This is a genomic window from Sphingomonas sp. 320_CC (genome assembly GCF_059691795.1).
This window is the reverse complement of record NZ_JCAWAE010000006.1, coordinates 1-96,235: the sequence shown is the minus strand read 5'-3', so window position 1 is coordinate 96,235 and position 96,235 is coordinate 1. Positions and strand designations below refer to the sequence as shown.

95 protein-coding genes, 2 tRNA genes and 7 pseudogenes are annotated in these 96,235 nt (G+C 59.8%); 42 read left to right on the top strand and 62 right to left on the bottom strand.

What is annotated here, in order from left to right:
• From AC59GX_RS19845 to AC59GX_RS19830, 4 genes are all read left to right on the top strand, one after another.
• The coding region (locus AC59GX_RS19845) for a transposase (RefSeq protein ID WP_497302431.1) at nt 1-969 on the top strand (969 nt) is incomplete at its 5' end.
• A 1,470-nt stretch (nt 970-2,439) separates the two neighbouring features.
• A complete protein-coding gene (parA, locus tag AC59GX_RS19840) occupies nt 2,440-3,126 on the top strand; it encodes a ParA family partition ATPase (RefSeq protein WP_497302430.1) in 687 nt (228 codons plus the stop codon).
• A complete protein-coding gene (locus AC59GX_RS19835) occupies nt 3,123-3,422 on the top strand; it encodes a ribbon-helix-helix domain-containing protein (RefSeq protein WP_497302429.1) in 300 nt (99 codons plus the stop codon). The genes parA and AC59GX_RS19835 overlap by 4 nt, the downstream gene beginning before the upstream one ends.
• A 509-nt stretch (nt 3,423-3,931) precedes the next feature.
• Nucleotides 3,932-4,366 (top strand): DUF3617 domain-containing protein, encoded by a 435-nt coding sequence (locus AC59GX_RS19830; protein WP_497302428.1) that lies wholly within the window; start codon nt 3,932-3,934, stop codon nt 4,364-4,366.
• Between the two features lie 104 nt (nt 4,367-4,470).
• Here AC59GX_RS19830 and AC59GX_RS19825 read toward each other — a convergent pair whose 3' ends face one another.
• The 6 genes and pseudogenes from AC59GX_RS19825 to AC59GX_RS19800 all read right to left on the bottom strand — a co-directional run.
• Nucleotides 4,471-4,692, bottom strand: coding sequence for a hypothetical protein (locus tag AC59GX_RS19825; RefSeq protein WP_497302427.1), 222 nt, complete (start codon nt 4,690-4,692; stop codon nt 4,471-4,473).
• 242 nt (nt 4,693-4,934) lie between these two features.
• Nucleotides 4,935-5,011 (bottom strand) — tRNA-Pro (locus AC59GX_RS19820).
• A gap of 363 nt (nt 5,012-5,374) precedes the next feature.
• On the bottom strand, nt 5,375-6,184 hold the full coding sequence (locus AC59GX_RS19815; protein ID WP_497302426.1) for a helix-turn-helix domain-containing protein: 810 nt from the start codon (nt 6,182-6,184) through the stop codon (nt 5,375-5,377).
• A 594-nt stretch (nt 6,185-6,778) separates the two neighbouring features.
• Nucleotides 6,779-7,708, bottom strand: coding sequence for a replication initiator protein A (locus AC59GX_RS19810; protein WP_497302424.1), 930 nt, complete (start codon nt 7,706-7,708; stop codon nt 6,779-6,781).
• 515 nt (nt 7,709-8,223) lie between these two features.
• Nucleotides 8,224-9,807: an outer membrane protein assembly factor BamB family protein gene (locus AC59GX_RS19805; protein ID WP_497302423.1), complete on the bottom strand. Its 1,584-nt coding sequence runs from the start codon at nt 9,805-9,807 to the stop codon at nt 8,224-8,226.
• Between the two features lie 181 nt (nt 9,808-9,988).
• Nucleotides 9,989-10,270 (bottom strand): annotated as a pseudogene (locus AC59GX_RS19800) (transposase); the annotation flags it as partial.
• A 475-nt stretch (nt 10,271-10,745) separates the two neighbouring features.
• Between AC59GX_RS19800 and AC59GX_RS19795 the strand changes: the two are divergent.
• A complete protein-coding gene (locus AC59GX_RS19795) occupies nt 10,746-11,234 on the top strand; it encodes a hypothetical protein (protein WP_497302422.1) in 489 nt (162 codons plus the stop codon).
• 628 nt (nt 11,235-11,862) lie between these two features.
• Here the strand turns inward: AC59GX_RS19795 and AC59GX_RS19790 are convergent.
• Nucleotides 11,863-12,099, bottom strand: coding sequence for a YozE family protein (locus tag AC59GX_RS19790; RefSeq protein ID WP_497302421.1), 237 nt, complete (start codon nt 12,097-12,099; stop codon nt 11,863-11,865).
• Between the two features lie 135 nt (nt 12,100-12,234).
• Here AC59GX_RS19790 and AC59GX_RS19785 point away from each other — a divergent pair, with 135 nt between their 5' ends.
• The 4 genes from AC59GX_RS19785 (at nt 12,235) to AC59GX_RS19770 (ending at nt 13,792) form a co-directional block, all read left to right on the top strand.
• Complete coding sequence (locus AC59GX_RS19785) at nt 12,235-12,438, top strand: hypothetical protein (protein ID WP_497302420.1); 204 nt, start codon at nt 12,235-12,237, stop codon at nt 12,436-12,438.
• A gap of 2 nt (nt 12,439-12,440) precedes the next feature.
• Nucleotides 12,441-12,923 (top strand): S24 family peptidase, encoded by a 483-nt coding sequence (locus AC59GX_RS19780; protein WP_497302419.1) that lies wholly within the window; start codon nt 12,441-12,443, stop codon nt 12,921-12,923.
• Nucleotides 12,832-13,359: an ion channel gene (locus tag AC59GX_RS19775; RefSeq protein WP_497302418.1), complete on the top strand. Its 528-nt coding sequence runs from the start codon at nt 12,832-12,834 to the stop codon at nt 13,357-13,359. The genes AC59GX_RS19780 and AC59GX_RS19775 overlap by 92 nt, the downstream gene beginning before the upstream one ends.
• 88 nt (nt 13,360-13,447) lie before the next feature.
• Nucleotides 13,448-13,792 carry a hypothetical protein gene (locus tag AC59GX_RS19770; RefSeq protein WP_497302417.1) on the top strand — a complete coding sequence of 115 codons (345 nt, stop codon included), beginning with the start codon at nt 13,448-13,450 and terminating at the stop codon, nt 13,790-13,792.
• A 21-nt stretch (nt 13,793-13,813) separates the two neighbouring features.
• Here AC59GX_RS19770 and AC59GX_RS19765 read toward each other — a convergent pair whose 3' ends face one another.
• The 3 genes from AC59GX_RS19765 to AC59GX_RS19755 form a co-directional block, all read right to left on the bottom strand.
• Nucleotides 13,814-14,473: an SOS response-associated peptidase gene (locus tag AC59GX_RS19765; protein WP_497302416.1), complete on the bottom strand. Its 660-nt coding sequence runs from the start codon at nt 14,471-14,473 to the stop codon at nt 13,814-13,816.
• Between the two features lie 790 nt (nt 14,474-15,263).
• On the bottom strand, nt 15,264-15,719 hold the full coding sequence (locus tag AC59GX_RS19760) for a hypothetical protein (RefSeq protein ID WP_497302415.1): 456 nt from the start codon (nt 15,717-15,719) through the stop codon (nt 15,264-15,266).
• A 391-nt stretch (nt 15,720-16,110) separates the two neighbouring features.
• A complete protein-coding gene (locus AC59GX_RS19755; RefSeq protein WP_497302414.1) occupies nt 16,111-16,368 on the bottom strand; it encodes a hypothetical protein in 258 nt (85 codons plus the stop codon).
• A gap of 65 nt (nt 16,369-16,433) precedes the next feature.
• Between AC59GX_RS19755 and AC59GX_RS19750 the strand changes: the two genes are divergently transcribed.
• Nucleotides 16,434-16,811 carry a hypothetical protein gene (locus tag AC59GX_RS19750; RefSeq protein WP_497302413.1) on the top strand — a complete coding sequence of 126 codons (378 nt, stop codon included), beginning with the start codon at nt 16,434-16,436 and terminating at the stop codon, nt 16,809-16,811.
• A 631-nt stretch (nt 16,812-17,442) separates the two neighbouring features.
• On the top strand, nt 17,443-17,685 hold the full coding sequence (locus AC59GX_RS19745; protein WP_497302412.1) for a hypothetical protein: 243 nt from the start codon (nt 17,443-17,445) through the stop codon (nt 17,683-17,685).
• 263 nt (nt 17,686-17,948) lie between these two features.
• Here the strand turns inward: AC59GX_RS19745 and AC59GX_RS19740 are convergent, their stop codons facing one another.
• The 7 genes and pseudogenes from AC59GX_RS19740 to AC59GX_RS19710 all read right to left on the bottom strand — a co-directional run bounded on the left by AC59GX_RS19740 (nt 17,949) and on the right by AC59GX_RS19710 (nt 26,192).
• Nucleotides 17,949-18,308 carry a hypothetical protein gene (locus AC59GX_RS19740; protein WP_497302410.1) on the bottom strand — a complete coding sequence of 120 codons (360 nt, stop codon included), beginning with the start codon at nt 18,306-18,308 and terminating at the stop codon, nt 17,949-17,951.
• A 1,114-nt stretch (nt 18,309-19,422) separates the two neighbouring features.
• Nucleotides 19,423-19,929 carry a Ros/MucR family transcriptional regulator gene (locus AC59GX_RS19735; protein ID WP_497302409.1) on the bottom strand — a complete coding sequence of 169 codons (507 nt, stop codon included), beginning with the start codon at nt 19,927-19,929 and terminating at the stop codon, nt 19,423-19,425.
• 235 nt (nt 19,930-20,164) lie between these two features.
• A pseudogene (locus AC59GX_RS19730) lies at nt 20,165-21,210 on the bottom strand (NAD(P)H-dependent flavin oxidoreductase).
• Nucleotides 21,211-21,467: 257 nt separating this feature from the next.
• Complete coding sequence (locus AC59GX_RS19725; RefSeq protein ID WP_497302407.1) at nt 21,468-22,703, bottom strand: alpha/beta hydrolase; 1,236 nt, start codon at nt 22,701-22,703, stop codon at nt 21,468-21,470.
• Nucleotides 22,700-23,692, bottom strand: coding sequence for an acyltransferase family protein (locus AC59GX_RS19720; RefSeq protein WP_497302406.1), 993 nt, complete (start codon nt 23,690-23,692; stop codon nt 22,700-22,702). The genes AC59GX_RS19725 and AC59GX_RS19720 overlap by 4 nt, the downstream gene beginning before the upstream one ends.
• Nucleotides 23,693-24,725: 1,033 nt before the next feature.
• Nucleotides 24,726-24,959 (bottom strand): hypothetical protein, encoded by a 234-nt coding sequence (locus tag AC59GX_RS19715; protein WP_497302405.1) that lies wholly within the window; start codon nt 24,957-24,959, stop codon nt 24,726-24,728.
• 153 nt (nt 24,960-25,112) lie between these two features.
• Nucleotides 25,113-26,192, bottom strand: coding sequence for a TonB family protein (locus AC59GX_RS19710; RefSeq protein ID WP_497302403.1), 1,080 nt, complete (start codon nt 26,190-26,192; stop codon nt 25,113-25,115).
• 411 nt (nt 26,193-26,603) lie between these two features.
• On the opposite strand from AC59GX_RS19710, the gene AC59GX_RS19705 reads away from it, so the two are divergent.
• The 4 genes and pseudogenes from AC59GX_RS19705 (at nt 26,604) to AC59GX_RS19690 (ending at nt 28,248) form a co-directional block, all read left to right on the top strand.
• Complete coding sequence (locus AC59GX_RS19705; RefSeq protein WP_497302402.1) at nt 26,604-26,831, top strand: hypothetical protein; 228 nt, start codon at nt 26,604-26,606, stop codon at nt 26,829-26,831.
• A gap of 214 nt (nt 26,832-27,045) precedes the next feature.
• Nucleotides 27,046-27,409, top strand: a pseudogene (locus AC59GX_RS19700) (transposase family protein); the annotation flags it as partial.
• Between the two features lie 290 nt (nt 27,410-27,699).
• Complete coding sequence (locus AC59GX_RS19695; RefSeq protein ID WP_497302401.1) at nt 27,700-27,993, top strand: hypothetical protein; 294 nt, start codon at nt 27,700-27,702, stop codon at nt 27,991-27,993.
• Between the two features lie 93 nt (nt 27,994-28,086).
• Nucleotides 28,087-28,248: a hypothetical protein gene (locus tag AC59GX_RS19690; RefSeq protein ID WP_497302400.1), complete on the top strand. Its 162-nt coding sequence runs from the start codon at nt 28,087-28,089 to the stop codon at nt 28,246-28,248.
• Nucleotides 28,249-28,535: 287 nt separating this feature from the next.
• Here AC59GX_RS19690 and AC59GX_RS19685 read toward each other — a convergent pair whose 3' ends face one another.
• The 3 genes from AC59GX_RS19685 to AC59GX_RS19675 form a co-directional block, all read right to left on the bottom strand.
• Nucleotides 28,536-28,733: a hypothetical protein gene (locus tag AC59GX_RS19685; protein ID WP_497302399.1), complete on the bottom strand. Its 198-nt coding sequence runs from the start codon at nt 28,731-28,733 to the stop codon at nt 28,536-28,538.
• Between the two features lie 2,460 nt (nt 28,734-31,193).
• Nucleotides 31,194-31,436: a hypothetical protein gene (locus tag AC59GX_RS19680; protein ID WP_497302398.1), complete on the bottom strand. Its 243-nt coding sequence runs from the start codon at nt 31,434-31,436 to the stop codon at nt 31,194-31,196.
• Between the two features lie 90 nt (nt 31,437-31,526).
• Nucleotides 31,527-31,724, bottom strand: coding sequence for a hypothetical protein (locus tag AC59GX_RS19675; RefSeq protein ID WP_497302397.1), 198 nt, complete (start codon nt 31,722-31,724; stop codon nt 31,527-31,529).
• Between the two features lie 214 nt (nt 31,725-31,938).
• On the opposite strand from AC59GX_RS19675, the gene AC59GX_RS19670 reads away from it, so the two are divergent.
• The 4 genes from AC59GX_RS19670 (at nt 31,939) to AC59GX_RS19655 (ending at nt 35,706) form a co-directional block, all read left to right on the top strand.
• Entirely contained in the window at nt 31,939-32,130 is a 192-nt protein-coding gene (locus AC59GX_RS19670) for a hypothetical protein (protein WP_497302396.1), read from the top strand.
• Between the two features lie 1,304 nt (nt 32,131-33,434).
• A complete protein-coding gene (locus AC59GX_RS19665) occupies nt 33,435-34,343 on the top strand; it encodes a LysR family transcriptional regulator (protein WP_497302395.1) in 909 nt (302 codons plus the stop codon).
• A 100-nt stretch (nt 34,344-34,443) separates the two neighbouring features.
• Nucleotides 34,444-35,358, top strand: coding sequence for an SDR family NAD(P)-dependent oxidoreductase (locus tag AC59GX_RS19660; RefSeq protein WP_497302394.1), 915 nt, complete (start codon nt 34,444-34,446; stop codon nt 35,356-35,358).
• 27 nt (nt 35,359-35,385) lie between these two features.
• Entirely contained in the window at nt 35,386-35,706 is a 321-nt protein-coding gene (locus AC59GX_RS19655; RefSeq protein ID WP_497302393.1) for a DoxX family protein, read from the top strand.
• Nucleotides 35,707-35,805: 99 nt separating this feature from the next.
• Here the strand turns inward: AC59GX_RS19655 and AC59GX_RS19650 are convergent, their stop codons facing one another.
• The 9 genes and pseudogenes from AC59GX_RS19650 to AC59GX_RS19610 all read right to left on the bottom strand — a co-directional run bounded on the left by AC59GX_RS19650 (nt 35,806) and on the right by AC59GX_RS19610 (nt 41,226).
• Nucleotides 35,806-36,444, bottom strand: a complete 639-nt coding sequence (locus tag AC59GX_RS19650) for a Crp/Fnr family transcriptional regulator (RefSeq protein ID WP_497302392.1) — start codon at nt 36,442-36,444, stop codon at nt 35,806-35,808.
• Between the two features lie 1,466 nt (nt 36,445-37,910).
• Nucleotides 37,911-37,986: transfer RNA gene (locus tag AC59GX_RS19645), tRNA-Val, on the bottom strand.
• 362 nt (nt 37,987-38,348) lie between these two features.
• Nucleotides 38,349-39,106 (bottom strand): IS5 family transposase gene (locus AC59GX_RS19640; protein WP_497302391.1). Its coding sequence is split into 2 segments (ribosomal slippage): nt 38,349-38,782 and nt 38,782-39,106, totalling 759 coding nucleotides; the frame shifts between segments, so codons are not numbered across the junction.
• A gap of 352 nt (nt 39,107-39,458) precedes the next feature.
• Complete coding sequence (locus tag AC59GX_RS19635) at nt 39,459-39,539, bottom strand: AbrB/MazE/SpoVT family DNA-binding domain-containing protein (protein WP_497302434.1); 81 nt, start codon at nt 39,537-39,539, stop codon at nt 39,459-39,461.
• 97 nt (nt 39,540-39,636) lie between these two features.
• Nucleotides 39,637-39,849: pseudogene (locus AC59GX_RS19630) on the bottom strand (transposase); the annotation flags it as partial.
• 27 nt (nt 39,850-39,876) lie between these two features.
• Nucleotides 39,877-40,017 carry a hypothetical protein gene (locus AC59GX_RS19625; protein WP_497302390.1) on the bottom strand — a complete coding sequence of 47 codons (141 nt, stop codon included), beginning with the start codon at nt 40,015-40,017 and terminating at the stop codon, nt 39,877-39,879.
• Complete coding sequence (locus tag AC59GX_RS19620; protein WP_497302388.1) at nt 40,014-40,316, bottom strand: hypothetical protein; 303 nt, start codon at nt 40,314-40,316, stop codon at nt 40,014-40,016. The genes AC59GX_RS19625 and AC59GX_RS19620 overlap by 4 nt, the downstream gene beginning before the upstream one ends.
• Nucleotides 40,289-40,789, bottom strand: coding sequence for a hypothetical protein (locus tag AC59GX_RS19615; protein WP_497302387.1), 501 nt, complete (start codon nt 40,787-40,789; stop codon nt 40,289-40,291). The genes AC59GX_RS19620 and AC59GX_RS19615 overlap by 28 nt, the downstream gene beginning before the upstream one ends.
• Nucleotides 40,783-41,226: a hypothetical protein gene (locus AC59GX_RS19610; RefSeq protein WP_497302386.1), complete on the bottom strand. Its 444-nt coding sequence runs from the start codon at nt 41,224-41,226 to the stop codon at nt 40,783-40,785. The genes AC59GX_RS19615 and AC59GX_RS19610 overlap by 7 nt, the downstream gene beginning before the upstream one ends.
• 294 nt (nt 41,227-41,520) lie before the next feature.
• Here AC59GX_RS19610 and AC59GX_RS19605 point away from each other — a divergent pair, with 294 nt between their 5' ends.
• The 3 genes from AC59GX_RS19605 to AC59GX_RS19595 all read left to right on the top strand — a co-directional run bounded on the left by AC59GX_RS19605 (nt 41,521) and on the right by AC59GX_RS19595 (nt 43,602).
• Nucleotides 41,521-42,570 carry a hypothetical protein gene (locus AC59GX_RS19605; protein WP_497302385.1) on the top strand — a complete coding sequence of 350 codons (1,050 nt, stop codon included), beginning with the start codon at nt 41,521-41,523 and terminating at the stop codon, nt 42,568-42,570.
• 114 nt (nt 42,571-42,684) lie between these two features.
• Complete coding sequence (locus AC59GX_RS19600; protein ID WP_497302384.1) at nt 42,685-43,107, top strand: lysozyme inhibitor LprI family protein; 423 nt, start codon at nt 42,685-42,687, stop codon at nt 43,105-43,107.
• Between the two features lie 9 nt (nt 43,108-43,116).
• On the top strand, nt 43,117-43,602 hold the full coding sequence (locus AC59GX_RS19595) for a hypothetical protein (protein ID WP_497302383.1): 486 nt from the start codon (nt 43,117-43,119) through the stop codon (nt 43,600-43,602).
• Between the two features lie 29 nt (nt 43,603-43,631).
• On the opposite strand, the gene AC59GX_RS19590 is transcribed toward AC59GX_RS19595, so the two are convergent.
• Nucleotides 43,632-44,123, bottom strand: a complete 492-nt coding sequence (locus AC59GX_RS19590) for a hypothetical protein (protein WP_497302382.1) — start codon at nt 44,121-44,123, stop codon at nt 43,632-43,634.
• Nucleotides 44,124-44,359: 236 nt separating this feature from the next.
• Here AC59GX_RS19590 and AC59GX_RS19585 point away from each other — a divergent pair.
• Nucleotides 44,360-44,545 (top strand): annotated as a pseudogene (locus AC59GX_RS19585) (IS110 family transposase); the annotation flags it as partial.
• Between the two features lie 175 nt (nt 44,546-44,720).
• Here AC59GX_RS19585 and AC59GX_RS19580 read toward each other — a convergent pair.
• Complete coding sequence (locus AC59GX_RS19580; protein ID WP_497302381.1) at nt 44,721-45,281, bottom strand: hypothetical protein; 561 nt, start codon at nt 45,279-45,281, stop codon at nt 44,721-44,723.
• Nucleotides 45,282-45,455: 174 nt separating this feature from the next.
• The gene (locus AC59GX_RS19575; protein ID WP_497302380.1) at nt 45,456-45,965 is read right to left on the bottom strand and encodes a hypothetical protein; all 510 of its coding nucleotides are present in this window, start codon (nt 45,963-45,965) and stop codon (nt 45,456-45,458) included.
• Nucleotides 45,966-46,517: 552 nt separating this feature from the next.
• Between AC59GX_RS19575 and AC59GX_RS19570 the strand changes: the two genes are divergently transcribed.
• A complete protein-coding gene (locus AC59GX_RS19570) occupies nt 46,518-46,928 on the top strand; it encodes a hypothetical protein (protein ID WP_497302379.1) in 411 nt (136 codons plus the stop codon).
• Between the two features lie 251 nt (nt 46,929-47,179).
• Here the strand turns inward: AC59GX_RS19570 and AC59GX_RS19565 are convergent, their stop codons facing one another.
• Nucleotides 47,180-47,368 carry a DMT family transporter gene (locus AC59GX_RS19565; protein WP_497302433.1) on the bottom strand — a complete coding sequence of 63 codons (189 nt, stop codon included), beginning with the start codon at nt 47,366-47,368 and terminating at the stop codon, nt 47,180-47,182.
• Nucleotides 47,369-47,687: 319 nt separating this feature from the next.
• Here AC59GX_RS19565 and AC59GX_RS19560 point away from each other — a divergent pair, with 319 nt between their 5' ends.
• The 3 genes from AC59GX_RS19560 (at nt 47,688) to AC59GX_RS19550 (ending at nt 50,799) form a co-directional block, all read left to right on the top strand.
• On the top strand, nt 47,688-48,689 hold the full coding sequence (locus AC59GX_RS19560) for a M48 family metalloprotease (protein WP_497302378.1): 1,002 nt from the start codon (nt 47,688-47,690) through the stop codon (nt 48,687-48,689).
• A 101-nt stretch (nt 48,690-48,790) separates the two neighbouring features.
• The gene (locus tag AC59GX_RS19555) at nt 48,791-49,381 is read left to right on the top strand and encodes a hypothetical protein (RefSeq protein ID WP_497302377.1); all 591 of its coding nucleotides are present in this window, start codon (nt 48,791-48,793) and stop codon (nt 49,379-49,381) included.
• Nucleotides 49,378-50,799 carry a hypothetical protein gene (locus tag AC59GX_RS19550; RefSeq protein WP_497302376.1) on the top strand — a complete coding sequence of 474 codons (1,422 nt, stop codon included), beginning with the start codon at nt 49,378-49,380 and terminating at the stop codon, nt 50,797-50,799. The genes AC59GX_RS19555 and AC59GX_RS19550 overlap by 4 nt, the downstream gene beginning before the upstream one ends.
• A gap of 498 nt (nt 50,800-51,297) precedes the next feature.
• On the opposite strand, the gene AC59GX_RS19545 is transcribed toward AC59GX_RS19550, so the two are convergent.
• Both AC59GX_RS19545 and AC59GX_RS19540 read right to left on the bottom strand, forming a co-directional pair.
• Nucleotides 51,298-51,753, bottom strand: coding sequence for a transposase (locus AC59GX_RS19545; protein ID WP_497302375.1), 456 nt, complete (start codon nt 51,751-51,753; stop codon nt 51,298-51,300).
• Between the two features lie 208 nt (nt 51,754-51,961).
• Nucleotides 51,962-52,759, bottom strand: coding sequence for a transposase (locus tag AC59GX_RS19540; RefSeq protein ID WP_497302432.1), 798 nt, complete (start codon nt 52,757-52,759; stop codon nt 51,962-51,964).
• A 1,104-nt stretch (nt 52,760-53,863) separates the two neighbouring features.
• On the opposite strand from AC59GX_RS19540, the gene AC59GX_RS19535 reads away from it, so the two are divergent.
• Complete coding sequence (locus AC59GX_RS19535; protein WP_497302374.1) at nt 53,864-54,352, top strand: hypothetical protein; 489 nt, start codon at nt 53,864-53,866, stop codon at nt 54,350-54,352.
• A gap of 246 nt (nt 54,353-54,598) precedes the next feature.
• Here AC59GX_RS19535 and AC59GX_RS19530 read toward each other — a convergent pair.
• Nucleotides 54,599-56,036 (bottom strand): annotated as a pseudogene (locus AC59GX_RS19530) (IS1182 family transposase).
• 171 nt (nt 56,037-56,207) lie between these two features.
• On the opposite strand from AC59GX_RS19530, the gene AC59GX_RS19525 reads away from it, so the two are divergent.
• Together AC59GX_RS19525 and AC59GX_RS19520 are read left to right on the top strand one after the other, a co-directional pair.
• The gene (locus AC59GX_RS19525; RefSeq protein WP_497302373.1) at nt 56,208-56,552 is read left to right on the top strand and encodes a hypothetical protein; all 345 of its coding nucleotides are present in this window, start codon (nt 56,208-56,210) and stop codon (nt 56,550-56,552) included.
• A 175-nt stretch (nt 56,553-56,727) separates the two neighbouring features.
• Nucleotides 56,728-56,934 carry a DUF6980 family protein gene (locus AC59GX_RS19520; RefSeq protein ID WP_497302372.1) on the top strand — a complete coding sequence of 69 codons (207 nt, stop codon included), beginning with the start codon at nt 56,728-56,730 and terminating at the stop codon, nt 56,932-56,934.
• A 192-nt stretch (nt 56,935-57,126) separates the two neighbouring features.
• On the opposite strand, the gene AC59GX_RS19515 is transcribed toward AC59GX_RS19520, so the two are convergent.
• The gene (locus AC59GX_RS19515) at nt 57,127-58,017 is read right to left on the bottom strand and encodes a hypothetical protein (protein ID WP_497302371.1); all 891 of its coding nucleotides are present in this window, start codon (nt 58,015-58,017) and stop codon (nt 57,127-57,129) included.
• Between the two features lie 314 nt (nt 58,018-58,331).
• On the opposite strand from AC59GX_RS19515, the gene AC59GX_RS19510 reads away from it, so the two are divergent.
• Entirely contained in the window at nt 58,332-58,754 is a 423-nt protein-coding gene (locus tag AC59GX_RS19510) for a hypothetical protein (protein ID WP_497302370.1), read from the top strand.
• A gap of 197 nt (nt 58,755-58,951) precedes the next feature.
• Here the strand turns inward: AC59GX_RS19510 and AC59GX_RS19505 are convergent, their stop codons facing one another.
• From AC59GX_RS19505 to AC59GX_RS19485, 5 genes are all read right to left on the bottom strand, one after another.
• Nucleotides 58,952-59,689 (bottom strand): hypothetical protein, encoded by a 738-nt coding sequence (locus tag AC59GX_RS19505; protein ID WP_497302369.1) that lies wholly within the window; start codon nt 59,687-59,689, stop codon nt 58,952-58,954.
• A 317-nt stretch (nt 59,690-60,006) separates the two neighbouring features.
• Nucleotides 60,007-60,699 carry a Fic family protein gene (locus tag AC59GX_RS19500; RefSeq protein WP_497302368.1) on the bottom strand — a complete coding sequence of 231 codons (693 nt, stop codon included), beginning with the start codon at nt 60,697-60,699 and terminating at the stop codon, nt 60,007-60,009.
• A 144-nt stretch (nt 60,700-60,843) separates the two neighbouring features.
• Entirely contained in the window at nt 60,844-61,263 is a 420-nt protein-coding gene (locus tag AC59GX_RS19495) for a cysteine peptidase family C39 domain-containing protein (protein WP_497302367.1), read from the bottom strand.
• Nucleotides 61,264-61,484: 221 nt separating this feature from the next.
• Complete coding sequence (locus AC59GX_RS19490) at nt 61,485-62,330, bottom strand: pesticin C-terminus-like muramidase (RefSeq protein WP_497302366.1); 846 nt, start codon at nt 62,328-62,330, stop codon at nt 61,485-61,487.
• A gap of 141 nt (nt 62,331-62,471) precedes the next feature.
• Nucleotides 62,472-63,125, bottom strand: coding sequence for a S24 family peptidase (locus AC59GX_RS19485; RefSeq protein WP_497302365.1), 654 nt, complete (start codon nt 63,123-63,125; stop codon nt 62,472-62,474).
• A 1,225-nt stretch (nt 63,126-64,350) separates the two neighbouring features.
• On the opposite strand from AC59GX_RS19485, the gene AC59GX_RS19480 reads away from it, so the two are divergent.
• Nucleotides 64,351-65,766, top strand: a complete 1,416-nt coding sequence (locus AC59GX_RS19480; RefSeq protein ID WP_497302364.1) for a hypothetical protein — start codon at nt 64,351-64,353, stop codon at nt 65,764-65,766.
• 31 nt (nt 65,767-65,797) lie between these two features.
• Here the strand turns inward: AC59GX_RS19480 and AC59GX_RS19475 are convergent.
• The 4 genes from AC59GX_RS19475 to AC59GX_RS19460 all read right to left on the bottom strand — a co-directional run bounded on the left by AC59GX_RS19475 (nt 65,798) and on the right by AC59GX_RS19460 (nt 68,457).
• Nucleotides 65,798-66,969, bottom strand: a protein-coding gene (locus AC59GX_RS19475) for an IS3 family transposase (RefSeq protein WP_497302363.1) whose coding sequence is annotated in 2 segments (ribosomal slippage) — nt 65,798-66,705 and nt 66,705-66,969 — 1,173 coding nt in all. Because the reading frame shifts where the segments join, the coding sequence is not laid out codon by codon here.
• A gap of 442 nt (nt 66,970-67,411) precedes the next feature.
• Complete coding sequence (locus tag AC59GX_RS19470; protein ID WP_497302362.1) at nt 67,412-67,855, bottom strand: hypothetical protein; 444 nt, start codon at nt 67,853-67,855, stop codon at nt 67,412-67,414.
• A 106-nt stretch (nt 67,856-67,961) separates the two neighbouring features.
• Entirely contained in the window at nt 67,962-68,165 is a 204-nt protein-coding gene (locus AC59GX_RS19465) for a DUF5818 domain-containing protein (RefSeq protein WP_497302361.1), read from the bottom strand.
• A gap of 109 nt (nt 68,166-68,274) precedes the next feature.
• Nucleotides 68,275-68,457: a hypothetical protein gene (locus AC59GX_RS19460; RefSeq protein ID WP_497302360.1), complete on the bottom strand. Its 183-nt coding sequence runs from the start codon at nt 68,455-68,457 to the stop codon at nt 68,275-68,277.
• Between the two features lie 498 nt (nt 68,458-68,955).
• On the opposite strand from AC59GX_RS19460, the gene AC59GX_RS19455 reads away from it, so the two are divergent.
• From AC59GX_RS19455 to AC59GX_RS19440, 4 genes are all read left to right on the top strand, one after another.
• Entirely contained in the window at nt 68,956-69,222 is a 267-nt protein-coding gene (locus tag AC59GX_RS19455) for a type II toxin-antitoxin system RelE/ParE family toxin (protein WP_497302359.1), read from the top strand.
• Nucleotides 69,219-69,503, top strand: coding sequence for a helix-turn-helix domain-containing protein (locus AC59GX_RS19450; protein ID WP_497302358.1), 285 nt, complete (start codon nt 69,219-69,221; stop codon nt 69,501-69,503). Before AC59GX_RS19455 ends, AC59GX_RS19450 begins: the two co-directional genes overlap by 4 nt.
• 99 nt (nt 69,504-69,602) lie before the next feature.
• Complete coding sequence (locus AC59GX_RS19445) at nt 69,603-70,718, top strand: metallophosphoesterase family protein (protein ID WP_497302357.1); 1,116 nt, start codon at nt 69,603-69,605, stop codon at nt 70,716-70,718.
• The gene (locus tag AC59GX_RS19440) at nt 70,715-73,354 is read left to right on the top strand and encodes an AAA family ATPase (protein ID WP_497302356.1); all 2,640 of its coding nucleotides are present in this window, start codon (nt 70,715-70,717) and stop codon (nt 73,352-73,354) included. The genes AC59GX_RS19445 and AC59GX_RS19440 overlap by 4 nt, the downstream gene beginning before the upstream one ends.
• A gap of 197 nt (nt 73,355-73,551) precedes the next feature.
• On the opposite strand, the gene AC59GX_RS19435 is transcribed toward AC59GX_RS19440, so the two are convergent.
• The gene (locus AC59GX_RS19435; protein ID WP_497302355.1) at nt 73,552-74,958 is read right to left on the bottom strand and encodes an amidase; all 1,407 of its coding nucleotides are present in this window, start codon (nt 74,956-74,958) and stop codon (nt 73,552-73,554) included.
• A gap of 105 nt (nt 74,959-75,063) precedes the next feature.
• Between AC59GX_RS19435 and AC59GX_RS19430 the strand changes: the two genes are divergently transcribed.
• A complete protein-coding gene (locus AC59GX_RS19430) occupies nt 75,064-75,633 on the top strand; it encodes a TetR/AcrR family transcriptional regulator (protein ID WP_497302353.1) in 570 nt (189 codons plus the stop codon).
• Nucleotides 75,634-75,738: 105 nt separating this feature from the next.
• Here the strand turns inward: AC59GX_RS19430 and AC59GX_RS19425 are convergent, their stop codons facing one another.
• On the bottom strand, nt 75,739-76,437 hold the full coding sequence (locus AC59GX_RS19425; RefSeq protein WP_497302352.1) for a glutathione S-transferase family protein: 699 nt from the start codon (nt 76,435-76,437) through the stop codon (nt 75,739-75,741).
• A gap of 117 nt (nt 76,438-76,554) precedes the next feature.
• Between AC59GX_RS19425 and AC59GX_RS19420 the strand changes: the two genes are divergently transcribed.
• The 3 genes from AC59GX_RS19420 (at nt 76,555) to AC59GX_RS19410 (ending at nt 77,929) form a co-directional block, all read left to right on the top strand.
• Nucleotides 76,555-77,127, top strand: a complete 573-nt coding sequence (locus tag AC59GX_RS19420) for a TetR/AcrR family transcriptional regulator (protein ID WP_497302351.1) — start codon at nt 76,555-76,557, stop codon at nt 77,125-77,127.
• Nucleotides 77,128-77,312: 185 nt separating this feature from the next.
• Entirely contained in the window at nt 77,313-77,501 is a 189-nt protein-coding gene (locus AC59GX_RS19415; RefSeq protein WP_497302350.1) for a type II toxin-antitoxin system HicA family toxin, read from the top strand.
• Between the two features lie 41 nt (nt 77,502-77,542).
• A complete protein-coding gene (locus AC59GX_RS19410) occupies nt 77,543-77,929 on the top strand; it encodes a type II toxin-antitoxin system HicB family antitoxin (protein WP_497302349.1) in 387 nt (128 codons plus the stop codon).
• Nucleotides 77,930-78,369: 440 nt separating this feature from the next.
• On the opposite strand, the gene cobA is transcribed toward AC59GX_RS19410, so the two are convergent.
• The 10 genes and pseudogenes from cobA to AC59GX_RS19360 form a co-directional block, all read right to left on the bottom strand.
• Entirely contained in the window at nt 78,370-79,188 is an 819-nt protein-coding gene (gene cobA, locus AC59GX_RS19405; protein WP_497302348.1) for a uroporphyrinogen-III C-methyltransferase, read from the bottom strand.
• Nucleotides 79,178-81,772 carry a molybdopterin-dependent oxidoreductase gene (locus tag AC59GX_RS19400; protein ID WP_353464927.1) on the bottom strand — a complete coding sequence of 865 codons (2,595 nt, stop codon included), beginning with the start codon at nt 81,770-81,772 and terminating at the stop codon, nt 79,178-79,180. Before AC59GX_RS19400 ends, cobA begins: the two co-directional genes overlap by 11 nt.
• A 115-nt stretch (nt 81,773-81,887) precedes the next feature.
• Nucleotides 81,888-82,226, bottom strand: coding sequence for a nitrite reductase small subunit NirD (gene nirD / locus AC59GX_RS19395; RefSeq protein ID WP_175518279.1), 339 nt, complete (start codon nt 82,224-82,226; stop codon nt 81,888-81,890).
• The gene (gene nirB, locus AC59GX_RS19390) at nt 82,223-84,724 is read right to left on the bottom strand and encodes a nitrite reductase large subunit NirB (protein WP_497302346.1); all 2,502 of its coding nucleotides are present in this window, start codon (nt 84,722-84,724) and stop codon (nt 82,223-82,225) included. The genes nirD and nirB overlap by 4 nt, the downstream gene beginning before the upstream one ends.
• A 38-nt stretch (nt 84,725-84,762) precedes the next feature.
• On the bottom strand, nt 84,763-86,145 hold the full coding sequence (locus AC59GX_RS19385) for an MFS transporter (protein WP_497302345.1): 1,383 nt from the start codon (nt 86,143-86,145) through the stop codon (nt 84,763-84,765).
• Nucleotides 86,146-86,517: 372 nt separating this feature from the next.
• Complete coding sequence (locus tag AC59GX_RS19380; RefSeq protein WP_353464923.1) at nt 86,518-87,732, bottom strand: CmpA/NrtA family ABC transporter substrate-binding protein; 1,215 nt, start codon at nt 87,730-87,732, stop codon at nt 86,518-86,520.
• Entirely contained in the window at nt 87,732-88,310 is a 579-nt protein-coding gene (locus AC59GX_RS19375; protein WP_497302344.1) for an ANTAR domain-containing response regulator, read from the bottom strand. The genes AC59GX_RS19380 and AC59GX_RS19375 overlap by 1 nt, the downstream gene beginning before the upstream one ends.
• Nucleotides 88,311-88,453: 143 nt before the next feature.
• Nucleotides 88,454-88,990, bottom strand: a complete 537-nt coding sequence (locus tag AC59GX_RS19370) for an MAPEG family protein (RefSeq protein WP_497302342.1) — start codon at nt 88,988-88,990, stop codon at nt 88,454-88,456.
• A 179-nt stretch (nt 88,991-89,169) separates the two neighbouring features.
• Nucleotides 89,170-89,663, bottom strand: a pseudogene (locus AC59GX_RS19365) (nucleoside deaminase).
• 58 nt (nt 89,664-89,721) lie between these two features.
• Nucleotides 89,722-91,353: an aminotransferase class I/II-fold pyridoxal phosphate-dependent enzyme gene (locus tag AC59GX_RS19360; protein WP_497302341.1), complete on the bottom strand. Its 1,632-nt coding sequence runs from the start codon at nt 91,351-91,353 to the stop codon at nt 89,722-89,724.
• 32 nt (nt 91,354-91,385) lie between these two features.
• Between AC59GX_RS19360 and AC59GX_RS19355 the strand changes: the two genes are divergently transcribed.
• On the top strand, nt 91,386-91,592 hold the full coding sequence (locus AC59GX_RS19355) for a ComEA family DNA-binding protein (RefSeq protein WP_497302340.1): 207 nt from the start codon (nt 91,386-91,388) through the stop codon (nt 91,590-91,592).
• A 1-nt stretch (nt 91,593) separates the two neighbouring features.
• Here AC59GX_RS19355 and AC59GX_RS19350 read toward each other — a convergent pair whose 3' ends face one another.
• The 4 genes from AC59GX_RS19350 to AC59GX_RS19335 form a co-directional block, all read right to left on the bottom strand.
• The gene (locus AC59GX_RS19350) at nt 91,594-91,944 is read right to left on the bottom strand and encodes a response regulator (RefSeq protein WP_497302339.1); all 351 of its coding nucleotides are present in this window, start codon (nt 91,942-91,944) and stop codon (nt 91,594-91,596) included.
• A 91-nt stretch (nt 91,945-92,035) separates the two neighbouring features.
• On the bottom strand, nt 92,036-93,385 hold the full coding sequence (locus tag AC59GX_RS19345) for a PAS domain-containing protein (RefSeq protein WP_497302338.1): 1,350 nt from the start codon (nt 93,383-93,385) through the stop codon (nt 92,036-92,038).
• 259 nt (nt 93,386-93,644) lie between these two features.
• Complete coding sequence (locus AC59GX_RS19340; RefSeq protein WP_497302337.1) at nt 93,645-94,109, bottom strand: response regulator; 465 nt, start codon at nt 94,107-94,109, stop codon at nt 93,645-93,647.
• Entirely contained in the window at nt 94,109-95,209 is a 1,101-nt protein-coding gene (locus AC59GX_RS19335; protein ID WP_497302336.1) for a histidine kinase dimerization/phosphoacceptor domain -containing protein, read from the bottom strand. The genes AC59GX_RS19340 and AC59GX_RS19335 overlap by 1 nt, the downstream gene beginning before the upstream one ends.
• Before the next feature lie 571 nt (nt 95,210-95,780).
• On the opposite strand from AC59GX_RS19335, the gene AC59GX_RS19330 reads away from it, so the two are divergent.
• On the top strand, nt 95,781-96,032 hold the full coding sequence (locus tag AC59GX_RS19330) for a hypothetical protein (protein WP_497302334.1): 252 nt from the start codon (nt 95,781-95,783) through the stop codon (nt 96,030-96,032).
• The last annotated feature ends 203 nt before the right edge of the window (nt 96,033-96,235 follow it).

Here is a 96,235-nt window from a genome sequence, read left to right as displayed (position 1 = left end):
CTGGTCGGTGGCGAAGGCTTCGCTGTCGATGCCAGCCTCATCCGGGCCGATGCCAATCGTCAGACTGGCGGCCCGGGTAGCGAGGGCCTGCCGCCCGACGCCGACACGCGTGCCGTTCGCGAGTATCTTGCCGTCCTCGACGATGCCGCATTCGGGGCGGCCACGCCGGTGGTGCCGAAGTACCTGGCGCCGGCGGATCCTGCGTCGCGCTGGACCTGTGCGCACGGGGGGCAGGCCTATTACGCCTACTCGACCAACTACCTCATCGATCTCGATCATGCCGTCATCATGGACGTGGAGGCGAGCACCGCGATCCGGCAGGCCGAGGTGACCGCGTGCAAGCGGATGATCGAGCGCGTGCAGGACCGCTTCGGCGTCTGGCCCGAACGGCTGGCGGCCGACACTGGTTATGGCTCGGCCGAGATGCTGGCGTGGCTCGTCCACGAGCGCGACATCCAGCCTCACATCCCCGTGTTCGATAAGTCGGTCCGCCGTGACGGCACGTTCGAGCGCGCCGACTTCAGCTATGACATCGAGCGCGATCTCTACACCTGCCCGGCGGGAGAAGAGCTGCGACGTTACTGGCATGAGGGCCGCGCCGCAAAGGAGCAGCCGCCAGTCGATGGACTTTACAGATACCGCACTCGCAAGGCCGCATGCGACGCCTGCGACCTGCGGCCGCGGTGTTGCCCGAATGGGCCGCACCGGAAGATCCTGCGTTCCGTCCATGAGGGCGCCCGCGATCTGGCCCGCGATATCGCCACTACGGACGCCTATGTGACGTCTCGTCGACAGCGCAAGAAAGTAGAAATGCTGTTCGCGCACCTCAAACGCATCCTGAAGCTGGACCGCTTGCGCCTGCGGGGTCCAAACGGCGCCAAGGACGAGTTCCTACTCGCCGCCACCGCCCAGAACCTCCGCAAGATGGCCAAGCTCGTTCCGATGCCGGCGCAGATGGCACCCGCCTGAAAAGGCAGGTAGGCTTGCCTTGATTTTAAGCCGGTGCCAGCCGGCGCCGAGGCCGACTTCTTCAACACAATCGCCCAGAAGCGGACTGCCCGCTTTGGAGAGGAATGCAGACTTTCGAGCGGTCGTCCGAGGCTGTTACCAGAGGATACGATCGGTAATCACGCCAAACCTGACGAGAAAGCCTAGCGCCGCTCCAATAAAAAGGAGGGCCACATACACGGTGATTGCTCGCGTCCGGCTTCGACGGTCTGTTTGATAACTCATCTTTGATAACCTCGTGGCGGAGTCTGCTACGAAAGTGACCGATTTAACCAAAGTCCGCTAGTGGGCGTCTCGAGATGGGGTATCGCCGAGGTACATTGCGCTGGCGATGGGCCAACCCCTTAGCGTTGCTGGGAGCCTGCCGAGGCTATGGCGGAGGGGATCTTCGCCGCAGCCGCCTGTCCGATTGGGGGGAAGCTGACGTAGACCGATTAACGGACTCGCGACAAAGCCACTTCTATTTGACGGTAGGCTTCCGGTCGTCGAGCGCGCTCCGCAGCTATGAAGTTCGCGTGCCGCACCGCAAAGGAGGCGACCTCTTGAAGAGTATCAGGATAAGGTTCGCCGACACTACAATACAAAAAGCTGTGTCGCTTTAACGCCTCGACCTTGTTCCACTGTTTCACGTCAGAACGCTTCGGTGGCTTGAACTTACGGGTCAGCCCGACGCTCGGACCGCCGCACTCGGGGCACGGTAAGACAGGCTCTTCACGCATCGACCAAGGTGCATTGCAGCTTATCTTCGCCTAACGCTGCGAGCCCGCCGACGTGATCGCAAAGAGGGTCTTGATGGTGTCAACTTGCGGGAAAATCGCTCGATCATCCTTGCCCGTGCCTTGACTCCATATGTTCCAAAGTGAACGTATTTTGCAAAAGTAGGGGACTGATCAATGGTAAGCGATGACGGGGTTTTCGAAATCGAATTGTCTGAAGGCGGCGTACCCGGCGTGTTTCTACCCACGGTATCGCTCGTTAAGGGGCGCCTCTCGCCTGCCGCTCTATCGTACTTTCAGGCAATGCGGCGAAATACTTCTTCGGAGAGGCTTGAACGCGAGTTTTTAGAAGCTGTGAAGGTACGTTGGGCGAAGGTCGGTCGTCGCGGCGGTGATGTGGTTGTCAAGACAAACGACTTCGCTGGACAGAGGACAAGTTAGGCTGCACGTTTCTGAGCGTTTGCAGACGAGTCCGACCCCCATTCATTTCTGATCCGGACGGATGCCTACCGCCGCCAGGCCGGGGTATCGATGGGGTACAACGTTCTATACGTTGGTGACAAACGGCTGTTTTGTGCGGCGGGCGGACCGCTGCGGCGGATGGGGTATCCGCCGCGATCGAATGGGCGCGCGGGGTGCAGGCATTGCAGCCAAATACACTGATCCCCGTCAGCAGTGTTGCATTGTCGCGATGTAGACATGTAGGGGAGAAGACATGCCTACTATCGCAATAATCAGCCAGAAGGGAGGCGCGGGCAAGACGACGCTAGCGCTTCACCTTGCCGCTGCCGCCCATGACGCGGGGCGCGTTGCGCTCGTCATAGATACAGACCCCCAAGCGACTGCCAGCGAATGGGCAGCCTGGCGCCAAGACGCACCGCCTGAAGTAATCGATAGCCCACCGCCACGACTCTCTGCCAAGATCGCGCAGGCGAGAGGGCAGGGGGCCGATTTTATCGTCATCGATACTCCGCCTCATGCCGACAGCGCCGCGCGTGCCGCAGTCGAGGTTGCCGATCTCGTCCTGATCCCATGCCGTCCCAGCGCCTTCGACCTGGCGGCGATCCAGACGACGGCCAAACTCGTGCAGTTGCTCCGTAAGCCAGCCTTTGTGGTGTTCACCGCAGGTTCCCCTAACGCGCCGCGCATGTATCAGGAGGCCCGCGAACTCGTCGAAGGGTTTGGTACGCCAGCCTGTCCGATCCAAATCGCCGACCGCGCCGCCTTTCGCCATGCAAGCGCGGAAGGCCGCACCGTCATGGAATACGAACCCAGCGGCAAAGCGGCAGAGGATATTCGACACATCTACAAGTGGACATGTCTACAACTCGGTATACCGATCAAGACGCCAAAGAAGCTATCATCCAAACCCCTGAAAGAGAACGGAAAAGTTGTAGCATGAGCCGCAAGCCGTCCTTCGCAAACCTGCGTGATCGCACCTTGCCGGAATCCGTCATCGCAACACCAGCGGCTTCACAGCCTATTGCACAGACGCAAAACCAGGCGGGCGGGCAGGGGGCTACAGCGGGTCCTGCCAGCCGGCAGGGTCGCAAACAGATCGCCGGTTTTTTCACACCCGAGATGTCGTTCGCCATGCACACGTTGGCACGTCGCCAGGGCAGAAGCCTTCAGGCGCTGATGGCCGAGGCATTCAACGACGTGCTGCGCAAGCACGGCGAAAGCCCGATTGGGGACTGATCGCGACATCACGTTCCGATTGGCCCTGCCAGCCTGCGCCCAGGTATAGTGCGGGCGGGTCACAGCCGACCAGCTAGAGTCGATAAGCAACTCAGCTATGACGGCCAACCCTGCCCTTGAATTGCAATGAGATCCCCGGCGCACGCTTTCGGCCTCGCTCGTTTTCCCATCCAGCATGGGCAGATGCATGTGCCGATCTGACGACGCACACTGGTAGCCCATCTTATCTGAGAGGTTGGCAAGACCGGCACGGGCAATAACGTGGCGCACACCAGTGTACTCGAGCGCTTCCAGATCTTTACCGTTCTCATCATGGTGCCGCTGCTCAGGCAATACATACGCGTGGGACGCGCAGCATGGTCGCTCTGGCGGCAGCCATACGGTAATGTAACGGGTCATTGCGCAGGCTGGGGCAAACTGTTCGGTGCCATCGCTCGAGGGAGCAGGACCGTCTGCCACGGGAGGGCAGTCAGTTGTGTACGACGCGCAATCCGGTAAATGATTGAGGTATGACGAAATACTTCATGCTTATGCTAGTTGGCCTTTCGACTACCGCTACCGCGCAGGTGGTGCAGCCAGGAGATTGGGACGTCACGTCAAAGGTCGTAGACCTGACCGTACCGGGTGTTCCCGGATTCCTTTTGCGAATGATGAAAGGCAAATCGAAGGCCGAACGCAAGCGTCTGTCGAGCGGGCAGGGGATCGAGACGCTCCTGATGCCTGACCCGAAAGCACGATGCCGGATCGACAGCCAGCGCGTCGCCGACGGCAGATATGCGCAGAGCCTGAGCTGCCCGCAGAAGAAAGGCGACTGGATACGTATCAGTCGCACGGGGACCTACGATGCGACGGGCTATACTGGTCGGGCAACCGTGGCTGGCCTGACCCCCAAAGGGGCTCTCAACATCGTTCTGGATCAGCGCGCAACGCATATCGCGCGATGACGCTGCATTCTGGTTCAGCCGCTCGTCGCCCGTTGCCATTGTCTGCTTAGCGCAAGGTTATCGTCCGAAGCCAAGAAATTCATCGGCAAGATGAGCTATCATGGTCAGCCGGGAATGACCCAGTTGGCCTCCTCGTTGGCTGCCTTCGCCGTACGGACAAGGTGCTCGACATAGTTCTGGAAGATGGGAACCGTAAATGTGACCAATAGGGGCTCGCCCCCCGGTTCCTTAAACGTCAGCACGACAAAGCGCTGGCGCTCTTCGTCGAGCACAAGGCCTACTTCCATCGCACCTAGGCCGCTTGGAGTGATGACGGTCGGTGTCACGCAATACCCTAAATGATATGGGCGACGCCGTGGTATTGCAGCCGCCCGGTTTCCCCACAGCCGTTGCGGATTCGGCAAGATCTCGCAAATCGTGCGAATCGACCGATAAATCGCAAGACTTCCGCAACTGGTTATCCTGGGGCGAAGTCCGTCGGTTTCACGTTCAATCGCTGCCTTGAGGCGACACAGAATGATGAAGGCCCGCCCGAGCATCGAGGGGCGAGAATAAACCTTACGGTCTATGGTCGGGGAGACAGGATTCGAACCTGCGACCCCCTGGTCCCAAACCAGGTGCGCTACCAGCCTGCGCCACTCCCCGACGGCGCTGCGGTTAGGCATACTAGCGCCAATACGCAAGCGTCATGACGCGGTAGGGACAAAATGCAGGGTTGCCGGTCCTGCATCGCGGGAACCTTGATTTTTGTTAGCTTTCTTGAATGCGGACGCTTTTTAACGCGCGCCCTGACCCAACATCCTGATAAGAAACATGATTTTCATGACGCATGGCACGACGGGTCTCCTTCGAATGCGGTCCGATAATCGAAAGCTTCAGAAACCGCATGATCCCACTAGGGAGCATTCGCGGCGACATCGTCGCTGCGTCCAGGGTTTTCCGCGTGTTATCTCGGTGTTTTGGTTCAGGAGTTTCCGGTTTCCGTCAGTCAGTCATTGCGTTGGCCGTCTAGGCCAACACTGCATCTCTTATATTTATAGAATCAGTTAGCGGTTGTGGATCGATTTGAGCCTCGCGCTCCATGCGATCGATCGTCTCGCCGAGCTTAGCGAGAATCTTACCTAGCGGACCATCGACGGTGATCTGTGCGAGTTCCCGGCAGGACAGCGTCTTCAGCATCGCATTGGTTTCCAGGGCATGGTCGGCGTGATGCTGAGCAACGTCGTCGGGCAACGGAGCAGGACGCATCCAGCGCGGAAGATAGGACCGCACGCTGCCAGGCAGCAAAGGTCGGTAGGCGTTGGATGTCTGTACGTACCGCGGCCCGGGGCCGTCACTCTTCACACGGTTGAAGCGTCGCTGGCGCACGAGAAACCCGATCACCTCGAGAATGCGGAGCGCCCGACCGACGGTTGCACGACCAAGCCCGGTCGTCTCTGCCAAATAGTCGTAGGAGGGGTACACACGGCCACGGTTTAACCGCGCAAGCGTGAGAAGCTCTTCGAAGACCCGCACGGCGCTGCCGGTAAGCTGAGCGATACCTCGCTCGACGACCGTCAGCGTCCGTTCTCCCGAGCGCGCATCGCGCCGCAACCTCCGTGCAGCATCGAGGGTTTTGCGCGCAACATGCAGCAAACGGTCGGTTTCGCCCTTGCCGGGTGCCGTCCAGAAGACTTCTTCGAAGGTACCGGCCTCCAGGCTGTCGCGTAGCACAGGTGCGCCTGTCCGGTGCAGCGCGCCCGATCGCGCGGGCGCACGCTCGCGCGTTAGCAAGCCGAACGCCTTCAGCGCGGCATCGCCAATTGTAATAGTCCCCATCATCCGTTCCCTCTTGAGGGTGGCGGAAACAGGCAAAAGTCAGCCGTGGCGCGAAACGCGCATCCTTGAATTCAATCTGAAAAGCGCATATTTAGGGATCGTTGGTAGACGATCGTTTGTGCTTGCCGGCACGAACCTAGTATGTGCTTTTGGGATGCCCGGCCTTCGTGCCGGGTTTCCTTTTATCCGCTCACAGCCATTCCTTCGTTATCGATGTCATGGGCTTGGTGGGGCAGGTGGCGACCTAAGCAGTGTATACGTCCTGCGCTGGCGTAAACGCTGCGCACGATGCGGCTCAGAAACCCGACACTTGCTCCCCCTTGCCAATGATCGTTACGACCACGCCCTCGTTCGTCGGATTTGGAAAAAACCGAATTCGACGAACGACGACCGCCGTTCCATCATCCTTGCGGTTTATCGGGGCAGGGCAAAGCGCCAAGGTTCGTGCTTTCGCACGGAAAACTCGGGAAATGTTCGTGCTATCACATGGAAAACCCCTGGCCGGGGTTCGATAACTTCCCTGGGTCGGTCGACGATCACCGAACTCGAGTTCGTGCTATTACACGGAAAACCCTATGCGAACCTGCAAACGGATTACGCGTCGGTGCCGTCTTCAAGGATTTCGATATCTCTTTTGGGTCGAAAGCTGATGGTCGTATGCAAACGCGGCCGACCACCGCGTCCCGACGGGATTTTCGTTTCGACCACGTCGAGCGTATATTCGGGCAGACTATCCTGTTCGGATACGTCGCGGAGCTGTTTCTTAAAATATTCGAGGCCACGTCGGTCCGAAGCGCAGCCTACGCGCGCCGCCAGCTCACCAATATCAAGTGTAAAGCCGTCGTCCTTGCAGTTGAATTTGGCAAGTTCGTAGAGACGCCGTTCGATGGGGCCAAGCTTGAAGAAGTCATGATGGTATGCAGCGATCCGCTGATCCGTCAGGATGGCGCGATACAACCAGTCACACACCATGACTTCAACCCATTTTACACGGCGCTCGCCCGTAGATGTCTTGATGTATTTGATATCGGCTTTGAGCAGCCAGGAAAAAGAGCTGTCCGATCCTTCACCACCAGTTTCAATATTCGTAACGATCTGCGTGCCCTGCAGCCTGTTTAACGAGGCCTTCAGCGACGTGTAGGACCGCGCGGACGAGTTCGTACCGGTAACGCGGAAGAGATCATTGGCGGTAAACGTCATGATCCGGTCGGCTTTTTCACCTTTTTCGGCCCGCTCCGCCATCAGACTGGCGATATAGAGCAGGATTTCCTTGTCATAGATCGTCGCGACACCAGTCTTGCTCGGATTGATCTCGATTCGGGCTTCGCCCGATTCAAAGACCATCGGGGTCATATGGGCCTTTTTCGACAGGGCGAAAAACGGAAACTCAGCCACGGTCCGCTCGCCCTGCACATCGCCGTACAGCGGGCTGTGCACCGAAAACAGGTCACCCTGAAAAACCGAAACGTCGCCCATGATCCCAAACTCGCCTTTATCAGCGATCAACCTGTGTCGCTGCCTCATGCTTGTCCAACGGAAAGGGGGTTTTCCGTGTAATAGCACGAACATTAGCGAGGATCGTCCGAGGCTTGCCGGGTTCGGACGGCCGAACCTCAGGGAGCACCGCGATTCTGGTGCAATACCGTGGAGATCTGTACGGCTCAGCGTGCTTTGACGAGGAAAACACCGGGCTGTGGCACGAGCCGGGCGACCACCACAGGAGACTTCGTGCTATTACACGGAAAACCCCGTCAGCCTAAAAAACTGCTAGCCGTTTGGAATTACTCGAGCCGGCGATGTCGACGCTACCTATGTCCGCAGATGAACAATATAGCGGTCCACAGGCCGCGGCTATGGGTGTGGGACAGCACCTAGCAAGTAAATTTGTCGACACGACGACGTGTCGACGTGTCGACACTACCTATCTTTGCGTCATGCCCTTGATTATTCGAACACAGGTTCACGATAGCGACTGACACCCCAACGGCTGATCGCATGGAGGCTACCGGCGAGCTGCCATATTATGGCGATCGAAACCTCTATCGCAGCCGATAAGCAGTGAGCGCGCGAGGATAGCCGTAGTCCGGCACTTTGCCGGTCACGATCAGTGTTCCGTCCGACGTCAGTGCCATGTCGCCGCCTCCGGCTGCACTCCAAACCGGGGTGTGGGTGCTGCCTTGGGTGGGAATCGCATAGATCGCCTTGTTGGTACAAACGAACACCAGCGTATCGGTCAGGATCGTGTTGCCGATCATTTGTTCTCCCAAGGGAGGTGCCCAGCCCCACAAGACGCGGCCTGTGGCTTCATCAAGTGCATTGAGTTCACCGGGATTGGCACGCGATAGGTAGATGCGTCCGCCCCCAACAGCGGGGGCAGTGGAATAGGTGGAAGCACTGCGCCAGACCATGGTCTTGGTTCCCGTCGACCAGTTGACCAGGATCGATGGCGTCGAAGCGCTACGCTGGCTCGAATAGGCCATGACGTTGCCCATCGTGCCGAGGACGGGCGCGCCGTAATAGCTGTAGAAGCTGTTCTGGAAGAAAGGATCGGCAAGGCTTGCTTTCGGCTCGCCGGTACGCCGGTCGATCATCTCGAGTGCGTTGCCCGAATAGTAATAGACCGTGTCGTCATCAACCGCTGGGGTTTCGCCGTCCCAGATGCTGCCCTTGATCTGCGCCTCCCAGCCGGTCCGCGATGTATAGTCGAAGCCGTAGACGACGCTCCCGTAATAGCCTGCCGACATGTACAGACCGTCCTTGTACGGCGTCGGCTGGAGGAAGGATGACCACTGAGACGAGAAGATCGCGCGTGGCGGCGCATAGTCGCCGGTGACGGCATCGACTGAGATCACGGGATTCTCATTGGATGACGTCGTCATGGTAGTGACGAATACCCGGCCGTTGCCGACAGCGGGTGTGCTGAAATAGGTGGTTGCACCGATAGCATAGGACCAGCGCTGGTCCCCGCTGCCTGTCGCCAACGCATGGAGCACCGCGGTGCCATCACGCTCCTGCGTTGTGACATAGGCGAGGCCATTCGCTGCGGCGATCCCGCTCACACGGGTGGCCGTGGCCGGTGCATATTCCCACGCCTTCACGAATGCGGCAGGATCAAACGTTGCATGAACATAGCCGGTGTGTGCGGCATTACGCTGGTAGGTGGTCCATTCGCCGATCTGCAGCGTCAGATTATACCCGAACGTCTGCGTCGATCCCGGATAGACCGTAGCGCAGGCGGTGTCGCGACACAGACGAAAAGTCACTGTACCGTTGTAGTTTCCCAAGGCCAACGTGCTGACCGGCTTGAACTGTACCTTGTAGCTGCCGTCGCCCGCGCGGACGACATCGCCATCGAGCGCCAAGCGTGCGCGATCATATTGCAGGTCGGCAATCACGGTGTCGCCGGTTGTACCCGCAACACTCGCGGTGAAGCCCAAAGGGGTGCCAGCACCGTCGTCACCGATTGCCGTCGTCTGCGTCGTGGCGGAGAGCGTAACACCCAGGGTTGGGGTTGCAGGTGTAGGCGTTGTAGTCGAAGGCGGGGCGGCCGAGCCGCCATCGTCGCCTCCGCAGCCAGCTAGCATTAGCGCCATCAATGCGGACGACGTCTTCATTGCAGTCATTATTTTCCCCCAAAGCCCTTCCCCACAGAGGACCATCTACCCGTTTTGCCCGCAACAGTCGCTGCTGTCACGTAATGTCGAATGACAGGATAGGAATGCTTCGAGCTCTTCGCCTTGAGCGTTAGCGCAATGGCTTCTCGAAGAAGGAACCCGAAACAGGCGGCTAACAATGCAACCCAACTAGGCGCCGAATCTGCGCCTCGAGCGTACGGTAGTCGGACGTCGGCACCACTTCCTCGCCAGCTGGCGCGGCGGTCAGCGCACCTTGCGCCATCAGGCGCCGCCAGATGAAGATCTGATTCCCACCAATGCCGTGCCGGCGGGCGACGAGCGACACGCTCATTCCGGGCAGATACGTCTCTTCAACGATCCGGACCTTTTCCTAAGGTGTCCACCGCCTCCGGCGCTGAACACCGGAGAGGACCTCGCCATCATTGTAACGCCTGGTCGTACCGTCAGTCATATGCCCCACTCTTATCTGAGAGCGGGGCCCTGTCAGGTCATTTAGGGGGCCACCTCACCTGCCGGCTCTTTGCCGTCGACCTTGTCAGTAAATAGGTGAGCTGATCCTCGATATCGCGCGGGACCACCGTAAGGCGCACCGCCTTGTCCGGAGAGACATAAGTCGTCCGCGTGGCCGGTATCCAGCTATCTGCGTACGCTGGCGACGCTGCTACCAATGCCACGGCACAGACAAGTCTGATCAGCCATCTCGTTTAGTTGCCTCCCCCAGTACCCGTCGCAGCCGGGCTCAGCTACCGGGTGCTGTCGAGGTAGAGGATAGGCTGTCGTTTAGTTATGCGAACCTGCAAATAGACTTAGAAGTTTTGTCCGATCTCGAACGGAATTGGTTCATTTTGAACACTCTCAGTACTTCCTAATCCGATGCTTCTCACGTACTTGCGCGACCCGCTCTAAAACGGGCGGCCGGGGGACACATGAAGAAACTGACAATCGCAATCATCGGCGCGCTGACCGCCTGTGCCGTCGCAACGCCAGCTTCGGCTCAAATCGTGCTAGAAGCATTCGGCGCTCGTGCTGATGGCGAATGGGGCGGCGAACTTGGCGCGGGGTACTCGTTCGGCGCCGGGGGGTTCCGCCTAACACCCGCGGCTGGCGTTTTCCTGTATCAAGGCGACAACGATCGCTATTTCGAGGATAGCAATGGGGGCAACCCACGTTGCCGCGACGGCCGAAACGGCCAGTACGCTAAGAGTTCGAACTGCGACAACACGGCTGTGAAGCCATACGGCCGTGTGGAAGCGACCTACTCAATCCCGCTGGCGGCCACTATCGGTGCTGGTGTTCGGATCGGTGATGAGGTTCGCCCGTATGGTACCGTCGCATTACCACTCGCGCCTACGTTGAGCCTGAAGGGTAACGCGGGTCCGCACTACTTCGCTTTGGGCTTACGCGTCGGACTGTGATTCCGCGGCACGGCACTCAGCCGTGCCGCAAGATATCTTAGTTGCACGCACCCATGCGATACTTCCGCCAGTACCGATCCCACCGCACGGCCGCCCCTGAAGCGATAGCGGCGCACGACAGCGATCGACCGTCCGGCAGCGTGCACCGGGCCACAACGCGGCTGTAGCTCATACCGGTCGCCTCACATCGCAACGTCTTTCGCAGCACCAGGTGTTCGACGATCTGCTGGCTGCGTTTGGCAGCCGCGTTGTCACAGCGATAGTTTACCCGCCTCGGGTCTGCCGCGCGACAAGGCGACGCGCTTTCGAAGTCCGGCGCCTGGACGCCGGCAATCCGAACCTTGACCCCGTTCGAGCACCATAGGGGTCCATCGCCGTCGTGAACGCGGGTCACCATGCATGAGAACGTCGTCGTTGGTGCGAGGGCGATCATCGAACGACTCGCATCAGTGCTTCGTCCGGCTGGCGTCTGCTACAGCGTTCAGGCAGTCGGCTAAAACCTCCCACTGTCGGTACTGCTCCGGCCGCCCTGGTGGCGTCTTTTCCATACCCGACGCCACGATCTTGCATGCGCCCATCTGGCCATGATCAGCCATCAGCGCGAAGGCCTGCCGCCACGCGTCCTGCATCAAGCCGACAACCAGTCGGACTCGGCGTCGTCGGCCGCGGCGAACATGTCGCCCTCAGCCTGCATGGCGCTGAGATGTTTGCGCACGGCCTCCGGATCTCCGTTGCGGGGAAAGCGCCGATCCGCGACGGCGCCGGTCGCCAACTGACCAACCAGATCGCTTCTGTCTTTCTGCGCCATAAGCCACTGGCCAAACGCTGGCTTAAGTTGCTGCTGGTCGTCGTCGTGCTCGGTCATTCTCGCGTCCCTTGAATCGTTAAGCCGCCAATTGCATCATATTGATGTTCTTGCAATGTTCTTGAGAATCAGCGGGGATCGCGCCTAGCTAGGGACAGGCCACGACCAGCGACTCGATACTGACGGAGCAACGGAATGCAGTACGATCTGCGGCTGAGAGCGGCTGCCCGCGTGATATACGACAACGTCTACCCACCCGTTGATGCCGTGCAGTTCAGCTTCGACGAGGCCGAACGGTTCGGAACTGTGCAGTACCGGCAGGCCGTCGGCGATGCCCAGGACGCACGGTCGGTTCTGACTGCGCACCACGACCAGCTCCTCTTCGCCGCGATCCTATAGGTATGTCGTCAACGAACCGGAATCGCCCCGCTGTCATCCCGCTGATCCGTCGAGATACCGCGCTGCGGCTCCACGACGTCTCGTTCGAACTCGTGCCGTGCGAGGTGCCCTTCTTCCTCGTCCATACGCATGCCGGGTTCGCTTCGCCCGCGCAGGACGACATGCAGGAACCGATTGATCTGGGCGCGTGGCTCGTCGAGCATCCGGCTGCGAGCTACATCATGCGCGTGGATGGCCGGTCCATGTCCGGTGCCGGGATCAACGACGGTGATCTGATCGTCGTGAACCGAGCCAAGAAGCCCTCAAGCACACGTAACATTGGTGGATCGATGACGCGAACAGCGATACGCTTCATCGCAGCGGTCCGGGGGCGGGCTCCAACGAGGGTGGGCAATGAAGAAACTTACATCGCTAATGGGCCGATCGTTTCTCCTCGTCGCGGTAATTTACTTCGTCACCGTCACTACGTCAGCCATCATATTTGAAATTGCCGAGGGTAAGTATGACGCGGTGGACTCTTTCTGGTGGGCATTTACCACAGCGACCACCACAGGCTATGGGGACATCTACCCCGTCACGAAGACCGGTCGGGCCGTGGCGCTCTTCCTCATGCACTTCGGTCCAGGTTTCGCCTTCCCGATGATGACGGCAATCATGTCGGCCAAGTTGATCGTCGACAGCGATGCATTTACCCACGGTGAGCAGGAGCAGCTGAAGGAAGACATCGCGGCGATCCGGCAAATGATGACGCCGACCAAAGACGGGACCTTTGATGCTGCAGCCCGACTTGAGGCCGGCATGCGGCGCTACCTGCACGATGAGGAGGCAACCCGTCGCGCCCAATGCCTTGATGAGTTCCGGCAGCGGCTAGCCCTGACACCCTGGGCGGAAGCTGAACAACATTCAGACGGCGGTAGATGAGACCGATTTTCTGGCGAGAAATGACAGCGTAACGGGACCGAGACGACGAAACCCGGCGTTGAAGTACGAAACTTGGAATTGAGATCGCATGCCCCACGCCAGCAATATCGTTTACTGCAACGGACCTGACAGCCCGCACGCGTTCGACATCGTCCCTCTCCAGCCCCGCAATGGCAGCCTCGATGCCATGTGTCCAATCTGCAAGGGCCGCGGGCAGTGGAATACCGAGATCGATCTCGTCAGCTTCCGGTGCAAGCGAACGGCATGCGATCGCTGCCACGGTGCTGGCTGGGTCGAAACAGGTACCGATCCGATCGGCCTGCCTGATATTGAAGTTTCGCCGGAAGGGTATCCCCGTTGGACTATCCGCTTCGAACCCAGCGAAACGAAGCTGGAGGTCGATCCGGCCCAACCTGGTCTGACCAAAACCTGAGCGGGACCAAGGGGACCGTGCTTAGATCAGCCGAGGCGTCACCGTGCGCGTCGGGAACACCGGCCCCCGCACCGTCATCTGATCAGCCGGGTAAGGTCGCTGCAACGCTAGCACGTCTTCATAGCTACCGGTCAGCCACCGATCGTGATCGTCCGGCCGCAGAATCGTGATCATCGCCTTGGGATGTATCGGTGCCACCAGTTCGTTGGCGTCACAGGTGACCATCGCAAAGTAGCGTTGGTCGCCGACTTGTCGCCAGAAGCCAGCTATCGCAAACACGGGCTGATCACTCACTCTAAACCACATCTCCCCCTTGATCGGCTTCTTGCCATCGCCGAGGTCGGTGGGCTCGCGTGCCCATTCGCAAAACTCTGTTAGCGGGATCAGGCACCGATTGGCCGGATCGCTGACGAGAGATCGCCATTGGGGTAGGTGCAGGGTGCGCACGTTGGTCTGCGCAACTTTGCGGCCAGCCTGTTTCGCTTGCCCCGCTAGGACATCCCATTCCATCACGTCGAGCCCGCGGCGATCGGCTTCGTTCCGCACGACGTAAGCACGGCCGAAAGGGCGTAGTTCTTTCGGGTCGAACCGATTGTCCATTGGCTTATCGGCAAGCCATTCCGCACCGAAGCGCTCGGTGATGGTTTCAGGTTCGCCGTCGAACCGGGCGCGATTACACATTAGAGGTTTACCCGACCGACAACTGCGCCAATTGCAATCACGGAGACAATGATCGCCCAACCCTCCCAGGTTCGAGGGGACCAGCCGATCCCTACTACCTTGGGCTGAAACCATTCGCGCGGATTGTTCATGATCGTTCCGATACTAGCGTGAATTGTCGAGGTCTATGATCGTGGGGCTGCTCGATCTCAACGAGCGACCGTATTTGGAAAAGAAAAGGGCCCATCCGGAGCTACGACGAACCGGATGGGCTCAGTGCCATCATCCCAACAATGGAGACCAGTCACGCCTTAAGGCTGCGTTGGTTTGGGCAATGGTCGCCGGCAGCGTAAACGGGGGGCCGTCCTGCCGGCGTCTGTCCATATAGCGCCATAACAGCGGCAGCTCTATTGACCCAAGTTTATACCTACTGCCATATTTTGGTGGGCCGCCTGCAAAACCTAACGGCCCGTCCTTCGGTTGGCAAAGGACGGGCCGGCCAGTCACTTTCCGGAGATACCTGGCGTCGCGTCAACGCGGAAACCCCGAGCCGGTTTCGCGGTAACGGCCCTCCTCGATTGCCAAGAGAACACGAGGCGGACCGGCCGAGTCCGGAGGACGACCTTGGCCGAAACAGTATCGGGATGGTTAAGCCGCTTAGTAACCGCGGCAGTAGTTCACTTGGTCATTTCGGAAGTCGGAGCGACGGGAGCAAGGCTGGCAAGATAAGCCTTTCCGTGAAGCCCAAGAAGCGTAACGCGGCCGACATTCCCAGCCTGTACGGCCTTCAGATACGATCTAGGTTTTTTCATCAACTTAGGCTGATCGAGCCCTGTAAGACCGACGATCCGCGCGCTGCTTCCTTCACAAAGGTCACACAGTTGTGGTCTGACAGGCGATACACGCTGTCGGGCTTCCCCTCGCTCCACGCGTCGACCAACCGCAGCACAGCTTCATACTGTGCATCGCTCATAATGAGTGAGAATTGTGCGTCGCTCCCCGCCACATAGCCCGGCTTGGCTATGTCGAGCTTTCCCGCAACGGGCCCCATCAAGAGTGCTGGCGAGACCGATTTAGCCGTGAACCCGACATTCGTATCGACCGGAGCGCCGCCTGCATCGGGTATTCCGCGCAACGTGAAGAACGCATGGGGGAAGCTGTTGCCAAGCTCGTGGCTCCAGAACGTAATTGTCACTGCGGCTTGCGCAGGAACCGCAGCGAAACTCCACGTGAAGAAAGCCGCAGCGAGCGTTAAAAAGGTCCTCATACAGCGAGTTACCGCTATCGAGTGACGCCTAGCAATTAGAATCGCTTCACACGGCGGTCCAGCGCTCTAGAAACTGGGAGCACCGCAGCGGGGAGGCGTCTTGGGAATGCTCAACCCGCTGCGATGTCACAATACTGACACTTACCTATACGGTAGGCAATACCCGGCGAGTCTCAAAACGAAACGATGTCGCGACGAACGCGTGTGACGAGCACGGGGTAAGATGCTCGCCGCGACGGTTTACGGTAGCGGCAGCGCCTGTTGCGCCGCAACAAGCATCTCGCGAGACGCCGTTTTCCATGTCGTACCTGCTGCCGCCCACGGCGTAGAGCCTTGATAGGTCGGTGCGGACATCATCTCACCTGCTCGTCATGCGAGTTGACCTATTTGATCATGCCCACGGTCTTTTCTTGGTGATGGGGACGGATGGCCTGCCGTAACGGTCCTCGTCCTCATCCATGGTAGCGATCTCGCTTAAGGCGTATTTTCGCGTTGCATACAGGCGGCGCAAAATCATCGCGAGGTCGCGCTCTGTCAGGCCAGACGCCTGATCGATCACTTGCCCTTCGGGCAACGGCTCAACCCAAGCAGCAAGACGGTTGCACGCCTCGCCGAGTTCGGGATCCGGGGAATCGTCAAATTCGGCCATCGTGGGAACCTACCCGTTCCGTTTGCGTCCGCAAGTTCATAGGATGGCCGAAGGAAGGAGCGAGAATGGCGACGATCACGGAAGAGGCCCTTCAAGGCGAATGGTTCTACCTCGAGGAAGAGCAGCCACTCGATCTGAGTAGCCCGTCCTTCTATGTCCTGGCCGCCGGCCGCATCACGCCAAACGATCGGCCCGACGATATTGGGTCTTATCTGATCGAGGATGGCAAGGTGGTCATCCAGTTCCCGAGGTATGCTCGGGCTGCACTGACCATCGAACTGACGTGCGATGCGCCGACGTTTGGCGAAGGCACCGATCTGCTGACAGCCAACGCCTCTTACGAAATGGCCGCGGTCGACGAGCCGCTGCACTACTACGGAACCTTCGTTCGTCGCCGCGCCGACTACCGTTCGACGCCTGGCACATGGCGTCGGACCAGCTGAGATTCTCGGCGACTTACCTTGATACGGTCTCAAGGGTTGCGGCGCTAATTAGCCTCACGGTCCCCTCTGACGTCACCAGTTCGTTGGGCGAACCAAACGGACAGACTTCGATCGCCAGTCCTAGAAACGAGTCCAGCTTCCTCGGCCTGTACCCGAGGACCCGCTCCGTATCGTCAGCGAGCTGCTCCAAAGACCCTATGCGAAGTCGCCAGCTGATGACGTACTCGCCGCGTTGCGTCGCATGCACGAATGCCTCGCGCATGGTATCCCGTATCCCCATACGAATTGTAATAATGCGCAGCGATATTCATCGCAATATCCGACGCGTGCTCGGGCCTTACCTTCTATGACAATCGGGCTCTACGGGCTCATCGATCGCAGCATGTTGTTGCAAGCGCGCCAATCCGCATGCAGCGAGCAGCTTATCAGATAGTAGCGAAGCCGCCTCGACGTTGAGCGTCGCGGCGAGACCCGGAGCCTTGACAAGCACCCGCCCCTCGAAGGCCGTGATCTCAAACGCATCAGGTCGCAATCGGCCGGCCATTATGTTTCTCCCGCTGCCGGGCAACGGTCAGCGCGGCAAAACGGCCCTGTACTGAATGTACCCATTTAGGAAACGTCTGATTCCTCCTTGACGCAGGTCAATTTACTGGATCGTCCCCACCGTTTTTTTAGCGAGATGACCAGAACCCCTGTTGAGATCCGCGCGCATGCGGAGGCGTACCGAAAGTTACATACTCACCTGCAAGGGCCGATCCTGACGCAAGCGATCGAGGATGTCGCCATCGCACTAGACCGGCTGGCGGCCGGGATTGAGCAGCAGGACGAGGCAATACGGGACGTATCTAAGCTCGCTCTGAGCTTCGGCCACTGATCGCGTTCTATCAGGTTGGGGAAGAGCCGATGACCCAAAGTGGTAAGACGTAGCAATCGGAGGTCCCGTCACATGTAGATCGTCCGCGTCAAATCAGGTTGTTGACGCAAGGACGCCGCAAAGCAGTTTCATCCAGCCCGGTCCTCCGGCAGGAGAAAACCAGATGCGTAGACTGCTGTTCGTTGCGGCTCGCTGTGGTTGCTTCCGCGCGCCGTCGATAGCCACCCAATGCACGGACGCCAGGGATCATTGACTTATCGTGTCTAAATCCGAGCAAACTCATCTTTGAGTATCCGGGCTTCCAGGAGAATCATTTCAGTCTTCTGCATTCCAATGCCGGACAAAGTCAGTTCGTCGTCGACATCGCCGGCGCCGTCGCCAACGATCAGCCCTTGAGCCGTCATGTGTTTGAGCCACCTTGATATTACCAAGGGCGACACACCGCGGCGTTCCGCTACCATCCGCCCAGTAACTGCCTCGCCGTTTGCGTCAGCAACAAACACTTCAAGTAGCAATTCCCAGGCGGACTCGCCAAAGATGTCTGCCGTGAGCACCCTCGCACGGAACTGCCTAAATCGCAGGATCGAAGCAGCCAGCTGGGCAGCTTGATCGTTCCCCGTCATATCTCGCCTCCCCTGTAGTCAGCGATATCAGACGATATGCAAACTCAAGGCAAGCTTCAAACAGTCGTATGTCGTTGCCGGATGCGATCCTGAGCTTGAAGTAGCCAAGCAGCTAACACAAAATCACTCTTGGCATCAGCACATGCCACCATTTCGTCAAGCTGTTCGATGAGAACGTGCGGACACTCATGGCTCTGATCCCGATCCATCGCGGTCGTTACTCTGGAGGGCCGCGCCCAGTGCGCTGTAGCCCAACAACGGTGGCTTCGATCATACGAAACTGCGTGACGCAAGCGTCAATCAACTAATCCAAGTTATACCTATAGCCATTACGATTTCCCTCAGCATGATCTGGAACGCCCTGCCTTGCGAGCGAGCCAGCGCTCACCCGATCCGTTCGCCAATAGTCTGCGAGAACGCGACCTCGACGGCGCCGGCGACCATCGCAGCTAAAATGTGGTTGAGTTCGTGGCCCGTCATCCACGCAACTTTCACGCTAGTGCAAAGGCGCCATCGTTAGCAACAAATGTTGCTTATGTAAGAAAGAACGGTGGTAAATGCCACTTAGCCGAAAGATACAAAACGAGTGCGGAAAAATACTTGGAGCCCGGTTCAAGATGCTGAATTGGCACGCCGATATATGGCTGGCGAGTCCGTCGACAGCATCGCAGCGTCCTTCAGCCGTTCGGTACCCGGAGTTACTACCCGCGCAAACACGCTGGGGTTACGTCGCCGGAAGCTTAAGGCTGATCCATCCAATGAAGGGAACGCGGTTTGGGTGATCGGCACCGCCGCTACGCTCGGCAATCCCAGAAGTCGACCATCCTTTTGCACAAGATATTCTTGATCAGCTAAAATGATCATCGGACGCATTGTGCTGCCGAGGGGCTCTCGTCAATGACGATGTTCTCCCGATCTTGACGTTGGCTTTACCCCGATTGAAGCTGATCGGCACTTCAGCCGTCTCATCCGGCATGGGACGATCACGTTACTTAACGCCTCACCATTGTGAACGTTCGTACCATCGATGGTGTGACGATGAAGCTATAGTTTTCTCGCGCTAAATGCATGTAACAAGGCTAGCTCTCCCTTTCGGGGAAGCTAGCCCCGTGGATTATTCGGCTGCGGCTTCTTCGGTCTTGCGTTTACGCGAAGCCGGAGCAGGCTTGGCATCCGCCCTAGCTGCATTGGTCTGGCCAGGCTTGCGGCCCAGGCCAATGCTCTTGGCCATCGTGCGACGTGCCTCTGAATAGGCAGGAGCGACCATAGGGTAATCAGCCCTCAGGCCATAACGCTCGCGATACTCCACAGGCGTCATACCATTAGTCGAAAGGTGACGGCGCAGCGTCTTGTACGGCTTGCCATCGATCATGCTGATGATGTGATCGGGGCTAGCAAGCGACTTACGAGCCGTCACCGCCGGGGTATACTCCTGAGCAGGTACTTGGGGCTCAGCAGTTGTTGCGTTTCCGCCGACCAGCGCCGAAACAGTTTCGTACATTTTGTTCAGGAAGGCGGGGACGTCGTCAGCATTGGTGCGCGTGTTGGGATTGGCTAACCAGGCGATTGTCAATTCCGTGGCGAGTTCGACCGGGTTCAGATCGAGGGTAGTGTCAGACATAACAGGGCTCCATTTCTAAACGCGCATTTAGGTATCTGATTGGTCTCTGACAATCCCAGATTTGCAAGAGACCAATCTATTTGTGGTGCATAAGTGGATGCATGAATATGTTTTTTATAAAGGTCATCTGAGACGTTGGACAAATGTCCACCTTCGCTGGTGCCGCCACTGGCGCCCAATTGAACCTTATCGGATATGCCGCGGACTCCTAATCGAAGCTCTCAATCTAAAGCCCCTAGGCTCGACATTCTCTGACAAGAGTAGCGACTAGCGCAGCTGCTGGCATGGTCCTCACAAGTGGCGCACCTTGCCCTGCCCATTGCGCGCCGAACCCGCTTTCTCCGGTCGCCTTTGCAGCCGCGTTGAGCGCCTTGCCGGCGTCATAGGTCATCGGATACCCAGGTGAGCCGAGCCCAGCCTGCTCCCCCCATTCGGTGAAGCGGTTCCGCAGACAGCGGCAGGCCTTCCCGATATGGCGTGTGTCATCACCGTATGTTCCGCACCCGGTCCGGTTAGGGCATCGCGATAGGCTAGATCCGCGCTACTTTCGGGGCAGGCAATGAACGCCGTGCCGAGTTGTGCTGCCACAGCTCCGAGATCGAGTGCGGCCCTGATCCCACTTCCATCCATAATCCCACCCGCCGCAATCACTGGCACGCCGGAACGTGCAACCAGTAAGCGGGTGAGTGCTATCGTGCCCAGACGGTTATCCGGCAAGTCAGGGTCGAACATACCTCGATGGCCACCTGCCTCCCATCCTTGGGCAACTACGGCGTCAATTCCGGCGTCTTTCACCGCCTGGGCCTCACTGAGGTTCGTCGCCGTCGCCAGCAGGATGCATCCGACCGATTTCAGTGCGATAATCGCTTCTTTGCTCGGCACGCCGAAATGGAAACTGACCACCGGAGGCGCGAGATCGATAAGCATGGCGAGCATCTCGTCATCCCCAATCAGGCTTTTGTAAATCGGCCGCAGTGCCGTGGGAGGCTGAGCGCCGAAACTGCAAAATGTCGGGGCAAGCGCCTCTAGCCAGGCGGCTTCCCGCGCAGCATTGTCCTGAGCGGGCGCGTGAACGAATAGATTGACGTTGAAGGGCCGTTGAGAGCGCGCACGCACACCTTCGATCATCGCACGTGCGCCGCACGCGTCTGTTGCTCCCACTCCGATTGATCCCAACGCACCGGCATTGGAGACGGCTGCCGCCAACTCGGGGGTGGACACTCTCGCCATCGGTGCCTGCACAATCGGCTGGGTGATCCCAATTTCTTGTAGCAGCGTCATAGAAAAGCAGTGCGCCTCAGGGCAATGGCGCGCAACGGATAACGGTCGCGAGTGTCGCAACCGAATGAGAATGTTGAAAGAGGCCTGACGCCTTGCCTTGGTCGTCCCATTGGGATCGAATTGCGGGAATGACCGGGTTGGGGAGGAAAGCGGTCAGGCCGCTTTTGGTGCCTCGCTCCGGACTGCGTCCGATATCGTATAAGCGAATACAACGACTTTTGCCGATCTTGAAGTAATGCGGAATCCTCAAATTTCGTTCAGGAACGACTGGCAATTGTTTGCGACGGCAGTGCGACGCGGTAGTCTGGACCTACATTGTTATCGGTAAGGAAACGGGCGACGACTTGAATTACGGTCTGGTTCGTGATGCTGTCGAACGTCGTGTTGAACTCATGACCTGAGTAAGGGAACATCACCAGGCGGGCCTCGCTACCTTTAACGGCTAACCGCCGCGCGAAGTCTTCGATTGCCGTCGCCGGTAACAGCGGATCGTTGGCACCGGCTAGGAGCAAGGTGGGGGGGTTCGTCGATCCAATGTAGCGGCGCACGTCCACCGCAGCATAACGTTTGGGATAGCGCTGTGGCGACCCTCCGAGATAATTCGACATGTACGAGCGCTGCAGATCTCTCAGCTCCCCTGGATGCTGCCAGGATCCTAGCGCATCAATGAGTGGAGCCTTGGCTACAACGGCTGCCACACGAGGCACACGCGGCCCGCAACTCGCATCCTGGACGCCGTTATCGGCTGAATAGGCTGCGGCAATTGCAAGGCTTCCACCTGCGGAAGCGCCACTGAGAGTTAGTCTGGAAATATCTACGTTGAGTTCGGCGGCGTGGGCAGCTGTCCAGGCCAGAGCGCACCGTACATCGTGCGTCGCGAGATCCCAGGTTGGGCGATCAGGACGTGCTAGGCGGTAATCAATACTGATTACCGTCCAGCCAGCGTTGGCGTAACTGCGCCGGTTCGCTGCACCCATCTTGCGCGTGCCCTCAACGAAGCCACCACCATGAACGAACATTATGACGGGGCTTAACCGGTGTGTCAGTGTCTGACGAGGACGATAGATATCGAGCCAGAGTGGTTCGCCGCCCGGTGCAGAATAAACTCGGCTCTCGTCGGGGGCTGCATTCTCGCTGGTCTTACGCGTCGAAAGCGTATCGACCAGGTTGATATGTGCCCCATTGCTGTGAGCTATGTAGAGGAAATGGGCGAGCACCCCACTGGCCAGCAACGCTGTAAGCAACGCAGTTGCGATTAGACCCTGTGCAGCAGGGGTCGCCCGGCGGATATGCGCGATAAAACCGGCGGCAAGCGACGCCAGCGAGAACAAAAGAAACCAGGGTGCTCGGTTGGGAACAACGTCGATCGCGTAGATCCGAACCCAAGGTATGACCGGCACGATCGCGGACATCAGCAAGATAAGACAGGGTAAAATCAGTAACCAGGCACAGGTTAGGGCGCCCGTACGGAGCAATTGCCAGATCGTCGTCATTGAACGGGCTCCTGCAATGGAGTGACAAAGGGTGATGCGGCCGTGATCGGCATCGGCTCTGAACGTGGTGAAAGCCCGAATATCCGTCCGGCGCGTGGCAGGCTGCTTAATAAGGCGCGTGCACCCATGAGTGTCAGCATCGAGAACATCAGCATTGGCAAACCATGAACGCCGCAGGCTGCCCACAGACCAAACGCCATCGGATGCCACAAGTAGAAGAATAGACTGTCACGTCCGACAGCGGCGAGCGGAGGGACCGAAAGCGACCACCTTCGGACGTAGGGCAGCAGACAGATCAGCGGCATGCACGAGGTCAGTTCGGCCGCCACTTCGGCGGTAAGACTCGGCGTCTGATATAATGTGCACCACCACGCAAAGCTGATCAACGCGAGCACCAATGCGGCACGTTCTTTCCAAGGGTCGGGTTTGCGACAAGCAACCCACAAACCGTAAAAGAAGTAGATTGGGTAAATGAAGAAGCGCCTATCTGGCATCCAGGGCGGCATCTGCGCAACCGAGTGCCCTACACCGAACAGATACATGGCCGAGATGCTGATCGGTATGGCGATGCCTAACATAACCAGCGGCGGGCGACGGACAACGGTGGCGGCGACAATGAACGTCATCATGACTGGTACGAACCAGAGATGGAACGGTGGCTGGACGAAGATCGAAAAGGGCGTGAGAATGTCGAGCTGTTCGGTGGCCGTCAGGTACACGATGCACGCTACTAACCAGGGTAGAATGAGGCGGCGCTGATATTTGCGCATCAGATGCAAAAGAGGCATCGCCCGCGCACGTTCTATATTGAATAGATAGCCGGTAAGGCCGATGAAAAGGGGCATGCGAAGCCCTGCACCGACCCAGGTCAGGAAACTGTGACGTTGCGTCAGTTCGGAAAAATGGCCGAGCACGACGGCCAGGACAAGCAATCCTCTGAACAGGTCTATCCCGGAATTGCGTCTCTTTGTCGTAACGTCACCGATCATAGCATGCCGCACCCCGTTGCATCCCGCCCTAGCGGGATGATTGTCAGCGCACGGTTAATGCTCCTGCATTCAGCTCGTTTATTCGACTCTTGGAGCGAGGGCGACGCCTTCGAAGTTAGTCAGTCCTAATGACGTCGCGGATCTTGGGAGTGATTGTGCTCACTTTTGGGGGCCTGCCTGTCCCCACCTGATAACGCTGTTGTCAATCCAGGCGCCGTTGCAGTTTGGGAAGCAATTGGACGGGCCTGCCGCTCGGTTAAGTCCGCTACCAGAACGCCCGTTCACGCCCAATCTGACTTTCTCGCCGGGGATCGAATTTCGGGAATGTCCGAGTCGGGAAGGATAGCGGCCTGACCGCTTTCGAGGAAGTCGATACGATGGCCGACAATCCACTGCTCCTTTCTTTCTCAAACGCTCGAGTTATGAACTATTGAGTAGTTCTACCAGAATTTAAAAACGAGATAACCTCAGCCTTATATTGAGATATCTGGATATCGCTAGTTGGAGGTTTTCTCAATAGTATTAACACATACTTTTTTTCACCATAAACCTGTATCTACAGGCGTAGTAACCCACGTCCGTGCAAAGAACCTTATATTCTCCATACACTCTGGGTTTGCCGTGCCCGTAACCGGTAGGGAGAACTGACATTATAATCCGGCTCTTTGTTTACCTGCAGCCAGGAATCTAATATAAGGTCAAAGCTTTTAAATTGTATTCGAAGGAATCTGTTGCTGCCCGCATAGTGGCTCACGACACGGGATGCGCTCGTTTTTAGCTTAAATCCGTCAACTTCTGTGTTGATGAAATTTGATCGCTCTTTCACTGAGCAAGAAGCGATTACGAAAGCGGTAAGGATACCAGCATCCTGTTGTGGAACATGAGCTTGGCTCCGTCAAAGAGGTCATCGCGTCGGTATGATGCTTCGCTTAACGAGCGTCGACAATTACGAAGCACAAAATCCCGATCGAGCGGCTATCTATGGGCAAAAACGGAATGTCCGGAATGGCAGAGTTAACAGACATGCCGAGGCCTACTGGTCCTCTAACGGGCGACCTTCGGGCGGCAGTCGACCGCCGAAATCGGGAAAGCGCGACCTAAAATCAGAGACCATTTTATTCAGAACGGCATAAAGTTCCCAGTATTGATCGTCCAGAACGCCGGCGAGGTCCATTTCGTCGAGCAGATAATATAGTCCCCATAAAGCTTCTGCCTGCGCCTCTGCGCGGTCTATAAGTCGTTCCATTTCGTCACGTTCGCCCACCATCAGACATCCTCCCCCAGCCAATCGCTCCCTTACGAGCTAATACCTAATGTCAGTTAGTGGGCGCTTTCTGCCGACCTCGCCCTTCTCGAAAAGGAACCGACAGCGAGAAGGCGCGGCATTCTCGGAATCGATAGCAAACTGAAATAGTGCTCGTTACTGGGTCCCTTTCGGTGGAAGCTTGAACTTGACCCGCTGAACACAGCCTCGACGGCCTGAATCGCTTTCTACTACCCGCGCATTGGAAAGCGCATTGCGGGCGGTATCGCCGAACGCCTCGTCCGGTTCAGAACCTAGAACCCTTACGTTGCCTACCGCTCCCCATGGCGCCGTATCATAGCCAATTACGGCCGCCCCTTCGATCCCGCGGCGCCAGAACGCTCTGGGGTAGGCGCTTCCGTCGAGAAGACCCGGGATCGACTTGGGATCCACAATACAACCGGGCTGGTCTCCAGTATCAAGAGGCGTGTCTGGCACCGGTACGGGTGCCGCCAGGTTGGCGCGTCCGTTATAGTAAAAGTGATAGGTGCATCCGTGGAAACCCGCTCCCGGCTCATAGCGGTTGGCGAGCAAAGCTTCTCGGCCGGCGCGCTCGATCCCTGTATCGCCGGACGTACCCAATGTCTGGACGTTGCCAGGCTTACCCGCGGCGTTCACGTCGAATGCCAGAAACACCCAAGACGGTCGGCGCGCCGGTTGCGACAGTTTTTCGAAGGCCGGCAGGTTAAGACGCCGGTACTGGCCTGGCTCGCGGGGGCAATTTGAACCTGCAGGGCGAACTCGTTCAAACAGGGCAGGCGCGAACCCTGTGGAATCCGGACGGCTCGCCAGCTCGTACAAATCCGGCATCGACGCCTTCTCGATCGGCGTGACCGATGCTTTGAAGGACACGCTGCACTTCGCCTGCGGCATTCCGGTTGGAAAGCTCGACGCCGCCAGCGCAGGGGCAAGATCGCTCGTGTCGACATACCAACCCGGCGATTCCGCCATATCACGGCGGATCGTGCGGGCACGCCCCTGCGCATCGATCACGAAGAAGAACCGATATGTGGGTGAGGGGCGTTCGGTAACAGCGGGACCGTAACGCGTCGCAACCGCCGTGAAGGGCCGAACGATACTATCGGCTAATATCGGCTGCCCTGAACAGGTAAGATCGCTTGCGGTGAACGACACGATCTCCGTCCGCTGTGTGGCGAACGGTAACGGGGGGGCAGGGACACTGAGCAGCGCGAGCATCGCAACAGGCATGGCGTGATCTCCAAATTTACGACATCGGTTATCCCGCTGGCGGCAACGTGCCTAGCGATTTCACCAATGAATAATCCTCGGCGAGCACAGATCATAACCGGCCTGAATTTCCACTTTCTCAAAACACGTTCTCATTATATATTCTCATTGAAAGCCAACATTGTTGGGCGTTCCTGTCGAACATCGGGTCTGCGAGCGCTACCGTGAATCTGTATCCGAATAATGCGCAGGGCCTGATGGGCTGGGAGCGAAGACGCGCTAGCTCGACGTGCGATCGTCGGCGTCAGTTGAGGTGGAGGCGATCCGGGAGCGCTGGGCCGAGCAGGTCAACGTTGCGCTCGAACTAGCGCAGGTGCCGAGCGGGTCGATCATCGTAGCTACGCCTGTCAGGGCGTTGAAATGGAGCCTGCGGTCAAGATGGGCCATGCTTCAGCCGCAATCGAGCGGCGCGCGTATACCGAGCAGATCGCGGCGGGCGAGGAACCGCACGCCGTCACCACGCGCGGGCAGATGAACGAGGCGATCGAGGAGAAGCGCGGGCTGGAAGCATATCTCGAGCGCGGTCGGGAGTGGCTGCAGGAGATGGGCCAGCGGCTGCGCGACCAAGGCCGAGCTGGCGGCGCATGACATGGCGAGCCTAACGATGCGGGCGGGGTTGCAGACCAGTGCCGGCGACGGGTTTGATGCCCTGCCGGCACCCGACCAGTCACCCCGGCAGCAGCAGATGCGGCCCTCGATCATGGCCAGGACGAGCGCGATCGGCAGCCGCAACGCCAGCGCCAGCGCGGGCATTACCCGGATGGACCGGATATTGGCTTCGAACGATGACATCGGCTACGGCGGCATCACCGCCGAGGACGTCCAGGACCTGATGGTCGCCACGGTCGAGCATCGCTACGGACAGGTGAACCGCGTACCCGAACCCATCGAGTGGCTTACCGATCAAGGCAGCTGCTACACCGCTCGCAGCACGCGCGCCTTCGCCCCGGGGCATTGGACTGATCCCGCGCACGACCCCAGTCAGCAGTCCTCAATCAAACGGCATGGCGGAGGCGTTCGTTCGCACCCTCAAGCGCGATTATGTTCGCGTGAACCCCAGGCCAGATGCGCAGAATTATAACGAGGTGCATCCACACCGCTCTTTGCGCTATCGATCACCCCGCGAGTTCATCGCGCAAACCTGCGAGGCTCTGTCAGGTCTTTAGGGGGCAACAACAGCGCACTAAATCGTTCGGTGGTTTCTCGGGCTCGCCGTCGAACCTTGCTCGATTACACTTTAAAGGTTCACCCGACCGACAAGCGCGCCGATCGCGATTACGGAGCCAATGATCGCCCAGCCTTCCCAGGCTCGGGGGGACCAGCCAATCCCTACGACTTTTGGCTGAGACCATTCGCGCAGATGATTCATGAGGGCTCCCATACTGCCGAGAATGGTCGGTGCTGCCTTCCGCCTCGTCACCCCAAGCAATACATTTCAGGAACGGAGGGCGCCAGTATGCCCGCGAACATCATGAAGGTAGACGACCAGGCCAAGATCGACCTCTTTCAGGAAATCATGCCGATCGTCATGCAGTACCTAGCGGCGAACTCACCCGACAAGGCACTGATTGCAGATGACATCATCGACTTCTTCGCGCTTTCGATTGCGTCGGTCGTCCAAAATGATACGAACCTGACGACTTCGCAGCTACAGCGCAAAGGCGTCGAGGCGGCAGGCAAACACATCGCGCACTGGGTCCGGCTGCTGCTGCTTGATCACAAGCAATGGGGCGCATCGCTGTGGCGATGACGATGGGTGCAGTCGCGATAGACGAAACGCGGCAGTAGCGCTTCTGTGGAACGTGAAACGGCCTCGCCTGTTAGCCTATCGAGGAGACAGATGGTGAGCGATCCAATCAAGCCGACGACCACGACGAAACAGCCGAACCTATCGACAGAGCACCAGAATGAGGGCGATGCCCGGCGCCCGAGCGATACGCTCAACAAGGGCACCCCCAGCACTGAAGGGCAGAATGCGCCGAAGCGGAAGTCGTCGTTAACGTAGCCAACTCGTACCATCCCGATAGGATGAATTGAGCTGAGCGTAGATGCCAATCATTTGATCGGTGCGCTTGATGTTCGTTGCCTAACAAAGGTGCGGCTTGGCGTTTGGGCGAAGCATCCCTCTTTTAAGACGAGCGCCACTTGCAAGCGTCCGAAGCTCGTATCATCGCGATCTTACATCTCGAGCACTCAGGTCGCCAATCCACGGCGTCGTGCCAGACCATTTCTTTTTCGGCGGATAAGCAAGAAGCCAACATAATATCCTCACCGCCTTGGCCACCCTGATATTCAGTCCTGCCGGTACGTAAGCTTCTTTTGCCGCTTGTCCTTCGACAGCCACATCATTGCCCACCAAATTCCCGCTTCTCGTTTGTGACGCTGACGACGGCGTTCGGACCGTTGTCGGCGTTCGCGAGATTTGAGGATTGACCGTGTGCCGAGCGACATCGCTACCGCTGCCGGAACGATCGTCAGTAACTCAAACATGTAACGCTCCAAGCCGGCAGACGCGTCTTCGCCTATAAGCTCCGCATCGCGTTCGGCGAGGGTTGCTTCCTTACATCTGTCCCAAATAAGGATTGTGCCATTAGCCGCGACAGCCACCGACAATGCATCAGCGAGGCAATGCGGGCACGCGAACGGCCGAACTGAAGCGCTGGCCAAGCTGGCTATCACGCGAGTTCGTCTGGATGGGGTCACATATCGTGCCACGCGGATGATTGAGCACCCGCTGCAGCCCTGGCCTGTTGATATGTGGGGGGAGTGGCCCCGGTTATGTCGATCAACACGCCCTTACCGTGCGCGAACCGAACACGTTGCCCTCATCGAGCGCGAAAAAGAGCCACCCAGCGCTACAAAACACCGGATGGGCTCAGTTCCATCACCCTGACGATGGGTACCGGTGACAGCTCAAAGCTACGTTGGCTTGGGTGATGGTCGCCGGCGGTATTCGATGGCTACGCGTCCGACCGGCGTGCGCATTTGATAGCGTGCGAGCCCAGCAATGACATACATCTACATTTGTTCGCTATCGAACGAACTATCAAATCTTCGGATAGCGGCTCGCCCTGACAGAGAAGAGAGGGCGAGCCGGCCGAGCCACTGCCAAGCAAGCTCGGCGAGCATCACGCAGCGACAGAGCAAAGTTCCCAGCCTGCAATAAGCTGTCCCTGGCGAACTTTCAGAACAAGCCGGCCGCCTGGGTTCGGGTAGCTCGGCTATCTGAAAACATTGGGGACATAGGGAGATGCAAACCTAGAACGAAAGCCTACGACGTTGACGTCGACGTCGGCGACCTTAACCACGCGCTCTGTGAACGAATTAACCAGACTTTACTTGGCTGTACGGTGCGCGGGCTCGAAAGGTTGCCGCAGCCGTCGTCGAAAAAAATCCCATCCGGCGCTACTAGAACCGGATGGGTTCAGTTTCCATCATCCCGACAATGGAGATCAGTAACATCTCAAGGCTGCGTTTGGTTTGGGCGATGGTCGCCGACAGCGAAACGGGGGGCCGTGCTGTCGGCGTGCACTATCTATCGCCCGGATAGCGGCAGCCTTGTTTACCCAGATTTATACCAATTGCCGTTGCGAAACAGGTCGCCTGCGAAACCTAACGGCCCGCCTCAAACGTCCGGGAGGTCGCGAGGCGAGCCGGCCAGTCACTTTCCGGGCACCTGGCTGCACACAAACGCCGAAGCGGCCGTGAGGTTCACTGATAACGACCTGCCTCAAACGCCGTGCGCAACGTGAGCGGGCGGCCAAGGCCGGAGGACGACCCTAGCGAGCCGATTATGGGAGCGCTTGAAGCGCCTCGCAAGTGACGAGCAGTGGCCAGCCTATCCGGAAAACTGCTGAGAAAAACGGATAGGCTGACCACCTAGATAGCTCGTCTTACGAGCCTCGCAGTGGATTCGCTGTTAGCACAACCACACCGCGGACCGTTAGGTACGTAATCCTGTCCAGTTGAGATGCATGCGATGGGAAAAATAGCATTAAAGCCGGCGACCGCCCTGCGCGTCCTGTGTAGCGGCTGGCATCCGAACACACTCTCGCGTCGAACCTTCTGCTGTTCGGGACGAAGACTGAGGTTAATAGCATCGAGGCGACGCTTGCGGCGTTCGCTATGCAGGCCTCGCCAGTGGTGTACGTGGCGTCGGTATCTTAACGTGGGTTCCGTGAAACCGCTAAACGCATCTAGGCGATCCCACAGGTCGAAGGCGGCCAAGGCAAAGCGCATGGCAAATCTTGAGGATGCTGGCAGATGGCTTAACTACCGCGAACGATTGCCACTCGTGACGGTCTGGAAAAGCGAGCTTCGAGATGACGGACCGGACAGCCAGAACGTGATCCACCATTATCGCATCGTGCGCCAACACCGTCTGTTGCACCCCTCGCCCTACTTGTACGCCACCGATTGTAAAAATGACAGCTGCTTTGGTATAAACCTACCGTCGTAGAAATGCGTTTCATTCGCCAGTTAGAACGCTTTTTCCGAGGCTATTTTGTGCATACCCTGATTGTCAGTGTTGTTATTATCTGGGGTGTGTCCCTTGCGATCTTCATTCTCGGGGTTGGCGCCTCCGTGCTAAGCCGAAGGGTCGCTATTTGGTTTATGGGAAACCACTGAAGGGGCTTGAACCCACTTTAGATCGTCCAAACTCTGGCAACCTGGCACCATTCTTTGACGTCGATAGGGTCGCCAAGGAATTTGCGCGTCACATCAATCGTGCAACCTGTTACGGTAGTACACCGATATGCAGCAAGGGGTACGACAACGACCCTTACAGTTGGCGCCATGTCGATTACCATAGACGGCGCGGCTTAATGGCTCCGCGTAGCCCTATTCCCAAGACTATCTACTCGAACTACGCTGGCCATCCGCAGCCAGCGCGTCAACCAGCGTTCAAATCACATGCGCTCTACCAACGAGCAGATACCGCGGCAGCACTTAGCTGCCGGTAGCAGCATTGGGGTTAGCCGGCTTGTCGTCGTCGTCGATCGGTCCGCTGTAATCGATATTCGACTGCCCACCATGGGTCATAAAACCGGTATTGCCGGGGTCACCTCTCACTTGGCCTTTGTCTTTAAAGGCACCACCGCCGCCCGCTCGTCCCGTCTCGCCGTTCCCCGCAAGGCGGGGCTTACCCTCGTCAGGAACCGCTTGCATCGGCTGCTTACCGCTATTGGTCATGGGATAATCTCCTCCCTTAGCGAACGGGCAGGCCCGCATTTTGATCCTCCACACTCTTTCAAGATGGGAGAACAAGCGTTCGACGCTTGATCAAACCCACTCGATGCCAGAATTATCCCCGTTCATCTTCTGCTGCCCGATCGCCATAATCCCGGCTTTGAAAAGCTGTTCGGCAAGCATCAGCGCCTCCGCGCCCGTCATGGACAACGGCACATGCCGCTCGCTGAGAAAGACGGTTCCCGCCAGGGCTTTGACCTTGATTCCAAGTGACCCGTGCTCGCTAGCCATGCGCGTTCTCCGATCAATCGACCAACGTGCGCGGGTCTTGTACGGTTCAAGCTTCGAATTTTATTGGCAAAAATTGACGGTGTGTCCATCTAGGCGTATCACTTAGTGGCATACCCGTTACCCTCTTTTTGCAAACCGCGCGCTCGCGACCGCCGAGAGTGCAACTTGACGCACGTCAATTTACTGGCGCGTCCCAACGTTTATTTTAGCCAAGATGACGAGATCACCCGCTGAAATTCGCGCGCAGGCCGAGACGTACCGAGAGTTGCACGCCTACCTGCGGGGGCCGATCCTGACGCAAGCCATCGAGGACGTGGCCATCGCATTGGACCGGCTGGCGGCCGCGGTTGAGTGGCAGGACGAGGCGGTACGGGACCCATCAAGACTGGCACTGAGCTTCAGGTGATCGCGTTTATCCTGGCGGGGAAGAGCGGACGATCCCAACGGGCAAAATGCGTCGGAGAGGAAGTTTCCCTTTGAAAATGTCCGCGTCGGACAGGCTGTTGACGCAACGACCACCGCGACGCAGTTTTATGCAGGCCGCTCATCGGGCAGCAGAAAGCCAGATGCGTAAACTACTGTTCGCTGCCGCCTCGCTGTCCTTGCTCGTGGGAGCGCCCTCGATCGCGGCGTCATGCAAGGACGCCAAAGGCCGCTTCACCAAGTGCCCCAAGGCGCCAGCCAAGACCGTGCGATGCAAAAGTGCGAATGGCAGGTTCGCGAAGTGTGGGACTGCCGGCGCTAGGCCGGTCTGAGGCAGATGGGCACGGGTACCGTTATGCGCGTTCATAGTCTGCTATGACGCTTGGCATCTGTGAATATATCCGCGATTCATGATAGTCTTGCGGGATTACACAGTCTTTTGACAATTCTGGTTACCAGGACTGCAAATTCTCGCAATAGAGTTTGCTTCGTAGTCAGCTTTTGATTTTGTATCACTGTTTTTTTACGGTGACGTAGTGCTATATAATTACGAATCTTGGCAAATGCGGAAACGATTTCGTCGAATGGCAGCTGGCAAGTAAAGCAGAATAGCCTTTTTCAGGAAGGCGGGCGGCAATAGCCCTCATTGCACAGTGCTGCCGCTTCCCCGAGAGGATAGATCTTCGTAAATGTACGGCCCGGGTGGGCTGCGGACCGCCACTCATCGCGGTTCATCCCAACTGGTACGCCTCTCCGCAAACCGTACACACCGGTATAGTATGAACCGCCGTTTGCATTCTGCGTTCCTGCTGAATGCTTCTAGCTTTATGAGTGCTTGAATACTCGTCGGGAATGACACCTGACGCAGGTTTTGCGCCCCGGGTATCAATTACTTGGCGTGAACACGTGACTGCCACCTAGGACACATCGCAACCATTCCAAAAACCGCATGAGAGAGCTCCATAGGAGGCGAAGCGAAACGCTGCCGAAATGAGGCAGTTATTGTTCAAGATATGCAAGATATTCACGGGCGACCTTGAAGGTCTTGAACTTTTCGGTCTCATCGGGGCCTGAGCTGGCTCGGCGACAAACTGCCTTTGCCGCACGCGCCCATCGCATAGGCGATAGTATTACTGGAGCACCCTTACGTCAGCACGACGAAGCGCCCGGAACCTTCGGAACTTTTCCCGGCAATACTAGGCCGTTAGGACGCCTCGTCGTCCAGTACCGATCCGTCACGGTCGCTGCCCGCTTCCGCCGCGGGTTACCAGCGCCTATGACCGCAGAATGGACCTAGCCGGTTTTGACCTGAACCTATTGAAGGCCTTCGATGCCCTCTACGCAGAGCGTCACGTCACACGCGCCGGTCAACGTATTGGTCTGAGCCAGTCAGCCATGAGTGGCGCGCTTACCCGCCTGCGCGAGGTGTTCGCGGACGAATTGTTTATACGATCGCCAACGGGGATGCAGCCCACGCCCCGGGCCGATGACCTTGCCAGCCCTATCTCTACTGCAATCCGGCTGATGCGCGGCGTCCTCCAGGATGATGGCTTTGATCCTGAGACAGCCGATCACATCGTCACGATCGCGATGACGGACTATGCTGCCTTCGTCCTCTTGCCACAGCTTCTCGCACGCCTTGCGATTGAAGCCCCCCGGCTCGATGTGCGGGTGCGCGGCATCTTCGGGAAGAACGAGGTTATCGATCTCCTCGACAGTGGTGAGGTAAACCTCGCGATCAGCGTACCCATCGATAGCGCCGCCCGGATCCTCATGCAGCCGCTGCTCAGCGAAAGCTTTGCGTGCATCGCGCGGCACGGCCACCCGGCTTTTGCAGAAGACGCCGGTATCGAGGCCTTCGCCGCGGCCTCCCATCTCCTTGTGTCACCCGAAGGCGATCGCGCGGGGCTGGTAGATCGCAAACTGGCTACTATCGGGCTCAAGCGCCGCGTCGTGCTGAGTCTGCCGCAGTTTCTCGTCGCGCCGTTCGTGGTCGCGAATACTGATCTCGTTGCCACGCTTGCCGCACGGGTGGCCAGGCGGTTCGCAGCAGGGAATGTCGGCATTGCCGTACATGAGCCACCTATCGCGCTCTCCGACTGGCCGCTGGCGATGATGTGGCATCGGCGGGTAGACGATCACCCGGCCACCATCTGGTTGCGCGACTGCATTGCCGAGATTGCGCGTTCGGTCTGACACCATCGCCGACGCCGATATCGCCGTATCAAATCTGACGATTTCACTTGCGCCTGCAGGTGGGCTCTACGTCTCGGCATCGAGGCAATGAGGTGCTGACATGCGGGTATTGGTGACGGGCGCGACGGGACTGATCGGTGGCGCGGTCGCACGCCGACTGGCAGCAGCGGGACATAGCGTCGTGGGGTTGGCGCGTTCAGCTGCAAGCGCGGCCAAGCTTACCGCATTGGAATATCAGGCAATCCAGGGCGACCTTACCGATGCGGCCGGCCTTGCCGACGCAGCACGGAGCGTCGATGCTGTCATTCACGCAGCGTCACCGAATGATCAGAATACGGCCGCCTATGACGAAGCCGCAACCCGCGCCATAATCGGCGCACTTCGCGGCACGTCCAAGCGCTTCATCTACACCAGTGGCTGCCTGGTGTATGGCGCGACCGGCGACATGCCTGCGACCGAGGACAGCCCGCTGCATCCGGTCGAGCTGGTACAGTTTCGTCAGGTGCTCGAGGCCGAGATCCTGGATACTGCGGCGGATGGCGTCCACCCGATCGTTATCAGGCCAGCCTGGGTCTATGGTGACCACGGTGGCACTGCGATGATGATGATGTACGCCTCCGCGACGGAATATGGCGCCGCGCGTTACGTCGGCGACGGGCAGAACCGCTGGACGTGCGTCCATGCCGACGATCTGGCTGACCTCTATTTGCTCGCCCTCGACAAGGCACCGGCGGGCTCAATCTTCAACGGCGCTCATGGGCCCGCCATCGCGCTAATCGAGATCGCGCGCGCCGCCAGCTATGGCGCAGGTGCTGAAGGCCGGGTGGCAGAATGGCCGCTCAAGGACGCACGGCAGGCGCTATGGAGCTTTGCAGACGCGATCGCATGCGATCAGCTCGTCTCGGGCGAACGTGCCAAACGTGAACTTGGTTGGCGCCCATCGCGACATTCGATCGTCGATGAACTGCGTTCCTATGCTCCAATGCCGGCCAGCTCTGAACGCCACCCCCTTTGATCCCACAAAACCTTGGGGAATGGTAGGATGCTGCACAATATCACTGTCGGGCTGCTCGTTGCCGCTTTCGTCGGCGCCGGCATGTTTAATGCGATTGGTACGCCGGCCGCGCAGGATGACTTCGCCAGATGGGGCTATCCGCGTTGGTGGTGCCGCATCACTGGGGGTCTTGAGATCGTGGCTGCAGCGCTCATCGCGCTTCCCACTACCCGAAGCGCCGGGATCGCGCTTGGTATCATGATCATCGTCGCTGCCCTCGTTACGGTTTTACGCCAGCGGGAGTTCTCGCATGTAGCGGCGCTCGGAGTTTTCACCGCCTTCCTCGTGATCGCAGCTACACCGTCCTGACCAATTAACCATAGCTAAAAGCAAAAGATGCGCAAGTTACGTATCAGGTCCAGTTACACCAAAGATCTATATCTATTGCGAACGATAGCACGCCAGAATTTAGGCGTTAGATTCCTGCAGATGGAGGTACCGTGGGTTGTACTCCCCAGCATCCATTAGGGCATACATATTGGGCACGCTTATAAACCGACCCAATTGCTTGATCAGTGTTTCGGTCTGCAGGGCTTTGAGCATACGATTGACATGAACGGCGGTCATTCCGGTCGCATCGCCAATTTGCTCTTGGCTTAGTCGTAACTCGTATTTCCCGTCGGCGGGATGCCCCTGCAAACTTATGCGGTCCAAATACTCGCACAAGAAATGTGCTAGTCTCGTTCGAGCGTTTCGACGTCCGAGGTTCAGCATCCATTCGCGCGCTGTCGAAGCTTCGGTAAAAGCGCTAATCAACAGCGAACGAGCCACTGCCGGTCGTTCAGCCGCCAAGGCTCTGATTGCTGACGCATCGACGAAAGACGCTACGCAATCCTCAACCGAGCGAATGTCGTAATCAGGAACACCAAGAAACGCGTTCTGAAAATTGAGCGCGTCACCGGGACCATGGAGCGAGACAATTTGGCGATCACCTGAGCCGGTCAGTTTTTGCCGGACTGCGAACCCGCGAGTGAGTACCGCGCAGGTAGAGGCGGACCGCCCCTCTCTTCCAATAAAGTCGCCCGAGGAGAAAGATCGTAAGGTCATGGGTATCGACGAAATCGCATGCCGATCCTCCAGGGAAAGTTCACCTTGAGCGCTCAGCAGACGGACTAGGGCTTCGTGGCTGTTTATCAAAAGTCAAAGAACCCGGATAGGAGGCTCCGGTCGAGACGCCGGTCGATCCTAATTTACATCAGTATAGGGACGACAAGCGAACTATTTTTGAGATACTCGCTTTGCAGCGGCAACCGGGGGGGGGGCATTGCTACGGAGCACGCTCTCTCGATGGCTGGACGGCTTATTAAAAACTCAAGCGTCGGCTCGAGGCGGGTAGGGGACGCCGTTGTCCGCAACCAATCGACAGCAGATTAAGCCAACGCGTTAGTTGTACGGGCCGTTAGACAGCTCGCGCGTGGCCCAAGTTCCACGACAGGGCTGCCTCCGCACTGACCGCGAGGACGGCCAAAAAGCGTAGCATACATCTTCGACTATCTTCCAAAAGTCTATATAACAGACACCTACGCCACGTTTCGCCGTGTCGACCCGTCTGCGTGTCTACATGCCGATACAAATCGTGCTTGCATGCTTTCCCGTCAAGACACCTTCAACGGTCTAGTTAGAGACACGTCACAACCGGCACTCTGTAGATCGCTACATATGCCGATGGCGGGTCCGGGCGACGTCGCGAGCGTATCGCCCACTGTGTCGGCTCTTTGCCGAGCTAGGCATGGGTCAGGCAACGAGTGATGCGTACGTGCTGCGTGATGCTGAACGCCCGTTCTGCATGCGCCCATCGCAAAAGCGTTGGCGACCACAATGTTCGATACAGTCTTCGCCCACACGGCGTTCGGCATCCTTCCAGCTTCTGCTCAGGCGGGTGTAGCCTCAGCTTTGGCGACAAACCGCTCGCCGACGCCCTTGGTCTGGCACCGCGACACGATACGTAAACTTCACTTTCGTGCAGCGTAGAAGGGTGCACCTGCCGAGGCGCAGAGGGGGCTGGTATGAAAACGCGACCGCTAAAAGAAACGGGAAGCCCAGAGGTCGGTACGCCGCAAGCGTCCGTCGGTCCGGCGTCCAGCCAGGCAACCGCCTCGACGATAGCGCACAAGTATCGGCACGCACTGTAGAACGGCACCGGCGCTACCCTGACGTTCCTCGAACTGCAGTTGCTCGCGCGTCTTGGCGCTCTGGATCTCGTAACCCGTGCAGAAAATGCGGAGCTTATGAACTGGCAAGAGATACTAGCCGGTTCGTCGTCTGGGCCCCCTAGCCCGACCACCGCCATGGTCGGAAGCCCCCCAGCATCTGCCAGCGTACCGCAATCAGGCGACAGACGATCGAGCCTATATAAAAGCGCTCGGCCTTGCGACCTAAAGACCGCGATCCACGCGCTCGTAGGGGCCAAACGTGCCATAAGGCTCCCAAGGCAGAAAGCGCGCCCAGATCCTACCTGAACACTCGAACGCAAGTGCCAAAGTCGCTAGGGTATTAATGAGGAAAGGAATGGGTGGTGGGCGATGACGGGCTCGAACCGCCGACATTCTCGGTGTAAACGAGACGCTCTACCAACTGAGCTAATCGCCCCCTCTCGGGTGAATCTCCGATGCCAAACCCCGGCGGCGCGGGCAAGCTAAAAGGGTTTGGCGGTCACACAATTCGCAATGATGCGCGATCACGTGATTGAACGTGCCGCTCCCTGACATTCGGCACGGCTAAGGTGTTTTCCATAAACCTGCGAGTGCCCGCTAAACCAAGGTGCTCGACGTCGACTTTCTAACATGTCGAATAGTCGACATGTTGGCTATATGCCCCGGACGCCGAACGGCGGCTTTAGGAACAGATAGGCGATAAGCTGCCATTACCGTCCGGTGTTGAAACCGGAGCCATCTGGCGATGCGGATTTATCCGGCTGTCGTGCTGCACTCGCTAGTCTCAGGACTCATTAGTCATAGCCAGAAGATGACGGTGGCGGCGAGGTAGACGGCGGTCAGGAAGACGGTTGGGCATCGGTCGTAGGGGGTGGCGACGCGGCGCCAGTCCTTCAGACGGCCGAACATGATCTCGATCCGGCTGCGGCCCCGGTAGCGGCGCTTATCGTATTTGATGGGTTTGCTGCGGGATCTCCGCCCCGGAATGCACGCTTTGATGCCCTTCTCCTGAAGGGCGTCCCTGAACCAGTCGGCGTCGTAGCCGCGGTCGCCGAGCGGCCACTGCGCCTTTGGCAGCTCATCCAGCAGGGCGGCCGCGCCGGTGTAGTCGCTGACCTGGCCGGCAGTCATGAAGAAGCTCAAGGGGCGACCGTTGGCGTCGCTGACCGCGTGCAGCTTCGTGTTAATGCCGCCTTGGGTGCGACCTATGAGGCGGCCAAGACCCCCTTTTTAACCCGCAGGCTCGATGCCGTGCGGTGCGCCTTCAGGTAAGTCGCGTCGATCATGACCGTCTTCGGCTCGGCGCTCGCGGCGGCCAGCCCCTCCATCATCTGGAGGAAGATGCCCTTCTCACCCCACCGTTTCCAGCGGTTGTAGAGCGTTTTGTGCGGGCCGTAATCCCTTGGCGCATCGCACCACCGCAATCCGTTGCGATTGACGAAGATGATGCCGCTGAGCACCCGCTGGTCATCGACCCGCGGCTTGCCGTGGCTCTTGGGAAAGAATGGTCGCAGGCGCGCCATCTGCTCCTCGGTTAGCCAGTACAGGTTGCTCATTCCCAGTCTCCTCGCGGAGCCTAAATCAGATTGCGACGCTCACATCAATGGGTCCTGAGGCTAATGACCTCCTGAAGATTGACGGCCGAGATCGCGGCACGTCCGACGTGCGGTGTGACCTTGTCAGCGCCAGGCTCATTCCGAACCAACGCCAGCAACGCCGATGCATCCATTACAACAGACGTCACGCCGTATTTTCCAACGGGTTCGAATGGGAAGGCTCGCCTGCCTCCGCGACGGCCTCTGTCTTACGGTCAGACAAAAAGTCATCGACTGTTCGAGGCTGCTTGGCATGCTCTCGATAAAGCGCCTGTGCTCGAGAAACCGCGTGACCAATCGGCGACAAGCGGACCTAATCGTCCTCGACCGTCAAAATGACCCTCGCATCTCCGTGGATACCCATCGCTTTGCGAACCGACGCCGGAAGAACCATCCGACCGTTACTGGCTACTTTAACGTCTATGGAGTGAGTAGCCATTGCGGCGCTCCTTATTCATATTCATAAGAAGCATATGCCACCGCAAGAGCGATGACAGCAACCGTTTGGGCCGGGCGTTCTCGTCGTCAAGCGCCCGTAGACGCTTCGCGTCGGACACCTCCAGACCGCCGAACTTGGCCTTCCAGGCGTAATAGGTGGCGCTAGACATCCCGTGCCGACGACACAGATCGGTCACCACCGCACCTGCCTCGGCTTCCTTCAGGATGCCGATGATCTGCTCTTCAGAAAACTGCTTCCGCTTCATCTGTCCGTCCCTTTCCGGGGTCGGACTCTAGTTCCAACTGGAGGAAAAAACGGGGGTCACGTCAAGCAGACCGCGCGAGGAGAAGAAATACTCGCCTTTCGGATTGGCCTTTAAATATCCGCGCAGGACAGTTTCGGCGTCTTTGAGCAGCGCCGGGGAGATTTTCATCGCCTCCTTGGGCGATCCATATTCCTCATAATAATCGACTTGTGCGCGGTTCGGCTGAGCATGTAGCGCGCTGTTCCGCGCAGCCACGGATCGCGGGCAGTCCCCAGCGCGCTGAACCGAGCGGTCGCGGCGTCAAAATCGCCGCCGTAGAAGGCCGCCGCGCCTTCGAGATAGGCGGCGAAGGCCTTGCCGGCCTCGGATTTGATCCCCGCCATCGCGCCGAGCGTGCCACCCTGCGCGCAGTCGGGCTGAAAGCCACGCCGGGCGGCGATCAGTGCAACGCGTTCCGACTCGGGCACCTTGGCATTGGTACGCAGGGCGGCTTCGAAATCGGCGGTGCCGGCCGCGTTGCTTCGGCAGCGCGACCCTTCGCCATCGAAAAAAGGCTGTCCTGCTGTTCGGAAGGCGGCGCGAGCGACGCGGCGTCCAGGAAGATCGAAGGCTTGGCGGGCCCCCGTGCGCGCGCCGCGCCGGGCAGATCCGCCATCAGCAGGATCAGATTGGTCCGGCTGTCGTTGCGGGGCCCGATCATCGCGGTGTCGACGCACCCGCTGTACACCGCGAAGCGGAGTTTCCGGCTGGCGCTGCAGACGACATCGCTGCTGGCCTTCGCCGGCATTGACCAGAGCACGCTCGCGCAAAGCAACAAGAACAGCGCTATCCTGATCATCGAACCGATCTCGCAATGGTGTGTGCTAAGAACGTATCGATTCCAGCAGGGATTGGCGTCCACGGTGTTCAGGTCGCAGGATCGACCGGTCGCGTTCAGCATGCCACGCCCCAGATACCGCGCATGCTCGTTGCCACGCCGGTCCGATCGATCGTCAGCACGGCGCCTCTGCTGCTACTGTCCGATGCGAGGTTCGAGGTGGCTCTGCCGGACGATCGGATGTGCAGCCGATAGCCTGAACAGGAGACGTTGCCCCGCCCGGTCTCCAGATCCTCGGTGGCGACCGTCGTAAAGCGGCAGGAATGCAGCCCATACCGATCACGGAGGAGAAGTTCGGTGCCGACCAGTTGCAGATAGTCGTGCCTGCCGAGGGTGAACGTCGATGTGCACCCGGTCTCCTGCGTAGACCGTTCGTCCTGATCGCTCAGCGGGAGAAGGGGCGCAAGCGCCTGAGCACGGGGTTCTGCGTGGATGCGCACGGGCGTCCAGGCAGCCGCGGCGACGACGGCGGTGAACATCACCACGCGGAACAACGGCATCGTGTTTCTCCCCTGCTACGCCCAGCGCGTATAACTTGAGCGTTTTCGCGCAACAGGTGCAGTTGGTGAACCCTGTGGTTGCAGTGACGTTGAAAAGCTACTGCATACAATGTCGCCCGCCGCCGAGCAGACCATTAGCCGGCGCGGGCCGGCCCTGATTGCCGCCCATCTGTCATGCGTATTTGCGGTCGCCGGTGGCGTGGAGATGCCTTAATGCGAGGCTTCACGCCCATCCCATGGTTTGGTCTTACCGTGCATCGATTCCATGCTCTAGCCGCTGCGTTCTGCGCTCTGATGCTGCCAGCAAGCGCTTCGGCTGCGCCGGAGACGGTGTTTGAAGGCGTGGCCGGTACCGCTCGCATCGTCGTCGCGATGACGGCGGACAAGGGCGAGGTCGATGGTCACTATTTTTACCAGAGGTCGCGGCTCGACATCGATCTTTCCGGCACGGCTACGGGCACAACGCTGATTCTGGAGTCGCGAACGACCGGCGACCACCTGCTCCTGAAGCGAACTGGACCGAACCTTAACGGCACGCTGACGACTGCGAAGGCCAGACGCCTTGCCGTAAGCCTGCACCCAGCAGCCGTTCCGGCCGCGCTTCCGGCCGACCTGCCGACCGAACTCAGCGTTTATGAACGTTGGCGTCTTGCTGGTCTTCACCTCAGACCGCAGCAGGCCGAGACGATCAACGGCAAGACGATCCGGTGGTATCGAGAACCGCTTTCCGGCATCCGCTTGTTCCGGATCGAAGGCGGCTATTCCACGGCTGCCGTGGTCGCGGTCAACCACGCGCTTGCCCGCAATCAATGGCAGAACGTCTCCGCCTGGTTCGCGTGCACCGAATCGGACGGACAGCCCGGCACCGATGTTGCGGAGGCGGACAAGCCCTGGCTCGGGGTGAACCATATGAGTTATCTCTGGACGAGTACCTGGAGCTGCGCGGGTACCGCACACCCGGACTTCGGCACCGAGGGCCATAGCTATAACATGGCTACCGGCGGGGAATTAATACTGGACGCGGTGCTCTCCTTCGGATCGGAATCGGTTCCGGCCGAAGATAGCGACGCGTGGTACAAATATCGCAGCAACCGCTTCGCGCCGGGCGTTGTCGCGTTGCTGAAGCGCTTTCATCTCGAAGAGATGGAGCCGCCGAGCAAAGGAGACGACGACGCATGCGACTATTCTGATCCCGAAGTCTGGGATTTCCCGGCATGGGCGCTTTCCGAAAAGGGCCTTTGGCTCGGTGCATATTTCCCGAGAGCGCAGCGCCCGTGCGACGCGCCATATTGGGCGGTCATCCCGTGGTCATCGCTGCGTCTCCCACGCGCTACTCTACCATAGGCCTATCCCGCAGTTGAGCGACGCAAAGCTCTGGGACCGGCGCGGGCGCGTTGCAAAGCCCGACCCCTTCGGGCAGCGGATCGGCGCTCAGATATCTGAGACTGGAGGCCTATGATGTTAGCGATCTTTGCTTTGGCGTTAGGCGCTGCAGCAGTGCCGGGTGCCAGCAATTGCTCCGGGTCGTCCACGCAACAAATCGACGCTTGCCTGGCAGGTCGTTTTGACGAGGCCGATGCCGAGCTGAACCGCTATTATCAGGCCGCGATCAAGCGCCTTCGGGAAGAGCGTGAAATCGCATCGGAGCAAATGCTTGTTCGCGCTGAGAGGTCATGGCTGGTCTATCGAACATCCGAATGCGGCGCCGTCTATGAAAACTGGATCGGTGGCAGCATTCGAGGGAGCATGGCACTGAATTGCCAGATACGGCTTACCCGCATGCGGACATACACCATCTGGCTCCACTGGCTGACATACATCGACAGCACGCCGCCGATACTGCCGCGGCCTAACATCGAAAGTGTTCTCTCACCGGCTTAGGAAACTCGAATGCAGAGATTTCGCACCGCGCTCGCCGGGCGTACGACCGCCGCCATTCTCGCCGGCGCGTTGGCGCTTGGCCCTTTGCAGGCGCAGGAGCTGCCGACCGACCAACAACTGCAGACCGCGTTCGGTTCGGTGTACAATCACCTAGGCCTGATGGAATATTGCATGGGCAAGGGGTTCGCCACTGCCGTCGACGTCGCCAATACGCGCAAATCGGTCGTCGCGACGATCGCAGGCATGACCGTAACCCCGAAGGCGTTTGCCCAGCAAGCCGTCGGTCGACGCGGCGACATTGTCGGGCCGCAGGTGATCGGCCTAATGGACTCGAGCAACCCCGCCCGCCCCGAAGAGGTTCGCGAAGGACAGACCATGTCGCTGGCCGACAATGCCCGCGCGCAGAAGTCGTCCGAACGCACGCTCTGCAGGCAGATGGCAGAACAGGCTTCGGCCGTGATGGAGGCGGCATCGAGCGCGGCGTCCGATCAATAACGCGAAGGCTGCGCGCCAATGTCCCGCGATCAGCTGGGGCCGCCGTCCAAATCACCGACGCATTGCACGTCGGGCTCCGCTTTTGCCATGCGTCGCAAGTCCCCGGCCCGCGCGACGATGCCCGGGAAGATCGCGTCGGGGGTGGCCGTGTAGGTCCGAAGAAGTTGCAAGGCCCAGGCATAATGCCGCGCGCCGACTTCGCAGCTGTTGCTACCGCCATCGCCCTCGCCCCATACTTTGCGCCATCCGGCTTGGCCGTCGCGCTTCAGGATGGCCTGGAAGGTGCCAACCGGGCCTTCGGCGCGAACATAGGCAACCGCACCCGGGCCCGCCCAAAGGACCCGAAACGCGCGGAAGGTGAAACGCGATCGCGTGCTATCGTCGCCCGCATGGAGCGTCTTGACGATCGCGGTGCGTTCCGAGCTTCCTGGAGCGGGTGTGTGAACAGCGGGCGACGCGGCCAGCGCCGCTGGCGCCAATGCGAGCAGCGTCGCGGCGCCTGATGAAGAGTAACGGGTCATAGCAACCCAACAATGCGATAGATTAGCTGATCGCGCCAGCAAGCCGCCCGTCGATACGGAAGTCCCTTTCTCGAAAACGATCGGAAAACATGGCGTAATCGCGGGATAGCGATTCGTCCAGAATTTGATCGGCAGTGCAAGAAGCTGCGTATTTCGGATGGTGGCTGTTCCCCAATAAGATGGCGAAACGGGCTCACGACCAGACGCCGGGCCCAAACATCGAACCGAGAACAGCCGTGGCGCAGTATATCGGTCTGGACGTTTCACTGAAAGACACATTCATCTCGGTCCGCGAGGACGGGCGGCGGATCTGGCGCGGCAAATGCCCGTCTGATCCTCGGGCGCTGACAGAAGTGATCCGCAAGCGCGCACCGGACGTGAGCCGGGTCGTGTTCGAGACTGGCCCCTGGTCGACCTGGTACTAGCATCAAGCTTGCCGCCATCGCGGTTGCGCGCAAGCTTTCCGTCACCATGCACGCATGCTGAAATTCGGCGAACGCTTCGAGCGCCCCACGGTCACCGCAGATTAACCGTGCCCGCACAGGAGTTGTCCAACACGCTAACGCTATAGCGTCGCTTCTAGCCGACGCGCCCAAATCAATGCACGGGACGCCACATGGAGAATGCAGTAATATGGCCGGGACGGTCGCGGAAGACGCGGGGCGGGCCGTCGCGGACAAGCGCCTCGGCATTGGGGTCGTTGCTCGGATTGAACGTCCATGATTCCGTGCGCTCGTTGTCGAAGACGAAGCCGGCCCGATCGTCGAGGCGGAAGGTGATGTAGTCGGTCCAGTGCTGACCGCAGGCGACGCCGTTCTGGACGGTAAAGTAGCGCCCTTTGGTTGCGATCGGCGCGTCGCCGTCGAGGAACGGATCGCACTGTCCACCCTCGTCCGCCTTGAGCACGACTTGATCGTTACGGCCGACCGGAAAAAACCGACCGCTCCTGCGCTCGAAGATCATAAGGGGCCGAGCCGAAGCATCACCCGATTTCGCGAGCGCCTCCTCATCTTTGCGACCGATTGCGACGATCTCGAAACTGCGGAGTGGCTCTCCTGCTGAAACACGCGCGCTGGCGAGTACCTCGTAGCCCAACGGGAGCTGGGCTTCCATCCCCGCCGGAAGCCTCGGCGCGGCGATTGCGCCTGCCGCCGACATCACGGCGAGGATTGCTATCGTGTTCCGCATCGGCGTCGAACCTCTTTGGTATATGTTACGGCCATCGCACAAGCGATCGAGTTTTGGGAAAGCTTCTCATGCTCGTTGGCAGCACCCGGCACGTGACCGCTCGCCCCTTATGGTATCACGGATTTTTTTTGTCCGGGTCGCTGATCAGGGTCCGATGATCCGGGATCGGATCAGCGGCAACAAGCGATCGATTGCCTGTCTGGCGGATGCGGGATCCTGTGCAAGCGAGCGAACGGTCAGCAGATCGCCATCGCGGATGATGATCGCCGTGGCCCCCGCACGGTCGCCCAGCGGATACCCGCTTACCCAACCCACAGCCGGCGCCACCTCCAGTGCCGTGACGGTGCATCGAGGGCTGCGTGCGCGACAGATTTGTTGCAGATCGGCGATGCTTGTCGTGCCCGACCGAACCCGTTCCTCCGTTCCATCCGCCTGACGACCAATCAGAACGTCAACGACCGGTGCGCCCGCACAATCCGTGCAGAACAAGGTGGCCCGCTGCGGTTCCTCTTTTGCCTCGAAGCCGGAGCCCAACGCCGTGGCAGCCGCCTGACCGACGCCCGTCAGATCTCTGGTTGCGAGTCCCTGTGCAGCCGCACTGGTCGCTAAGGCGATCATGCCGGCAATGGCAACTGTGCCAAGTCGATGACGCATATTCTTGCTTCCCCGCGCTCGCTCACGCATGCTCGAACGCAATCAGATTAGGTCTGAAGGCCGCGTGGTACCACCCCGGAGTTCCCCTAAAACTGTGGCGAACTACGCGTGGCAGCTTGGCACCGTGCAGGAGAAACGCCATCGACGATAACCTGCCGGTAAGATCCGCTCCGGGTCGGCAACGGTCTCGTTGGCTTCCTGAAAACAAACGATGATTGAGATGGGGAAAGCGTTCTCTGAATCGATCGTTTGCGGAATTATGTCCGGATAATGCATAGGGATCTACACGATCTGTGGTCTAACCCTACAAATACATCGTCGAAATCTGGACGTCAGAGTCAGACGGGTTTGTCGCCAACCCGATGCCCCAGATGCTTGGGCTAGACACCTAGACAGGAACGGGGGAGGGGGGGACTGATGATTGGAAAGTTTTGCATCGCAATGGTTATGCTTGCGGCATCATCCACTGGCAGCGCTCTAGAAGCGGGGGTCATGCCTGTGCCCACTTCGGTCAACGCACTCGGGGGGTGTTGGGGGGGGCAGGGTACGGTGATGGGCAAAGCCGTCGCTATTGCGGTGAACGCCTATCCGATCGTCCAGGATGCGATGCTGGCTGTCGAAGCCGCAAGCAGCGCGCTCGCCGATCCGCAGGACCAGTACGCGGCGCACCTGGTTTTTGGCGGAAGCGGCAAGCCGTCCAAAACCGAAGCTGGCCCTATCGTTGGATATTGGGCGGACAGTTTTGGCGGGGCGTCCGCGGTAGCGGGACGCGGCGAAAGCAAGGCAGACGGGTTCGATATTACTTACCAATATCCGGACAAGGCATACGTGAACCGCTGGCGCATGTTAGGCGACCGCCTCACTTGGCAGATTGTCACGCGGGACCGCAAAGCTGTTGAGAAGCCTTTCGCCAGTTATACGCTTTCCAAGACGGCCTGCCGACCGCTTGGAGGGGGCGGCTGACAAGGCGCGTAAGCCTTATACTGTAGCATGGGAGACTTATGCATCGTCCAAACCAATCGTACCCCTCCCGACCATTCTTGATAACGATCGATTCCGAGAACGCCGATGCCGTCTCGACTGCCGTTCCTTTTTAGGAACATCGGGCCAGGCGCTAGCGCTCCTTGCGGACGTTCAAGATCACCCAGTCGTGGACAACTTCATTCAGACGAGGCCGCTGACAATGAGCCCGGCGGCTAGAAGGCGCATCGCGGTCATAGCCTTGCCAAAGACCATGATGCCGACCACGAACGCGCCAAGCGCGCGATGCCGGTCCAAATTGTATAAGCTGTTCCCAGCGGCAGAACCCGCATCGCCGACGCAAGAAGGCCAAACCTGACCAACATGCCCACCCCAGTAATGATGCTTGGCCAGAGCCGTGTGAACCCATGAGATTGCTTCATGGCCGAAGCCCAGACACTCTCGAACAAACCGGCAAAAACGAGTGCAATCCACGCCACAGCATTCTACATTGGAGCTGCCGGGCCGTCCCGGACTTCTACCCCCCATTTTGGGGTGGGAACGTTGTCGCTGCATGTCTAAACAATTGTAGCTTAACGATATTTCAACGGCGGCTAACAGGCACGACGGAGAGTAGCGCCATCGTTAGTTTCGTTAATCGACAGGAATGGGGCCGAGCGGGATCAGCGCAGAGCGGTATCGATGCTTATCTGGAACAACGGTGTAAGGGCCGCTTTATACCGTCGTCACCGGGAGAGCTTCATGATCCGCCGTCGCATTGCCGTACTGCTAGCCAGCGCATTCCTGCTCGCACCTGTTGCCCCTGTCATCGCCCAGAACACGGTCCGCTCGATCTCGGCGACCGACAAGGCGCAGGGCACTCAGGCTCACCCGCAACTGCTCGCGGAGTTCGGCGGTGCGTATAAGGGGCCGCAGGCGACATTTGTCGAACGTGTCGGCAAGCGCGTGGCGATCCAGTCCGGCCTGTCGAATGCGGGCAGCGACTTCACCGTCACCCTGCTGGACTCCCCGGTCGAGAACGCCTTCGCCATCCCGGGCGGGTACATCTACGTCACTCGTCAGCTGCTTGCACTGATGACCTCGGAGGCGGAACTCGCCTCCGTAATGGGCCATGAGGTAGGCCATGTCGCCGCCCGTCACGCCGCGTCGCGCAACACCCGTGCGACGATCGGCGGTCTGCTCGCTCGTGGCGTCAGCCTGGCTACGAGAAGCGATCTCGCGACCCGCATCGCTGGCACGGGCGCGCAGCTGTACACGCTGAAATACGGACGTGATCAGGAATATCAGGCCGATGCGCTTGGCGTCCGCTACATTACTGCTGCGGGCTACTCGCCCTACGCCTCGGCCGACATCCTGGCGGCCCTCGATGAATCGACCGGGCTGACGGCGCAGGCCAGCGGCACCGCACGGTCTGCGCCGACATGGGCATCGACGCATCCAAATGGCGCCGATCGTGTGCAGCGCGCGGAGGCACTGGCGAAGGCCACCGGCAAGGCGGAGCTTGCAACCACCCAGGATACGGCGTTCCTCCGCATGCTCGATGGCCTGCCTTATGCTGACGGCCAGGAGGGTCGCAAGGTCATCCGGATCGTCACTGTTGGCGCAAGGGACACGATCGATACGTTGAGCCAGCGCATGGCAGTAGCCGACAGCAAGCGCGAACGCTTTCTTGTCATCAATGGCCTTCCGGCTGACGAGCCACTGAAGTCCGGGACGCTCGTCAAGCTGGTCGTCGCTGTATAGAACCGCTGCCGTAAGAAGCCGACCGGCCGTGTTGTGGCGATGTCGCTGGCAAATTCTGGCTGCAACCCTAACGTCCGCCGATGTTCATTCTCTATGCCCTTATGCTCGCCGCGATGCTCCAGCAGACCGCCGCGGAGACCGACCCTGCTGATGTCTCCGAGATCGATGCCATTAGCTGCCGCCTGGACGTTCCCGGTTACATGCGCCTCGCCATGGCGATCGATGGCGAGGAACAGCTTGCGCAGACGCGGGGATGGAAGAAGATCGTCTCGCCTAATTCGTTCATGGCCGAATATGATCTGCCGAAGCCGATTACCGTCGCGGGGTCATACAGCACGCGCCGGATCGGCTTTACCGGTGACGCCATCCTCGCGGTGCTCGACGTCGCGGACCCCGCCATCGTGGCGCGCGCCGAGAAAATCGACAACAACATGTCGGCCCAACCGATAATCGACGCGATGGTGGCTTCGGGTAAGGTGACCCGCGCCCAAGCGGAAGCCGAGTTCCCCTTTCGCAAGTTCCTGGGCGAGCGGATTATGACCGACGTCACCGAACCCGCGGGCAAAGACGGCTATGGCAGCCACATGGTAGTTGCCCGAACGATCTCTAACGTCACCACGCACCCCGGCAAGACACTCTACGGCTGCGCATATCGGTTCGATATGCTGGACAAGGATGGGACATCGCTGTGAGACGGAATTGGCACCGCGCGATCGTCGTCTCGCTGGCACTGGTCGCGCCGCTGCCGGCGTATGCGCAACTCTCCGGCATGGACAGCTTCATCGGTACTCTGTCAATCGAGCGAGGCGAGGTCATCCTCACGCGGTGCGATCTGGCGGCGTCGCGCTACCTGCTGCGCGATGTGCCGGGAGGTCAGGCGGTCGCCCGCTATCGCAAGGATGGCCGGCGCGCGTCTGCCGACGTGATGGGCAGCTATAGCGAGGAGGGTGATCGTAACGTCCTGACCGTTGCCGAGTTTCTCGACTATCAACCGGGCAAGTCGTGTCACCTGAGCGACGCACTGGATGCGCTCGCTCCTGCCGATGCCCCCTCGACGCAGGGCACGCCTGCCGACGCGCGTGCCGACGGCGGCCACGATGCACCTGCCGCGCTCGTTGGCCATTATTACCTCATGGATGTAATGGAGACCGGATCCGAGCTGTTGCTGCGGCCAGACGGCCAGTTCGACTGGGCGTTGAGTTACGGTGCGCTGGACCAGGAGGCGCAGGGCATGTGGCACGTCGAGCGCGACGAGGTCGTGCTCGTGGCGTCCGCACCAAGCGCGCAGAAGCCGCTCTTCTCCTACTTGTCCACCGCGCCGTGGGATGAGGAGACCGAAAACGAACGTCGGCGGTACCAGCGCAGCGAGATCGAGGCCACGATCCGCGCCCGCTGCCCGATCTTCCCCGAACCATTTGTCTCCGCGACGCCTCTGACGACCGCCGACAATGCCCCCGCGCCGTCCACGACAATCCTTCAACAGCGCGCCGCCACGGCATTGCGCGCTGCGAACGCTGCCAGGACGAATGCGGAGCTCCTGGCTGCTCGACTGATGTCAGATGCGCCGCCGATCAGCGCAAAGCCAGCTGTCCCGGAGGTGCGACAGGCATTGTCCGATTGGCAGGATGCGCGCGCGCTGGCGATCGAGGCCGCACGTGCGGCGGGCTTGCCGGAACCCACGCTAGCCGATCCGACGCTGCCCGCGGCGTGCACCATGTCGCCAGCCGACGCGGCCGAAAGCGGTACCGCGCGAACCTCCCCGGGCGTGGCGATCAGGATCTTCGATCCCGCGTCGGACCAGCCCGCGCGCAACCTCCCCGTCACGCTGCACTTTGCGAATGGCACTAAGGAGAAGCTGGTCACCAGCAGGAGCGGCTTCGCGTTCGCCCCGCGCGGCGCAACGAAGGCCGTCAGCGTTACCATTCACACCGAGGCGCCGATCTCGGGTGACACAACCATCACCTTCGCACCGCTGCAACACGGGATCGTCCGGATCGGCTTCGATCGGCAGCAACTAATGGCGCGGTCGTTCGACACGTTGCGCCTGCGCATTGCGGGTACCGCGTTGGTTATCGAGGGCGCCAAGGGACGGTATGAGCGCCAGCCATAGAGCAAGATGGCGGTGAATTGACCCGCCTAGCTCGGTTCGTGCTGAGCCTGTCGAAGACAGCGGACAGCGCTTTTAACGCCTCGCAATGTTGCAAAGCGGCAGGACCTCCACTCGATGTTCAACCCGAATGACCGACGATTTGAACGGGGTTATATCGTCTACTCAGATCGGGCTATTAGCATAACGACCGTGCCCAGGAGTGGGCGGTCGCGTGCAACCGGCAGCTGCTCGATCCAGCGCGTTCGTGGTTTCAAATCGGCAGGTTCATTCATAACGGAACTGGTACGATCTTTGACGCCTGCCGTCATCGTCCGTCTTTGTCGTCAAATTCCTAAAGACCGTGTGAAAAGGCGTGAGTAGGCTGGAGCGCACTGCGATACCCTCCGTTGAACGGTCTTCAGCCGGATATGCCTCAGGTTACGTCCCAGGGTGGTTTTGAGACCGGGAGAGCGGCTCGGCTGACGTTCGGCGCGACATTCAGGCGCCGGAAGGCGGGTATTATGTTCTTGCCGCGGCGACCAAGCCTGGTACCCCGACCAGGGTGATGGCCCGTCTGATGTTGTAGGCGAGCGCGGTGAGACTGAACCCGCCGCGAACGTTTTCCAGCCGGCGCATGAGGAACGCACCCTGGCCCATCCATTGTTTGATGGTGCCGAACGGGTGCTCGACACTGTTTCGCCGTTCGTTCAGCACGCCAGGCCGAAGTGCCAGCCGCGCCGCCATGCGGTCGAGCACCGCCTCGTTCTCCAGGCGAGAGACACGGCGGAAAGTCCGGGTGCAGCGAGGTTTGAGCTCGCAGGCCTTGCAGGCAGCGCGGTTGGTGTAGTCGATCTTTGCATTGTCGCGCGACTTGCCGAAATGCCGCGGTGAGAGCATCGCTCCGGCCGAGCAGACGAAGACGTCCCGGTCGGCCTGGTAGCGAAACACCTCCTTGCTGAAGAACCCGTCACGCACGGCGGGGCCGCGGATCGGCTTGGGACATAGGCGGTGACACCGGCCGCTTCGCAGGCCTCGATGTCTTCGATCTCGAAATAGCCGCGGTCGGCAACTGCCTCGATCCGGTCGACGCCGAGCGCCCCCATTGCCGCTGTCGCCGTCTGGGCGAGCAGGCCCAGGTCGAGGACCTGATTGCTCACGGCCTGCTCGGCGATCAGCTTGTGCTTCACGTCGACGGCGAGCTGGATGTTGTAGCCGCCCCCACCTTGGTCATGCGCGCCATCGCGCGGGCGTCCGGATCGGTCAGCGAAATCTGCTCGGCGTCTGTGCTCTCCAGTTCGGTGAGGAGCGCCTTCTGCCGGTCGCGCTTGCCCTGAATGGCGGCTATCTTCTCAGCCAGTTTGCCTGCACCGCCGCCCGGACCGCCGCCTGACCCACTCCCGGAACCGCTGCCCGTCGTGCGGTCTTCGTCGGCATCTTCCTCGTCGAGCCGTTTCATGTAGCCCGCGATCTTCTCGTCGGCGTCCTGAATGAACTTGGCGAGCGAAGTACGGGTGAAGTTGCGGTCCTTGTTGTTGACCGCCTTGATGCGCGTACCGTCCACCGCCAGGAGCTCGCGCCCGAACAGGTCAAGTTGGCGGCACGTCACCACGAACTCCCGAAACACTTCCTTGAAGGCGGCGCGGTTGTCGCGGCGGAAATCGGCGATAGTCTTAAAATCCGGCTTCAGGTGCCGCAGCAGCCAGATCACCTCGATATTGCGGTGGGTCTCGGCTTCCAGGCGCCGGCTCGAGCGAACTCGGTTCAGGTACTCGTAGATGTAGAGTTTGAGCAGATCGGCCGGATCGTAGCCTGGGCGTCCCGTCGCCTTCGGCTGCACCCGGACGAACCCGGCCGTACCAAGGTCGAGCCCGTCGACGAAGGCCTCAATGAACCGGACCGGATTGTCCGGCCCGGCGTAATCATCCACCGCCTCGGGCAGCAGCAGGAGCTGCGAGCGGTCCGTTCCAGCCAGATGCGCGATGGCAGAAACATACCATACGCCGAGATCGACGGGAATCCTCAGACGAGGTTTCCACACAATCTGGCTGACTTTGGCGACAGCAGGATGGCCAATTGCTTTCTAACCTTCGATGCTGATCAGTCCGACTTGTCAAGGCAACATGCCAGCTGCCCAAGTGTCGCAAAACACCTGTTTGTCGCGCATTGGAGAAAGCGACAGCGTTTCCCGCCACTTCGGCTGCCAGGCGACGCCCTTTGAGACAAAGCGGTCACTAAACTCGGCGGGCGCGAGCGGCAGGATCGGATGGAAGCAGACGCTCGCAGCGTGAGACTCCAGACGGCAAACGCTCGGATGTGGCCGCCTCGGGGCCACCTTTAGGGTAGGTGCGCGGACCCATTCTCCGCTTTGCCAGATCGCTCGCATCCACTCGCGTTGAACCCTCCATTAGTACCCGTTTGTTGAACGCACGCCCTGTCTAACGGCCTGAGCGCGCAAGGTTTTGCAGCATCTGAGGGGGCGAGAAGCAACTGTCGAGAAAACGTCCGTTTATTGAACATACGCGGACGATGCTGCTGAGGGTGTTGTGGATATCAGCACCCGGCTTCAGGTTTGGGTATAGACGTCACCCCATATCCGCCCAAGAGCGATCGGCAGCTTTCCCAGTTTGCCGTGAAAATTCGCAATTTCGAGAATTCCAAATTGGGAACAGATTTTGAGAAAGCGTACCCGTCTGCGGCTGTCAGTCGGATCGACGGGTCAGGTTTCCCGGTCAACGTTCCCTTTTGAGAAGGGCAAGAACGCCCGGTTTCTTCCGTTATGGCGGCGATCTGAGCTACCCGAAACCGGACATTGCCGACGCAAGCAACGCGAGATAGCTTCTCGGCATGTGGACATTTCTTCTCTGGAACATCGCGGCTCTGGCGGCCGTCATCTACTGCATAGCGAAGGCGGTCATCGACCTTCGCGCGCGGAGGTATGGGTGGGCTATCATCGGCCTGCTAAGCGCAGTGGTATTCCTGGTAACGCCGATCCAGACGCACGCCGTGAAGGTCGATCTGCCTGTGGCCCGATCATAGGCGCTTCCGCCCGTATTGCGGTCATTGCGTCGATCACTAGGATAACGGCGTGCCATACGAGAGCGTCAACTACGAACCCATATATCGGCTCGGCTACTTCGCCGCTATAGGACTAGCGATCGCATTGGTCGCGATCTTTCAGCCCTTTGCTAAGCCAGAGCCGGCTAATTCACGCGCCTACGGTTGTTATGTCTCGGATGCAGCGCCCTCGATCCGCCTAGATCGAACTGGCATGACTATCTTGCAGCCCGACTTTGCACGAATTCCTTATCATCTTGAACGGCATAAAACAGCTATAACCCTCGCAGCTGATGCTCCCATACAAGCTAATCGATCAGATGATCGCTATATCTACTCGCTTTATCATCCCGGCGTTGGCGAGTTTCTGGACTTCCATCACGTCATAGACGGCCATCAATACGGACAATTCGATGAAACGCAGTTATCGTCATTCAGCATGTTAGCGAACGATTACGTCGAATTGACCTATAATAAGGTACCGATGGGAAAATGTCAGCCTGTTGGCCAATCTCGCTAGCGTCTGCTTTCCAACGCATCGTCCCGAAAGCAGATCATCTGCTTTCCTTCTCATTCCGGCCATCCTGATGCAAAAATCAAACAGACTGTGTGGAAAGTCGTGAACAGCGCGGTCGGTGTCAGCGATTTCCAATCTCGAGCGGTTCGAGAACCAAATGGGCCCGAAGGTGGCCGTTGATGACCTTGAGGCGGCGAGAGACGGCTGTTGGAGGTCCGGTCTGGCGTTCGTGGCGCGAGAAGGCCGGTTTTACGTCCTTACCGCGGCGATCAGGCCCGGGACACCGACCAGAGTGATGGCCCGTCTGATATTATAGGCGAGCGCGGTCAGGCTGAACTCGCCGCGAACGTTCTCGAGCCGGCGCATCAGGAACGCGCCCTGACCCATCCACTGTTTGATGGTGCCGAAGGGGTGCTCGACGCTGTTTCGCCGGTGGTCCAGCATCTCGGGCCTGGCCGCCAACCGCGTCGCCATGCGGTCGAGAACGGCCTCGTTCTCCAAGCGCGAGACGCGGCGGAATGACCGAGTACAGCGCGATCTCAGCGTGCACGCCTTGCAGGCATCGCGGTTGGCATAGTCGACCTTCACATTGTCGCGCGACTTGCCCCGGTAGCGCGGCGAGAGCGCGGCCCCAGCCGGGCAAACGAAGACGTCCCGGGCAGGCTCGTAGCGGAACACGTCCTTGCCGAAGAAGCCCTCGCGCACGGCGGGACCGCGGATTGGCTTGGGCACATAAGCCGTAACCCCGGCTGCCTCGCAGGCCTCGATATCCTCGATCTTAAAGTAGCCCCGGTCGGCGACGGCCTCGATCCGCTCGACGCCAAGCGCTTCCATTGCCGCTGTCGCGGTTTGCGCGAGCAGGCCGAGGTCGAGGACCTGGTTGCTCACCGCCTGCTCGGCGATCAGCTTGTGCTTCACGTCGACGGCGAGCTGGATGTTGTAGCCGACCCCCACTTTGGTCATGCGCGCCATCGCGCGGGCGTCCGGATCGGTCAGCGAGATCTGGTCGGCCCCGGTGCGATCCAGTTCGGCGAGCATCTCCTTGTGACGATCGCGCTTGCCCTGAATGGCGGCGATCTTCTCGGCCAGTTTGCCATCGCCATTGCCGGAACCGCCGCCCGGCGTGCGATCTTCGTCGGCATCGCCCTCGTCGAGCCGTTTCATGTAGCCGGCGAGCCTCTCGTCTGCATCCTGGATAGCTTTGGCGAGCGACGGCCGGGTGAAGTTCCGGGTCTTGTTGTTGACCGCCTTGATGCGCGTGCCGTCGACCGCCACGAGCTCGCGCCCGAACAGATCGAGCTGACGACACAGCACTACGAACTCGCGGAACACCGTCTTGAAGGCGGCACGGTTGTCGCGGCGGAAGTCAGCGATGGTTTTGAAATCCGGCTTTAGGTGCCGGAGCAGCCAGATGACCTCGACATTGCGGTGCGTCTCGGCTTCCAGGCGCCGGCTCGACCGGATCCGGTTCAGGTAGCCGTAGATGTACAGCTTGAGCAGATCTGCCGGATCGTAGCCCGGGCGGCCCGTTGCCTTGGGCTACACGGACGAACCCGGCCGCGCCAAGCTCGATCCCGTCAACAAAGGCCTCGATGAACCTGACCGGATTATCCGGTCCGACATAATCATCAACCGCTTCGGGCAGCAGCAAGAGCTGCGAGCGGTCCGTTCCAGACAGATGCGCCATGCCACAAACATACCACGCGACGCGATCTACGGGAATCCTCAGGCCGGGTTCTCACACGGTCTGTGTGAATTTTGCATCAGGCCGGAACGGTGGAAACCGGGCATGGTGCTTGTGCTTTGGTAACGTAGGGATACGATCCGACCTGTGCCTCGACGATCTATCCTCATCGCGTTGACGCTTTTGCTCGCGTCATGTGGCCCCCCGTTAGTCTGGGGCGGTGATGAGGCGACCAAGGGCAGGCTGCTGAAAATCCTGCCGATCGGATCGACGGTGAACGCGCTCGAAGCAGAGGCAAAATCGCGTCACTGGCGCGTTTCGTCCCGCGACGATCGCTCCTTCAAGCGAGGTCTCACTCACTATTTCGGCGGTGAATGTCGGTATCAGGGCGGCATGAGCGAGTACGTCGTCGTCGCGGAATACGGCTTGCTGACAACGACAGTTGAGACTGTCTGGTTATTCAACGAGGCCGGAAACCTAGCCGAAGTATGCGTTCGTAGATCAACCGACGGTCCCTAACGAAGCACGCCGCGCGTGTGTGTGCCGGCACACTTGCCTGCTGCCCTGATGCAAAAATTTTGATTTTTGCATCACGAATGAACGGAACGGAAGGATTACAGACAGTCCGGTTTAGGGGGCGACCAGTGGGATAGCGGACATTGCTTTCGCGGCCTGGCAAGCGCCAGATAGCTGCATGACATCGACTCCATGTTGCCCCCGAATGGCCGACGATTTGAACCGTGTTTGTGCCGTTCACGCGGATCGGTCGGACTGTCCCGATGTGTTCGTCGCAGAAGTGAACGGGGGCTACGGCTTGATCGTCCACGATGGCGGTAGCAGCGCTATCAAAATTGCGTTCTGCCCTTGGTGCGGCTCTCGCCTGCCCCGAATGGACCATTGATGGGCGGGAAGCGGAATGGCGGGAATGAGAAGGATAGCGGACTGGCCGGTTTCGAATTTTGAACGTGGAAAAGTCACCTACTGTTCTGGATTACGCGTGACTTTGGTATCTTCAAATCACACGCACCTGCGCAGCTTCACGGCCAATACAAAACTTTGAGTCCATCGGCTAGAATGTGTCCGATCAGACCGATTACGGCCGTACGCCGGTATCAGGATCAATATCGGGCAGGGGACCGCGGGCAAGGACGTCTTCCATATTTGGCGAGGTAGCCAAGTCGGGCGATTTGTATCGGTAACCACCTGGACTGGGGGAGTCTTTCTGATCGTCAACACGCCCCATGGACAGTGAGGGAGCCTGGAGCAGGGCGCTGCTCCGTATATCGATGACAGACGGCAAGATCGGCGACTCCAGGATCCGCGTGTCATTCGCCATAGCCGTTCGCTCGGTTCGCTGCGCTGTTCGTTGGACTGGGGGAAACCGCTCGGAAAAGAAGGTCAGAGCAGTCATCGACCGCAAGAGCGGCAGACTTGTCCGGATAGTCTCCCCGGTCGTCACGCAACCTTGAAGCCTATCGCTAAGCGCTGAGGCGGCGGATCGTTCCTGACGCGAATAGGGCTGCGATCGGATGAATGTCGCTGCCTCAATGCGGCCGGTACGCATGACGCAGTGGAGCAACGTGTCGGCCGGCGAAAGTACGGACGGTGCGGAAGCTTCTCCGGCCTGCCCCTTGGCGACACGCGACAACATCGACCTGTCGAGCAATGCCTCGGCAAACGCGCCGGCAAGCAGAGCGGCTGTGACCCGCAATCCACGAGCAGACGAGCATTCCCGGTCCGACGCGAAAACGGAGCGAAATCGCGCCATATCCCCGGTGCGGATATAGGCCGTAACCGCAGCGCTGCTAGAAACTGCTTGGTATTTAATTATGCAGACCGCCAGTTCGTGAAGGCGAAGCATGTCTTCCCGCTTGATCCGCGACCCGCATACGCGAATTTCGTCGCTTTCGCTCACCCCGCATACCACGTCGGGCAAGATCTTGACGGACGTTGGTGCGGCCAGTGCTGGCTGCCCGACGAACATGCCGATGGGGAAAAGGATTGAGGTAAACCAGCTGTGGCGATGCGACGATACCATCGGGTCTTCTTATACTGCGCTATTCCGGCTTTTGAGGCCTCTTGCGCGGGGACGCAATGGCGAGAACTGATCCCTCCTTGCTGACGGTCTAAGGTCCGCAGCTTCATCAGAAATTCTGAGGCGTGCATTACAAACCCGCAGGTTTGGCCATTTTATGCGATGCATATCCTGTGACTTTCGCATCACGAACGCCACAAACCTGCTGTTGCCCGAACACCTAACTGCGACAGATTTCGCTCGCCTCGTGCCGGAGATGTAAAATGCTCGTAGCCTTTCTAATGCTGACTGTCGTTGCTGATCAGCCGCACGTCGTAGCTACCTTCAATACCACCCTGCCTAATCCTGATAAAATGGTCGCCGAGCAGATCGAAAAGCCAGCCAGTATCTCGCCAGAGGAATTCGCCGCTAAGCTGGTTGAAGCAGAAGGTTTAACCTCTTGGAGCCCCCAAGATCCGACCAGATCGAGTCCCGGCGAGAGATTGCCGTATAAGGCTCGCCACGCGGCCAATGGCCGTGAGGTCGTCGTCTATTTTTCTCCCGCCGCCATGACTGTGTGCAAAATCCGTCGTGAACGGGGTGGCCTGTCTGATATCCATCAGAAGGCAATTCGATGGTGCGCTACCTCGTTAGGTATCTCGCTTCCAGCCCAGCGCCTGCCAGCGGTGACAACTACTCCGGCCTGATGCAAAACCTCTGATTTCCGGATCAAGCATGACCGGGACGGGAAAGATCGCCCTGAACGAATGACTGCTTTCGGGCTGGCGAGCCGACTACCTAAACGTACGGGTGTGGGCGTTCCTGTCGAACTTCTGGCCTGGGAGCACTACCGTGAATCTGTGTCCGAGTAATGCACAGGAGCCTAGATGGTATATATCTTATATTAATCACAAGTTACGATAATTGGACCATGACTTTGTCTATTTCTCGATTCAGAGAACAATGCGGTCATGTAACCTGCAAGCTTTATAGTTATCCACTTTGGGCCATCGTCTGGAAAAATGCGGAGGTCAATACCTTTCTGACGATATCTTCTTATCCATTTCATCGCGTTTTCTATGTTTTTGTTATACTCTCCGCCTTCGATATGCGAATAGAATATAGCACAGTCTATATCTTTTGGTTTCTTCACGGAGCTAATTAATACTGATCCCCCAATCATCAGTGCTCCAATATTTATATATTTTTTCAGCTCATACAAAAGGCAATCAAGATTGCGTAGTAGATCTTCCCTATTTCCCATAGCGCCAACTGTATTACGCATTACATCGTAGGAAACAACGAAAGGTCCTGAGACAACCGGCGAGCTATCATCCACGCTTCCTTGAAATACACGAAACCCGCTAGCCGCAACTTTATCCAGCTGGTCACTCTGAAGCCGGTACGCAGTTAACGCTCTACCCCCACTCGCGACACTCAGTAATTGACGCCACCGGCCGACCGCAGCAGCCGTACGCATCACTACGGAGTCTAGGCTAGAGTATATTGCAATCGAAATTGCTGAGAATTTGTTCGACCACACTTCAGAGGCCTCCTTCGCCGCAGCCAGCGTCACGGCGCAAAACGGGTGGTCTAGGTGGCGATCTGGCCTGATAAAAGAATTCTCGGCCAGTTCTGCCAAACTCTGGTACCTTCCGCGCAGAGACTCGACACATCCCGAGTGCAAGACCGCAATATCCAGATCGGAGAAGCCCATCTCGAACGGCAAGTCGTTTTTGGTGCTAAAACCTAGCCGAGCGGAACCAACTATTAGGACGGAGTTTATAGGAACCGAGCAGGCGCTCGCGATAAAACCACGAATCTCTCTACAAAGACTGGGCTCGATCCACGACAGATATGTTCTTTCCTCGTTCGCATAGTGGACGTCGTAAAGGTATCGAAAGACTTCCGCTTCAGACGAAAGCCTCGCCTGTCGGATATCGTAAGGATATGGTTTTATCACTGAGCCCTCGCGATCTCGAATGCTGACGCCATAAATTTCACTAAGGGTTTCCAGCTTCCAAACAATTCAGCATGCCGGAGTGCTAATTCATACTCACCTTTAGAACTATGCATAATATCAAAAAGCGGTAGGTACTGGGAATCGCACAGTCCAGCCCGCCTAAGAATTAGGTTGAACATGGTACGTGCAATGCGCCCATTACCATCTGCATATGGATGATAGTGAACTATGGTAAAGAATGTGAGTATAGCACGAAGAAACTCCGAACCATGCGATTTAGAAAGTGCCCTAAGCTGTGGCTTTAAAAACCTCAGTTCATCACTTGAAATAAATATAATTTCTAGGTTGCCGTGAGAATTCGCCAAACCCACGCCTGCAACTCTTTCGATTCCCACTTCGGCTTCCATATAATATGCTCGAGCAACAACCTCTAGCATATCTTGTAATTCCATATCTATACGGACGCCTTTCTGCAAAATATGATTGTTTAGTATATTTCGTTCAAATATCGACCTCTGCGTTCTTTGAGGATCTATTGCACCGCTATGTAATTTTGGCTGTATATCGCTAATAATATTGGGCTTTACTGACTTAGTCGTATCTCTAATAATATGCGGCTCTAAAAAGACCACACTTGTTAGCTTTTTGTCTATTTCGGTAGTTATGCTACTTAGATCGGCAGATCGCATTAGGTTCTCTATTCCTTCAACTCTCTTTCTTGGGGCGATTCCCTGATATGATTGAGTCGGTCTCATGTTAGCCATTCTTTCGGTACCTACTGCGTGTCGTTTACTAAGTAAGGGGTTCCATTTCGAATACATATTTTGACATAGTTATACATTTTTATGAATTGGATCTGGAATTAGCTCTAGGGCAAATCCGGTAAATCCATAGCATAGGGATCTATTATCTATTTCTCGTTTGCCATAGCTCGGATCCAATATGCTTGTTAAGCCGTCAACGGCAAAGCTATTTGCCATCACAACAAAGTGCTTCGATTTCCAATGAATAATTGCGGGGACATTCAATCTTTTCAAATCTAGGCAATCTAAGCGGAAAGCCCGGGTCGTTAGACCTATGGACGACGATATTATAACAATATCCATTAACGTAAGGCCGTGTGCTTTCATCAGAATACGGCCTTTATTTATTCCTATATCTGGAATAATTCCATAATACCCCGCAATCATCTTTATACATGCCAGGGCGCAATCATTATTTTGAGATTGTGGTATAAAAGTCAGTTTGCCCATTATATTATGCCTAGCGCATCAGTTCTTCGAAGTTTTACTTTGAAAATAACGCCAATTTGAATTAATAATACAATGCGCTTCGAGACGTATGTCTCAGATTATGTTGACGTCGATGCTGATTAGTATTTTAATCAAACATGCCCACTTCCCTTTTCGCCAACAGACAGAGGCGCTTAACTTTTGATATGCCCCTCTGTCCGCCGTTGGATCACGTCACTACGTTAACAGTTCGGCAGGCCGGAAACGCCGGCGTCGATTGCCTCTTTAAGCAGTGCCGCCTCAGCGCGACGCCTGGTGGAATAGTCGTCGCCAAAGTTCATCAGATTGTTATAGGCCGCATTCCAGTCACCACGCGTAATCTGACCCCAGAAATCTGGCGTTGCGCTCGCAAGGTTGGTTCCGTACTGATGAGCAACATCAAATACGGCAACCTGAATATTAAGTGGTAGGTTAGCAAATTGATGACCGGAGTCCCGGTCGAAGTTCGCAACCACCGCTTCTTGCATGATTTCACGGACGCCCATATCCAGAGCGTTAGCAAAGCCGACCGGGACGTTTAGAGGTCGTGCACTCAGCATATCTTTCGCGGCTTGCCCCTTGAGGCCCATATAGGGCTGCAGAGTATTAACGGTCTGATAGTTGGCACTTCGAGCACGCTCAAAGTTGGGGTAGGCGTTGTTCACAGGATAATGGCTGTATGTCTTGTCAATTGCATTGCGAACGTCACTCAACGTGCGCTGCCCAAGATCCACTCCAGTCGCAATTGTCACACCGCTCTGGCCGGCGTTAGGCACGTAGCCAGCCGTTCGCTGCCCGCCCTCGTACTGTGCAGTAAAGAGGTTGTCGGTGGAGAGTACGCCACCGCAAGTACGATTCATTTCCGATGAGGAGCTATCACCCCCACTGCCGCCGCCGGTGTCACCACCGCTGCCGCCGCCGCCGCCGCCGCCGCCGCCGCCTTCGCCAAAATCAGGGTAGTACGGATCTGGATTGCCAATTACCTCAATCGTGTTTCCCGATGCGCCGCCAGCAACGAGGGCAAGTTCGAGACTCGTTAATTCACGCATGACTTATTCCTTGTTCAATGTGTCTGATCAAACGAGAGCGCATGAACTGCGTCCCGCCAGCCTGACCAAAGAACAGATAGGGAACAATATCCTACAGTATTCCTACAAAATTGGTGTCGATCTTACATTGTAGGGAATACATCAGCGCACCCGACCTGCCTTCCCTACCGCACGTCCGATGACGTCGAGAGAACTGAGAGGGCAGTCACGCCAACTCGGGTAAGCAGGGTTATCCGACGAAATCGTAAGCAACCCTGAGCTTGGCATCATTGTAAGCCGCTTTATCATTAGCGCGTCGTCGCGGCGGAGTACGTAGACGCCGTCGTCGCGGCGTGGGTCCCGCTGCAACTCGTCCACTAGCGCGTTGTCGCCATCGGCGAGCGTCGGTGCCATCGAATCACCCCTGACGCGGATGATCGATAGATCGCTCGACGTCGCGCTTGTAAGTTGGCGCAACCAGCGCCGCGAGAAGGTAAAATGCCCGATCGAGGTCTCTTGGTCGACCAACAAGCCCGAACCCGCAGAGGCTTCTACGGCCAGGCGACGAACATGAACAAGGTCGAGATCGCCCGCAGTCCCATTACCAGATCCGCCAAGATCGCGTTCGTCGCAACCAAGCATGGTTGCGATTATTTGTCGGTCTTTATCTTCTAAGCGCACGGGCGATCCCCGGACGACGAACTGCTGGATATAAGCAGCATTGCGTCCGATTGCGCGTGAGAGAGCGGCGTAAGAGTACCCACGCTCCTTCCGAAGCCGGTCTAGATTCGCGCGGATGGCGGTAGGATCGAGCATGACGATTGTAGGAATAGCGTAAGAATCTATCTGGACAAGTAGGAAATTGAACGAGAACATAGGGAGAACAGAATCGCTGGAGGTTTTCCTATGCTGTTGTTGCTACGTATTGACCGCTATTTGAGAGGTCGCCGTATGGCACCGACCCGCTTTGGGCGTGAGGCGGTCGGCGACCCTAACCTCGTACTCGAGCTTCGCGATGGCCGGCAGCTCCGAACACGGACCGCCAAGCGAATTGAGGCTGCGCTTGACCGTATGGAAGCTGAGCTGCTGGCAGATGATCGCGCTAGAGAAACACGGCCGTGAGCTGGGCAGGCGCAACGGCCCGCTGGCCGACCATCGTCACTATGGATGCTGGCATAGAAGTAAGTCACATGATGCGGACCGGAGGGTCGCCGTGAGTGATCGCCAGACCCTAACCGCGTTTTGCGTTCTAATCAGCGCGATCTGCTACCTTGCAACGGTCGCTGCGGTGCTCGCTTGGGCGGGCAAGTATGTCGAAGCACTAGGCTTCGGTGGCCTTACCACCGGTCTAGTTGGTGTCTTGGGCTCCTTCCGACCAAAAAACCTTATGCTTGCCCGCAGACATCGACATATTGCAGCGTCAGACATAATTGTGGAAAAAGAGAACATTCATGACGATTAAATGGAAAAAACTGCTACGTATAGTTGGAAGCGTTGCCATTGTAACTCCCGATATAATTAGAAAAATCAGGAATTTGACGAAAGATAGAAACGAAGAATCTAGAGCTAATTCTGGCTTAACGCCATCCAATGAGGAAGGTTATCTATTCGGAAGAGATAGATAGATAAATTGATCTATGATGTTCGATATGAACAAATGTACTGCGGAGAGTGCTAATGGATATTAAAGTTCTATGTATAATTGATTAAAGCATTATGGCTAAGATACGCCATTTCTGCAATTTTTCCCTTATCAATTTTCTCCAAACGACTGGAGGATGACGAAGAAGCGGGAAGAGGCTGCGTCGCGAAAGTGCTGAATTTCGGACGTCGCGTATGTTTCGGCTTTTGCGACAACAGACATGTTCAAACCCGACGGTGGCAGATGTCATTGCGAGGGCCACAGCCCGCGCGTCGGCAACCGCAAATTAGCGGTTTTTAGTTACGACTGCGTGCAATGGGTAAGGTAGAGAAGAGAGGGTTACGCACCCTTCTTGGCGTCACTGCGCTAGCATCGGCTGCGCTTGCGTTGCCGTGGCTAGTGGTCATCGGCTTTTTCATTCTCATAATACCGGGGCTCGTTCTGGCGGTTGCGCCGGCAGGCGCGCTCTATGGCTGGCTCTTTGCCGTGCCATATATCGCGCTACGTAGCTTCGGCTTGGGGTCGTGGAAGGCCGCGCCCGTGGCGTTTCTGCTACCTCTCGCCTTCGGCTGGGGAGGAGCGGCGCAGATTAACGCGGGGACGCGGGCAAATCTCGCCGCTGCCGTGGCAACCGATGTCCATGCCGCGCAGCCGCTTCCCATTGGCGGTACCGTAGCGTTGGTACGAGACAAAAGCACGGGTGGGTGGCACCAAGGTGACAACAGCTGCGACGACCTGTGCCTACGTCTGCTCTACAACAACAACGCGAAGAACGTGTATGTCGGTCAGCTCGGGCTACCGGGTGTGGCTTATACGGTTGAACGACGCGCCGTGTGCCAGCACTTTGCCTATACGGCCGACGCGGAGAAATGGCACCGATGGCCGAGCCCCGCGTCGGTTACGAACGGCGTCAATTTCGCGCCGAAGCTCGGCCTTAAGGAAGTCGTCGAAGCGCGGGTCGCGGGCGGCGACTGCCTCGTGCGCTTCAGCGGGCGCATTCGCCCCGATTGGATGATCGAACGCGTCGCGTTTCCGCGCGACAATTCCCGCAAAGATTGGTCGGTGGAGGCCGGGGGGGCACAGGGCGAGCGCATTACAGTATACCGACGCACGGATGCTGGGATGCTACTGATTGGCCGCTTCACCAATGCCTACGCTGCGATGCTATCGGTGCCGTTGATGCCAAGCATGGTTGGGGGATTGGAGAATGCACGCTGGGCCTGGGGTCGTACAACTGTCGGCCAAAGCCGCTGGGACTGGGACAGTGTCAGCGCATTGCGCAGCCTGGTCACCTTCAATGTCGACATGCCGCGCGGCACGTCTCCAGCGCGGATGCGTGAGCTCCTAACCACTGCACTCGGCGACCCTCGCCGGGGGCGCGATGATGCAGGGCTCCTGCTGGCAAACTCGGTCGTAGTCGACATTGTGCAGAACGGTGCCCAAGCGGGTGACGCTGAACTGCTGGCCCGCGCTGTCTACGATCCACGTTTCGCCGCAATCGATTTCAGCTCGGGACTTGCGAAGAAGCTCCGTGACGAGTTTCCACAAGTTGGAAGGGCTGCGCTCAGTCGTCTGGTAGAACGATCAAACACGGATGATGGCGGTGCCGTTCGCGCCTTGAGTGCGCTGGTCACGAACTTGCCCGATCATTCTTTCGCCCCGCCGCCTGCTCGCGTGGTCGAGGCGCTGCGTAATCCCGAGCGCGCAGACCGGCTACAAATCGTCATCAAAAAGATTGCCCTAATGGGCGATGCGGCGGTGCCAATACTCGCCCAGGTTGTCGAGGCCGGAGCTCGCCGCGCATCGGCGCTCTGAGCAGCCCCCACCGGGTGGTCCGGGTAGTTAGTTAGTGCATTGTCGTCTCTGCCGCCATTGCCGGGCGTAGGTGGAGCGAAGCGGAACCGGAGGCCGGCAATGGCGGGGTCGCCGCTGCTGGCGCCGGTGGGCGGTAGCTTAGGCTGCTGTGTGGTCGGACGGTGTTATAGTGACGCCGCCATGCCTCGATCAGCACCTTTGCCTCGGCGAGGCTGTAGAAGATCTCGCCGTTGAGCAGCTCGTCGCGAAGCGAACCGTTGAAGCTCTCGTTGTAACCGTTCTCCCAGGGCGAGCCCGGTGCAATGTACAGCGTCTTCACGCCGACCTGCCCAAGCCATTTCTGGACCGCGGTAGCGATGAACTCGCTGCCATTGTCCGATCTGATATGCGCTGGCGGACCTCGCGCGATGAACAGCTCAGCAAGCGCCCCCAGCACGTCTTCGTGTTTCAACTGACGTGCGACGATCAGCGCCAGGCACTCCCTGCTGGCCTCGTCGATGATCGTGAGGATCCGGAACTTGCGCCCGTCGTGCGTTCGCGCTTCGACAAAGTCGTAAGCCCAGACATGCCCCGGATACGCCGGTCGCAGCCGAATGCACGAGCCGTCGTTCAACCACAGCCGGCCACGTTTAGGTTGCTTCTGTGGCACCTTCAGCCCCTCACGACGCCAGATGCGTTCGACACGCTTGTGGTTCACCGACCACCCAGCGGCATGCAACAGCGCGGTCACCCGACGATAACCGTAGCGCCCATATTGCCCGGCCAGCTCGATGATGTCCTCGGTCAGCGCCTGTTCGTCGTCTGCCCCGCACGGCACTTTACGCTGCGTCGACCGGTGCTGACCGAGTACGCGGCACACCCGCCGCTCGGATACGTCCAGCACCTCTTTTACCTGGTCAATGCAGCGTCGGCGCCGCGCGGGGCTCAGAAGTTTCCCCGTGCTGCCTCCTGCAGGATCAGCTTGTCCAGCGTCAGGTCGGAGATCGCACGCCGCAGCCGCAGATTCTCCTTCTCCAGATCCTTCATCCGTCGAGCCTGATCTGTCTTCAGACCACCATATTCCTTGCGCCAGCGGTAGTAGGTCTGCTCGCTGACCGCGATCCGCCGGCAGGCCTCGGCGGTCGTCCCACCCTGGCCCAGCACGATTTCAACTTCACGCAGCTTCCCGATGATCTCCTCGGGCTTGTGCTTCTTGGCAGGCATTCGTCTTCCCTCCTTGATCCAGACTCTCATAGTCGATGGACCACTCAGAAGGGGGCAGCTCACGACTGGTGATGTTCCCTTACTCCGGTCATCAGTTCAACACGGCGTTCAACAGCATCACGAACCAAACCGTAATCCAAGTCGTCGCCCGCTTCCTTACCGATGACAATGTAGGGTCTAATTCACGCGTCGCACTGCCGTCGTAAACAATTGCCAGTCGTCCCATCAAGAGCCGGTATAAAGCATCACATACTCGTCACGCGCAGGAAAACCACGTTTTCAGGGGTATACCCTGAGTGAGCATGTGGTCTGAACATAAATCCCGTTCAAACAGGGTCGGTAACAGCGAAATCAAACACCTCATTCACTAGGTCTAGACCCTGCTTGTACACATAGGATGCGTCTGGCTTACCGGCGTGGATCGCGGGGTCGGCCTATGCCTCTAGAGGGTAATCGTGGGATTCGTAGTCGATGGCATGAGCGACAGCACGCATTGCATGTTTGACGCTCGGTTCGCAGCTGCCATTAGATCAATGTCAGTCAGATCGCGGCAATCGATCCACCATTTGGCGTCAGTGACCCGAAGGCACGCGTTACAGTCGCCGTCGCTGTTTGAGTTGGTTAGCGCTGCGAGCCGCTTGGCCCTTATCGTCGACGCCCAGCTGATTTGCCGGTCGGTTCCAGTCAGCAGCGGAAGATTGAGATGGGAGATAGCCGCGCTGCTCAAGGCTGCCGCGGCGACCTCCTCTGCTCGCTTTTCCGCAACGAAGCAGTCTCTACAACTCGTCGTCTTCAACCACTTAGCTTTGCGTTCCTTCTGGCTGTCGTAGCCTGTGAGATAATGGCCCTGCTCATGACCGCAGGCGTGAATGATCTGCTGTTCCATGGCTAGGATGATGGCTGTTCGCGGTTTGTGCGCAACGACAATGAGTCAGGTTGAATCAAAATTGCGCCCAGTGGCTGACGACTGAGCCAGACGCATTCTCGACCGGCTAAGCTGGCGCAACGCCGTCCGCGTTTACGAGATCTGGGCCAACCAATGTGCCAATGAGCCGGACGCGCTTTTCTACCATATCTACGGGGGTGCGATGCAATTCTAGCTCGTAGCGGCCACCGACATCGCGGCGAAGATAGAAGGCTCCGCCATCGCGGACCAAGGTGCCTATCTCATTGATCCGGGTTCCAATCGCTACCATCGCTGCGCCGTCCCTACATCATGATCGTGAAAAGTTGCGAAAGATCGTTGGGTGTAACCGATGTGCCTCGGTAGGCCCCCGATTCCGCTAATCCGTTCCCAAGCGGTCTTCAAAGACTAATATTCCGCCGCGCCATTTCAACGAATGCCATATCCCCGATTGGTGAGCGGGGCTCGGCTTTGAAGATGTCAGCCAAATCGAGCAGATCCTCGTTGGAAAGGTCCGCGATCGAGGCTTCGATCTCGGCAAAGCGCCGCACGGCGTGATCGCCGCGATCGGCGACCCGCTTCATTCTTGTCTTGAGCATGTCGCCTTTTATCATAAACGCCGCGGGGGCGGCAGGGGCAATTATGGCCGTTGGCTGAGGTCATTCGGCTAAATGCACGCTATCTGCAGGTGAAAAACGTCTTCAATGGAGGAACGCACCGCGTTCTGGCGACGGATCCCGAAGCGGCGGGAACGTATAGTTTTGACTATAAATGGCGTAATTAGAGTGCATGCGGACTGTCTGCATTTACGGCAAAACTGGTGGAAAGCTGCCCGTCCGTTATCGGGCGGCGATCGCCGGTAAGCAGCCGTTTGTTCACGTAGCAGAGCGAGGCTGAGAGGCCGCGAGTGATGGATTGCTTGATGGTCGTATTGCTCCGAACAGGCTGGATCCCCCTGGTGACACGACGCGCTTGACTAACTACGGGTAACCCGTACATGTTCTGGTATGCAGTGCGTCATCGAAACCAATGCCTACCTTGCGGCGGCGAAGGACGTTGGCATGAGTGCCTAGGAGCAGCAGATGGTGGTCGACCTGATCGCTGCCAATCCGGAAGCCGGTGAAATCATGCCGGGGTGCGGCGGGGTTCGGAAGTTACGGGTAGCGCGGCCGGGCCGCGGTAAGTCTGGCGGGTATCGGGTCATCACCTATTATGCGGGCATTGATGTGCCGACGTTCCTGCTAACCGTGTTCGGAAAAAACGAAAAGGCCAATCTTGCCAAGGGTGAGCGAAATGCCCTTGCCGCTTTCACCAAGACGCTGACCGACAGCCTTAGGAGGGAAAAATGAAGAGTGCCTTCGACAAGATTGCAGCAAGCCTTAGTGATGCTATCGCCCATGCCAATGGGGAAACGGGCCACGGGAGGGTAGCGGCACCGATCGATGTGGCGGCGATCCGCAAGCGTACGGGCAAGACACAGGATCAGTTTGCCCGCGCATACCATCTCCCACTTGGTACAGTGCGTGACTGGGAGCAGAGCCGCAGCCAGCCAGACGCGCCGGCGCGTGTTCTATTGGCACTGATCAAAGCCGAGCCAGACACCATCGAGCAACTCGTTCAGCGGGCTTAGCGTCCTGCACAAGAACGCGCTCGAGATAATGGTTGCCAGCAGTACGGCAAAGTGGCGGCAGCGTTCGACACGTGGGCCAGAAGTTACCGAGAGAGTCCTATGCTACGCCTAATCCACACCGCAGACTGGCAGCTGGGCAAGCCGTACGGTCGCTTCGACAGCGAAGTCCGCGCAGCGCTCAGCGAAGCGCGCTTCGACGCGATCGATGCGATCGGCAAGGCCGCGGTCGAGCATAACGCGGCGCATATCCTGGTCGCTGGCGACGTCTTCGATACCGAGGGTCCAGAAGATCGTGTAATCGTGCAGGCAGTGTCGCGGATGCAGCGATATGCCTGCACGTGGTGGCTGCTCCCTGGCAATCACGACTTCGCCCGCAACAGCGGTCTTTGGGACCGTGTCCGCGCCAAAGGGGCGGCGAACATCCGCGTCATCACTGAACCCGAGCCGTGCGAGTTGGAACCTGGACACTGGCTTCTGCCGGCACCACTCACGCACCGGCACAACCTCGATGATCCAACGGCCTTGTTCGACACGATGGAGACGCCGGGCGCGACACTGCGCATTGGCCTGGCCCATGGTTCGATCCGTGACTTTTCGTCCCGTGGTGAGGCGCAAAACCAGATTGCCCCCGACCGCGCTCAACGTTCCAGCCTGGACTATCTTGCACTCGGCGACTGGCACGGAGCGCTGCGGGTCGATGCGCGAACCTGGTATTCCGGCACACCGGAAACAGATCGCTTTCAGCGAGATGAACCGGGATATGCGCTGCTCGTAACACTTGAGCCAGGCGTGGAGCCGGTTGTGTCACCGATCCGCACGGGCAGGTTCCAGTGGCTGATGCGGGAGTGGACAATCCCGGACGCTGACGGCTTCGTAGCCGAGTGCGACCGGCTGCTCGGCCCGATCGAACCGTCGGCAACGCTCCTGCAGCTGTCGCTGGCCGGCATCGTCAGCCTGTCCGACCGGATCACGATCCTTGGCAAGCTCGACAACGACCTGCGCCATCGCCTGCGCCATCTGGCGGTTGCGGCAGACGATCTGGTCGGTCACCCAAGCGAGCAGGATCTGGCCGATCTGCAGGTGGAGGGCATGATCGGAACGGCTGCCGCGAAGCTGATGAGCATGATCGAGGCTGGCGGTAACGACGGCGTCACGGCCAAGCGGGCGCTCGAGCGTCTGTTCGTGGAATATCAGCGCGGACAGGATGCAGCATGAGCCTCAAGATCCGACGCATCGCGCTGGCCAACTTCCGCAAGTTCCGTGATCCATTCGTTCTCGATGGGCTCACCGACGGCTTGAACGTCATCATCGAGCCCAACGAGACTGGTAAGTCGACATTGCTGGAAGCCATGCGCGCGGCCTTCTTCATTCGGCACAACACAGCCAACCGCCTAGCGCGCAGCTATGCGCCGCACGGCGAGGCCGTCGCCCCGCAGATCGAGATCGGCTTCGAGGCGCAAGGCGAGGACTGGCAGGTCAACAAGCGCTTCCTGAAAGGTGCGTCGGTCGAGGTGCGTGGGCCAAACGGCCGTGCACAAGGCGAAGATGCTGAATCTCAGCTGCAGGCATTGCTCGGTGCACGCCGTGACACGAGCCAAGCCGGCGACGCGGCCGCCCACGGTGCGCTGGGGCTGCTTTGGGTAGGGCAGGCGCAGGCGCTCGAAGTCACCGCCCCGGGCGACATCGTCCGCGACAGCGTGCGTGCGACGCTAGAGGCTGAGGTTGGCACGATCATGGGCGGCGCAGCCTACCAGCGTGTCCGGCCCCGGATCGACAGCCAGTTCGCAGACTATTGGACCACTACCGGCCGGCCTAGCGGTCGCCAAACGACAGCTCGTACCGAGCATGACGCTGCCGAGAGCGTTGCGACCGAGGCGGCCGCCCGGCTCGCCGCCCTTGAACAAGGGTTCTCCGACCTCGAGGCCGCTCGGGCCAGGCTGAAAGTGTTAGACCGTGATCTTGCCGATACGACGGACGCAGATCGGCGAAAGGTTCTGGTCGGTCAAATCGACGTGGCACGATCCGCGGCGCAGTTGCGCGATACCAGGCGGGCCGAGCAAGGCCGCCTTGCTGATCAGGTCAGGGGACTTGAGGATCTCACCGCGCGTCTCGCCGATGCTCGGAAGGCTGTCAGTGACACGGCCGCAGCACTTGGCAAGGCGCGTGAGAAACGATCCGGCCTGGAAGAAGAATTGACCAGCACGCGTGAGCGAGCGGGTACGGCGCGTGACCGGCTGGCTACCGCCCGCGACAACCGGCGCAAGGCGCACGCGGTGCTCGAGGGTGCCACGAAGTTGGTTGCCGCACGAGCACGTCGCGTCGAGATCGCCCGGGTACGCCAGTGGCACGCCGAACTGCTTCCCCTCGAAGCCGAACTGGACGCAGCGCGTGAACTTGGTACGACCGTGATCCCCTCCAGCGTCATCAAGACGCTGGAGGAACGCGAACGTGCTGTCGACAAGGCACGCGCGGCCGTCGAGGCCGGTGCGACCCGGGTCGAGTTCGCGGGCGATGTAAGCGGCGTTCGGATCGATGGAATGCCGGTCGAGCGCGGTGACCAGACGCTATCGCGTGAGACGCGCATCCAGCTTGGCGGCGCCGAGTTGATCATCCGACCGCCAGCGGGGCTGCAAAGCGCCGAAACGGCGCTCGCCAACGCCCGAGATGATCTGGGCGCCGCGTTGGCCGACCACGGGGTGACGAGTGTCGCCGACGCGCGGTCACGTAATGAGGTCGCACGCGATGCTGTTGCCAACGTGCGGACGCTTGAAGCGCGGATATCTGGAATCACGCCGGCCGTGGCGTTGCTTGGTCTCGACGCCGGTGCTTCGGCCCTGAAGACCTTCACAGCAGGACTGCCAGATAGCGCGGAAGGGGAGGGCAGTGAGGAGGGACCGGACGTCAACGCTTTGACCGTGATCGTGGCAGAGGCGGACTCAGCTCTCGCAAGGGCGGAGGGTGTCGATGAGGCGGCGTCGGCGCAACTGCGCGACTTGGAAGCGCGCAATGCGCCGCTGATGGTCCAGGCGGCTGGCGCCGAGCGTGATGCTGCCAACGCCATAGCGCAGCTCGCTACTTTGGAAGGCAAGCCTGAGGTAGGTCGCCTGGATGAGGCTCTGCTAGAGGCGCGTCAGCGGGAAGCGGCAGCGCTGGTTAGCCTGCAGGACTCCGAACGTGCTGCGACGGCGCATGATGTGGCGGCAATCGAGTGCCAGATCGCAGTGTTGGACAAACGTGTCGAGGTCGCCAGGACGCAGCGCATCGATCTGGAGAAGGTGGTCGCCGGGCTCGAGGCGCGGATCGAGGCGGAAGGCGGCAAGGGGCTGGCGGACCGCGCTGCTGCTGCGCGAGAAGAAGCGGATGCCGCGGCCGCCAACCTGGCGCGCGTGACGCAGGAGGCGGAAACGCTGAAGCTGCTTCGCAACACGCTGGAAGGGGCGCGAGCAGAAACCTCACGGACGTTCGTCGGGCCGGTTGCGCGGCGTGCGCGTCGGCACATCGAACGGCTACTGCCTGGTTGCGATCCGAGCTTTGGAGATGATCTGGGCCTGACGTCGATCACGCGTGGTGGTCTGGGCGAGATTTGCGACGATCTCTCGCGAGGAACACAGGAGCAGCTGGCTGTGCTCACTCGGCTAGCTTTCGCTGACATGCTACTCGAGCAAGGTGTGCCGGTGTCGCTGATCCTGGACGACCCGCTCGTCTATTCGGACGATACCCGCTTAGATCTGATGACCGAGATCCTGACTGACGCCGCCACGCGAATGCAGGTCATTCTGCTGACCTGCCGTGATCGCGCGTTCCGTCACCTTGGCAATCGGATCAACCTGATCGGAGTGCAAAGAGAATAACGGGTGGAAGCCCGATGGTGGGGTCGTCACTCCGATGAGATGTCTGTAGGCCGGCCTTACCGTATCGCGGGCCGCTGGGTATCCTTGGCGAAGCACGGCCAAGGATCTTATACTTAAGCGTTGCGAAGCCGGTCACATAGCGGGCGGCGGGAACAGGGTAGCGCCCTCGGTGAACTCGACCCGGTGGCACTTTACCGTCACAGGGTAGGGTGCAGATATCGCACAGGGCTGACTTTCTCCAAGAGCGACGCCACGTGCAAGATCGTGGACTCGGCAAGCCAGCTACCGACGACCTGTACGTTGATTGGCAGGCCTTCCTTGCTCGTGCCAAAGCGCATAGAGATCCCAGGTAGTCCGGTAACGTTGAGAGGCACAGTTGCACCCTGAAGATAGGTGGCATCGACGGTCTGCCCGTCGATGACGAACTTTTCGACGCCGTGCTTGTGTGCCGGGATCGGAAGCACATGCGTGATGAGCGCGTCGAAGCCACGGAAGTATTCCGCATAGCCATCACGGATGCGCTCAGCAGCCTGCTCGGCATTGATGAAATCAGTCATCGAGGTGTCGGGCAGGGACAACATCGTCTTGGCCATCTTGTACATTTGATCTTCGTGACCGGCGGTCGCCTCGCGGAAGGCAGGCTTCATCTCCATGACGTGGAGCCGGTTGAAGACGTCCAGCGCGAAGTCCCGCTCCAGTGCGGGGATGCCGACCTGCTCAACATGGATGCCGAGATTTTTCAGCGCTTCCGCTGCGGCTTTAACCGTAGCAGTTACTTCGGCATCAACTGGACCAAAACCTGGGCCGACCATCCAGCCAACGCGCAGCGGGCGATCAGGCTGGCGCCCGATGCCGGCATCGAACTGCACGATGCTGGTCGCGAAGGCGTCATGGCCGTCGGGACCTGCGAGCTGTGCGAAGGCAAGGGCGATGTCACGTACTGACCGCGCCATCGGGCCTACATGCCAGAAGCGGCGGGGCGCACGTGGCCAGATACCGGTCATCGGCACCCGGCCATGCGTCGCTTTCATCGAGGTGATGCCGGTCTGTGCAGCCGGACCGCGAACGGAGATTGCGAGATCGGTGCCAAGGCCGATCGGCGACATGCCAGCTGCAATAGCGGCGGACTCGCCTCCACTCGATCCGCCCGGCGTGCGGGTCACGTCCCACGGATTGTTCGATCGGCCGGAGAGTAGGTTGTCGCTCTCGATCCAATAGGAGAACTCGGGCAGGTTGGTCTTGCCGAGCACGATTCCGCCGGCGGCCTTCATGCGTGCAACGCTGGTTGCGTCAGTATCAGGAAGCCGACCCTTGAAGATCGGCGAACCTCGCTGCGTTAACACACCCGCCGTGTCGATCGAGTCCTTCACGGTAAACGGCACGCCGTGCAGCGGACCGATATCATCACCCGCCAACACCGCCTTCTCTGCTGCCTTTGCTGCCGCAATGGCGTCATCGGCAATCGTCACAATGGCGTTGATTGCTGGGTTGGTAGCGTCGATCCTGTCGAGGTGTTTCTGCACCACCTCCACGGGCGACACCGCCTTTGTACGGATCAGCTCGGCAAGTTTGGTTGCGTCGGAAAAGATGATGTTGTCTGTCATGCACGCCTCCTATCTAACGTTCGTTAGGCTACGGTTCCTGAGCCTTCACAATGAGCGTGTCAACGACTAACTAACGATCGTTAGACTTGGTATGGAGCGGAGGCGATGGCGGCGACGTGCGTGAAGGAAGTGATCCTCCTGGAAGCCCGGCGGATCGCGCAGGCGCATGGCTACAGCGGCATGAATTTTCGTGAGTTGGCCGACCGCGTCGGCATCAAGCCGGCGAGCATCTACCATCATTTCGCCAGTAAGGCCGACTTGGGGGCTGCTGTCGCCAAGCGCTACTGGGAGGATGCTGCAGCCAATCTTGAGGTCATCCACGCTGAGGAGGAAGACCCCAAAGCATCGTTGCAGCGATACCCAGAGGTGTTTCGTCGGTCGCTAGAGAGCGGGAACCGACTGTGCCTTGGCAGCTTCATGTCGGCGGAGCATGACGATCTGCCAGAGGTTGTCATGAAGGAGGTCCACGCCTTTACCGACGTCAACGTTGCCTGGCTCAGCCGTATGCTTGTGTCCGCCAAGATCGCCAGCTCGACCGTAGCGGCCGAAGCGCGGGCACGTGCCATTTTCGCGTCGATCACGGGCGCGCAGCTAATGGCCAGAAGCCGATCCGAAATTGGCGTGTTCGATAGCCTGGTCGGCGCCTACCGGGAGGCAGGTCTTCTACCCGCGTGACGTCGTGGCCTGCTGCCGTGATGGAACGCCAAACAGTATTGGGCGCCATGCGGGTCGTCGGAGGGCATTGGCTCCCCGCCGACCCACTGTCGTCAGGTCCTCAGCTCAGGCGCGAGCGTCGAGTTCCGGAACACCACTCTTACCATCGGCATAAGCGGCCAGGAAGGTCGGCCGGGTTTGCCAGCGCCGCCAGAACGCGTCGATAAACTCGAAGCGTTCATCTAGCGGGGTGGCGTTGACCGGGAACTTCGAGAAGGCAATCGCCGTCGCCAACGTGATGTCCGAGAACGTCGGCTCGTCTCCGCTCAGCAGCCAGGGGCGCCCGTCCGAGAGGTGTCGGTCGACCAGCGCCGCATGCGCCAGCGCCACCTTGCGCGAATGCTCGCCCCAGGCGGGGTTGTGCGTCAGCTCCAACTTGGGACCGAGACCCTGGTGAAGCACATGGAATGCCGTGACGATCGGGTAGAGGATGTGCACCCAGACCCGGTTGTCCCACATCTGGTCGAGCCCACGCTCGTGGGCCGTTTCGCCCATGACCTTGCGGCCCTCGAAGCTGTCGTCGAGGTAGCGTGCGATGGCGGAGGTTTCGCTCAGAAACGTGCCGTCGGCCAGCGCCAGCGTCGGCGTCTCGCCCCAGGGATTCATCTTTAGGTGTGGCCACCCGCGCTGCTCGCCGACGGGCGACATGTCGTACACCGTCTCGGCGAAGCGGTCGGCGATGCCCTTCTCATGCATGAAGATGCGTAGCCGCTGTGGATTGGGGAAGGCTGAGGGAGAGGTGAAGAGCGTCAGCTTGTCGGCCATCAGATGTCTCGCTTATTTCGTACCAGTCACCTGCCTGTAAGATGACAGGCAGGTGACTGCGCTCTGCATCTTGCGTTGTCAACCCCTGCCTGCCATATGGCAGGTGGAGGTTCGACAATGGCGACGATCAAGGAAAATGCTCGGGAAGCGATCCTGCTGGCGGCGCGCGAGGCGGCTATGGCTCGCGGCTATGGCGGTATCAATTTTCGCGACCTAGCGACGAAGGTTGGCATCAAGGCGGCCAGCATCAACTATTACTTCGCCAACAAGGCGCTGCTCGGCGAGGCGGTCGCCCGTCGCTATTGGGAGGACATTGCCCGTGATCTCGAGGCGATTTCGACGAGGGCCAATTCGCCCGCGGAAGCGCTGCGGCAATACCCTGGCATCTTTCGGGCATCGCTGGAGCGCGGCAACCGAATGTGCCTGAGCAGCTTCATGGCGGCGGAGCATGACGAGCTCCCCGCGCCGGTCCTAAAGGAGGTCCAGGCCTTCGCCGACGTCAATGTCGCATGGCTGAGCCGTCAGCTGGCCGCCGCAGGATTGGGGGATGCTAACAGCGTGGGTGCCAGAGCACGTGCGATCTACGGTGCGGTCGCCGGCGCCCAGATCCTGGCACGAAGCAGATCTGACGTGGCCATCTTTGATGCCCTGATTGAAAGCTACCGTCAGGCCGGGCCGCTTCCGAACTAGCGGATTTCCGAGGCTCGACACGCCGACGACAGGGATCCGGCTTTAACTGGAAGTGCGGTCACTCCCGTTGTGTGGCGGCTGCTCGGTCACACCTTACCCAGCGGATTAGTTCGATGTGTAATTCATACACAACGCTTGTGTGATCAGTTAGCCTTGTGTATTGAATACACATCGGAGGGCGAGCTATGCGAAGCGCCGAAGTCATTAAGTTGATCAAGAAGGCCGGGTGGTCGGAAGTCCGCCAGTCCGGATCGCATAAGCAGTTCCGCCACCCGACGTTGCCCGGCACCGTAACGGTCCCCCATCCAAAATCAGAGATGGCGATCGGAACGTTAAAGAGCATCGAAACCCAAAGCGGGATGAGGCTCAGGTGAGCCTCACCCCGTCGTGACACTCCTTGAAAGGATCCTGCGTCATGGCCACCGTCTACTATCCCGCCGTCATCGAACGAGCCGATGATGGGTTCAGCGTTTTCTTCCCGGACCTCCCCGGATGCACCTCGGCCGGTGCCACCGTTCAGGAAGCAGCGCTTGCTGCCGAGGAAGCGCTTTCCGGGCATCTCGCGGTGTCGATCGAGTACGGCGACGTCATTCCCGCGCCGACCGAGCTCGACATTATTGCGCGCGACCCGGATGTCGATGAGGTGGCGAGGATCCTGGTGCGCGGCGAACGCCCCGGCCGGGCGGTACGCGTCCAAGTATCGATCGACGAGGGGCTATTGGCCCGCATTGATCGCGTGGCGAAGAACCGGTCGGGCTTTCTTGCCGAAGCTGCCAAAGCGAAACTGGCAGCGATGGCATAAGGCGGGCATATCGGCCTACTAGCGCAGCTTCCTCGCGCATCGGCAGCGCGAGATGGCGCTGGGGTCCGCTCGATCGTGTGGATCGGTGGCACCTCGCTGGTGCTAGTTTTGGGCTGCCTTATGGGCGGGTTCGTTTTGCTTTTCCGTAGGCGATAAGAGCCGCGCACGACCGAAAGCCGCCAGTCCGCTTTTCCTCCCCGTCAGGACATTCGCGAGCGGATAGCCAGGCTTCAAAATCGGTTTTTTTGCAAAGATGAACCAGCGTCCGAATTCGGGAAGCGAAGGAAGGGGCGTGAACGTCCGATTGTGGGTCAGTGCTACCCAATCCACCGGGAGCGCATACCCCAACCACCTGCCGAGCAGGCAGCAGAGTACTACGCCGGCTCGTGGTAGATCCCCCAATTCCGGAAGTCCCAGTCGTCAAGAGAGATCGTCAGTTCTCAGTGCAAACTGCCCTCGGGCAACATCTGATTCACACGAGCTGCCACTGTCGATAGCAATCCGGAATACCCCGTGCCTTCGTTGGGTGCCGCAGCGACGGCTTCGCCGATCAGCAGCAGAGATGGATCGCAATCGCTTATCGTTTCGACCAGGAAGGCGAGCGCAGACAATCGACCTCGAATGATGCGTTCGGTCGGAAGCGAAACGTTGACCGCGACCATCACCGGCGTGTCGGGCGCGCGACCGGCGGCGATCAGATTGCGCGAGACTTCGGCGGCGGCGGCGCGGCCCATGTAGATTGCGAGCGTGGCATCGGACGCGGCGAGCGCGGTCCAGTCAAGATCGAGCGCTTCGCCGGCGCGGGCGTGTGCCGTGACGAACGTCAGCTTTCGTGCGAGGCCGCGCAGCGTCAGCGACGCGCCACCCGACGCCGCAGCGGCGCTGGCGGCGGTGATGCCGGGGCAGATCCGCACCGTGATGCCGTTGGCGGCGAGGTGGTCGAGCTCTTCGGTCGAGCGGCCGAAGATCGACGGATCTCCGCCCTTGAGCCGGACGACGCGCTTGCCCGCGCGCGCTGCCCTGGCGAGCAAGACGTTGATCGAGACCTGATCCTTCGAATGTCGCCCCGATCGCTTGCCGACACTCACGACTTCGGTGCGGGCGGGGATGAGCGCAAGGACGCCCGGGCCGACCAGCGCGTCGTAGAACACGATGTCGGCCGCCGCGATCAGCCGCACGGCTTTCCGCGTGAGAAGGTCGGGATCGCCGGGGCCGGCACCGACCAGCCAGACCGAACCGGGCGGGAAATCATGCGACATTTGCTGATCCTTGCGTGACGAGGAGTTTGGCGAGGGCAGGGCGGCAGGATCCACAATTGGTGCCGGCTTTAAGTGCCGCACCGATCGCGGGAACGTCGGCGAGATGCTGGTCCGCGATCGCGGCGAGGATGGTCTTCAGCCCGACGTCGAAGCACGCGCAGACGATCGGGCCACGGTCGACCTGCATGCCCGGCGCGCGGCCGGCGAGCAGGGTGGGCGCGGCGATGGCCTCGCTCAGTTGCGCGACGAGCCAGTCGCGGGGCGGAAGTGCACCGTCCCGGGTCACGAACAGCACTGCGGCGAGCTTGCCGCCCTCCAATATCGCGATCCGGCGGGAGCCCCGAGCCGCATCGACCGCCTCGATCCGCTGGCCCTTCGGCAGCAACGCGTCGAGTGCGGCGGCGTCGCCGTTGCCCGCCATGTCCCACGCCGTTCCACCCGGTACCGCGACGCGCGTCGCCCACAGGCAATCGGGGCGCGTCGCCAGTTCGTCGCGGACCACGACGAAGCCGCGCCATTCAGTCGCGACGGGCTCGATCCGAACGGGCGTGGATTTGAAGCCCGGCTGACCCGAGACAGGGTCGGCTAGCGGGCGAGGCAGCAGCCCGGCACGGCCGCCGGTCGCGGTGCGGTCTGTCCAGTGGATCGGTACGAACAGCTCGCCGATCCGCTGCGTCGCGACGACGCTCGCGCGGAAGAGGCTGTCGCCCTGCGGCGTGAGTACGCGCGCAAGGCCGCCATCCACGATCCCCAGCCGTACCGCGTCGTGGGGGTGAATCTCGACCAGCGGCTCCTCGCGGTGGCGCGCGAGTTTGGGCGACAGGCCGGTACGGGTCATCGTATGCCACTGGTCGCGGTAGCGCCCGGTATTGAGTGTCATCGGCCATCGGGCGAGTGGTGCGGCAACCGGCTTTTGCGCCACTGGCACGAGGCGGGCACGGCCATTGGGAGTCGAGAACCGGCCGTCCGCGAAGGGTGCGCCGCCCCAACGGAACGGCATCATCGCACCGTATTCCGCATTGCCCTTGGCGGTATGACCGGGAAGCGCGAACAGCCGCGTGCCGTTATTCTCATAGGACGACAGCCGGCAATGCTCGCGCCAGATCTCGGCGGGGCGGTCGTAGGAGAATGCCGTCTTCCAGCCCATCCGCCGCCCGACTTCGGAGATGATCCACCAATCCGGTTTTGCGTCGCCGGGCGCGGCCATGAACGCGCGCTGGCGGCTGATCGTGCGGTCCGAATTGGTGACGGTGCCGTCCTTCTCGCCCCATGCCGCGGCGGGCAGGCGGACGTGCGCGTGGACCGATGTGTCGGTCGTCTCGATCACGTCGGAGACGACGACGAATGGGCATGCCGCCAGAGCCTCGCGCACGCGGCCGGCGTCGGGCATCGATACCGCGGGGTTGGTCGCCATCACCCACAGCGCCTTGATCCGGCCGTTGCCGAGTTCGCGGAACAGGTCGACCGCCTTCAGCCCCGGCTTGGTCGCCATGTTGGGCGCGGCCCAGAACCGGCCGACGCGGGCGACGTTCTCGGGCGCGAAATCCATGTGCGCGGCGAGGCTCGACGCGAGCCCGCCGACCTCGCGCCCGCCCATCGCATTGGGCTGGCCGGTGATCGAGAAGGGGGCTGCACCCTGCTTGCCGATGCGGCCGGTGGCGAGGTGCAGGTTGGTGATCGCGTTGACCTGATCGGTGCCCGACAGCGACTGGTTCACACCCTGGCTGAACATCGTCACCGTCTTCGGCGTCGCGGCGAACAGTTCGAAGAAGCGCCTGAGATCCTGCGGCGGAACGTCGCAGATGCGCGCGACCGACCACAGGTCGCTGCCCTCGTCGAACTGGTCCCAGAACGCATCGGGCGTCGCGACATGCGCGGCGAGATAGTCGTAGTCGACCACGCCCGCGTCGCGACACCACGCGAGCAGGCCGTTCATCAGCGCGACGTCGGTGCCGGGGCGGATTGCAAGATGAAGGTCCGCCTCGTCCGCGGTCTCGGTCCGGCGCGGGTCGATCACGACGAGCTTGGCGCCGGCGTCGCAGCGCGCGCGGATGCGTTGATAGACGATCGGATGGCACCAGGCGGTGTTCGACCCGACCAGCACGATCAGGTCGGCGGCGTCGAGATCGTCGTAGCTCGCGGGCACGATGTCCTCGCCGAACGCGCGCATGTGGCCCGCGACTGCGCTCGCCATGCAAAGCCGCGAATTGGTGTCGATGTTGGCCGAGCCGATGAAGCCCTTCATCAGCTTGTTGGCGACGTAATAGTCCTCGGTGAGCAGTTGTCCGGAGACATAGAACGCGACGCTGTTCGGGCCGTGCTGTGCGATCGTGTCGCGGAAGCGTTTCGCGACGAGGTCGAGCGCCTTGTCCCAGGATGCGCGACGCTGGCCGATCATGGGGGTCAGCAGGCGGCCTTCGAGTCCGATCGTTTCGCCGAGATGCGTACCCTTCGAGCAGAGCTTGCCGGAATTGGCGGGGTGGTCAGGGTCGCCCTTGATCGTGACGGACCGCTCCCCGGTCGGGGTCGCGAGGATACCGCAGCCGACACCGCAATACGCGCACGTCGTGCGAACGGAGGCCATTAGCCCTCTCCCCCTTGGGGAGAGGGTTGGTTGAGGGGTAGTTGGGAAGGCCAGCACACGCCCCAAACCCTCACCCCGGCCCTCTCCCCGGAGGGGAGGGGGAGCAGTGGCGCGCTCATGCGGCGGCTTTCATGGTTGAGGTGCGGCAGAGCAAAACCCGGCCCCCCGACACCTTCACTGGGATCACCGGCGTACACCCCTTGTCCTCGCCCAGCGCCTCGCCCGTATCCAGCGCGATCCGCCAGTTGTGCAGCGGGCACGCCACCGCGCCGCCGTGCACGATGCCCTGCGACAGCCGCCCACCCTTGTGCGGACAGCGATCGGCGAGCGCGAAGACCTTGCCGTCGCCGGTGCGGAAGACCGCGATGTCGTCGCCGCCGGTGACCTGCACCGTACGGCTGCCGCGGACCGGGATCTCGTCGACCCAGCCGATATCGAGCCATTCGCCGATCATGCCATTTCCCTCGTCTGATCGATGGGCGTGAAGCGCGCCATCGGCGCATGCTGCTCGCGATGCTCACCCGCCGCGCGCGCCGCCCACGGATCGTCCTGCGTGAACTGCTGCGAGAACAGGAACCGTGCCGCCAGCGCATCGCGGCCCTCCGGATCGTCGGCGATCCGTTCGCGAATATACGCGACGCCGATGCGCTCGATCCACGGCGCGGTGCGTTCCAGATAGCGCGCTTCCTCGCGGTACAACTGGATGAACGCGGCGCAGTAATGCATCGCCTCGTCCTCGGTCGCGACCTTGCACAAGAAGTCGGTCGCGCGGACCTTGATCCCGCCATTGCCGCCGACCGACAGCTCGTAGCCGCTGTCGACGCACACCACGCCGAAATCCTTGATCGTCGCCTCGGCGCAGTTGCGCGGGCAGCCGCTGACCGCGATCTTGAACTTGTGCGGCATCCAACTGCCCCAGGTCATCCGCTCGACCTTCACGCCAAGCCCGGTTGAATCCTGCGTTCCGAACCGGCACCAGTCCGACCCGACGCACGTCTTCACGGTCCGCAGCGACTTGCCGTACGCATGCCCGCTGACCATCCCCGCGGCGTTCAGATCCGCCCAAACCGCTGGCAGATCCTCCTTCTTGATCCCGAAGATGTCGAGCCGCTGGCCGCCCGTCACCTTGACCATCGGCGCGTCGTATTTCTCGACGACGTCGGCGATCGCGCGCAACTCGCGCGGGTTGGTGAGCCCACCCCACATCCGCGGCACGACCGAATAGGTGCCGTCTTTCTGGATGTTGGCATGCACGCGCTCGTTGACGTAGCGGCTCTGCTGGTCGTCCTTGTAGTCGCCCGGCAACGCGCAGAGCAGATAGTAATTGAGCGCAGGCCGGCACGACGAACACCCGTCCGGCGTCGACCAGCTCATCTTCTGCATGACTTCGGGGATCGAGCGCATGCCCTGCGCGACGATCTCGCGGCGGACGTCGTCGTGGCCGAAGCTGGTGCATTTGCACATCGTCTTCACCGAACGTTCGCCCGAATATTCGTCACCCAAGGTAACTGCGAGCAGCGTCTCGACCAGCCCGGTACACGATCCGCACGACGCCGACGCCTTGCAGGTCGCACGGACCGCGTCGAGCGTCGCGTTGCCGGCGCCGATGCACGCCACGACCTTGCCCTTGGTGACGCCGTTGCAGCCGCAGATCTCCGCATCGTCGGGGAGCGCCGCAACGGCCGCCTTAGGGTCCGCGGTGCCTCCTCCCGAGGCGAACGACTGGCCGAAGATCAGCATGTCGCGGATCGGCGCGATGTCTTCCGCCCGCTTGAGCAGGTCGAAATACCAGCCGCCATCGGTCGTGTCGCCGTACAGCACCGCGCCGACGATCCGGTCGTCCTTGACCACGACGCGCTTGTAGATGCCGCGCGACGCATCGCGCAGGACGATGTCCTCCGCGCCTGCACCGCCGGAGAAATCGCCCGCCGAGAACACGTCGAGCCCGGCGACCTTCAGCTTGGTCGAGGTCACCGATCCGCGATAGCCGCTGTGACTGTCGGTCAATCCATCGGCGAGCGCGCGGCACATGTCCCACAGCGGCGCGACGAGGCCGTAGACGTTGCCGTCATGCTCGACGCATTCGCCGACCGCCAGGATCGACGGGTCGCTGGTGACCATGTGGTCGTCGACCTTGATCCCGCGGCCGATCTCCAGCCCGGCGTCGCGCGCGAGGGCGACGGAGGGGCGGATACCGACCGCCATGACGACGAGGCTGGCGGGGATCAGCGTGCCGTCTTTCAGCAGCACGCCCTCGACGTGGGTATCGCCGACGATCTCGGCGGTGTTCGCCTCGGTGAGAATGACCTGACCGCGCGATTCCAGCGCCGACTTGAGCAACCACCCCGCCGCCTCGTCGAGCTGCCGCTCCATCAGCGTCGGCATCAGGTGGATTACCGTGACCTTCATCCCGCGCAGCGTGAGCCCGTGTGCGGCCTCCAGCCCGAGCAGCCCGCCGCCGATGACGACCGCCGCACCACCCTTGCCCGCAGCCTCCAGCATGTGGTCGACGTCCGCCATGTCGCGGAACGAGATCACGCCGGGCAGGTCCTTGCCGGGGACGGGGATGATGAACGGATCGGAGCCGGTCGCGATCAGCAGCCTGTCGTACGACACCGTCAGCCCCGACCGTGCGGTGACGGTCTTGGCGGTGCGGTCGATCGCGTGCACCGGATCGCTCGTCACCAGCTCTATGGTGTTGGTCGCGTACCAGGCGTGGTCATTGATGACGATCTGCTCGAACGTCTTCTCGCCCGCCAGCACCGGCGACAGCATGATGCGGTTGTAGTTCACGTGCGGCTCGGCACCGAAGATCGTCACGCGGTAGCGGGTCGGGTCGCGCGCGATCAGCTCCTCGACCGCGCGACAGCCGGCCATGCCGTTGCCGATCACGACGAGATGCTCGCGCCGCTTGGAAAAGGGGGTGTCGGGGAAGGGGGTTTGGTGTTCCATCAGATCATCCAGTCGGGTTGGAGCCGGGGAAGGGAGGGTCATGCGGGGAGCGCGCCGTTGACCGAGCGGTCGCTGGTGCGGCGTGCGTCGAGCGCCGCGTCGAGCAGCGCGCGCTCGTTCGATTTGTGCGTGGCGGAGAAGCGGACGGCGAGCGCGCAGACCGCGGTGCCTGCGACGACGTAGCCGAGCACGATGAGACATTGCTGCGGGGTGGCCGACGCTTTGTTGAGGAACCCCGCCGCGACCGCGCCGATATTGCCGCCCGCGCCGATCAGCCCGGCGACACCGCCCAGCGCCTTGCGGTCGATGAACGGCACCAGCGCATAGGTCGCGCCGCACGCCATGTGCGTGAACAGCCCGAACATCGTCATCGCCAGTATCGCGAGCGTCACGCTGCCGGCATGACCGAACAGCACCAGCCCGACGCCTTCGCCGAGCATCAGCGCGAACAGCAGCAGCGCGCGGCCGTCGAGCCCTTTGCTGAGCGCGATCCGGTCGCTCGCGATCCCGCCGAGCGCGCGGGCGAACAGGGCTAGACCGCCGAAGATCCCGGCGGCGAGGCCTGCGTTGGTCAACGAAAGGCCGAACCGGTCGACGTAATAGCTGGCGGCGATGTTATGGATGAAGATCTCGACGCCGAAGCAGGCGCCGTACGTCGCGGCGAGCATCCAGGTGCGGTAATTGGCGGCGGCGCGGCGGAAGATCGCCATGCCCGTCGCCTTGCCGCCATCGAGTTCGATGCCCGCGGCGCGGAGGTCGACGATGTCGCCCTGCGGCGTGTCCTGCGTGTAGCGCGCATAGACGAACGCCATCGCGAGCATAGCGACGCCCGGCACGAACATCGCCGCGCGCCATCCGAACGCGTGCTCCACCCCGAGCCCAATCAGCGCCGCGACGACCAGCGGCATCAGGCTCTGCGCCGCGCCGCCGCCGGCATTGCCCCAGCCCCCGACGGTCGCGTTGGCGGTGCCGACGACGTTGGGCGCGAACATCACGCTCGTATGATATTGCGTAATGACGAACGACGCGCCGATCGCACCGATCGCGAGTCGGAAGAACAGGAACGTCTCGTAGGTCTGCGCGAACGCCAGCCCGAACACGGGGATCGCACCGAGCAGCAGCAGCCATGTATACGCACGTCGCGGACCGAACCGGTCGCAGAGCGGCCCGACCACCAGCCGAACCAGAATCGTCACCGCGACCGCGGCGATGTTGATGTTGGCGATCTGGTCCTTGCTGAGGCCGAACTCGGTCTTGATCAGCGGCATCAACGGCGCGGCGGCGAACCATGCGAAGAAGCACACGAAGAACGCCAGCCACGTGACGTGGAACGCGCGCATCTGCGGCGTGGCGGCGCTGAACAGGTCGATCCGTGTGGCTTTCGGCGCGGCGGTGTCGATTCCCGGTGATGCGAACAGCATGATTTCCCCCATCTGCGATGGACAAAGAAAAAGCCGCCCCGACGGCGACCTTGTGGACGCATCGGAGCGGCTTCGTTGCCTGTGGACGATCGGTGATCGCCCTACGCGGTCAGGTCCCCTCGTTGGAACCGGTCTCGCGATAATTTCGTGTCCGACTCCCTTGCCGGACAATGCGAAGATGAACGAAGAGGCCCCATCGCGCAAGCGTCATTTCGCATATGCAGCAGATTGGGGCTTGGCGGGGCAATTGACTCCGGGATCACCCCTCCAGGGAGGGGCAGGGGGTGGGTCGGCTTCCGCATGTCCGAACCGAAGGGGCTCAAGCCAGCCGATCCACCCCCAACCGCCCCCTTCCAGGGGGGAGAGGAGAGTTCAAGGCAAGCTGGCCAGATACCCCTCGATATCGTCGGGATCGAACGCTCGCCGATCGAAGAACGCATCGCGCCCAAGGATCAACCGCCCCTGTGTCGATCCCGCGCCAATGCTGTCCGCGCCGATCGCCCCCTCCAGCTTCGAACTCGCATTCGGCAACGGCGCGCCTGAGCCAATCAGCGCCGCGCGATACGCGTCAGGACGAAACACACCTTGCGCGACGTCCGCATCCTCAGCCGAGAACGGCGTGCCGTCCCATCGCACCATCTGCGAATACAGCCATGCCGCCTGACTGCGCCAAGGGAAGTTCGCCGCTTCGCGGTACTGGAACATAAAGTCGGGCACGTGGATTGGCAGCGCGTCCTTCACCAGCCGCACTCGGTCGCCGATCGCCCGCGCCACTGCATCGACCGGGGCATCGAGATACTCTCGACGAGACAGTATCGCCGCATTCTCCTCAAGCGTATCCGGATCGATGAACTGCGCAGCCGCAGCGTGCAATGCGCGGATCAGCCGGTGGACGACGTCGCCACACTCGGCCAGCGTGGCGGCACGCATCGCCAGCACCTTTTCGACCCCACGCTGCCAGACCTGTGCCGTTACCAGCGCGATCCGCCCGACCCCGCGATCGACCGCGACGCCGTTCCAGGGCTCGCCGACGCAGATGCCGTCGACTTCGCCCGCCGCCAGCGCATCGGCGGCGAAGGTCGGGCTGGTCGTGACGATCTCGACGTCGGTATCCGGGCGGATGCCGACCGCCGCGAGCCAGTAGCGCAGCATGTAATTATGACTCGAATAGCGATGCACCACGCCGAACCGCAGCCGCCGTCCCGCCGCGGCGCGCGCGATTGCGACCGCCTTCAGTCGCGCACCGAGCACCACCGGATCGCCAAGCGCGTCGCCGTCCATCACCTGCGCCGCGAGCGGCAACGACAGCGTGATCGCATTGCCGTTGAGCCCCAGCACGAACGGTACCGCCATCGGCACTGCCGGTCGTCCACGCCCCAGTGCCGTCGCGATCGCCAGTGGTGCGACCATGTGCGCGGCATCGGTATGGCCGTACAGCAGCCGATCGCGCACAGTCGCCCAAGTCATGTCGCGGACGAGTTCGATCTCCAGCCCCTCGGCCTCGGCGAACCCACGTTCGCGCGCGAGGATCGGCAGCGCCGCATCGACGAGCGGGAGGAAACCGATGCGAACCCGGTCGAGCGCCATCACAAATCTCCCATGAGCGCGTCGCTGGTGATGATCGCGTCGGCGATCTCGGCGATCCGCCGGTTGGATCGCATCGCCTGCGCGCGGAGCAGGCCGTACGCGGTCGGTTCGTCGATGCCGCGGCGCTTCATCAGGATCGCCTTGGCGCGGTCGACGGTGGTGCGATCGGCGAGTGCGCTGCGAGCTTCGTGCAGTTCCGCCTGCAATCGCGCGAACGCTTGGAACCGGCGGATCGCGAGGTCGATGACCGGCTTGATCCGCTGCTTGGCGAGCCCGTCGACGATATAGGCAGAGACGCCTGCATCAACCGCCGCGTTCGTGGACTCTGCGTCACTTTGATCGACGAACATCGCAACTGGTCGGGCGAGGGCGCGCGATACGGCAAAGAACTCCTCGAGCACGTCGCGGCTTGGATTCTCGAGGTTGATCAGCACCACTTCGGGCGCTGCCTTCTCCAACGCCGCAACCATCCCGAGCATGCCGTCGATAACGACGATATCGTCGAGGCCGGCCTCACGCAGGCCTTCCGAAATGATCGCAGCACGCGTCGTGCTTGTGTCGATGATCGCGATCCGCATCACGCAGTCTTATGCTGCACCGATCCTCATGGCGAGGGGACACCCGCACAGAGATGAATGAGTGTCTGAAGTTGGGGAGCGGCGAACGGAGCGCGAACGTCCGGGTATGGGTCGTCGCTGCCGTCGCTGCCCGGCTCACCTCGCTAGAGCGACGATCGCACTACCGCGACCACCGCAATGATCAGTCCAACGACACTCGGGTAAAAGGTCAACGCGAATCCGAATGCCCGAGACCTCGCACCATTCGCGTAGCCAATCCAGAACAGGAGACGCCCGACGGCAAAGACCATCGAAAGCGCAATGATCAGCGTCACCGACGACTCAACCAGCACTGCCAGCGCGACATGGATCGGAACCGCCAACGCCACCTGCTCCAAGGTATTTTGCAATACTGCGTTGGCGCTGCTTATGTCCGCACTGCCGGTCTTGGAGGCACTGCCGGCGATATCGGTTGCCGAGAAGAAACGTAGTCGCGCCACGTTTCCAATCGTCGCTGCAAGCCAGAAGAGGACCAAAAGGTCTGCCCTTGCGACGGCAATCAGGCGATCTTGCAGCGGGAGAAAGGGCGGGACACTCATGTACATGCAAGCCGCGGTCACCAGTATAGTGACACAAAGTGCCGCCACCATTCTGGTAGCAACGCCACGTTGCTCACGCTGGAAATTGTTTGAGCCAGCCATCGGCCCTCTCTAACACCAGACCGGGCTGGCCGCAGCATATGAACCAGCGTCCGGTTTGGGCGAGCTGATTAAATGCCCTGAGCGTCGCCTTCTGGGTCGTCGGGGCTGCTTCGAGGAGGCTTTGCGTTACCCTCGCGCTCACAGCCGCAAACAGTCGTCGCCTATGACATGCTGTGTGCTTATAGGTTGGCCTGTTCCTCTTTGTTTAAGTCAGCATCGGGACCGTAATAGAGTTCAGCGCACGCGTCGCGCAGGCAGCCACCCTCGATCTCGATATCGTCCCGATAGGCGTCCCCGATGAAGCCGAGAGTGTCGACGTGCTTTGCCTCGAAATACATCGGATGAACATCGTTGCGACCAGCACCGTAAACGACGCGGCCGACTTTCGACCAGATCGATGCCATCGTGCACATGCCGCAGGGCTGGAGTGTCGAGTATAACGTCGCCCGCGCAGCTCCAGTTCTCCGGTTTGCTCACAAGCCCGACGGATCGCCATCATCTCGGCATGAGCGGTTGCGTCAGGCAGCTCCTTGGTCTGATTGCGTTCGGCGGCAATCACCCTCCCGTCTAACACGATGACGCATCCAAGCGGGGAGGTTGAGGGATCGGACCCTTTGGAGCGCGCGACGTCTAACGCCATTTGCATCCAGTGTTCGTCGGTATCGGTCTGCATTGCGTTTCCACCTAATTGCAGTTGCTGTTAGATTTGGCGTGTCGATCCGGTTGCTGCGTCAGCTCTGAACCACCCTGACGGTCGCTTCTGTGGGATCGACCGGATCCATCACGAAAGCCCCGGCATCACGGTTCGCGACAAGCCATGCGACGTGTGCGGCAGTGATGCGCTGGCCCGGCACCAGTCGAGGTACGCCGGGCGGCGCGGGCGCGATCATCTCGGCTGCGATCCTTCCCTCAGCCGCCTCGTAGGCCACCATCTCGGCTAGGCCGTAGAGTGCCGCAGGCCCAGGCATCGCCATGTCGACGGACAGGGTGCCGATCCCGGGCACAGGTGGGATTGCCGGCAGGATGGAGGGATCGGAACCGAGCTGATTCACGAGATCCTGCAAACCACGGACGAGCTTGCGGAGATCGGACCTGGTTGTGCCCAAGGACAGAACAGCCAGAATATGCCGGGCGTCGGACAGCCCCATGCTGATCCGGTGATGCTTGTAGAGCCAGTCATCGATAGCATACCCCGATACGCTCAGCGCCGAGACGTCGATCAGCACTTTCGTGACGTCCAGACTGGCATCTGGCGGCAAATGATCATGACCGAACACGCGCAGGGGGGCGATACCGGCAATCTTCCTGCGGACCTTCTCCGCCAGCGCAATGACGCCGTTCCACATCTGCTCCCCGTTCAACGCGTGATCTCGCCGGGTCGCGTCAAGCGTTGCTAGGATCGGTACCGATGGGCTGGTGGTCTCGAACAGCTCATAGGCCATCCACAATCGCTGGCGATCGATCAGGTCGCCCTTGGCGACGATCACCGATCCCTGCGCGAGGGCCCCCATCGTCTTATGGGCGCTGTAGACGGCGGCATCCGCCCCCTTGGTCAGCGGATCGTCAGGCAGTCCTTCACAAAATGCGAACGCACCACCCCAAGCGGCATCGACGATCATGGGAATACCGTGATCGTGACAGACAGTGGCGAGTGCCGCGATATCGCTCGTCACGCCGTAATAGGTTGGGCTGACGACGATGAACGCCTTGGCGGTTGGATTGGCCGCCAAGGCGGCGTTCAGCGCCTGCGGCTCAACACCATGCTCAATGTCCCATTCCCCGTCGATCTGGACCGGCACGATGGCGGCATTGAGCCCCGTCGCGAGCGCGTAGGTACGCTCGGCCTTGTGGGCATTCGCCGCGACCAGAATGGTGTCACCTGGTCCGGCGACCGAGGCCATAACCGTGTGAAGACTCTGGGTGGATCCGCCGGTTACAAACCGGCAGAAGTCGGCATTCCAGGCCTCCGCCGCGATCTCGTGCGCACGTTGAAGGGCCAGCTTGCCTTCGGTACGATCATCGAGCCCCTTCGGCGTCAGCACGTCGGCTTCAAAAACGCGCTTGCCGAGCAGTGCCTTCATCCCGCCAGGAATGGCTGCACCCTGGCTGTGGCCCGGCGCTCCAAATCCGATGACCGGCCTCTTCTCGATCGCCGCCAATGCATCGGCCAACGGCGCACTCTTCTGATCCATGCCGAACCCTCTCCTGGTCGAGTGGGTGAAACGCACGGATACTGGAAAGCCCCTCCACGATGGTTGATCTTCTTTACCAAACAGGCAGTTATCCGCCGAAGGCGGACATGAATCAAACCTGCCGCTGAGCTGTCTAGGGCGCTCATCGATAGCAAAGCCCTTTTCCAACATTCTGTCGCCAAGGGTACGAAAGAGGAAGAGCTATGAGGAACGAGATGCCGATCAACGTCAACGTGGCGAGTGTGGCGGAATTGGACGCCATCCCGGCGCTAGCGGGGCACGGGTTCGAGATCGTCCGCTATCGTGAGGAACGTCGCGGGTTCAGTGACCTAAGACAACTTGATGGAGTACCCGGTCTTACCGGTAAGGCCGATGGGGCGACTGCTTCACTGACCGTCGGCGATCGCTGACTCAGGCAGGCGCCAGGCTTTGGAACGCCGCGATAAGAGCTTGTTCGTTGATCGGTTTGTCGAGAACAATCATCGATGGCCGACTTACATGGCATGCTTCGCGCGTCCCGGTCACGAAGATAACGGGTATCGGCCCATGCTCCAAGATGATGGCTTCCACCGCGGCAGGGCCGGTGCCCGCCGAGAGATTGACGTCGGACATGATGATCGAGGGAGGCCTCAACCTGGCGGCATCGATAGCCTCATCTTGCGAAGCAGCCTGATCAAAGGATGTGCCGCCAGCCCGCTCGATCAGCTGGATGATGTGATCGGCGATGAGGAAATCATCCTCGATGACGAGCACATGGCACATATGACAGATCCCGATAAGCTGAGCTCTTAACCAATGTGGTCACACAATGGGCCCGCCACGGCGTTAATAAATGTCAGACAAGGTCGAGAGCTCAGATCGGCGCTTCGATTGCGAAACGAACACCTTCCGGCAAATATTGGATTTCCGCCTTGCCGCGGATGTGGCGTGATAGGACGCGCTCAATCATTCTCGTACCAAATCCAACACGTGTTGGCATAGCAACGATAGGTCCATCCTGCTCCGCCCAAGAGAAGGTAAGTCGGCGTTCCGTTGCATTGCCGTTCAGGTCCCAGCGTATGCTCACCTGACCCTCCGGTACCGAGAGCGCTCCATATTTGATCGCATTGGTCGCCAGCTCGTGCAGTGCCATAGACAACGCAAGTGTCACTTCCGGGGTCAGCCGTATCGTCGGGCCGACAGCGGAAAACCGTCGACCGTTGCTGTCCATGAACGGCGCCAGCACTCGCTCGACGATCTCACCGATTGCCGCGCCTTCGATCTCGTCCTTGAGCAGCAGTTCGTGCGCAGACGCAAGGCTAGCGATGCGGCCCGACACCGCATCCCGAGCCTCAGCAAGGGACCCAGCATCGCGTAGCGTCTGACTGACAACGGCACTGACCGTCGCAAGTGTGTTCTTCACGCGGTGTGTCAGTTCATGGGCCAGAACCGACCGTTGCTCCTCGGCAAATTTGCGCGCTGAAACATTGCTCGAAAAGCCCGAAACCGCCAACGGCGTGCCATCCGCACGGCGCTGCAGCGAGCCTTGGGAATGGATCCAGCGTTGCTCGCCTTCAGGCGTCAATATGCGGTATTCGACGTTATAACGCGTGCCATGCTCGATAGCGCTGTTCAGCGAGAATCTGACGAGTTCGCGATCCTCTGGGTGCACGCAAGCCAACAAGCCTTCCGCCGATAATATCTCTCCGGCCGGCCTTCCAAAGTTCGTCAGGCAACTTGGCGAGTAGGTGAGCCGCCATTCTGGCAGATCGATGGTCCAAGTGCCCAGTCCGCCAGCATCGAGCGCAAGTGCCAGGCGGGCCTCTCGTTCGGCTAGCGCAACTTCGCGCTTCGCAAGCTCGGCACTCAGCGAGTCGCGGTCGCGTTCCAACTGCAACAGCCCGTGCCGCTCGAGTGTGACATCGAGCTGAGATGCCACGAAGTAGCGTAGGCTGCCGGTCGCGTCATGCACGGGCGCGACCATGAGGCGGTTCCAGAACGGCGTGCCATCACGACGGTGATTCAGGAGGTCGATATCGATCGGCTCGCGGCGAGCGATCGCGTCCTTCATGCGTCGGACGTCGGCCTGATCGGTCAGCGGTCCCTGCATAAAACGGCAATTCCGGCCAACGACCTCGACCGCCGAGAACCCCGTCAGAGCCTCGAACGCACGATTGACGTAAACCAGCGGGTTATCCGGTAGCGTTGGATCGCTGACGACCATCGGCGTAATGCAGTGATCGAACGCCGCAACGAAGGGGTCATGTTCGTTGAGGCGGGACGCAAATGCGTCGACAGCCTCGCGTACGACACCTGAGGCATCGTGCGGTCGAATAGGCGAAGGTGGGAGTGGCTGACGGTCCAAAGCGGGAACGTCCTAGCGGTAAGACGTTGATTGATCAACGTAATCGAATTTATGTAGAACTTCCGTCATCTGTCGTCCCACCTCGTGAGGCCATGCGATTGTCGCTAATCACCCGGAATCAGGGACTGGTCTGGGACCACTCTGCGGCAAACGCGGGCGCAGCAATGAAGCTCGCTGGCTGCGGGGATACGGGCGGCGGATCGCAGACACCCTCTTCGATGTAGCGCATTGCGGACATCAAACCATTCCGGGAGAAGGGCTTGGGTATGACGCCATGGCCACCGGCAAAGTCGGCTGGAATCTTGAGCGGGTTTGCAGTGACGAAGACGACTATCGCGGCCGCCCATCGCTTCCGGATTAGTGCACAGACATCCAGGCCGCTGGTGCCTTTCGCAAGCTGTATGTCGACAAAAGCCAGGTCCGGATGGAGATCGCTTGCCAGGTCTTCAACTTCGTAGAGAGACGCAGCCTCGCCGACGACACGGTGACCTGCGTCTTCGATCATCGCTTCGATATCCATTGCCAAAAGAGCTTCGTCCTCGACGATCAGCACGTTCAACGGCGGTTGGGCACGTACATTCATTAATCGTCCACCGGGAATGAGAGAGATACACGAACCCCGGGGGCGGCGTCGGACCACATGACGTCGGCCCTGACTTGCTTGGCGAGGCGGGAGATAAGCATCTTGCCAATGCCGTCCGGCTGAACGTCATTTCTGGCAAGCCCATGGCCATCATCGGTGATTTCGATCAGGGCATTATTGCCTTCTAGGGCGGTGCGGACAGAAATCGTACCGGCTCGCCCGTCGGCAAATGCATGCTTGATGGCGTTGGTCGCTATCTCGTTGAGGATCAACCCAAGCGATGCCGCCTTACTGGACGGCACCTCTATTTGCGAAATGTTCGAAACCAGCTTGATGTCGTCGCGTCGGCTGGCACCAACGACGTCGCCGATTAGATTCTCGGTAAACGCCCCGACATCGAAGCGGGTGACGTCGTCCGACTGATAAAGGCGGCGATGCACTGTCGCCAGCGCATCAACCCGTTCGAGCATGGTTTCAAGTTTTGATGAAACGGCCGGGTCTGATATGCTACGCGCCTGCAAACGCAGAAGTGATCCGATCATCGTAAGATTGTTCTTTACGCGATGGTCGACTTCGTGAAGCAGCAGAGTTTTCGCATCTAACGCGGCCTCGAGGTCTGACGTGCGCGCCTCGACTTCCTGTTCGACCAATAACTTCTGCTTTGAAATGATAGTCTGCGCTTTGACGCGGTCAGTAACATCAAGCTGAGAGGCGAAGAAGAATACAACCTTACCGGCGTCATTGCGTACAGGGCTCAGATACAACGCGTTCCAGAACGCAGATCCATCCTTTCGATAGTTTAGGAGGTCCACGGCAATGTCGGTCTGGGCGTCGATTGCCCGACGCACTTTAGCCACCTGCTCTCGGTCGGTATCGGGACCCTGCAGGAAGCGGCAGTTACGGCCAATGATTTCACTTCGGTCATAGCCCGACAGCGTTTGAAAGGCTTCGTTGCAGAAGACGATAGGGTTATCGGTCTGCGCGGGGTCCGTGATGACCATAGGCATTCGGGTAGCCCGAACAGCCGCGGCAAAAGGGTCAGCTCGCCCGTGCTCGTAGTCGAGCGCTTCCGTCAGATGCCAATCGTCCCGCTGCTTCATCACGCCTCCGTGGAGCGTGCCGACCAGCCGAACTCCGTGCGGGGACTAAATCGTTTTGATCGGCTTCCGTTCCGCTGAGAGATCGAGTTCGTCTCACTAAGGCATGGCCACTGAGCGGCATGGCTTGCGCGTACAAAGCCTCTTTGAGATCGAAAAACGGCGACCCGTCTTGCAGGCTGGAAGCTGAACGAATGGCAGAAGTAGGGAAGCTTAGAAGGGGGCGGGGACGTCTGCTTCTGGGTCCTATCAGTCTCGCGCTGCCGGGCAGTTCCGCCCAATCCTTGCCGTTCCCGGCTACCGTTACGCTTCCCGTTTGCGGACATCCGTTAATTCGGTAAGTTGGTCGCGGGACCTGACGCTGTCGGAACCGACGGAACTAGCGACCGTAGCGTTTGGCGGGTTCGAGCCCCACTCGTAGGTCCGGTGCCGGCCGATTGCGAACATCGGCTTGGCAGGGCATCTTGCACAGATGGCACAGTCCAATTCAGTGGCGCGGCGGACCCGGCTTGGTACATGGCGCGGGGTCGGTATTGGAACCCTCGTCACGGGCCCGGCTATCCTTGCGGCGATCATGTCAGGTGGCGCCGGGCATGGTTCATACATCACGGCACGCCTGCTGTTCCCTTTCAGCATCCTCATCAGTCAGCTTGAGGGGTCAATAGGGCCTGTCGCTATGGGCGTGGGGCTGCTCCAGTTTCCCTTATACGGCGCACTGATTGGCCGCACTGTTACTGCGAAAATTTCTTCGATCTTCTTGTTGGCGACAGCGCACCTCGTTGCCGTACTTGTCAGCTTCTCAGGCCTGCTTTCTGAGTTTCCGTGAAGAGCGAACGTTCGCTTTCCTCTCCAGGCCGGCCGTTCCGGGTTTCCTTCAATCCCGGTCATTCCGCTTCCGCCCGATTGTGTTGAATAAGTCGGCCTTGCAGTGGTGTCGGCGGTCTGATTCAATCTTCGCAAGGTGAGCGGAGACGGGCCGATGATGGGCGAGCGGACGGTAGCGCAGGAAGCGCTGTTTTACAGCTTCAG

Bases quoted from the DNA above. Each gene is read 5' to 3' on its own strand.
- AC59GX_RS19765 (WP_497302416.1), bottom strand. From the start codon at position 14,473: ATGTGTAATCGCGCCCGGTTCGACGGCGAACCTGAAACCATCACCGAG.
- AC59GX_RS19785 (WP_497302420.1), top strand. From the start codon at position 12,235: ATGCAGTACGATCTGCGGCTGAGAGCGGCTGCCCGCGTGATATACGAC.
- AC59GX_RS19510 (WP_497302370.1), top strand. From the start codon at position 58,332: ATGCTCGTAGCCTTTCTAATGCTGACTGTCGTTGCTGATCAGCCGCAC.
- AC59GX_RS19355 (WP_497302340.1), top strand. From the start codon at position 91,386: ATGAGGAACGAGATGCCGATCAACGTCAACGTGGCGAGTGTGGCGGAA.
- AC59GX_RS19420 (WP_497302351.1), top strand. From the start codon at position 76,555: ATGGCGACGATCAAGGAAAATGCTCGGGAAGCGATCCTGCTGGCGGCG.
- AC59GX_RS19810 (WP_497302424.1), bottom strand. From the start codon at position 7,708: ATGAGGCAGCGACACAGGTTGATCGCTGATAAAGGCGAGTTTGGGATC.
- AC59GX_RS19495 (WP_497302367.1), bottom strand. From the start codon at position 61,263: ATGGGCAAACTGACTTTTATACCACAATCTCAAAATAATGATTGCGCC.
- AC59GX_RS19360 (WP_497302341.1), bottom strand. From the start codon at position 91,353: ATGTTGGAAAAGGGCTTTGCTATCGATGAGCGCCCTAGACAGCTCAGC.
- AC59GX_RS19755 (WP_497302414.1), bottom strand. From the start codon at position 16,368: ATGGCCGAATTTGACGATTCCCCGGATCCCGAACTCGGCGAGGCGTGC.
- AC59GX_RS19565 (WP_497302433.1), bottom strand. From the start codon at position 47,368: ATGAAGCAATCTCATGGGTTCACACGGCTCTGGCCAAGCATCATTACT.
- AC59GX_RS19605 (WP_497302385.1), top strand. From the start codon at position 41,521: ATGCTGCCAGCAAGCGCTTCGGCTGCGCCGGAGACGGTGTTTGAAGGC.
- AC59GX_RS19470 (WP_497302362.1), bottom strand. From the start codon at position 67,855: ATGGAACAGCAGATCATTCACGCCTGCGGTCATGAGCAGGGCCATTAT.
- AC59GX_RS19385 (WP_497302345.1), bottom strand. From the start codon at position 86,145: ATGCTGTTCGCATCACCGGGAATCGACACCGCCGCGCCGAAAGCCACA.
- AC59GX_RS19465 (WP_497302361.1), bottom strand. From the start codon at position 68,165: ATGGTAGCGATTGGAACCCGGATCAATGAGATAGGCACCTTGGTCCGC.
- AC59GX_RS19760 (WP_497302415.1), bottom strand. From the start codon at position 15,719: ATGAGGACCTTTTTAACGCTCGCTGCGGCTTTCTTCACGTGGAGTTTC.
- AC59GX_RS19410 (WP_497302349.1), top strand. From the start codon at position 77,543: ATGGCCACCGTCTACTATCCCGCCGTCATCGAACGAGCCGATGATGGG.
- AC59GX_RS19805 (WP_497302423.1), bottom strand. From the start codon at position 9,807: ATGACTGCAATGAAGACGTCGTCCGCATTGATGGCGCTAATGCTAGCT.
- AC59GX_RS19650 (WP_497302392.1), bottom strand. From the start codon at position 36,444: ATGACCTTACGATCTTTCTCCTCGGGCGACTTTATTGGAAGAGAGGGG.
- AC59GX_RS19350 (WP_497302339.1), bottom strand. From the start codon at position 91,944: ATGTGCCATGTGCTCGTCATCGAGGATGATTTCCTCATCGCCGATCAC.
- AC59GX_RS19725 (WP_497302407.1), bottom strand. From the start codon at position 22,703: ATGACGACGATCTGGCAATTGCTCCGTACGGGCGCCCTAACCTGTGCC.
- AC59GX_RS19400 (WP_353464927.1), bottom strand. From the start codon at position 81,772: ATGGCCTCCGTTCGCACGACGTGCGCGTATTGCGGTGTCGGCTGCGGT.
- AC59GX_RS19780 (WP_497302419.1), top strand. From the start codon at position 12,441: ATGTCGTCAACGAACCGGAATCGCCCCGCTGTCATCCCGCTGATCCGT.
- AC59GX_RS19415 (WP_497302350.1), top strand. From the start codon at position 77,313: ATGCGAAGCGCCGAAGTCATTAAGTTGATCAAGAAGGCCGGGTGGTCG.
- AC59GX_RS19555 (WP_497302377.1), top strand. From the start codon at position 48,791: ATGCTCGCCGCGATGCTCCAGCAGACCGCCGCGGAGACCGACCCTGCT.
- AC59GX_RS19460 (WP_497302360.1), bottom strand. From the start codon at position 68,457: ATGAAGCGGGTCGCCGATCGCGGCGATCACGCCGTGCGGCGCTTTGCC.
- AC59GX_RS19430 (WP_497302353.1), top strand. From the start codon at position 75,064: ATGGCGGCGACGTGCGTGAAGGAAGTGATCCTCCTGGAAGCCCGGCGG.
- AC59GX_RS19600 (WP_497302384.1), top strand. From the start codon at position 42,685: ATGTTAGCGATCTTTGCTTTGGCGTTAGGCGCTGCAGCAGTGCCGGGT.
- AC59GX_RS19570 (WP_497302379.1), top strand. From the start codon at position 46,518: ATGGGCAAAGCCGTCGCTATTGCGGTGAACGCCTATCCGATCGTCCAG.
- AC59GX_RS19575 (WP_497302380.1), bottom strand. From the start codon at position 45,965: ATGCGTCATCGACTTGGCACAGTTGCCATTGCCGGCATGATCGCCTTA.
- AC59GX_RS19450 (WP_497302358.1), top strand. From the start codon at position 69,219: ATGAAGAGTGCCTTCGACAAGATTGCAGCAAGCCTTAGTGATGCTATC.
- AC59GX_RS19500 (WP_497302368.1), bottom strand. From the start codon at position 60,699: ATGCGATCTGCCGATCTAAGTAGCATAACTACCGAAATAGACAAAAAG.
- AC59GX_RS19735 (WP_497302409.1), bottom strand. From the start codon at position 19,929: ATGTCTGACACTACCCTCGATCTGAACCCGGTCGAACTCGCCACGGAA.
- AC59GX_RS19710 (WP_497302403.1), bottom strand. From the start codon at position 26,192: ATGCTCGCGCTGCTCAGTGTCCCTGCCCCCCCGTTACCGTTCGCCACA.
- AC59GX_RS19590 (WP_497302382.1), bottom strand. From the start codon at position 44,123: ATGACCCGTTACTCTTCATCAGGCGCCGCGACGCTGCTCGCATTGGCG.
- AC59GX_RS19515 (WP_497302371.1), bottom strand. From the start codon at position 58,017: ATGTTCGTCGGGCAGCCAGCACTGGCCGCACCAACGTCCGTCAAGATC.
- AC59GX_RS19610 (WP_497302386.1), bottom strand. From the start codon at position 41,226: ATGCCGTTGTTCCGCGTGGTGATGTTCACCGCCGTCGTCGCCGCGGCT.
- AC59GX_RS19520 (WP_497302372.1), top strand. From the start codon at position 56,728: ATGACATCGACTCCATGTTGCCCCCGAATGGCCGACGATTTGAACCGT.
- AC59GX_RS19830 (WP_497302428.1), top strand. From the start codon at position 3,932: ATGACGAAATACTTCATGCTTATGCTAGTTGGCCTTTCGACTACCGCT.
- AC59GX_RS19685 (WP_497302399.1), bottom strand. From the start codon at position 28,733: ATGTTTGAGTTACTGACGATCGTTCCGGCAGCGGTAGCGATGTCGCTC.
- AC59GX_RS19635 (WP_497302434.1), bottom strand. From the start codon at position 39,539: ATGGTTCTTCCGGCGTCGGTTCGCAAAGCGATGGGTATCCACGGAGAT.
- AC59GX_RS19485 (WP_497302365.1), bottom strand. From the start codon at position 63,125: ATGCTCGATCCTACCGCCATCCGCGCGAATCTAGACCGGCTTCGGAAG.
- AC59GX_RS19815 (WP_497302426.1), bottom strand. From the start codon at position 6,184: ATGGGGACTATTACAATTGGCGATGCCGCGCTGAAGGCGTTCGGCTTG.
- AC59GX_RS19345 (WP_497302338.1), bottom strand. From the start codon at position 93,385: ATGGTCGTCAGCGATCCAACGCTACCGGATAACCCGCTGGTTTACGTC.
- AC59GX_RS19835 (WP_497302429.1), top strand. From the start codon at position 3,123: ATGAGCCGCAAGCCGTCCTTCGCAAACCTGCGTGATCGCACCTTGCCG.
- AC59GX_RS19655 (WP_497302393.1), top strand. From the start codon at position 35,386: ATGCTGCACAATATCACTGTCGGGCTGCTCGTTGCCGCTTTCGTCGGC.
- AC59GX_RS19675 (WP_497302397.1), bottom strand. From the start codon at position 31,724: ATGGCTAGCGAGCACGGGTCACTTGGAATCAAGGTCAAAGCCCTGGCG.
- AC59GX_RS19775 (WP_497302418.1), top strand. From the start codon at position 12,832: ATGAAGAAACTTACATCGCTAATGGGCCGATCGTTTCTCCTCGTCGCG.
- AC59GX_RS19740 (WP_497302410.1), bottom strand. From the start codon at position 18,308: ATGACGGGGAACGATCAAGCTGCCCAGCTGGCTGCTTCGATCCTGCGA.
- AC59GX_RS19660 (WP_497302394.1), top strand. From the start codon at position 34,444: ATGCGGGTATTGGTGACGGGCGCGACGGGACTGATCGGTGGCGCGGTC.
- AC59GX_RS19380 (WP_353464923.1), bottom strand. From the start codon at position 87,732: ATGGCGCTCGACCGGGTTCGCATCGGTTTCCTCCCGCTCGTCGATGCG.
- AC59GX_RS19770 (WP_497302417.1), top strand. From the start codon at position 13,448: ATGCCCCACGCCAGCAATATCGTTTACTGCAACGGACCTGACAGCCCG.
- AC59GX_RS19490 (WP_497302366.1), bottom strand. From the start codon at position 62,330: ATGCGTGAATTAACGAGTCTCGAACTTGCCCTCGTTGCTGGCGGCGCA.
- AC59GX_RS19335 (WP_497302336.1), bottom strand. From the start codon at position 95,209: ATGAAGCAGCGGGACGATTGGCATCTGACGGAAGCGCTCGACTACGAG.
- AC59GX_RS19790 (WP_497302421.1), bottom strand. From the start codon at position 12,099: ATGACCGAGCACGACGACGACCAGCAGCAACTTAAGCCAGCGTTTGGC.
- AC59GX_RS19750 (WP_497302413.1), top strand. From the start codon at position 16,434: ATGGCGACGATCACGGAAGAGGCCCTTCAAGGCGAATGGTTCTACCTC.
- AC59GX_RS19560 (WP_497302378.1), top strand. From the start codon at position 47,688: ATGATCCGCCGTCGCATTGCCGTACTGCTAGCCAGCGCATTCCTGCTC.
- nirB (WP_497302346.1), bottom strand. From the start codon at position 84,724: ATGGAACACCAAACCCCCTTCCCCGACACCCCCTTTTCCAAGCGGCGC.
- AC59GX_RS19665 (WP_497302395.1), top strand. From the start codon at position 33,435: ATGGACCTAGCCGGTTTTGACCTGAACCTATTGAAGGCCTTCGATGCC.
- AC59GX_RS19340 (WP_497302337.1), bottom strand. From the start codon at position 94,109: ATGAATGTACGTGCCCAACCGCCGTTGAACGTGCTGATCGTCGAGGAC.
- cobA (WP_497302348.1), bottom strand. From the start codon at position 79,188: ATGTCGCATGATTTCCCGCCCGGTTCGGTCTGGCTGGTCGGTGCCGGC.
- AC59GX_RS19425 (WP_497302352.1), bottom strand. From the start codon at position 76,437: ATGGCCGACAAGCTGACGCTCTTCACCTCTCCCTCAGCCTTCCCCAAT.
- AC59GX_RS19670 (WP_497302396.1), top strand. From the start codon at position 31,939: ATGACGAGATCACCCGCTGAAATTCGCGCGCAGGCCGAGACGTACCGA.
- AC59GX_RS19720 (WP_497302406.1), bottom strand. From the start codon at position 23,692: ATGATCGGTGACGTTACGACAAAGAGACGCAATTCCGGGATAGACCTG.
- AC59GX_RS19455 (WP_497302359.1), top strand. From the start codon at position 68,956: ATGGTGGTCGACCTGATCGCTGCCAATCCGGAAGCCGGTGAAATCATG.
- AC59GX_RS19445 (WP_497302357.1), top strand. From the start codon at position 69,603: ATGCTACGCCTAATCCACACCGCAGACTGGCAGCTGGGCAAGCCGTAC.
- AC59GX_RS19625 (WP_497302390.1), bottom strand. From the start codon at position 40,017: ATGAAAATCTCCCCGGCGCTGCTCAAAGACGCCGAAACTGTCCTGCGC.
- AC59GX_RS19680 (WP_497302398.1), bottom strand. From the start codon at position 31,436: ATGACCAATAGCGGTAAGCAGCCGATGCAAGCGGTTCCTGACGAGGGT.
- AC59GX_RS19440 (WP_497302356.1), top strand. From the start codon at position 70,715: ATGAGCCTCAAGATCCGACGCATCGCGCTGGCCAACTTCCGCAAGTTC.
- AC59GX_RS19595 (WP_497302383.1), top strand. From the start codon at position 43,117: ATGCAGAGATTTCGCACCGCGCTCGCCGGGCGTACGACCGCCGCCATT.
- AC59GX_RS19370 (WP_497302342.1), bottom strand. From the start codon at position 88,990: ATGGCTGGCTCAAACAATTTCCAGCGTGAGCAACGTGGCGTTGCTACC.
- AC59GX_RS19715 (WP_497302405.1), bottom strand. From the start codon at position 24,959: ATGGTGGGCGAACGTGACGAAATGGAACGACTTATAGACCGCGCAGAG.
- AC59GX_RS19580 (WP_497302381.1), bottom strand. From the start codon at position 45,281: ATGTCGGCGGCAGGCGCAATCGCCGCGCCGAGGCTTCCGGCGGGGATG.
- AC59GX_RS19330 (WP_497302334.1), top strand. From the start codon at position 95,781: ATGTCAGGTGGCGCCGGGCATGGTTCATACATCACGGCACGCCTGCTG.
- AC59GX_RS19375 (WP_497302344.1), bottom strand. From the start codon at position 88,310: ATGCGGATCGCGATCATCGACACAAGCACGACGCGTGCTGCGATCATT.
- parA (WP_497302430.1), top strand. From the start codon at position 2,440: ATGCCTACTATCGCAATAATCAGCCAGAAGGGAGGCGCGGGCAAGACG.
- AC59GX_RS19705 (WP_497302402.1), top strand. From the start codon at position 26,604: ATGGAGCCTGCGGTCAAGATGGGCCATGCTTCAGCCGCAATCGAGCGG.
- nirD (WP_175518279.1), bottom strand. From the start codon at position 82,226: ATGATCGGCGAATGGCTCGATATCGGCTGGGTCGACGAGATCCCGGTC.
- AC59GX_RS19435 (WP_497302355.1), bottom strand. From the start codon at position 74,958: ATGACAGACAACATCATCTTTTCCGACGCAACCAAACTTGCCGAGCTG.
- AC59GX_RS19695 (WP_497302401.1), top strand. From the start codon at position 27,700: ATGCCCGCGAACATCATGAAGGTAGACGACCAGGCCAAGATCGACCTC.
- AC59GX_RS19795 (WP_497302422.1), top strand. From the start codon at position 10,746: ATGAAGAAACTGACAATCGCAATCATCGGCGCGCTGACCGCCTGTGCC.
- AC59GX_RS19615 (WP_497302387.1), bottom strand. From the start codon at position 40,789: ATGCTGAACGCGACCGGTCGATCCTGCGACCTGAACACCGTGGACGCC.